Annotated in this window: 73 protein-coding genes, 1 pseudogene, 2 riboswitches and 1 other annotated feature (1 of these 77 running past the window's edge); of the genes and pseudogenes, 22 read left to right on the top strand and 52 right to left on the bottom strand. The window is 48.6% G+C overall.

What is annotated here, in order from left to right; genetic code table 11:
• From BLS15_RS25895 to cls, 12 genes are all read right to left on the bottom strand, one after another.
• A partial coding sequence (locus BLS15_RS25895; RefSeq protein WP_254777408.1) for a transposase occupies positions 1 to 305 on the bottom strand: 305 nt, incomplete at its 3' end.
• A gap of 178 nt (positions 306 to 483) precedes the next feature.
• The gene (locus BLS15_RS25890) at positions 484 to 1,311 is read right to left on the bottom strand and encodes an energy-coupling factor transporter transmembrane component T family protein (protein ID WP_021257198.1); all 828 of its coding nucleotides are present in this window, start codon (positions 1,309 to 1,311) and stop codon (positions 484 to 486) included.
• Positions 1,304 to 3,016, bottom strand: a complete 1,713-nt coding sequence (locus tag BLS15_RS25885) for an ABC transporter ATP-binding protein (protein WP_021257199.1) — start codon at positions 3,014 to 3,016, stop codon at positions 1,304 to 1,306. The genes BLS15_RS25890 and BLS15_RS25885 overlap by 8 nt, the downstream gene beginning before the upstream one ends.
• 38 nt (positions 3,017 to 3,054) lie before the next feature.
• Positions 3,055 to 3,618: an ECF-type riboflavin transporter substrate-binding protein gene (locus BLS15_RS25880; protein WP_021257200.1), complete on the bottom strand. Its 564-nt coding sequence runs from the start codon at positions 3,616 to 3,618 to the stop codon at positions 3,055 to 3,057.
• Between the two features lie 302 nt (positions 3,619 to 3,920).
• The gene (fni, locus tag BLS15_RS25875) at positions 3,921 to 4,973 is read right to left on the bottom strand and encodes a type 2 isopentenyl-diphosphate Delta-isomerase (protein ID WP_021257201.1); all 1,053 of its coding nucleotides are present in this window, start codon (positions 4,971 to 4,973) and stop codon (positions 3,921 to 3,923) included.
• An 88-nt stretch (positions 4,974 to 5,061) separates the two neighbouring features.
• On the bottom strand, positions 5,062 to 5,952 hold the full coding sequence (sdaAA, locus tag BLS15_RS25870) for an L-serine ammonia-lyase, iron-sulfur-dependent, subunit alpha (RefSeq protein WP_021257202.1): 891 nt from the start codon (positions 5,950 to 5,952) through the stop codon (positions 5,062 to 5,064).
• 27 nt (positions 5,953 to 5,979) lie between these two features.
• Complete coding sequence (gene sdaAB / locus BLS15_RS25865) at positions 5,980 to 6,642, bottom strand: L-serine ammonia-lyase, iron-sulfur-dependent subunit beta (RefSeq protein WP_021257203.1); 663 nt, start codon at positions 6,640 to 6,642, stop codon at positions 5,980 to 5,982.
• Between the two features lie 423 nt (positions 6,643 to 7,065).
• Entirely contained in the window at positions 7,066 to 8,004 is a 939-nt protein-coding gene (gene rocF, locus BLS15_RS25860) for an arginase (protein ID WP_021257204.1), read from the bottom strand.
• Between the two features lie 160 nt (positions 8,005 to 8,164).
• Positions 8,165 to 9,373, bottom strand: a complete 1,209-nt coding sequence (locus BLS15_RS25855; protein ID WP_021257205.1) for an ornithine--oxo-acid transaminase — start codon at positions 9,371 to 9,373, stop codon at positions 8,165 to 8,167.
• A gap of 161 nt (positions 9,374 to 9,534) precedes the next feature.
• Positions 9,535 to 10,752: an MFS transporter gene (locus tag BLS15_RS25850; protein ID WP_021257206.1), complete on the bottom strand. Its 1,218-nt coding sequence runs from the start codon at positions 10,750 to 10,752 to the stop codon at positions 9,535 to 9,537.
• Positions 10,753 to 10,908: 156 nt separating this feature from the next.
• Entirely contained in the window at positions 10,909 to 11,763 is an 855-nt protein-coding gene (locus BLS15_RS25845; protein ID WP_021257207.1) for an ABC transporter ATP-binding protein, read from the bottom strand.
• 121 nt (positions 11,764 to 11,884) lie between these two features.
• A complete protein-coding gene (cls, locus tag BLS15_RS25840) occupies positions 11,885 to 13,396 on the bottom strand; it encodes a cardiolipin synthase (RefSeq protein WP_021257208.1) in 1,512 nt (503 codons plus the stop codon).
• A gap of 244 nt (positions 13,397 to 13,640) precedes the next feature.
• Here cls and BLS15_RS25835 point away from each other — a divergent pair, with 244 nt between their 5' ends.
• Complete coding sequence (locus BLS15_RS25835; RefSeq protein WP_021257209.1) at positions 13,641 to 14,225, top strand: TetR/AcrR family transcriptional regulator; 585 nt, start codon at positions 13,641 to 13,643, stop codon at positions 14,223 to 14,225.
• Between the two features lie 97 nt (positions 14,226 to 14,322).
• Here BLS15_RS25835 and BLS15_RS25830 read toward each other — a convergent pair whose 3' ends face one another.
• Entirely contained in the window at positions 14,323 to 15,003 is a 681-nt protein-coding gene (locus BLS15_RS25830; RefSeq protein WP_021257210.1) for a TorD/DmsD family molecular chaperone, read from the bottom strand.
• A gap of 322 nt (positions 15,004 to 15,325) precedes the next feature.
• On the opposite strand from BLS15_RS25830, the gene BLS15_RS25825 reads away from it, so the two are divergent.
• The 3 genes from BLS15_RS25825 to BLS15_RS25815 all read left to right on the top strand — a co-directional run bounded on the left by BLS15_RS25825 (position 15,326) and on the right by BLS15_RS25815 (position 19,901).
• On the top strand, positions 15,326 to 16,060 hold the full coding sequence (locus BLS15_RS25825; protein WP_021257211.1) for a hypothetical protein: 735 nt from the start codon (positions 15,326 to 15,328) through the stop codon (positions 16,058 to 16,060).
• A 102-nt stretch (positions 16,061 to 16,162) separates the two neighbouring features.
• A complete protein-coding gene (locus tag BLS15_RS25820) occupies positions 16,163 to 17,122 on the top strand; it encodes an AraC family transcriptional regulator (RefSeq protein ID WP_090514491.1) in 960 nt (319 codons plus the stop codon).
• A gap of 211 nt (positions 17,123 to 17,333) precedes the next feature.
• Positions 17,334 to 19,901 carry a glycoside hydrolase family 38 N-terminal domain-containing protein gene (locus BLS15_RS25815; protein WP_235075264.1) on the top strand — a complete coding sequence of 856 codons (2,568 nt, stop codon included), beginning with the start codon at positions 17,334 to 17,336 and terminating at the stop codon, positions 19,899 to 19,901.
• Positions 19,902 to 20,236: 335 nt separating this feature from the next.
• Here BLS15_RS25815 and budA read toward each other — a convergent pair whose 3' ends face one another.
• Together budA and alsS are read right to left on the bottom strand one after the other, a co-directional pair.
• Positions 20,237 to 21,037, bottom strand: coding sequence for an acetolactate decarboxylase (gene budA / locus BLS15_RS25810; protein ID WP_021257215.1), 801 nt, complete (start codon positions 21,035 to 21,037; stop codon positions 20,237 to 20,239).
• Positions 21,038 to 21,092: 55 nt separating this feature from the next.
• Positions 21,093 to 22,742 carry an acetolactate synthase AlsS gene (gene alsS, locus BLS15_RS25805; RefSeq protein ID WP_090514497.1) on the bottom strand — a complete coding sequence of 550 codons (1,650 nt, stop codon included), beginning with the start codon at positions 22,740 to 22,742 and terminating at the stop codon, positions 21,093 to 21,095.
• A gap of 321 nt (positions 22,743 to 23,063) precedes the next feature.
• Here alsS and BLS15_RS25800 point away from each other — a divergent pair, with 321 nt between their 5' ends.
• Positions 23,064 to 24,155, top strand: coding sequence for a M24 family metallopeptidase (locus BLS15_RS25800; RefSeq protein ID WP_028533378.1), 1,092 nt, complete (start codon positions 23,064 to 23,066; stop codon positions 24,153 to 24,155).
• Between the two features lie 195 nt (positions 24,156 to 24,350).
• Here BLS15_RS25800 and BLS15_RS25795 read toward each other — a convergent pair whose 3' ends face one another.
• From BLS15_RS25795 to BLS15_RS25750, 10 genes are all read right to left on the bottom strand, one after another.
• A complete protein-coding gene (locus BLS15_RS25795; protein ID WP_028533377.1) occupies positions 24,351 to 24,995 on the bottom strand; it encodes an ArsR/SmtB family transcription factor in 645 nt (214 codons plus the stop codon).
• A 13-nt stretch (positions 24,996 to 25,008) separates the two neighbouring features.
• Positions 25,009 to 26,316, bottom strand: coding sequence for an MFS transporter (locus BLS15_RS25790; protein ID WP_028533376.1), 1,308 nt, complete (start codon positions 26,314 to 26,316; stop codon positions 25,009 to 25,011).
• 178 nt (positions 26,317 to 26,494) lie between these two features.
• Positions 26,495 to 29,212, bottom strand: a complete 2,718-nt coding sequence (locus tag BLS15_RS25785) for an alpha-mannosidase (RefSeq protein WP_028533375.1) — start codon at positions 29,210 to 29,212, stop codon at positions 26,495 to 26,497.
• A 93-nt stretch (positions 29,213 to 29,305) separates the two neighbouring features.
• Positions 29,306 to 30,592, bottom strand: coding sequence for a glycoside hydrolase family 125 protein (locus BLS15_RS25780; RefSeq protein WP_090514488.1), 1,287 nt, complete (start codon positions 30,590 to 30,592; stop codon positions 29,306 to 29,308).
• Between the two features lie 271 nt (positions 30,593 to 30,863).
• Positions 30,864 to 32,348: an ABC transporter substrate-binding protein gene (locus BLS15_RS25775; protein ID WP_028533373.1), complete on the bottom strand. Its 1,485-nt coding sequence runs from the start codon at positions 32,346 to 32,348 to the stop codon at positions 30,864 to 30,866.
• Positions 32,349 to 32,448: 100 nt separating this feature from the next.
• Positions 32,449 to 33,372 carry a carbohydrate ABC transporter permease gene (locus BLS15_RS25770; RefSeq protein WP_028533372.1) on the bottom strand — a complete coding sequence of 308 codons (924 nt, stop codon included), beginning with the start codon at positions 33,370 to 33,372 and terminating at the stop codon, positions 32,449 to 32,451.
• 11 nt (positions 33,373 to 33,383) lie between these two features.
• A complete protein-coding gene (locus BLS15_RS25765) occupies positions 33,384 to 34,322 on the bottom strand; it encodes an ABC transporter permease (protein ID WP_021257224.1) in 939 nt (312 codons plus the stop codon).
• Between the two features lie 149 nt (positions 34,323 to 34,471).
• A complete protein-coding gene (locus tag BLS15_RS25760; RefSeq protein ID WP_021257225.1) occupies positions 34,472 to 36,043 on the bottom strand; it encodes a response regulator transcription factor in 1,572 nt (523 codons plus the stop codon).
• 81 nt (positions 36,044 to 36,124) lie between these two features.
• Entirely contained in the window at positions 36,125 to 38,086 is a 1,962-nt protein-coding gene (locus BLS15_RS25755; protein WP_021257226.1) for a sensor histidine kinase, read from the bottom strand.
• 323 nt (positions 38,087 to 38,409) lie between these two features.
• Positions 38,410 to 38,808 carry an OsmC family protein gene (locus BLS15_RS25750; RefSeq protein WP_028533371.1) on the bottom strand — a complete coding sequence of 133 codons (399 nt, stop codon included), beginning with the start codon at positions 38,806 to 38,808 and terminating at the stop codon, positions 38,410 to 38,412.
• A gap of 336 nt (positions 38,809 to 39,144) precedes the next feature.
• Here BLS15_RS25750 and BLS15_RS25745 point away from each other — a divergent pair, with 336 nt between their 5' ends.
• From BLS15_RS25745 to BLS15_RS25735, 3 genes are all read left to right on the top strand, one after another.
• Positions 39,145 to 40,020 carry a C40 family peptidase gene (locus tag BLS15_RS25745; RefSeq protein ID WP_028533370.1) on the top strand — a complete coding sequence of 292 codons (876 nt, stop codon included), beginning with the start codon at positions 39,145 to 39,147 and terminating at the stop codon, positions 40,018 to 40,020.
• A 296-nt stretch (positions 40,021 to 40,316) separates the two neighbouring features.
• Positions 40,317 to 41,162, top strand: a complete 846-nt coding sequence (locus BLS15_RS25740) for a sugar phosphate isomerase/epimerase family protein (protein ID WP_090514485.1) — start codon at positions 40,317 to 40,319, stop codon at positions 41,160 to 41,162.
• A 105-nt stretch (positions 41,163 to 41,267) separates the two neighbouring features.
• On the top strand, positions 41,268 to 42,392 hold the full coding sequence (locus BLS15_RS25735) for a Gfo/Idh/MocA family protein (RefSeq protein ID WP_090514482.1): 1,125 nt from the start codon (positions 41,268 to 41,270) through the stop codon (positions 42,390 to 42,392).
• Between the two features lie 216 nt (positions 42,393 to 42,608).
• Here the strand turns inward: BLS15_RS25735 and BLS15_RS25730 are convergent, their stop codons facing one another.
• From BLS15_RS25730 to BLS15_RS25710, 5 genes are all read right to left on the bottom strand, one after another.
• Positions 42,609 to 42,980 (bottom strand): hypothetical protein, encoded by a 372-nt coding sequence (locus tag BLS15_RS25730; RefSeq protein ID WP_028533368.1) that lies wholly within the window; start codon positions 42,978 to 42,980, stop codon positions 42,609 to 42,611.
• 228 nt (positions 42,981 to 43,208) lie between these two features.
• The gene (locus tag BLS15_RS25725) at positions 43,209 to 43,547 is read right to left on the bottom strand and encodes a DsrE family protein (protein WP_021257232.1); all 339 of its coding nucleotides are present in this window, start codon (positions 43,545 to 43,547) and stop codon (positions 43,209 to 43,211) included.
• Between the two features lie 130 nt (positions 43,548 to 43,677).
• The gene (locus BLS15_RS25720) at positions 43,678 to 45,351 is read right to left on the bottom strand and encodes a glutamine--tRNA ligase/YqeY domain fusion protein (RefSeq protein ID WP_021257233.1); all 1,674 of its coding nucleotides are present in this window, start codon (positions 45,349 to 45,351) and stop codon (positions 43,678 to 43,680) included.
• Positions 45,352 to 45,499: 148 nt separating this feature from the next.
• Complete coding sequence (ilvA, locus tag BLS15_RS25715) at positions 45,500 to 46,765, bottom strand: threonine ammonia-lyase IlvA (RefSeq protein ID WP_021257234.1); 1,266 nt, start codon at positions 46,763 to 46,765, stop codon at positions 45,500 to 45,502.
• Positions 46,766 to 46,856: 91 nt separating this feature from the next.
• Positions 46,857 to 47,167: a binding site (T-box leader), on the bottom strand.
• A 151-nt stretch (positions 47,168 to 47,318) separates the two neighbouring features.
• On the bottom strand, positions 47,319 to 48,605 hold the full coding sequence (locus BLS15_RS25710; protein WP_021257235.1) for an MFS transporter: 1,287 nt from the start codon (positions 48,603 to 48,605) through the stop codon (positions 47,319 to 47,321).
• Between the two features lie 272 nt (positions 48,606 to 48,877).
• On the opposite strand from BLS15_RS25710, the gene BLS15_RS25705 reads away from it, so the two are divergent.
• Complete coding sequence (locus BLS15_RS25705; protein WP_090514479.1) at positions 48,878 to 50,218, top strand: Na+/H+ antiporter family protein; 1,341 nt, start codon at positions 48,878 to 48,880, stop codon at positions 50,216 to 50,218.
• A 224-nt stretch (positions 50,219 to 50,442) separates the two neighbouring features.
• On the opposite strand, the gene BLS15_RS25700 is transcribed toward BLS15_RS25705, so the two are convergent.
• From BLS15_RS25700 to BLS15_RS25670, 7 genes are all read right to left on the bottom strand, one after another.
• Positions 50,443 to 51,243, bottom strand: a complete 801-nt coding sequence (locus tag BLS15_RS25700; RefSeq protein ID WP_021257237.1) for a TatD family hydrolase — start codon at positions 51,241 to 51,243, stop codon at positions 50,443 to 50,445.
• Positions 51,244 to 51,338: 95 nt separating this feature from the next.
• Positions 51,339 to 52,883 (bottom strand): MDR family MFS transporter, encoded by a 1,545-nt coding sequence (locus tag BLS15_RS25695; protein WP_021257238.1) that lies wholly within the window; start codon positions 52,881 to 52,883, stop codon positions 51,339 to 51,341.
• 266 nt (positions 52,884 to 53,149) lie between these two features.
• Positions 53,150 to 54,004 (bottom strand): ABC transporter ATP-binding protein, encoded by an 855-nt coding sequence (locus BLS15_RS25690; protein WP_021257239.1) that lies wholly within the window; start codon positions 54,002 to 54,004, stop codon positions 53,150 to 53,152.
• A gap of 16 nt (positions 54,005 to 54,020) precedes the next feature.
• On the bottom strand, positions 54,021 to 54,788 hold the full coding sequence (locus BLS15_RS25685; RefSeq protein WP_021257240.1) for an ABC transporter permease: 768 nt from the start codon (positions 54,786 to 54,788) through the stop codon (positions 54,021 to 54,023).
• Positions 54,785 to 55,078: a thiamine-binding protein gene (locus BLS15_RS25680; RefSeq protein WP_021257241.1), complete on the bottom strand. Its 294-nt coding sequence runs from the start codon at positions 55,076 to 55,078 to the stop codon at positions 54,785 to 54,787. The genes BLS15_RS25685 and BLS15_RS25680 overlap by 4 nt, the downstream gene beginning before the upstream one ends.
• Before the next feature lie 162 nt (positions 55,079 to 55,240).
• Positions 55,241 to 56,299: an ABC transporter substrate-binding protein gene (locus BLS15_RS25675; RefSeq protein ID WP_021257242.1), complete on the bottom strand. Its 1,059-nt coding sequence runs from the start codon at positions 56,297 to 56,299 to the stop codon at positions 55,241 to 55,243.
• Positions 56,269 to 56,469 (bottom strand): hypothetical protein, encoded by a 201-nt coding sequence (locus BLS15_RS25670; RefSeq protein ID WP_021257243.1) that lies wholly within the window; start codon positions 56,467 to 56,469, stop codon positions 56,269 to 56,271. Before BLS15_RS25670 ends, BLS15_RS25675 begins: the two co-directional genes overlap by 31 nt.
• Before the next feature lie 196 nt (positions 56,470 to 56,665).
• A riboswitch (TPP riboswitch) is annotated at positions 56,666 to 56,779 on the bottom strand.
• Between the two features lie 336 nt (positions 56,780 to 57,115).
• Between BLS15_RS25670 and BLS15_RS25665 the strand changes: the two genes are divergently transcribed.
• Positions 57,116 to 57,850 (top strand): ZIP family metal transporter, encoded by a 735-nt coding sequence (locus BLS15_RS25665; RefSeq protein WP_021257244.1) that lies wholly within the window; start codon positions 57,116 to 57,118, stop codon positions 57,848 to 57,850.
• An 88-nt stretch (positions 57,851 to 57,938) separates the two neighbouring features.
• On the opposite strand, the gene BLS15_RS25660 is transcribed toward BLS15_RS25665, so the two are convergent.
• Entirely contained in the window at positions 57,939 to 59,351 is a 1,413-nt protein-coding gene (locus BLS15_RS25660) for a stalk domain-containing protein (protein ID WP_090514476.1), read from the bottom strand.
• 103 nt (positions 59,352 to 59,454) lie between these two features.
• Here BLS15_RS25660 and BLS15_RS25655 point away from each other — a divergent pair, with 103 nt between their 5' ends.
• Positions 59,455 to 60,204 (top strand): response regulator transcription factor, encoded by a 750-nt coding sequence (locus BLS15_RS25655; RefSeq protein WP_081819963.1) that lies wholly within the window; start codon positions 59,455 to 59,457, stop codon positions 60,202 to 60,204.
• A 3-nt stretch (positions 60,205 to 60,207) separates the two neighbouring features.
• Entirely contained in the window at positions 60,208 to 61,269 is a 1,062-nt protein-coding gene (locus BLS15_RS25650) for a sensor histidine kinase (protein WP_090514473.1), read from the top strand.
• Between the two features lie 171 nt (positions 61,270 to 61,440).
• Here BLS15_RS25650 and BLS15_RS25645 read toward each other — a convergent pair whose 3' ends face one another.
• A complete protein-coding gene (locus BLS15_RS25645) occupies positions 61,441 to 62,151 on the bottom strand; it encodes a queuosine precursor transporter (protein ID WP_021257248.1) in 711 nt (236 codons plus the stop codon).
• Between the two features lie 425 nt (positions 62,152 to 62,576).
• Here BLS15_RS25645 and BLS15_RS25640 point away from each other — a divergent pair, with 425 nt between their 5' ends.
• From BLS15_RS25640 to BLS15_RS29675, 8 genes and pseudogenes are all read left to right on the top strand, one after another.
• Positions 62,577 to 63,086, top strand: a complete 510-nt coding sequence (locus BLS15_RS25640) for an FMN-binding protein (protein ID WP_021257249.1) — start codon at positions 62,577 to 62,579, stop codon at positions 63,084 to 63,086.
• A gap of 192 nt (positions 63,087 to 63,278) precedes the next feature.
• The gene (locus BLS15_RS25635; RefSeq protein ID WP_028533364.1) at positions 63,279 to 65,150 is read left to right on the top strand and encodes an FAD-dependent oxidoreductase; all 1,872 of its coding nucleotides are present in this window, start codon (positions 63,279 to 63,281) and stop codon (positions 65,148 to 65,150) included.
• Positions 65,151 to 65,247: 97 nt separating this feature from the next.
• Positions 65,248 to 65,700, top strand: a complete 453-nt coding sequence (locus BLS15_RS25630; RefSeq protein ID WP_021257251.1) for a hypothetical protein — start codon at positions 65,248 to 65,250, stop codon at positions 65,698 to 65,700.
• Positions 65,687 to 66,682, top strand: a complete 996-nt coding sequence (locus tag BLS15_RS25625) for a polyprenyl synthetase family protein (RefSeq protein WP_090514470.1) — start codon at positions 65,687 to 65,689, stop codon at positions 66,680 to 66,682. The genes BLS15_RS25630 and BLS15_RS25625 overlap by 14 nt, the downstream gene beginning before the upstream one ends.
• A gap of 180 nt (positions 66,683 to 66,862) precedes the next feature.
• Positions 66,863 to 67,390: a hypothetical protein gene (locus BLS15_RS25620; protein WP_021257253.1), complete on the top strand. Its 528-nt coding sequence runs from the start codon at positions 66,863 to 66,865 to the stop codon at positions 67,388 to 67,390.
• 435 nt (positions 67,391 to 67,825) lie between these two features.
• The gene (locus BLS15_RS25615) at positions 67,826 to 69,316 is read left to right on the top strand and encodes a peptide MFS transporter (protein WP_021257254.1); all 1,491 of its coding nucleotides are present in this window, start codon (positions 67,826 to 67,828) and stop codon (positions 69,314 to 69,316) included.
• Positions 69,317 to 70,748: 1,432 nt separating this feature from the next.
• Positions 70,749 to 71,525 carry an IS4 family transposase gene (locus tag BLS15_RS25605; RefSeq protein WP_251481377.1) on the top strand — a complete coding sequence of 259 codons (777 nt, stop codon included), beginning with the start codon at positions 70,749 to 70,751 and terminating at the stop codon, positions 71,523 to 71,525.
• Positions 71,489 to 71,614 (top strand): annotated as a pseudogene (locus BLS15_RS29675) (transposase); the annotation flags it as partial. The gene BLS15_RS25605 and the pseudogene BLS15_RS29675, both read left to right, overlap by 37 nt.
• A gap of 149 nt (positions 71,615 to 71,763) precedes the next feature.
• On the opposite strand, the gene BLS15_RS25600 reads toward BLS15_RS29675, so the two are convergent.
• The 9 genes from BLS15_RS25600 to BLS15_RS25560 all read right to left on the bottom strand — a co-directional run bounded on the left by BLS15_RS25600 (position 71,764) and on the right by BLS15_RS25560 (position 81,832).
• Entirely contained in the window at positions 71,764 to 72,042 is a 279-nt protein-coding gene (locus BLS15_RS25600) for a hypothetical protein (protein ID WP_090514464.1), read from the bottom strand.
• Between the two features lie 118 nt (positions 72,043 to 72,160).
• Positions 72,161 to 72,769 carry a hypothetical protein gene (locus BLS15_RS25595; RefSeq protein WP_254777407.1) on the bottom strand — a complete coding sequence of 203 codons (609 nt, stop codon included), beginning with the start codon at positions 72,767 to 72,769 and terminating at the stop codon, positions 72,161 to 72,163.
• A 648-nt stretch (positions 72,770 to 73,417) separates the two neighbouring features.
• On the bottom strand, positions 73,418 to 74,290 hold the full coding sequence (locus BLS15_RS25590; protein ID WP_090514458.1) for a UbiA-like polyprenyltransferase: 873 nt from the start codon (positions 74,288 to 74,290) through the stop codon (positions 73,418 to 73,420).
• Positions 74,291 to 74,441: 151 nt separating this feature from the next.
• Positions 74,442 to 75,734: an aspartate aminotransferase family protein gene (locus tag BLS15_RS25585; RefSeq protein WP_021257258.1), complete on the bottom strand. Its 1,293-nt coding sequence runs from the start codon at positions 75,732 to 75,734 to the stop codon at positions 74,442 to 74,444.
• 312 nt (positions 75,735 to 76,046) lie between these two features.
• Positions 76,047 to 78,020 carry a peptidase U32 family protein gene (locus BLS15_RS25580; protein WP_021257259.1) on the bottom strand — a complete coding sequence of 658 codons (1,974 nt, stop codon included), beginning with the start codon at positions 78,018 to 78,020 and terminating at the stop codon, positions 76,047 to 76,049.
• 208 nt (positions 78,021 to 78,228) lie between these two features.
• Positions 78,229 to 79,020, bottom strand: a complete 792-nt coding sequence (locus BLS15_RS25575; RefSeq protein WP_021257260.1) for an energy-coupling factor transporter transmembrane component T family protein — start codon at positions 79,018 to 79,020, stop codon at positions 78,229 to 78,231.
• A 4-nt stretch (positions 79,021 to 79,024) separates the two neighbouring features.
• Complete coding sequence (locus BLS15_RS25570; RefSeq protein WP_021257261.1) at positions 79,025 to 79,963, bottom strand: ATP-binding cassette domain-containing protein; 939 nt, start codon at positions 79,961 to 79,963, stop codon at positions 79,025 to 79,027.
• On the bottom strand, positions 79,951 to 81,450 hold the full coding sequence (locus BLS15_RS25565; protein WP_090514455.1) for an energy-coupling factor transporter ATPase: 1,500 nt from the start codon (positions 81,448 to 81,450) through the stop codon (positions 79,951 to 79,953). Before BLS15_RS25565 ends, BLS15_RS25570 begins: the two co-directional genes overlap by 13 nt.
• A complete protein-coding gene (locus tag BLS15_RS25560) occupies positions 81,434 to 81,832 on the bottom strand; it encodes a NusG domain II-containing protein (protein WP_021257263.1) in 399 nt (132 codons plus the stop codon). Before BLS15_RS25560 ends, BLS15_RS25565 begins: the two co-directional genes overlap by 17 nt.
• Positions 81,833 to 82,097: 265 nt before the next feature.
• On the opposite strand from BLS15_RS25560, the gene BLS15_RS25555 reads away from it, so the two are divergent.
• On the top strand, positions 82,098 to 83,177 hold the full coding sequence (locus BLS15_RS25555) for an FAD:protein FMN transferase (protein ID WP_021257264.1): 1,080 nt from the start codon (positions 82,098 to 82,100) through the stop codon (positions 83,175 to 83,177).
• Between the two features lie 176 nt (positions 83,178 to 83,353).
• Here BLS15_RS25555 and BLS15_RS25550 read toward each other — a convergent pair whose 3' ends face one another.
• The 4 genes from BLS15_RS25550 to BLS15_RS25530 all read right to left on the bottom strand — a co-directional run bounded on the left by BLS15_RS25550 (position 83,354) and on the right by BLS15_RS25530 (position 89,259).
• Positions 83,354 to 84,208 (bottom strand): DMT family transporter, encoded by an 855-nt coding sequence (locus tag BLS15_RS25550; protein ID WP_021257265.1) that lies wholly within the window; start codon positions 84,206 to 84,208, stop codon positions 83,354 to 83,356.
• 255 nt (positions 84,209 to 84,463) lie between these two features.
• Positions 84,464 to 86,374 carry a beta-N-acetylhexosaminidase gene (locus BLS15_RS25540; RefSeq protein WP_021257267.1) on the bottom strand — a complete coding sequence of 637 codons (1,911 nt, stop codon included), beginning with the start codon at positions 86,372 to 86,374 and terminating at the stop codon, positions 84,464 to 84,466.
• 261 nt (positions 86,375 to 86,635) lie between these two features.
• Entirely contained in the window at positions 86,636 to 87,523 is an 888-nt protein-coding gene (locus BLS15_RS25535) for a formate/nitrite transporter family protein (protein ID WP_021257268.1), read from the bottom strand.
• 299 nt (positions 87,524 to 87,822) lie between these two features.
• A complete protein-coding gene (locus BLS15_RS25530; RefSeq protein ID WP_021257269.1) occupies positions 87,823 to 89,259 on the bottom strand; it encodes an NAD(P)/FAD-dependent oxidoreductase in 1,437 nt (478 codons plus the stop codon).
• Between the two features lie 100 nt (positions 89,260 to 89,359).
• A riboswitch (purine riboswitch) is annotated at positions 89,360 to 89,458 on the bottom strand.
• Between the two features lie 324 nt (positions 89,459 to 89,782).
• Here BLS15_RS25530 and BLS15_RS25525 point away from each other — a divergent pair.
• Positions 89,783 to 90,297 carry the 5' end (the start) of a LytTR family transcriptional regulator DNA-binding domain-containing protein gene (locus BLS15_RS25525; RefSeq protein WP_021257270.1) on the top strand. Its footprint extends 751 nt past the window's final position, so only the first 515 of its 1,266 coding nucleotides appear in the window; the start codon lies at positions 89,783 to 89,785; the stop codon falls past the right edge of the window.

The raw sequence follows: 90,297 nt of genomic DNA, 5'->3' as shown, positions 1-90,297 counted from the left end.
CTTTTGAGTCGTACCTCCTGCACCCAGATTTCCAAACACTTTTTTAGCATTTCGTTCTCCCGTTTTAGCTGATTTAGGTAACGGTCTTGATCGATATATTGCTGGCGTCTTCCCCGTTGATCCAGAAGCCCAAATTCGCCCTTTTCACGATATTTCCGCATCCATTTCTTCATCCTCTGTTTATCATGAATTCCGAGATGTTCATTGATCTGCCGATAAGTCCACTTTTTCTCGACATGTAGACGAATAGCTTCAGCCTTTAGTTCTTCTGAATATGTTTTGAACTTCTGTCCTTTGATAGCCATAAAAAATGCACCCCCTATAATAGATTCATCGGACGTAACACGAAGGGTGTTTATCCAATGTCTACTATAAGGGGTGCACTTCAGTGTCCCAGATAGTCATGCACAGCATCATGCATGCTCTATCCTAGAGGAACCCAAGAGGGTGTATATACATTACGATTCCTTCGTTACGAATTCGTTAAAATGGATACCAAAATGTTCCGAACCCTTGCACTCGCCATATAATCGCTGCAGCAAGCACGAGTATGCTGACGCTGACCACGATATAATCCTTACGATGCCATTCCGTCGACGAGAACCACGTACGCTTCGAATGCTTCCCGAAGCCGCGCAAATCCATTGCATTGGATATCGTCTCAATGCGATGCAGCGAGGAGAGTACGAGCGGTGTCGTAATGGATACAAAATGCTTAAGCCTCTGCACAATCGTGCCCTCGCCCTTGCCGAATCCAAGTCCACGCGCCTGCATGGCATTCGAGATATGCCGGAATTCCGCCTGCAAATCTGGAATATAGCGGAATGCGATACTGAACGCATAGGCGATTTTGTAAGGAACGCCGATTCGATTCAAGCTGCTCGCCATCCGTGTCGGATGCGTCGTATAGATGAACAAGACGGTTATCGGCATAAGAGACATATACTTCATGGACAATGTAAATACATAGATAACAGTCTCCAGCGTCAATACGTTGTAGCCCATATCGAGAAGCACAGTAGTCGTACCTGTCAATGTACTGCCATAAGCCGGTGTAATTAATAAACTGAAAAAAGAATTGAATATATTAAATACGATCATCAGCCAGACGAGCAGCCGAATTCGCTTCCATGGCAACTGTGCATTGATAAGAAGGACAAGACCAATCCCAAACAGGGGCACGAAAATTCGCAAATCCTGAAATAAAAATACGATTACGGTCCACACAGCCAGCACAAGCATCTTCGCTGCTCCATCCATACGATGGAACAGCGTATCCCGTTCAATATAGAGCATACCTGACTTACTCATGACGCTTCACCCGCTTCTCGTGGTCAATGAATTTGCGCACAAGCGCCTCCGGCTCGCACAAGCCAGTCAGACGGGCAAGCGTGCCAAGTGAAGTCTCCTTCACATTGGCTCGTTCAATCGCCTCCATATGGGTCAGCACATGAGCGGTATCGCCAATTGCAATCAGCTCCCCATTGCATAATACAGCTGCACGCTCCGTATATTCCAAGGCTAAGTGCATATCATGGGTAATGAACAGGAAGGACATGCCGCTGTCCGCCAGCTCAGAAATAAAACTCATAAACTCCGTATAGTGCTTATGATCTTGACCTGCTGTCGGCTCGTCCAGAATCATAAGACTCGGCTTCATGGCTAAAATCGAAGCAATGGTCACCCGCTTCTTCTGACCATAACTGAGCGCAGATACCGGCCATTCCCGATATCCGTATAGACCGCATATACGCAGTGTCTCCTCAACGCGCGCCATGACCTTTTCTTCCTTCATGCCTCGCATACGCAGTCCGAAGGCTACTTCTTCACGAATCATAGGCTGTGTAATCATGTGGTTCGGGTTCTGCATCACATATCCGATATGTCGGCCCCTTTTTCGAATCGACCACGAGCGGATATCTTCCCCATTTAGTTTGATCGTGCCCGCCGTCGGCGCAGCTATTCCCGTCAACAAATGCGATAGCGTGGACTTGCCTGCGCCATTGTTCCCGAGCAGTGCCATTCGCTCGCCAGCACCAATCGTCAGCGATACTCCCCGAATCACTTCCCGTTCGCCATCATAAGAGAAGCGAACATTATCCATCTCCAGCATCGAAGTCCGTTCTGTCTGGCGAGTGGCATCCCCTTCGCCAGCGACCCAATTGGATAGGCATTCCCTTGCCTCATCATTGTTGCTAATCGCAAGAAGAGAAGAAGGCTTGTCCTCAGGCTTGCATACATAGCCAGCATATTTCAGCGCAGAGACATATAAAGGCTCTCTTAATCCATGCTGCTGCATGATAGAAGAAGCCAGCATCTCATCGGGCGTTCCGATCTGAACAATACGACCTTCTGACATGAGGACAATGCGATCAACATGCTGCTCCAGTACATCCTCAATCCGATGCTCAATAATAATAATCGTCTTATTTGTCTCGCTATGAATATGATCCATCAACTCGATGGCCTGCTTGCCGCTTGCCGGATCCAGGTTCGCAAGCGGCTCATCGAACAGCAAAATATCCGCATCCATCGACAGCACACCAGCCAGCGACACACGCTGCTTCTGACCGCCCGACAGTTCATGCGGACTATGATCGATATAAGGAAGCATGTCCACGACTTCCAATGCCTTCGTCACCTTAGGCTTCATATCCGCCGTTTTCATGCAATCATTTTCAAAAGCGAACGCTACGTCTTCCCCTACCGACAGACCAATGAACTGTCCATCCTGATCCTGCAGGATCGTCCCAACGCTGCGGCTAATCTCAAAAATGCTAAGCTCTGAGGGACGCTTCCCCTTAAGCGTGTACTCTCCCGTTATCGTTCCACTGTACGTAAAAGGAATTAGCCCATTCATACAATGGGCCAAAGTCGATTTGCCGCAGCCGCTTGGGCCGGCAATTAATATTTTTTCTCCTGGGTAAATATCCAGGTTCACATTTCGCAATGTCGGTTCGGACAAACTGCGGTATTGAAAGCTAAAATCTCGAAACGAGATAAGCGGTTCTTTCATTGAATCTGTAGCTCCTGTCTTCAAACTTGGGCGCTGCATTATTTCTGCACTCGCAGATTCGAGTTGTTGCGATTCATTTGAAGTAGTGCCAGCACAGCCAACAATCCAAGCACCAAGTGAACGCCAATATTCGCCAGCGTGGAAGCCGTGAACTGTACCCACATCTTATCTGCTGGCTCTCCGAACAAATACACATCTAAAATACTGGACACACCAAAGCCAACAGCAAGCGCAAGCGATCCGGTTATCGCCAATGCTACAATGCTGCCCTTCGAGGAGCGTCCTTCCTTAATGTTGAATGACGAATTCAAATACACAAGTCCCATCCCAAAGCCGGATATAGCCGACCCGAGCACCCATGTCCACCAGATTGTTCCGCCGCCCCAAGTCAAATCAGTAATGATATGCCCGATGGCTCCACTCAAAAATCCAACAATCGGTCCAAACATGGCACCGAAGATGGTCAGAATGGCAATTGCCGGACGCAATCCGGTCTGCGGCACTAACGGAATAGTGACTGTGCTTAGCAAGCCGTACAATGCTGCCCCGATGCCGATGGCGACTACCGTTTTGGTGTTAAAGTCGAAAATTGATTGCTTCATCCTTATGCAACCCTTCCTTCTCACTCAAAATAGGTATCGACGCTCGCCCGTTCGAGAGGTGGCCTCATCACGATTTATTAAATCCGAACGTTAGATTGTGATTCCAATCATAATATAAAGGATTTTCCATAGTATGGATACAGGTTTTTATTTCCAAAACCGAGTTTTTCTAGCCTTTTGCACCGAAAACTAGGGATTATTGGGAGGAAACCATATATTTTATCTATAAAAGCAATAGATATAACGATATTATTCCGTTTATCCCGAATTATGCCGATCAGATATTCAATCCACAGTGACGATTACAGCAGCCGAACCAAACGTTCGGTATGACGCAGTTCTTGTATCGTACGCACCCCAATGCCGAACATGGCAATCCGCAACTCAGCTTCCACCTGAGCCAGAACCTGATCAACCGCTTCTTCGGAATCTGCTGCTGCAGCAAGCAGTGAGCGCCCGAAACCAGCCACGTCGGCACCAAGAGCAATCGACTTGGCCGCATCGACTCCTGTATGTAATCCGCCGCTCGCGATAACAGGCTGATTCGGCAGTGCTTTGCGTACCTGCTGCACACTGACTGCGGTCGGAATGCCCCAATCGGCAAAGGCCTCCGCGGCACGCTGCATGACAGCATCGCGAGCACGCAGTTTCTCAACCTGGCTCCATGAGGTTCCACCCGCCCCTGCAACATCGATGAAGGCTACGCCTGCTTCCACAAGCTGCTTCGCTGTATCCGGCGCAATGCCCCAGCCAACCTCTTTCACGCCGACCGGCACGTCCAACTCGCGGCATAGCTGCTCGATACGGCGAAGCAGACCGGAGAAATTGACATCCCCCTCCGGCTGGAACACTTCCTGCATCGCATTCAAATGCAAAATAAGCCCGTCCGCCTCGACGAGCTCTACCGCACGGCGGCACTGCTCAATTCCCATCCCAACATTAAGCTGAACGGCACCAATATTGGAGTATAACGGAATGGTAGGGGCTAGGTCGCGGATGCGAAACGTACCCGCGACCTCGGGATTCTCCACCGCAGCGCGTACGGAGCCTACACCCATCGCCCAGCCCCGGGCTTCAGCCACGGCAGCCAGCCTGCGATTGATTGGCGCCGCATGACTGCTTCCTCCAGTCATAGAGCTAATCAGCAGCGGTGTGCGAACTTCCTTGCCAAGCCATTCTGTCTTCAATTCGATCTCCCGAAAATCAACTTCGGGCAGTGCCTGATGGACGAAGCGATATTGCTCCAGCCCTGTTGTTATCCCTACTCCGTTCACTGGTTGTTCGAGGCATATTCGAATATGCTCTGTCTTGCGCTGCTCGGTCAACGATGCCGAATCTGGCTGACGTTCCCGCATCGGCGCACCTCCTCACCTGATCGTATGTGCAGTTATGGCCTGTCAGCTACAGTTTGCAATTCTCCTTCATCCGCCGTTCAAGCCCCGATTAACCCTCTTCCTTCGGTTCTTCCGCACCGAAAATTTGCCGCTTCAATCGCTCTCCCGTTGGCGTAACCGCAAGCCCTCCGCGCGCCGTCTCCCGCATCGTCGATGGCATCGTCTGCCCAATGCGGAACATCGCCTCAATCACCTCGTCGCACGGGATGACACTCTCTACACCCGCCAGTGCCATATCTGCTGCGACCATGGCAATCGCTGCGCCCATAGCATTTCGTTTCACGCATGGCACTTCCACGAGACCTGCAACAGGATCGCAGACGAGACCCAGCATGTTCTTCAGTGCAATTGCCATCGCATGCGCGGATTGCTTAGGGCTTCCCCCTGCCAATTCAGCAATGGCAGCCGCAGCCATCCCAGCTGCTGATCCGACTTCTGCCTGGCAGCCGCCAGCTGCTCCGCTGATCGATGCATTGTTCGCAACGACAAGTCCGAACGCACCGGATGTGAACAAGAATTCCACCATCTGCTCGCGGGTAGGATTTAATTTGTCCTTCAATGCAAACAAGGTTCCTGGAACAACTCCAGCCGAACCCGCGGTCGGCGTGGCACAGATAAGCCCCATCGCAGCATTGACTTCATTCGTTGCGACCGCCTTGCTCACGGCATCTAGCAGCGTGTCCCCACAGAGGGACTGTCCAGATTGAATATATTGTTGAAGCTTTACCGCATCGCCGCCGGTCAGCCCAGAATGGGAACGAACGCCTGCTAAGCCGCGCTCAACTGCCTGCTCCATCACATCCAAGTTCCGCGTCATCTGCTCGATCACCTTCTCACGCGAGCATTGACGCACTTCCATTTCCTGCTCAATCATCACATCGGAGATTTTACACTGTCGTTCTTCAGTAATTGCGATTAATTCTGCCACATTGCGAAACATAACTGCTCCTCCTTCCTTCTATCGTATTTAGTCTTCCATTCGAAGCACACGATTTACTCCAGGGAGCTCTCGAATTTGCTGCAGGATTGGTTCGGCAATCGCCTCATCCGTCTCAATGACCATGAGCGCCATCTTCCCCTTCTCCTTGCGGCTTACTTCCATATGCCCGATATTCACCTGTTCTCCGCTCAATATATTGGTCACACCCGCAATAACTCCATACCGGTCATGATTCATAACGAGTATCGCAGGACACTGCCCAGAGAGCTTCAGACGGAACCCGTCCAGCTCTGTAATTTCAACCTTCCCGCCACCGATTGAGATTCCTGCAACCTCCATCTCATCGTGCTCGTCCGTCATCCGAATGCGGGCAGTGTTGGGATGCTCCGGTACAGCTTCCTCAGGTGTGATGATGACTTCCATTCCTGCGTCTTCTGCATATTTCAATGAGTCCGGCAATCTTGCATCGTTCGTATCGTAATCGAGCACGCCAGCAACAATGGCAACATCTGTCGCATGCCCCCGGTAAGTCTCAGCGAATGAGCCGTATAGGGAGATATGAACCCGCTTCGGCTGTCTGCCGAAAATACTTCGTGCCAATCGACCAATCTTTGCTGCTCCCGCTGTATGCGAGCTGGATGGCCCCACCATGATTGGGCCGATAATGTCAAATACACTGCGATATTTCATCGCGCTTCCCCCTTCGTCGACATCCCCTTCTCATCATGCACACGCTTGGTCACGATCTATCATTACATAGCTATTAGCGCACGAACAGCGTAGGATTGAGATACAATAAGATCCGCTTCTGCTTCTCACCTATCTGCTAATGCGCTGCAATGCTGTCGTTATCATTCCGTGCTAGGATTAGGTTCCACTACCTTCTATATTGTACGCAATCACGGCAGCTTTCTCTACGGCTAAAACCATCCAATACCAGCTTATTCAAAACTCATCCTAGCAGGGCTATCGCCGGATGACAACCCTGCTTCGGAACCATAAAGGATCAGAATGTGGACACGAATTTGTTTATGATAATTTCTCTACATGCTGCCCTCACTTGGATGCCATCGTATAACTGTTCATGTCATGCGAAAACAATAGGGTCGAAGCCTATAGGATTCGATCTCCAAGCAGGGTGCCAATCAACTCCAGCGCGAGCCGTGCCGTGCGATTGTCTGTATCCAGCGAAGGATTAACCTCGACGAATTCAGCGGAAGTCACAATACCAGACTCATGCAGAAGTTCGAGCGCAAGATGGGCTTCCCGATAGCTTACCCCACCCCGTACCGGTGTACCCGTTCCCGGAGCCTCAACAGGATCCACACTATCTACATCGAAGCTCAAATGAACCCCGTCCGTGCCATCACTGGCAATTCGGATGGCCTCCTTCATCACATGCAGCATGCCATAGCGATCAATATCATGCATCGTAAAACATGCAATTCCTTGCTCACGAATATAGGAGCGCTCGCCAGGATCTAAATCTCGGGAGCCAACAAGTACAATGTTCTTCGGATTTAGCGACTTGCCAGGCCAATTCCATTGACCTTCGGTCAAACTTGCTCGTCCCAGCGCCACAGCCAGCGACATTCCATGCACATTGCCTGACGGACTAGTCTCTTCTGTATTCAAGTCTGCATGTGCATCGAACCAGATCACACCTAATTGCTGATATTGCTGTGTCAGGCCTGCCAAGGTTCCAATGGCGATACTATGATCTCCGCCCAGTACCAGAGGGAAGCGTCCCGACTCTATAGATGCCTGTACCTGCTCAGATAAGGCGTCGCTCATCGCAATGACTTCATCAACATACTTGGCCTTGCGTACCGGGGCTGCGGTTGCTGCTGCCTCCGAATGTATAGCGGCAGCCGTACAGCCCACACGGCGTTCCTCGCCCACAGTAATCCCTAATTGATTGAGATGCCGCACCAGTCCAATCTGCATCAGGCATTCCGGTCCCAACTCCGCACCACGCCGTCCTGCCCCTAGACCGAATGGTACTTGAATAATAGATAATGGCATGTTCATCTGTCTGTCCTGTGCTGTCATACTGATCGCTCCCTTCGATATGACAATCCTGGAATATCCCTTCGAACTTCTACTTATTCACTGCGTCTATGATCATATCTATTACCTTCTCTAACTAAATAGGCATGACTTAAACCTTCTATCGAGTAAGCAGATTGCGATGTTGTCACCCTCTTGTTGTTCAAGCAATAATCGCCCCTGAGACCAGCACACTGCGAATACGCTCTACTGCCCAATCCAGCTGTTCTTCCGTGATGACCAGCGGCGGCGCAAAGCGAATGACCGTGCCATGCGTCTCCTTACAGAGCAGACCAAGACGCATAAGAGCCTCACAGTAGAGTCTAGCCCCCTCCGTTAGCTCCATGCCAATCAGCAGGCCACGACCACGAATTTCCTTCACAATCGGGCTGGATATGCTGGCAAGCTGCTTCTGGAAATATGCCCCGAGCCGTTCGGCGCGCTCAGCCAACTCTTCTTCGTCAAGTACGGTAAGCGCCGCTGAGGCCACCGCACAAGCTAGCGGATTGCCGCCGAAGGTTGAGCCATGCGAACCTGGCTCAAAGACGGATAAGATCGCTTCGTCTGCTGCTACAGCAGAAATCGGAAGCACACCTCCGCCAAGTGCCTTGCCCATAATGTACATGTCCGGTATCACCTGCTCCCAATCGCAGGCGAAGCGCTTGCCGGTTCGTCCGAATCCCGTCTGAATTTCATCTGCAATGAACAGCACATGATGACGGGTGCAAATCTCTCGCACCTTACGCAAATACCCATCTGGCGGCATTACAATTCCATTCTCTCCTTGAATAGGTTCAACGAGGAATGCAGCCGTGTTCGGCGTAATTGCACCTTCCAGTGCCTCGGCATCGCCGTATGGAATGATCGTGAAGCCTGGTGTAAAGGGGCCGAAGTCTTCTTTGTATTCTTCACTGGAAGAGAATGAGGTAACGGTAATGGTACGACCATGAAAATTGCCACTGCATACGATAATATCCGCTTGGTCGCGTGGAATGCTCTTATGGCGATATGCCCAGCGTCGTGCCGCCTTGAGAGCAGTCTCAACTGCTTCAGCGCCCGTATTCATAGGCAGTATCTTGGACTTGCCTGTATATGCTGCCAACTGTTCGCTCAGACGAGATAACGGTTCGCTATGGAAGGCGCGTGAGCAAAGCGTCAATTGGTTCGCCTGATTCACAAGAGCTTCGATCAGCTTCGGATGGCGATGACCATGGTTCAAGGCAGAGTAAGCGCTTAACATATCCATGTATTGGCACCCTTCTGGATCTTCAACCCACACTCCTTCTGCCTTCTCGATTACGACAGGAAGCGGATGATAGTTCCTCGCTCCGAATCGTTCCGCTGTCTGTATAATTTCCTCTGACCGTTTCATGTTCCGTCCTCCTCTGTCCTCAAAATCGATACTTCCCTACATCCTATTCCACAAGGGGTGTACACTCTCCTTTTCTCATACAGAAAAAGTTCCCATCATATTCCTTCTACGGAACATTTGGGAACCCTCCTGTACACAGCCCATTTACGAATATCTTACTTTCAAATCGCCGATTTCTCGGTGTCCTGCTTGCGCTTGGACGTCGAGCCAACGGTATGAGCCATTCCATACAAAAGGATAGCTAGCGATAGCGCGCTGAAAATCAGTACCATGTAAGGCAAGCCTATCGTATCCAGACTGAACCCTGCCGCAAGAAGCACCACTTGGAACATGACCCGATCCAGCATCGTCCTGAATGAGAAGAAGCGGCCATGCAGTTCTTTCGGAATCGACTTCTGAAAATACGTAGACAACAAGGGGAAGAAGAATCCAGCTGCAAAGCCAAAGAGTCCGAACGCCACAAGCGTCATCCATTTCACATGAGCGAAGAACAGCAGCCCTTGCGCAGCTGCGATAATGAAGGACAGTGCGAACAATTGCTTTAATAGATCGCGCTGACCGGATAAGCGTTTCACGAAGAATGCAGCCAGTATGAAGGCAACGCCTTCAGATGCGTAGAGCCAGCCCTTAATTTGCGTATCCTGATGCATTTCGCTAATATTAATGACCATCAAGTTGAAGCTCCCAATAAAGAACCCTGGAATAATCGATAGACAGAGCGCCATAAGAGCAACTGGCATCCCTTTGAGCATCGGGACAATCTCCTTAAATCCGCCGCCTTGCTTCTCTTTACGCTTCTGGCCGCGCTCTTCCTTAGGCTCCTCATCAATATCAAGGAAGTACGTGGAGACAAGCAGAAGTCCATAGGCGACGAGCGATGCCGTGTACAAAGCAGACAAACTCATGACAGACAGCATCATACCGGCTGCCACCGTTCCGATAATACGGGCAATCGTAGATGCGTTCATATGGACTCCGTTCAAAGCGATAAGATCTTTATCTTGAACGATAAGTGGAATGACCGATTGAAGCGCTGGAAAATAAAAGGCCGCGGATATTTGCAGACACACTGCAAACAAAATCATCCACCAGACCGAGCCTTGTGCAATGGCGAGAAACATGAAGCAAACACTTACCATCCGTCCGATACCCGCCCAGATAAGGACGCTCTTCTTGCGATGCGAATCGATTACTTTCCCTGCATATGGCCCAATGAGCACACCTGCGAGAAGGCCAGTGAATAAGATCAATGACTTCATAAAGTCTGATGGCACATAATGCTGCATAAATTCCAAATTCGCGATAATGGACGTCCAAAGCCCCAGGCCGGCGATAAATTCGCCACAGAGCACAATCCATACGTTACGATTGCTCCACAAATGAATGTCCCTCCGATGATCATATGTCATAATTGATAGTCCAAGCATATCAGTTGGAAAAAGAAGGGGCAATAAGGGTGCAAAAAAAGCCGTCTGGCAACGCCAAACAGCTTCTTAGATTTCCCCGTCCACATCTTTCTAAAGTTCATACTTCCTTTATACAGCGCTTGATTGCAGCATTGTGTTCGCTGCGCACTCATCCTTGCGTTCACAACGTTCACCGCAGATGCGCCCTTTGCCGCGCGGCACGCACATCGGTGTACCAAACAGCGGATCATCGCATACGATGCATTCCATGCAGAATACGTCCCTCACCATGTCGACCGTCAGCACATCTTCTGGAGCTCCCTGTGAATGAATGCCCTTATTGCGCACAGCTATAATATGATCCGCATACCGGCAAGCCAAGTTCAAATCATGAAGAACCATCACGATGGTACGGCCCTCATTCCGGTTCAAATCATACAATAAATCCAGTATCTCGATCTGATGGCTCAAGTCCAAATACGTTGTCGGCTCATCGAGCAGAACGATATCTGTATTCTGCGCAAGCGTCATGGCGATCCACGCCCGTTGTCGTTGACCGCCGGACAAGGCATCTACTGGCCGATCAGCCAATTCCTCAAGGCCTGTTACCTTCAGCGCATGGCGTACAAGCCGCTCATCCTCTTCCGACCACTGCTTCAGCCAGGTCTGGTATGGATAACGTCCTTGCTTCACAAGCTGATGAACCGTCAACCCTTCTGGCGCTGTTGGCCCCTGAGGCAAGATCGCCATCTTACGCGCAACTTCCCTCGTTCTGGAACGATGAATATCTTTACCATCCAGCAGAACCGTACCAAGCGTAGGCTTCAGCAAGCGGGCAAGAGAGCGAAGCAGCGTCGACTTGCCGCATCCGTTGCTGCCAATCAGCACCGTAATCTTGCCTTCAGGTATACTAACCGTTAAATCTTCTATAATAGAGGTTTCCCCATACGATAACGTAAGAGAGCGTGTGTTCAATACAGACATGATCGTTCCTCCCGCATTCCACAGATAATGAAAATCGTTCTCAAAAGGAGTTCTAACTAATCATGCCACAAACCACACATGGAGTCAATCTATTCCAACTGCCTCTATAGTCCACTTAGGCCTACAGCAGCGGTGAGAATAGACGTGCGGCCGATTCAAGAAAGCGCATGAACACTTTTTTGCGTGCGAACTGTTCTTCTACGATCGGTGCGGCCGACTGTAGATCAAGCTCGAACTCCTCTACGAGCTGCTGAACACTCTCTGTACGCATCAGCAGTGCATTCACCTCGAAGTTCAAGTGGAAGCTGCGCATATCCATATTGGCCGTCCCGATCGTCGCCATCTTTCCGTCCACAATAATGAGCTTCGAGTGCAGGAAGCCCTTCTCATATTCATAGATGCGAACCCCTGCCTCCATGAGTCCCGGGAAATAGGAGTGTGATGCCAGGAACGGCAGCCACTTATCCGGCTTAGCCGGGAACAACAGCTTCACATCCACACCAGACAACGCTGCTACACGCAAGGCTGTAAAGATATCCTCATCCGGAATAAAGTAAGGCGTTGCGATCCAGATTGATTTCTTGGCCGAAGTCAGCATCGAGAAGAATACATTTTTCATCGTTTTGAATTCTTGATCGGGGCCGCTTGCGATCATCTGGACCGCGCCTGAGGCCGACTCCGTAGGCTGTGGAGTCAAGTATTCTGGATCGTACAACTTGCATCCTGTCGTATGGCACCAATCTTGTAGGAAAATGATCTGCATCGTCTTCACCGCTTCGCCTCGGACGATCATATGAGTATCGCGCCAGAAGCCATACGTCTTGCTGCGGCTTAAATACTCATCTCCTACATTCAATCCGCCGATAAAAGCGACGTTGCCGTCCACGACAACAATTTTGCGATGGTTCCGGTAATTCACCCGATTCGAGAACAGCGGGAATTTCACAGCACCAAACACCGCCACCTCGACCCCGGCATTGCGCAGATCCGCCAAGAATGTCTTCGGCAGATGCATGCTTCCTACCGCATCCACCATGAAGCGAACCTTAACCCCAGCAGCTGCCTTATCAATCAGTATTCGCTTAAGCGATCGTCCGATGTCGTCATCTCGATAGATATAATACTCCATATGAATATGATGCTGCGCCTGATTCAATTCCGTAATGAGCGCAGAGAACGTCTCTTCCCCATTGTTCAAAATCCGCGTATCGGAGCCGAAGGATATCGGGCTCTTACTAAGTCGGCTCGTCAGTCGCAGAAGCTGGCGCTCATCAGGATTGAAGGTAGCGAATACCTGCTCCCTGCGTGTCAGCGATTCATTATCAATGAAGGCATACCCTTGCCGATCCTGGACAGCCTTGCGGGCATAACGGCGCCGCTTGCGATAATTTTGACCAAATAGCATATAGAAAATAAATCCGACTACAGGAACGAGTGCCAGCACCAGAATCCATGCAACCGTGCTGGAAGGATGCCGATTTTCCATAAAAATAATAACGGCAAGCGTGATGACCGCGAGTGTCGTCATAATACTTAAGGATGTAGCGATGGTATGCCCGAACGTATCGTTTATGTATAGACCTAGCGTCATCAATAAGATCAGAAACAAACCTACCTGCAATGCTCTCCTCATCCGCATGCTCCCCCATCTCTAAATATCTGTATCTAACATGCTTCTATCCTTATACAGCATCCTACTATATAATCCTGCAATATGTCTTAATCAAGAGGTGAAGGAAGAACAATCCATATTGAATTACTATACCCGAATTCTCCGCTTTCAAATATGTCATTGACAACGATTTCAACCGTGTGACATAATTTCGTCGAACGAACGATAGGTAGTTATGGAACAGCGAAGAATGGAGGGTTTCCCTTTGACTGCCAACCGCATTCAACTTATCGCTCTATCCCATTTTGCCAAATATGGCTATGCCGGGACTTCCTTGTCCAAAGTTGCCGAGGAAGTCGGCATTAAGAAGCCATCTATTTATGCGCATTATAAGAGCAAGGAAGATCTGTTTTTGCACGTGCTGCAATCTGTATTTGTCGATGAGTTAAACTGGATCACGGACTTTTTCCACAAGCATGAGCATTTGCCGCTCTACGATCAGTTGAAGCTGCTGCTTGACTCCTACCGTCACCGGTACAGCCAGTATGATGTGCTCAAATTTATGCTGCGGGTCGCCTTCTTCCCGCCTCCATCGCTGCAAGAGCCTGTCCTTGAACGCATGCACTCCTTCATCGAGCGGCTGGAGAAGGGGCTCATCCCCCGCATGGCACAGGCGCTGCGCTCACAAGAAATTCACGGTGTTCATCCCGAGCAGGCAGCCAAGGCATTCATCTCGATATTGGACGGGCTGTTCGTACAGCTTCTGTACGGAGGCGTAAGCCGATTCGAGAGCAATCTTGAAGCCGCTTGGACGATCTATTGGCGCGGCATTACGTGCAAGTCCGTATAGAGAAGAAGGGACCTTTGTGTGGAAAGGTCCCTTGTCATATGCATAGATCTCGATTTCGTTCTATCTTACTGCATCAATATCGATACAGAATGTGCAACTATGCGATCTTCATCTGTTCTGCCCATGCGGCTTCTTTAGCGATGAACTCTCTTAGCAGCATTCCAATTGCCTTATAAATTGGATGTTCAGCATGCTGTGCCAAGTCCTCTGCGAAGCGTGGCGCCCAGCTCTTCAGATGATCCAACACGAATTCGCGCTGGCCATTCATATAACGCTCATAACGCTCTTTCGAGGCCACATTGTTCATCATCTTCTCGATGAGAACAGCCATGAATTCCAATTCTATGGAAATATGGTCGTCAGGCTCTCCGTTCATCTTCTTGAAATATAAACTGAATTCAGCATACATTTGCCGCACATCATGAGCGTATGACTTAGGCAACATTTGCTCGCTCGCACGATACATGGTCTCGCAAGGCGCTACAGGCAGCTGGCCTGAAGAGCCGAACAAGCGCAAATACTCGTCTCGCAGCGAGGAGTATACGGCGTACATTTCGTTAATCGACATGTTCGTGAGCATACTGCACAGCTTCTGGGCTCCTTCGGAACTGGATGACAACAACTTAAGCTCCTGCCCGTTCCGCCATGCCATGATGACATCTAGTGTTGGAACTTCTCCCAGGAAATCAGCCAGCAATTGATAAGCTGCTTTGCGCGTCTCCATTCGCTCCACGGTATCACCACTCCACTGTTCCAGCTGTTCTGCCGTTAACAACATCGTCCGTCCCCTCCATATGATGATTTCCAGCTTTCATCCATATTGTCCCATAACCGGACGATCAATTGCTGTGACGAATTGTGAACAACATGGCTGCTGAAAGCGTTATATGTGACACTTATGTGAATTCGAACTCAATTGCCCGGTAAATTGATACGATTCAACTGCATACATACTTTGTTCGTAAAACCGATTTATTTAGATACTAAAATACTGGTAAATTTTATTGTAACAAACGTCATAGCAAAGAGACAGTTCCAATTGTTGCCTCACTTTACAGTTGATTTTCACATTATTTGAGGAAGAAATCAGAGGAGAGAGCATGAAAAAAACTCTTAATAAAGGCTTTCTATTTGATCTTATTGTCGTAGCCTCCCTAGCATTGATTCTCATCATTATTTTCCTACTGGGAACAGGTAAAGAAAGAGAGACTCGCAGCCTGATTACGAAGCTGGAAAATATAAAGCCAAAAACGACGATCGATTTGTCACAGAACGGTTATCAAATTATTGAAGGAAAAATGACAGCTGCGGCTCCAACAGGAGATTCCGATTACGTTCAGCCTGCATTTGCACTGCTGCAAAGAGAAACTTACGTCCCCAACAAAAGGAAAGACTATCCTAGTACTCCCGATGAGATTAACAACTGGCTCGCAAAAGATGCAGCTGTAGCTGGATACCCGATTCGTTCTAATGAATGGCTGTTGCTGACCGGACATCTTATATTAACACCATCGATGGTATATGGAGCGGAGATTCAGGAAGAAATATACCTGATATGCAATGACGGAATTTTTTCAAAAGAAAATAGATGTGCCTATCGAGGCATTCGGCCTGGCAGAAGCTCAATTATTGCCGTCCACGTGCAAGAGGGACAGCTCGTCCCGCTCAAGGAGAACAAAACCATTCTCGTCTCTACCGATCAAGCTACCCTGCTAGCACAGCTAGAGGAGGATGCTAATCAAACTCTTTCGTGGTATCTGGGAGTAGGTGCTTACGTAGGAATTTTCCTCTTTGCCATTGGCAAGCATATCCTTTCGTCAAATAAGGAGGATTAAGAGAGATCAGGGCCATACTGCGAAGAATCAGAACCTCGCTACGCAGCTGCATTTCAACCAAGCATCATGTTAGACATACGTATGGTACACAAAGGAGTACATATGATGAATGCGAGTCCTATAGCATACAAAAAAGCAAATCATGCGCTCAATATATACGCCACCCAGATCGACTGCGGGCCTGTGCGCTATCGCGTCCATTACTGGGGCTTCATGCCCCAACATTACCATAACACGCTGCATCGACATTCTTTTTTTGAAATGTGCTACATCATGGAAGGGAGCGGAGAATATATCGACGATGGCAAGCATTATCTGCTATCCTCAGGAACCGCCTTCTGTTCCCGACCTGGCATCTGGCATCAGATTCGCAGTGACGAGGGTCTTGCGCTATGTTACGTCGCCTTCGACATCATCGAATCAGATTCGGCAGATGCTTACGCTCGTGCCTATCAAGTACTGGCGCAAGATGCCGTCCCTGTTATTCCTTCAGCTGAGAAGTCAGCAACAGCAGCGCTGTGGGGCGCCTTGCTGTACATGTTCGATAACGGGAATGGGCAGGGACAAGCCGCTTACCCGATTGCGGTGCTGCAATCGACAGCTGGGGCACTGCTGTATTCGATGCTGCCGCTATTCGCGCCGCATACCTACCAGCTCCCGGAAGTGTCCATAGGCGCCGCGAACATGTCTATCGGCACGAATGATCTGTTCCGCAGAGCCTGTCTATACTTAGCGGATAACCTTAGTGAACCGCTGTCGCTTGAGATCGTGGCACAGCATTTGCACATTTCTCCCCGTCATCTATCCCGACTGTTCATGCAGCATGGCGGTCAGACGTTCGTCCATTATGTACAAGAACGGCGCATCCAATTGGCGAAGGAGCTTCTACTCGATACTGATGCAGCCATTAAGCATATCGCTGAGCAGTGTGGCTTCGAGTCGGTGCATTATTTTACAAGAGTATTCACTCAGCTGCTCGGAGTATCTCCTGCACGTTACCGTCGCCGTGATCTCCATCGCGCTCATCTCGATACAGATCCGAGTCAACGTCCGAACGCATAATGATGTCCGTATTTTACAAAAACAAAGCCAACCAGTCCAAATACAACCTTCCCACCATTTCTTACAATGAGGGCATACAGGAGAGAAGAGAAGACAGGGGTACACAATCTCTGCTCTTCGCTGCCATGTCACTGACCTTCTGAAGCCGGAATGGAGCGGAAGGTTTCTTTCATTACTTGTTACCTAGCTGAAATGGAATTGGAGGCCTTACATGATGAACATCGAACAGCATATCGCACGTGCGATAATCCCATCCCCGAAGCGGACTTGGACCATTTATGCGATACACCACTCCCATACGGACATCGGATATACGGAACGCCAGGAGAAGATCGAGCGCTATCACGTTGAATTTATTCGACAAGCGCTGAACATTGTACAGCAAGCATCGAACGGAATGAAGCCGGAATGGAGGGGATTCCGCTGGACTTGCGAGACATTCTGGGCAGTGGAACGTTTCTTGGAGCAAGCTTCGGAGAAGGAGCGCGAGCAATTCGCGGAGGCTGTGCGCAGCGGCAGCATCGAGCTGTCCGGTACGTATTTGAATATGACGGAGCTGCCGGACTATTCCTTATTGCATAGCATTCATCGTAAAGCACAGACATACGCAGAGTCGATTGGACAACATGTGGACTCAGCGATGACTGCTGACATTAACGGTTATGGATGGGGGTATGCCCAGAGCCTCCTCGACAATGGCATCAAGCATTTATTCAGCTGCATCCACACCCACCACGGCATGTTCGCACTTGGCCGCAAGCAGACGCCCTTCTGGTGGCAGGCGCCGAATGGCGAGAGATTGCTCGTCTGGAACGGAGAGCACTACATGTTCGGCAACGAGCTTGGCTTATGTCCCGGTGCACTCGGCAAGTATATGATCCAAGACGAATTCGATAACCAGTTAATAGATGCTCATCATGACGCTATTGCCCGTATCCGTATGCACCGTTATTTATGCCGGCTTGAGGAAGAAGGATATCCCTATGACTTTGTGCCGGTCATGCTGTCTGGTCTAGGCACAGACAATGCTGCACCCAACGGCCGGATTATGGAATTCATTCGTAATTGGAACGCTCAATACGGCGATTCGATACGCATCGAGATGACGACGCTTCATGATTTCTTTGCTAGATTGAAGCAGGAAGATGTAGACCAATTACCGGTCTATACAGGAGATTGGCCGGATTGGTGGTCTGACGGCGTCAGCTCAACTGCCATGCATACACAGCTGTTCCGTGACGCACAGCGCACACTGCGCAAGGTGAAGCGCCTCGATCCTAAGGCTAGCATCGTGGACATCTCGAAGCTGAATCAAGTCGAGCAAGCACTTGTCATGTATGCGGAACATACATGGGGCTACCACTCCTCCATCTATGAGCCATGGCACCCGAACGTACAGCTGCTCGAAGTACGCAAGCAGGCCTATGCAGCCGAGGCCAGCCGCCTTGCGCACCAAGCGCTGGATCAGGTGCTGTTCGCGCAAGGTGCTGCACCTCTATATCCTGAGCGTCCATTCCGCTATCGCATTGTGAACACGGAGCATGCACCCGCTGCCAAGCTTGTCACCCTATCCTTGGACGGATGGGAGCCTGCTCTATTCGAAGGTGGATTGGAAGTCGTACATGAAGGAACCGGGAATGTGCTTCCGCATCAGTCCCCTCACCCACAGTCCGTTGTCGTTCAAGTCACGCTCGGTCGAGGTGAAGAGTGCTTCCTGAACCTTCGTAAGGCACCAGCTCGCCCTACAAATCTGACAACATCCAATACCCGCCTGATGGGAAGTGATCGAGTCTATGATATGGAGGACTTGCATGCAGAAGAGTCTGCACATGGTCCTATTCGTATTGCTCAGCATTCGATTGAATCACCCTATGTACGGATTGAATGGAAGGAAAACGAGGGCATTATCTCTTGGATCGATAAACAAACGGGATGCGAAATGCTGGCAGCCAATCGCGAGCACGGTGCATTCACACCCATTTACGAGGTCACTCCGGCTGCTGATTCAAGCGATCAGAGCCAAGTCTGGGCTGTTCGCAGCCGGATGGGACGCAATCGCAAGGGTATAAACGTAGAGCGAAGCACCGGTCGCCTCGTCCGTGCACGTCCAATCGAGAATGGTCCGTTATATGCGACAATAGAGCTGACTTACGTGATCGAAGGAATGAGCTATTACGCACTATTCCTGAAGGTACATGCTGCATCGAATCGGGTCGAGATATCTGTTCGGCTTCACAAAGACAGCGTATGGCTTCCCGAGAACGTATATGTCGCACTGCCGTTCACGACTGGCGAACATCACAAAGATACCTTGTATGTAGAGAAAGCAGGAGCCATCGTACGTCCATGGATCGATCAGCTGCCAGGCACGTGCCTGGATTATACGTGCATTCAAGAAGGTCTGGCATGGTGCAATCATACGCATGCATCGCATCCTAATTCAGCTGATCCTAGCGATAAACCTCCAGTGACAGACTATACAGGTTCACAGTCCGAAGAGCTTACACTGCTTCTCGCTATGCCCGATACACCGCTGCTGCAACTGGGATCGCTTGAGCATGGCCGCAGACTTGTTCATACCCAGCAGTCGCTGGACACTAAGCCGTCTACCTATGCTTGGTTAATGACGAACTATTGGGAAACGAATTTCAAAGCCACACTCGGAGGTTTCTACGAATTCTGTTATGCTGTGGAATTGCGTCATGATGTAAGCGCAGCGCAATTGTCCAATGAAATTTCCACGCTTGCCACATCGTTTACTGTCGCTCGCATGAGTTAAGGCTGCCGCATCTTTCAAAGTGCAGTATCATCCGCCCCCTGATGTCCACTCCCATCAAGGCATCAGGGGATTTACCCTTCATTAGCCATCACACACAACCTTGTCTCCTTAATAAAAAAAGACCCAAACGGGCTCCATTCTCTCCCATTCAGGCCTTCTTGGCATATTGTTAACTTGCTTGTGTACACGCTGATGCTGCAATTCAAATGAACACTTTACGGGTACTGATGTACGAGTACAGTGTACGGGAACTATGAATGTACGAGTACAGGGTACAATGCGTACGTTCAACGTGCGGGTTCTACGTTTGCTTACCAGCAGGCTTGACTATCGGATCAACCTTCTGCCTTCGCAATTTCTGCATCGAGATCGCGGCTCGTCAGGTCAGCGTTCATGAACGCTTCGGTCTCAGGGAAATGCATATGCACCTCTGACGGCTTGCCTATCTGCACGATGCCTGATTTAAGCTGCAAGTCCAGCACATGCCCGCCGCCTGTGCGCGCATCATCAACGAAGTGATGGTGATAGCCCGCTACAGCTATTCCTTGAGCAAATGCTGGCATGCGGAACGCTGCTACAGTTCCCTTTTTCTTCTCCAATGTGAATGTTGGCTGAGATTCGATTGCCTCCAAGAACGGGCGGAATGGCGGCTTCTGCTTCGCAACGGTACGTGTTACTACACATTCGAACTCCCCGTCAATACGAATCGCATAGAACAGGTTCAGGCTCGGGAGCAGGCTGTCTATCAGCTGCTCTAGCTGGCTGCGGCTCATTGGCTGGTTCACACGGAATGTCTTGACTGGCTGGAAGAACGTTACGGAAGCAAATGGAGTTCCGTCTTCCGGCTTCACGGGCGTTACACTGCTGTCGGAGCGCAGGCGATAATAGTCTCCATCGAAGGCGATTAATTCCCCATCCAATTCATTGAATGTGCCTATACCGAAGTCGCCATGCTGCTTCAGCTCAGCCATTGTCATGCTCCCCTCGAATACACCGTCGAGCAGGGCGCTCATGGTAGATGTCTGGAAAATGGTGCTCGGCTGCTCTGAGCGGTGTTCCGCTTCTCGTTCCGTTGTTGTATATGAGTCCGATGGACGTAATGTTTCGTTGAATGGATGTTCCAATACGGCATTCATCTTATCTGTTCCTCCTTGTAGCAAGCTGTACTTTCCCACGCTGCCAGATGCACTCTTAGTGGAATTGGTCTGGGAGTAGCGTATCTCCAAGCGCGATATTATCACTGTAATCGACCGGAATGTCGATAACGACGGGCCCTTCTGCTTCAAGCGCCTTCCTCAGTGTCGGTACCAGTTCGGCAGGATCCGTGACACGGTAGCCAGTGGCTCCGTAGCTCTCTGCATACTGCACCATGTCCGGCTGGCCGAATTCGACACCTGCAGTCCGGCCATATTTCATTTGCTGCTGGAACGCAACCATATCGTACGTGCCGTCATTCCAGACGAGATGGACAATCGGCAGCTTCAAGCGTACGGCTGTTTCAAGCTCCATCGCAGAGAACAAGAAGCCCCCATCCCCTGATACGGATACCACCTTCTCATTCGGACGAACCAAGGCAGCGGCGATGGCCCAAGGCAAGGCGACGCCAAGTGTCTGCATGCCATTGCTGAACAGCAGGCGGCGCGGCTCATAAGAGCGGAAGTAACGCGCCATCCATATATAATGAGAGCCCACGTCACACGTTACCGTAACGTTGTCATCGATGACGCTGCGCAGACCATGAATAATTTGCAAGGGATGAACCGTTCCCGGCTTCACCTTCTGCGGCGGCTCGCACGCCTCTACCAGCTTCGCAAGCAAGGAATCGCACAGCAACTTCGCTTCTGGCGTCCGCTGCAAGCCGGCCAAGTGCTTCGTCAATTCCTGCACGGTACGATCGATGCTTCCGAGCAGCTCCATCTCAGGCTGGTAATCATGATCAATGTCGGCTTGGACATCATCGAGATGAATGATGTGGCGCTTGCCATCATGATTCCAGAACTTCGGATCGTATTCCACGGGATCGTACCCGATGGTCAGCACCACATCCGATTGTTCAATCAGCTCATCCCCCGGCTGATTGCGGAACAATCCGATACGGCCGAAGAAGTGAGCCTCCAATTCGCGAGAGATGGCACCTGCCGCTTGGAAGGTCTCTACAACCGGAATGTTGGTATGTGCGACCAACTGCCGAATCGCATAGACTGCTTCCGGCGAGCTTGCCCGCATCCCAAGGAGAATGACCGGGATGCGGGCACTGCGCAATGCTTCAGCCGCCTCGGCTATTCCTTCGGAAGGAGCCGCTCCAAGCCGTGGCGAAGGCAATGGCCCAATCGCCGATACCTGTACCGGGCTAGTAATTACATCCTGCGGCAGGCTGACGAAGGCTGCGCCCTGACGCGGCGAGGTCGCTGCACGGAAGGCGTTCGTCAGGACCTCCGGCAGGTTGTCTGGATGCTGCACTTCTGCGCTGTACTTCGTTACCGGCTGGAACAGTGCTGCATTGTCCATGGATTGGTGTGTCCGCTTCAAGCGATCTGCGCGTGATACAGCGCCACCTAAAGCAACCACCGGATCACCTTCCGCCGTTGCAGTAACAAGACCTGTTGCCAAGTTGGAGGCCCCTGGTCCAGATGTCACCAGGCATACCCCAGGTTTGCCTGTTAATCGTCCTACCGCGGCAGCCATGAACGCTGCGTTCTGTTCATGCCGACACACAATTAAAGAGGGGCCACGATCAACAAGTGCGTCAAAAACGCTGTCAACCTTAGCCCCTGGAATTCCAAATATATGAGTGACGCCTTGACGATTCAGGCAGTCTACGACAATGTCTGCTCCACGCATAGTGGGTGATTGTGAATGGGTAACGGAATCAACTCGATGGTTTTCAACGCGTTCGCTTGCTTGATGGTTCGTGCGAGTCTTCGTAGTGTTCATGACGGTCATTCCTTTCCTCATGGCGATAATTGGCATAATAATAGTACAGTATAGAACACATGTTGTGAAAACACATGAAAATAATCAGTCTGTATTATATATAATACTCCTTTTTTTTATTTTGTCTATTCGCAATTTTCAATCGGTCATGATACAGTCGAAAATAGAAGCAATAATAACAATGACCTTACACCACCTAATTCCAACGTACGAAAGGATAGATTTTCGATGAATGATAAATGGAACAAGCTCCATTCCGCCATGGAGCAAAGCGGCATTGACGTGATGCTGATTACCGATCCGAAACATGTCTATTATTTGACTGGCTTTGCTTGTGATCCGCATGAGCGCTTCCTTGGAATCGTAGTCCCTCAACAAGGCGAACCAACACTCATTGTACCTGTACTGGACGGGGACAAAGCAGCCGCTGTATCTGTGGTGCAACAGATTGCTACCCATACAGATACAGACAACCCCTATGACATCCTGAAGCAGCATCTGCCACAGCAGGCAGCTCGCTTCGCGATCGAGAAGGGACATATGTCCGTACAGCGCTATGAAGCATTAACGAGTGCCACAGCAGCGGAAAGCTTCGTAGATGCAGGCCCAATTCTGCAGGCGATGCGTGTTATCAAGTCGGAAGAAGAAGTCGTTCGCATGAAGGAAGCAGTTCGACTTGTCGAAGCTGTTCTGCTGGAAGGCGTAAGCCGAGTTAAAGTAGGCATGAGTGAAATCGAAATGGTGGCAGAGCTTGAATATTTGATGAAGAAGCTTGGTTCAGACGGTCCATCCTTCAGCACGATGGTGCTGGCTGGAGAGAATGCAGCACTCCCGCACGGCGTACCAGGTTCCCGCAAAATCAAGGAAGGCGAGCTTCTCTTGTTCGATATGGGCGTATACGCGAACGGGTATGCCTCTGACATTACGCGCACATTCGCCGTAGGTGAAGTGAATGATACTTGCAAGGAAATTTACAATACGGTGCTCGCCGCGAACATGGCAGCCATTGAAGCTGTGAAGCCAGGTGTTACGTTCGGCAGCCTTGATCGCACGGCACGCAAGGTCATTGCGGACAAAGGCTACGGAGATTATTTCACCCATCGTCTCGGTCATGGCCTCGGCATCGATGTCCATGAGTACCCATCTGTACATGAGCGCAACGAGGATGTGCTTGAGCCGGGCATGCTGTTCACGATTGAACCGGGCATCTATGTGCCGAAGGTGGCTGGCGTGCGCATCGAGGATGATGTCATCGTAACCGCAGACGGTGTTGAGGTATTGACTTCTTATCCGAAGGAACTAACGATCATCGGCGGGTAACGCATTTCTGTTCTAACCGATTCCATACACAACTTGGAGAAGCATTGTATGTACCTTACAAACCTCCAAAAACAAACACCCACCCTCCTGCTCATCTCAAGCATGGAGGATGGGTGTTCTTCTGCATATTCGATTAACCTCAACATTGTCCCAAATTTGAACAAAGATTACCATCAAATATCCATCACTCATCCATCACTCATGATTCATATTCTCGTTGCCATCGACAGATTCCCGGTTCGGGACATCTTTTAGGCGGTAGCTGAGCATGACGAACACGTATTCATCCTTGGTCGTCTGCTCTCGCAATTGTTCATCATTAGCAATCGAGGACTCGTCTGGATTGAAAGGTGGCGGCGTGTAATTAGCTGAGGTTGCTTGCTGTACATAATACGCTTTCTCCGCCCATTCCATCGGCGTCATGGACGAATAGGCAATCTTTGCTTCCGCAAGCAAGTCCTCTCCGTACTGTCCTTTTCGCATTCCGTCCTCGATTACATCTATACCTTGATGGGTAATGCGCAGAAGCTCTTGGACAATCAGACTGGAATGCTCCTGTGATAATTCCTTCCCCAACGTATAGCTACGCTTCTCTTGATTTGCAAGATAATACTTCTCGATTAGATTCCCCTGCTGCTTCGTCTCAACGAGCTCCAGCAGCCCAGCCTCCTCCAGCTTTTTCACATGGTAATACAGTCTGGATGGCTTCTCATCCATTATCTCTGCCATCTGCTTCACCGTAATCGGCTCGTCTTGCGCAAACCGCAATATTTGCATCCGGCGTGGATCCAGCATGATCTTCAACAGCTCGACATCGTTAATTACTCGCTGCTCTTGCAAGCTGTCCCCTCCCTTAGTCTGAAGAAGACATCGCCAGGTCTCCTCCCGTCATTTTCGCTTCGTTCGTAGTCCGAAGTGCTTGGTTATATTTTAACAGAGGGAAAATGACAACGACAATAACAAGCAGCAATCCGGCAAACGCGGTGGCCAGCAATACGCCGAACATAGAAGCGAATAACCCACCTATGCCTATGCCAAGAACCGTGCCGGCTTGCGACACAGAATCGAATACTCCCGATCCGCGGCCTCTCATTTCATCTGGCATAATGGTAATAAACAAACTGCTGAGCGGCACATTCGTGCAGGCAATTGATACGCCTAGACCAATCGACCATACATATACGCTGAGAACCCCGCTCGCTTGGTACAGCGAGTGCAATGGAACAATGAGCAAACAGAACAGGCCGATAACCCCGACAGCACCGAGCAGCAGAACATTGGAAGCCATCCGCTTCATGAGATGAGGTGCAGCGAGCGCCCCTAATATGCTGCCTACCGCAACCATACTCGAAATGAAGCCAAAATGCTCAGCCGGGATGCGGAAGGTTTGCAGCAAAGCCGCATTCAAGTTTGTATTAATAACACCAATGACAAGCATGATCGGCACAAGCAGCAGAAGGAGTGCAAATAATCCATCGTGGCGGTAAATCGTGCGCAGCCCCGCCTTCAAAGATTGCCAGTACGGCTCCTTCTCAGCAGCCGACTGCCCGGGCACCCTGCGTGTATCTTGGATATCTTCAAGAGTTCGATCAGGGGCAGGTGTTGCCTTGGACATCGCGTAAATAAACAAAGCAGACAGCACAAACGTAAGTCCATTAAAAAGGAATAGCCGGTCAAAATGACCTAGTGGAATTAGCAGCCCCGCAATCGATGGCCCCACCAGCCTCATAGCCATATAAGTAGCCTGCGAGAAAGAAACGGCCTGTGTGATGTTCTCTTTCCCAATAAGACTGGGCACAATAGCGGAACGCGCAGGCTCAAAAAACACGGTGCCGATGTTTTGCAGCAATACTAAAGCATAAATTCCGTATAAATTGTGCTGGGATGCGATAAGAAGGACAACAATGATCGCACGGTAGATATCAGCGGCCATCATGATGTGGCTGCGCTGGAAGCGATCAGCGATCGGGCCTACGAATGTTCCAAGGAGCATGCTTGGCAGTACATTAGCGAGTACGACAAGACTAATAGCCAGCGGATCGCTTGATAAATGAGCGACAAGAAAGATAACAACGAGCCGTGTAATACCGTCACCAAGCTCAGAAATGATTTGGGCAAGCCATAGAAATCGGAATGCGCGATTGTTTATGAGCAGCTTCATAAGGAACCCTCCACTAAGGTTGTTTTTATCGTTAAAATTTATTTTAGCGATAAAAATGTTTTTGTAAAGGGGTTATTTTCCTGTTCGCAAAATAAATATGAATTGCTGTGCAAGCTCATCTGACAACAAAAAAGACGCTTGCGAGTCTTCGCAAGCGTCTTCCCTATAATCATACGTATTATTTTTGGATACCGAGCGAGAAGATCTCAGCACTACTCAAGGCAACACTTACTTCACGGTTATTCGTGGAAGCAATGTTCTCTTGAACTTCTTCCATGATATTGCTGCGGTAGAAGCCTTTCGCAGCTTCTGGAAGCGATACGTTCAGAGAAGCTTCTTCATGCTTGAAGTTGAACCAACGGCCGACCATGTCGCCTGTCTCTTCTGCCATCTTCAAGGAGGAGAACGCTACGCCTTCGCCGTTCCATGCCAGGAATGCATGGTTCACTGGGAACTTGCCTTCCTGCACTTCTACTTGGCGTACAACCCAAGGCACTTGGAACGAATGTGCTTCCGCGTAAGCGCCAGAAGCAACTACGTCGCCAGCATGCGGGATGATTGCATATTCAGCCGTATGAACGCCGATGCACTGCGCTTCTGGTGTCGGGAAGTAGCCCCAGTCGCCAAGCTCGCCGGAAGAGCGAAGCAGCGTAACTGCAATCGTGTTCTTGTTGTCTTGCGATACTTCGTATTCGAACAAGCCCTTGTTCGCAACCGTCAAGCCCAGCTTGCCGTCGCTTACGCTGACAAATGTGTGCTGATGCTGATCGTTGCTTGGGTTCTCCCATTCCTTCGCTGGAATGTTGTTGCGGCGTGCCGCTTCGAAGATCGATTCCGCCAAGTGTGTTTCGGACTCAAAGCCGCTCGGGAACAACGCTCTTACGCGGTGATCCTTGGACTTGTTGTCCATCGTTACATGAACATCAACGCGCTTCGCACCGCGATCGAGCGTATAGCGAGTGATGATGCGGAATGTAACCAATTCAGTCGAGCGCTGTGCCTTGCGAAGGTTGAAGTCCACAATGTCGCGGCGCTCTTCTTCCAATTTATCGTCAGCGGATACTGGAATGCTCCAGTTATGCGCCACTTCGATTACCGCACGGTATGGCGTATTTTCTACAACCTTGCGCTCTGCCTTCAGCCCTGCCGTCGTAAGCGGCTTGGAGCCTGCAGGCATGCGGAACATGTACTCGTTCCCGATGTCGCCTGCATCTTCATATACGTTCAGACCAGCATGCGTATGGCCAGTCGACTTGTCTGTCAATGTAAGCGAACCATCTTCCGCAACGACTGCCTTCAAGCGATCATTTTCAAGTGTGAACTCGCCTGTCACAAGGCTAGCCCCTTGCTCCTTCGATGCGCCTGTCACCCAAGCAAGCGTCTTATAACCGAATGCAGGGATGTCTTGTACTTGCAAGCGCACCTTCACTGCACGCGCCATATATGGCTGACGGAATTTATCCTTCGGCAAGTCATAGCCGAAGACTACACCCGCATCTTCCCATTCGCAATCCAGCACGTTGCCGTCTGCGTCGACAACTGCGCCTGGTACGATTGGATCCTTCTTCATTTCCGCTGCCAGCTTCATCGGATGAGCTTCGCGGAAGTAGCGGCGAGACAATTCGATTGTCACTTCCACTACGCCGTCGCGATTGTATCCTGTCGAGTTGAATACGGTAAATGGCACAGCTTGCTTGCCGCTATATACGGATGTATCAATCTGCTTCAGCAGGCTGTCTACCGTTTCATTAATAATTGTCTCTGTTGTATGCTTCGACTTCTCGAAGCGTGTCACCATTTCACGGTGCACTTCGTCCACGCTGCAGCCGCAAATGCTATCATGCGGATGGTTCTGCATCAATGTCTTCCACGCATACACGAACAGGTGGTGTGGGTATGGCTTGCCTGCTTGGTGCGCAATTGCCGCAAGCGGCTCTGCTACCTTCTCAAGCAGCGTCTGGTTCTCTGCGTTCATTTGCTTCAAGTACACACGGGAGGACGCTGTATTAACGAGCGTATACCAGCCGTCTGTACGTTGGCTGCGCAATTCGCCGTGTACTGTCTGCAGGTTCTCAGGCAGCTCCTTGCGAAGCTCATCTACATAATCGTTGAAGTTGGAATGAACGAAATCCACATCCGGGAACAGCTTCTTTGCCACTTCAATCGCTTTGGACAGATCCGTTTGAATCGGCTGGTGGTCACACCCGTTCATGAACAACAAGTGGCGTGTAGATGCGAATTTCTCCGCATTCGGAATTTGCTTGTCCCAATAAGCGACTGCCTGCGGCTCATCAACAGGTACTTCCATTCCGTTACAGTACCAGTTCGCGAACAAAATGCCGATGACGCGCGAGCCGTCTGGGGATTCCCAGATCATCTCGGAGAACGGCGATTCATATGCTGCATCTTCCGATACTTGGTTGTTGAATCCAGTTGGCTTAACACCGCGGCCGAATACAGCCACATCAATGCCAGATTGCTTCAAAATCTGCGGCGCTTGGCCCATATTACCGAATGAATCCGGGAAGTAGCCAACCTTGGAAATGTTGCCGCCATACTGCTTCGCATCGCGATGACCGATTTGCATATTGCGCACATTCGCCTCGCTGCTTGTCAAGAACTCATCCTGCAGGATGTACCAAGGGCCGATATGAATGCGGCCTTCTTGAATGTACTTCGTCAGCTTCTCCTTCATTTCAGGGCGAACTTGCAAGTAGTCTTCCAACATGATCGTTTGTCCGTCCAGATGGAAGCTCTTGAAGCCTGGATCGTTATCGAGTGTATCAAGGAGCGTATCCATCAATTCAATCAATAAAGTGTGATGATACTCGTAAGGCATATACCATTCGCGATCCCAGTGTGTATGAGAAATGATATGGGCTGTCTTTTTTGTCATGTTGTTTCCCTCTCTTCCATGATGTGTGTGATAGAGGTGCCAGTATTCCTAATGATCTGACTTTGCTGCATGAGCATTTGGCTTGCTTATTGCTTATTCCCCTTTAAGCCAATGTTCGCGGAAAATCAGTTCTGAGAACAAGCTGTTCGACCAAGCGAACCATTCACGTGTGAACTGTGCAGGATCATCCACATGGAAGCCTTCATGCATGTAACCTGTGCCTGCATCTGTCGTTGTGAGTAGCTCGATCAGGGAAGCAATCTCTTCCTGCGAGTTTGCTGTCAAGCCTTGCATCGACAAGGCAATATGCCAAATGTATTGATCCGGCGTATGCGGGCTGCCGATACCCTTCGCTGCTTTACCAGAGTAGAAGTAAGGATTCTCTTCACTCAGAATGAAGCGGCGTGTATTTTGATAGATTGGATCGTCTGCCGTTGTATAACCAAGGTACGGAATCGCGAGCAAGCTAGGCACGTTCGCATCGTCCATCAGGTTATAGTTGCCGAAGCCATCTGTTTCATAAGCATAGATTTTGCCGTATTTCGGGTGGTGGAAGATGCCGTACGCTTGAATGCCTTCGTCGATTTCTTCCATCAGTGCGTGAGCCTTCGCGGCAAACGGCGCATCTTCATAAACCGTTGTTGCGATTTCTTCCAAGTACCGCAGCACAACAACCGCGAACATGTTGGAAGGAACCAAATAGCCAAATGTGCACGCATCGTCACTTGGACGGAATGCAGACCATGTCATGCCTGTATAGTTGACCGGCATACCCATGCCATTGTTCTTGAGCGTATCTGTCTTGCGGCAATCCATCCGCTCGAAGCGGTATGGCGATTGCGCAAAGTGACGCTGTTCCGTCGTCCACAGATCCATGATGATATGGGCAACCGTCTTATATTCACCGTCAAATAGGGAAGTGTCCCCTGTCTCTTTCCAATACAAATAGGACAATTGAAGCGGATAGCAGAGGGAGTCAATCTCATACTTGCGTTCCCATACCCAGCCGTTCAGCTTCGTTTGGTCACGGTGATGAATTTCATCCAGTGCTACTTCTTGTTCATTAAATGCATTTGCATAAGGGTCGATTTGAATATATTTCAGCTGCTTGCGCACTAATCCGGCAATGACGCGTCGCACATCCGCATCGTCCTTCGCAAGCGGCATGTATTGGCGTACCTGAGCGCTGGAATCGCGCAGCCACATGGCTGGAATATCTCCAGTAAAGACGTAGGATGTACCGTCTTCATGCAGCTTAGTTGTTGTTTGCAGCGTATTCGGGAAGCAGTTCAGGAACTGCTCCATCAATTTCGGGTTATAGGCCAATTTCGTCTTTGCTTCTTCCATCACGCGAAGCACGGCTTGTGGTAGACGTTCCATGTCGGCTCTCTCCTTTTCACTTATGATCACAACGCAAGTGAATTATTTGTATTATAGCAAATAAGATAATTAATATATCAATTATATTGTAATGATTAGGATGTGAAAAAACAACCAATTATTTGTCCAAAATAGTACACAATCAGGTGAAGCGAAGCGCTCCACCTGATTGGATACAAAGGGCTATTCATTTCGCTCTGCACGTTGTTGTCGCCATGCTCTAGTTGTCAAATCTGCTGCTGGGCGAAATTCAATCATGCCCCGATATTGATTACTTCTTGGATGCTTTCCACTCATCCAATTGTTTTTGCATTTCAGCCATTACTTTGTCCAAGCCAGCTTGCTTGAACTTCTCTACTGCTTTAGGAACGTAAACTTTAGGGTCTACAGAACCTGTATACAGAGATGCATAGAACTCTTCTTTTACGTTTGTCAAAGCCGTAATCTCAGTTTTCACGCTGTCAGCGTTGAAGTGGAAGCCGAGAAGCGGCGCATTTTTCGCGGAATCGTTGAATTTCGCGAATTGTTCCCATTTGTCTTTAGGGTCAGAAGGCAACTTATCCAAGATGAAGAAGTTACCAAGTGTAAATGCTGGCATATCGTAACCTTCTGTCTTAGCAGGCAAGTATTCTACTGTGCTATCGTCAATACGTTTGTAGTGAACGTCTTCGATACCGTTGTTCACCAGGTTGCGCAAGTACTTGTCAGAGTTGAGCAAGTTCAAGAATTCCATTGCTTTCTCTGGGTACTTGGAGTTCGCGGAAATACCGTGCATCGAACCCATTACAGACCAGTTGTAAACATAAGGCTCTGTGTAAGGAGTAGATACAACTGGATAGCCGAGCGTTTGTGACCATTGGTTGTCTGCGAACGGTTGAGTGTCCGGCATGTCAACGAACCATTTGCCCGTTTTCATTTCATCGCCGTTTTGTGCTGTAGCCGCGTCTTTCTTTACGTAACCTTTTTTGTAGTATTCATGCATCGTCTCGAAGCTCTTCATCATATCTGGTTGTTCCAGAACGTTGACGAGTTTCAAGTCGTTCGTATCCGTCAATGCTACACCGATTGGCAAGTTTTCGTTAACCAAGTCGTAAGGAACACCGAACTTGAATTGCTTGTCAGCAGACACTGGATACAATCCAGGCTCGCCTGCTTTTACTTTTGCAAGAACTGGCTCCAAATCTTCCAAAGTCTTGATGGAGTTGATGTCGATGTTGTACTTATCAACATATTTCTTGTTGAAGCGGAATACTTTTTGAGCTGGTAGCTCTTTATTTACAGGAATCGCGTATGTTTTACCTTCGATTTTAGCACCTTCCAAGAAGGATGGATGAACGTTCTTTTTAATATCTTGACCGTATTTGTCTAACAGCTCATCCAGTTCATAGAACGCGCCTTTTTTAGCGTTCTGTACATAATCAAATGCCCAAGAGGACGTGAAAGCGATATCAAAAGGTTCCCCAGAAGCGGCGATTACCTGCATCTTTTGGTTGTAATCGCCCCAGTCGAACATTTTCATTTTGATTGTAGCGCCGATTTTTTCTTTCGTGTACTCGCTGACTTTCTCCATTACCTTGTCAACGTCTTTTTGCGGAGTACCGATCGTGTACCAGATCAGTTCTACTGGCTTTTCGTCTTTTTTGTCTCCTGCTGTGCCAGCCGCTTCATCTTTTTTATTTCCGCAACCTGCGAGAACCAAAGATGCAACCATGATGAGGCAGAATGTCATCATCAGCATTTTTTTTGCCTTAGCCATTTTGTTACCTCCCCTTTTTGTACCACGCTGAATGTTTATATTATTTCCAGAGGCGGCAATGATCATCGCCGCCATCCGGGAATAACCATAGGGTAAAGAGTTATTCTTTTACCGCACCAATCGTCAAGCCTTGAACGAAGTAGCGTTGGAAGAATGGATACGCACATGCGATTGGCAATGTTGCCAGTACGACAAGCGCCATCCGAGTTGCTTCCTGTGGCAATGTCCGCAGCATTTCGAGCGATTGACCGGAAGAGTTCAACTGTGCGTTCGACAGCAAGAACTGCATACTGTTCTCGATACGCATCAACATGGACTGCAATGGTACGAGCGACGGATTGTCGATATAGAGCAAAGCGTTGAACCAGTCGTTCCAGAAGCCAAGTGTCGCGAACAAGCCGATTGTGGCGATCCCTGGTAATGAGATTGGAAGTACAATCGTAATGAATGCCCGCAATTCACCAGCACCATCAATTTTAGCAGATTCGATAATCGCGTCTGGTACCGTCGTATTATAGAACGTACGCATGATGAGTACGTAGAACGCGTTCATGATGAGCGGCAAGATAAGCGCCCAGATCGAATCCTTTAACCCCAACACTTGCGTAATGACCATGTACGTTGGTACGAGACCACCGTTGAACAGCATCGTAAAGAATGCGATGAAGGAGAAGAATCCCCGGTACTCGAAGTTTTTGCGAGATATCGCATAAGCATACAAGCTGATAACCACCAAGCTAATCAACGTACCAATTAACGTAATAAATATCGTAATACCGTAGGAATTGAGCAACTGATCCCCAGCTTTGAAAATGTACTCATAAGCCGAGAAGCTCCATTTTTCAGGAAACAGTGTGTATCCCTTGCGTGCCAATGATTCTTCATCCGTTAACGAGATGACGATAACGAAAAGGAACGGATAGACACAGAGTAGAGCGAATCCACCAGCAATAATATTGAACAAAAGGTTCGTACCTCTGGACAACTCATGAACGTCGCGATGTTTAGTCTTACGCAAAGTCATTCCCCCCTAGCCTAGAACAACGCATTGTCTTTGTTGAATTTTCGAACGATCCAGTTCGAGGTCATGACAAGAATGAATCCGACTAATGATTGATACAAGCCAGCTGCCGTACTCATTGAAATTTCCCCTGTCGCCTTCAAACCGCGATATACGTAGGTATCGATTACGTTCGTTACCGCATACAATGGACCGGAGTCACGCGGAATTTGATAGAACAAACCGAAGTCTGCATAGAAGATACGTCCCACGGCGAGAAGCGTTAAAATCGTAATGAGCGGTGTAATCGCTGGAAGCGTAATGTGGCGAATTTGCTGCCACTTGTTCGCGCCGTCAATCATCGCTGCTTCATAATACGTCTTGTCGATACCAACAATGGCTGCCAAGTATACGACACTGGAGTAACCGACGCCCTTCCAAATATTCAGGAAGACGAGAATGTAAGGCCAATACGTCGTATCGGAGTACCAGGATACAGGGTCTTTGCCCATCCAAGCCAGGAATTGGTTCATTACCCCTTTATCTACACTCAAGAAGCTGAATGTAAAGTAACCGACGATAACCCAAGACAAGAAGTGAGGCAGGAACATCCCGGTTTGATACAATTTTGCCAACCGTTTATTCACAATTTCGCTCAAGATGATTGCCATTGCTACGGCACATACAAGACCGATAACGATGAAAACTACGTTGTATAGTATCGTGTTTCTTGTGATGACATAAGCATCATTCGTTTTGAAAAGGTATTCAAAATTTTTAAAACCTACCCATTCGCTTTGCTGCAAGCTGGCAAGGAAGCCGTCTCGGCTGAAACGATAGTCCTTGAAAGCGATCACAGTTCCGAACATCGGCAGGTAGGAGAAGAACAAAAACCACAAGGCTCCCGGAAGAACCATTAGCAGAAAGATTCGATTGCGGTTTAAGCTCCGAAAGGCATTTTTGATGAATTGCATCCCATCATCCCCCGTTGCTATGTTGTACTTATAGGGTAACTCAACTGATGCGCTTCCAATAGTCAATAAACTTTAGATTTGGTGTACAAAATAAAGAAAGGGCTTACACAGCGTCACTTCGCCATGGATGCCCTTTCCAATCCTGGTTATTATGCCAATTCATTCGCTGCACTATGGATCTCTCGATACTCTTTTGGAGAAATGCCAACATACTTTTTGAACTGCTTGTAGAAGTAGCTTTTATCCCAGTAACCAACCTTGGCTGCAATATCCGTCATCCGATAATTTGTCCCTGTCAGCATTTCCTTCGCCTTGTTAATCCGTGTCTTATTCAAAAAATCAGAGAACGTCGACTGGACTTCCTTCTGGAACAACTGTCCCAGATAGACCGGGTTAATATTGTACACCTGACTGAGCGTCTTAAGCGACAGTTCTTCCGCATAGCGTTCTTGGATATCATGGAGTACCTGTCTGACGACAGGACTCATGTCCTCCGGTTCACTCATCAATTCAATCACATGTGCCGCCACTTGTAGAACATGATCCTTCAAGGCATCAAGCGTCTGAATATGATACACGTCATCGAACCAATCGCGTTCATCATTCAATTGCAGCACCGCTGACCCCTTCACAGACTGTTTCCATGCGATGAGCAGCTCTACAGCGAAGTTCCGCATATCGCGCGGCGTGACACCGTCCGTATCCGACAAACGCTCGAAATCTGCTTCAAGCTGTTCGCGCAGCCCTTCCTTATTTCGTGCATAGAGCAGCTTCACGTAAGGTTCCGTCTCCGGCTGTACCGAAGAAGGACGCGAGGATCGATAACTCTCAATTTCATCACAATCTATAATACTGTCATCTACTCGAACGAGATGGTATGGCTGCACCTGCTTCGCATGATCGAAGCTGACAGAGGCTTTGGCATACCCCTCCTGCACGCTGCCGACAGTGACTTCCAGCACCGATTGCAGATTCTGCTCCGTCTCTGCCTTCCATTGCACCAGCTTCTCTATCGCTTCCTGCTTGTCCTCACGATTATATAAGCCAAGAACAATCGCCGTTTCTCCGTCCCACTCGCGCACGCAAAATCCACCGAACTTCTCATCCAACAGATGCTTCGCCTGAGAAGCAACTTCATCCTGCTTCATATAGTCCATTTCATTGTCCTTCCGAACCTCAGGACGAACAAGAACGACCATATAATAAGGATGCACGAAATGAATATCCAACAGATCCGCACGCTGCTGCAGCTCCTCCATATGAATGCGGTCACGCAGCCAGCGGAACAGCACGTTGTCGCGCAGGATGTCCCGATTGTGCAGCTCCACCATATGATGCATGCGGGATTGATCCAGCTTCTGAACTGTATTCTCCAGCGTAGAGCGGAATTCATCAATGTTGATTGGCTTCAACAAGTAGTTCTCAACCCCGTGCTTAATGCCTTCCTTCACGTAGACGAATTCATTGTACCCGCTCAAAATAATAAAACGTGTATGCGGATGCGCCTGCTTCACCTTCTCAATCAACTGCAAGCCTGTCATCTTCGGCATCATAATATCAGTCACAACCAAATCGACAGGGTGATCTTTCAGAATGTCCCAGGCGGCCTCTCCATTCTCCGCTTGCCCAACAATACGGAGACCGTAATCATTCCACTCTAATATAGATTGCAATCCTTCAATAATAAACGGCTCATCATCGACTAAGAATACATCGTACATCTATATCCCCCCCAACCCTAGTCACACGAAAGTTTGTCTGCTTTCCATTATGAAGTGGTACTAGAAGTGTTCACCACGCTATTATTGCAGCGGCACCCGAACGGTTGCCGTCGTACCTACATGCAAGGTACTGTCTATCGTCAATCCATATTCATTCCCATACAGAATGCGGAGGCGCTCCTGCACATTCTTCAGACCAAGCGAACCGTGATCCTGGATTTGCGGCTGCTCCAGATCATTCTGAATCTCCTGCAGCCGTTCTGGTTCAATCCCCTTGCCATTATCGCTCACCCGAATGATCAGATCTCCCTGGTGCTGCGTAACCTCAATGCGGATATGATTATCCTTCCGATCCAAGACAATGCCATGTACGAGATAATTCTCGATGAGTGGCTGAACCGACAGCTTCATCGTATTATAGCCGCCAAGCCGCTCATCCATATGAATGGTGAATTGCAGCTTGTCTCGATATCGTATTCGGGTCAGCTCCAAGTATCGGCGGCAGTTCTCAATCTCTTCGTTCACGGTAATGATCGTCTTGTCCTTGACCATATGACGGAACATCGCTGCCAGGCTGTAGATCATTTCCCCGACATCATGAGCGCCCTTGGATACTGCCCGCATCCGGATAACCTCTAACGTGTTATATAGGAAGTGCGGCTTAATTTGCGCCTGCAGCGCTATCAGTTCCGCGTGTTTCTGCTTCAATTCGGACTTATACACCTTATTAATGTACTGCTTCAAATCCTCACACATCTGATTGAAACTACCCGCGATGAGACCGAGCTCATCTTCACGCGTAACGGGCAACCTTGCGTTCAAATTGCCTTCCTGCACTTTCTTCATCGCCATCACAATCGTCTGCGTACGGCGGGATAAATGGAGTACCGATAAATAGGTCACCATCAGAACGGCAAATATACAGATTATCGTCACAATGCCAATCGTATTCTTCAGTCCAGACAAATGATCGGTAATGGCTGCCTCCGGCAATGCGCCTACGACATACAGCCCCAGCTTATTCGTCTGAGAGACCGTTACATAGGAGGACTTCCCATCTACCTGAATCGACTGCGGCTTATTGCGCTCGAGCTTGGACAGTTCCTCAACATCGGCCCATGTCGACGTCCCCTGTGATTGGGAAGACGGATAGATGATCTCACCTTTTTGATCCAGTACAATCCATTGCTCACCTCGAAGGGAATACCCAATCTGACGCCCAATTCCGTTCGCATTGAAATCAATCGTAATGTGTCCTGCTGTCAGCAAAGATTCTGGACTGCTCACTCGATTCGTGAAGCTGATAAGCGGCAGCTTCTCCGACTCTGACTTAATCACATTGGTCTTTGTAGGAATAGAAGCCTGAGCCTGCTTCTCTAATCGCTTGGATCCATCTTGGTCAAGCATATCGACCAAGCGATCCGAGTGGCGCAGTAACGGTATATCTTGTATATCGGCTGAAGTTTCTTCCTTTTTACTCTGATTCGTATATGAAGAGACGCGTTCACCATAGCGATTCATCTTCCACTGCGTATTCATCTGCGGATCTTGGCTCCAGTCATAGAGCCCGCCCTTCACTCCATCACTTGTATACATATAAGCGAACTGCTTCGTAGGGCTGATGAGATTAATATTTTGCAAATCGGGATCCTTCCAGAACTGGAGCATGAAGAATTCCTGCATCTTGCGCACATAGAACATGTTGCTCGAGCTGTAGGCATCCAAGCGATAGCGGATATATTGTTCATATCCCTCATTCAGCAAGTAGACGGTATCCTGGATGAGCAGATTATCCTGATACACCTGCTGGACGATCGCCTGGGCTAGATCATTCTTCTGATCAATGTATCGGTTAATGGTATCTACCGTGCGCTGCTGCTCCATGAGTGCGTTGCTGACATCCTTGCGCGCAAAGAACTCATAGGCAAACACAGATACCGTCACTAAGGAAGCAACTGCAATGAGTGAATATATCGCAATTAATTTATTGAATAATTTCTTCTTAAAGTGCTTCTGATACATCTGGTGAAACGGTTTCAACAAGGCCTATACCTCCATCCCTTGCCGGCACACGAGCACGGTAGCGGTTCGGTACCGCTTTCTTTTTCCTATACTTCACATTCACAGCGAAGGATAATCACCCTATTCAGCTGCGTGTCTTCAAGCTTTATAATATCATAATCAATATATTGAACATAACTCAAAGTGTGAATCTATTGTTGCATGAGATGGATCTTCGCCCTACCTCTATGATTACATATATACGACACAAACGATATCTTTTAGAATTATTAATATATTCCAATTGAGGGTGTATGAAGAAACCCAGCATCCTATAGAGGGTGCTGGGTTTTATTGCGGCTCATTCATTCGTTCGCAAGCCGATCAGCAAAATACATTTCAATCTCTTTGTTCACCAGTCTTAGCAGTGTACAAGTCGTCCGCACTGCACTGAATACTTCGTCGCGTTCTTCTTTCTGAAGTCCAGCTGCTGTTATGTGAAATGTAACGTACAGGAGCTTGCCCTGATCACTCACTTCATCCACCGCATCGACTTGAAGGGACTGTAAATCCCATGCTTTCTCCGTTGCATAACTGCGAATCGATTCCGCAACCGCGAATGCTAAGCTCATCATCCATAGGTCGAAGGGCCTATTTAATGAAGCAGATCCAGACGAATCTGCCTGTTGCCTGATCATGATTTGATTATTGCCGCAACTACCGATCCATTCATGTGGTTTCATTTCCTTTACATGGACTTGCAAGACTGTCACCTCTCCTCTGCTCTATTTCACTATTACAGCGTTCTCCGCGCCAGGCCTGAGTTTGCTGCACCTGTTTTCAGTCGAATTTCGAATAAATTGCAACAGAAATAACATCTACTTACATTTCCATTATTATTTCTTTCATAATTCGTATTCAGTTCAAATTCCCCAAATCCCTTGCAGTATAAGGGTTAACACTTTGGTTACAGTTTAGTTACAGTTTTGTCATTTTTAATACTTCCAGACTATTGCCAGCTTTTTTAAAATTATGTTAGTCTGGTTTTGTCGATTTTTTAGTAATCAATTTACATTTTTAACAGCTGAGGAGGAGATGTAGTGAAAACCGCCATACGGACTGCTCTTGCAGCAAGCGCAGTCATCGGATGCTTGCTGTTTGCAGATAGCACACTAGGTACGAAGGCTTTTGCTGCCGACGCGCCTAAGCAAGCCACGATCCACGTCAACGGTAATGCCTTACAATTTACCGATATTATTCCCATTATTGATGAAAATCAAAATATGTATGTCCCAGTCCGCGCCTTCGCGGAGCAAATGGGTTACTCCCTGTCTTGGTCCGCTGTCAACTCCAGTGTGAACAACATTGAATTCTCGAATGGTACGACGACTGTCCGTTTCCGTACAGACAGCGCTTCTGCCGATGTGAATGGCGAGACGATTGACATGGGTGGCAAGCCTTGGACATACAGAGATAATACATATATTCCGTTTCGTTTTTTGATGAACGCTTTTGATTTGGATTTTGAGTGGACACCCGATTATTTGAAGAGTATTCCTCGCGTTGATCGCGTTCCGCAAAAGAAGTCTGTCACGACCGCTTCTGTACAAAGCGCAGCTTCTCGCATCATCAACACCGGACGCAGTTACCTCGGCGTACCGTATGTATGGGGCGGATCAACACCTAGCGGCTTCGACTGCTCGGGATATATTCAATATATATTCCGTAAGAACGGCGTATCGCTGCCAAGGACATCTCGAGAGATGTATAATGTCGGATATCGCGTAAGCAATCCAATACCTGGCGATCTCGTATTCTTCGCGAACAATGGCAGCACAATCTCTCACGTTGGTGTCTATATCGGCAATAACCAATACTTGAATGCTTCTTCAGGCAGTGCATACCAAGTCGTAGTGACCAGCATGTCATCTTCATGGTCCAAGCGCACGTATGTCGGTGCCAAGCGCGTTCTATAGTCATCCTACGAGACATTCTTCAGCCCGCAGCTTTTGCGGGCTTTTTATTTTCCCGCTGCCAATCTCAATATGTGCAATCGTCCGTATTCTGAAGATACAGTGCGTTCAAGTATTCATTTAATATGAAAACGGTGTCATTATGGCGAATTTAGCACATTGTCCACGCTTACACAATCTGCTACTCTCGAATCAAACTCACTTCCCATACCATCTCACAGATGAAATACCGAGTTTCAAGTTCATTATTCCCAAGATACGAAAGCAAGCTCATCACCTTTCGCATAAGGAGGAACAGCATGAAACTATCTATTGGCGGATTTTCGTTCAATAATTTGCGAGTTGAGGGCAAGATGGATATTTTCGCTTATATTGCAACTGTCCATAAACGGTACCAATTGCAGTCCATTGATTTCTGGAACGCCTTTTTTGCAGATACGACACGCCCGCTATGGCAGGTTGCGGATGATGATATGCTGCAGCGAATTCGTGACACACTTATGGAGCGTGAGATGGCTCTCGTGAATATTGCGGTTGATCGTGCTCACATCTGGGATCCCGATCCAGAAATACGCGAGGCACTGCATCAGAATGCACTTGCCCATCTGCGCGCAGCCGAAATCATGGGGGCACAGTCTGTACGTATTGATGCTGTTCACCATGGAGATGATGTGCTCAGCGATGAGGCATTTGAATACATCACGATGCGATACCGTGAGTACGCACAGCGCGCTGCTGAGGGAGGGTACTGGGTTGGGCCTGAGAATCATACCGGCTGTGCGCTGCAACCTGACACGCTGGTTCGCATATCTGAAGCAGTAAATCACCCGAACTACGGAATTCTGCTTCATCTTGGGCGATGGAAGCCTACGGGAGATTCCTTCTCGCTTCGCATGACGTCATCGGACACATTAGACGCTTATGCCGCGGAAGGCGACCTGCAGGCTGCGCCATGGGTACGACATACCCATGTTGATTATCGCTTGATTGAATCACCGCAGGCCAAGGAACGATTGGCATCATTGAAGAACGCTGGTTATGACGGGTATTGGGCAATTGAGTACAATGCGCCACATGAACAGCTAACTGCTATGGAAGAGGCTATCGGGAAGCTGAAGGGTCATCTGGCTTCATTGCCCGCCTAACAGGGAGAGCTCCGTGTAATTCCTGTTACGCTGCGCCCCCGCAACAGCGCTCCCGCATGCAGATGCAGCCTAGCTGCTTAGAACAGAGTACCAAGGGGGAGAACGATGGAATCAAAACGTATTGCCATCATTGGCGTCGGACAAATCGGCAAGCATCATCTGGATGAATACGCCCGCGTCAGCGGTGCAGAAATCGTTGCTGTGTGCGATGTGAATGAAGCAGAAGCTCGGAAAGTATCCGAGCAGTATCAAGTCCCGCATGTGTATACGGACTTCCGCGAGCTGCTGAAGCGTGATGATATCGAGGCTGTTGATGTATGCCTGCACAACAACTTCCATGCGCCAATCACCATAGCAGCATTGGAAGCAGGCAAGCATGTATATTGCGAGAAGCCGATTGCCGGTTCTTATTATGACGGTGCAGCCATGCTTGAAGCTGCTAAGGCAACCGGACGCCAGCTGCATATCCAGCTGGCTACCTTATATAACGCAGAGACGAAGGCCGCAAAGACGCTAATTGAGGATGGGCAGCTAGGCAAGCTGTACCACGCTCGTTCAACGGGCTTCCGCCGCCGTGGACGCCCTTATGTTGACGGCTATGGCACTCCGTCCTTCACACAGAAATCCATCGCTTCTGGAGGCGCCCTATACGATATGGGCGTATACCATATCTCTCAGCTGCTTTACTTGCTTGGTATGCCTCAGGTAACGCGGATTAGCGGACAGACCTATCAAGAGATGGAGATGCTCCAGGAACGCCGGGAAACTAGCAAATTCGACGTTGAAGAGCTCGGCCTCGGTCTCGTAAAATTCGAGGGAGGCTTAACGCTCGATATCATCGAAGCGTGGGCAATCTACTTGGATGGCTTCGAAGGAAGCAGCATAGTGGGCTCCAAGGGCGGACTTCGCATGCCATACCAAACGAGCCAAGGACAGCATCCGTTCAGCTTCCATCATACTGTGTCAGATATGGATCTCAACGCAACAGTGGACGTCCAAGCGATGAATCGTCGCAGACACCTTCTTAATCCGAATGAATGGGCTTATGATTCTTCCCAAGGTCATTGGGTTGCAGCGCTGAACGGGATCGTCCCCCTGCTTCCTACCGCAGAGCTGGCACTGAATACGATGCTGATCAGCCAAGGCATCTATATGTCCAGTGCGCTAGGACGCGAAGTCACTGCCGATGAGATTATCGCTGAATCGGTATCTACCGCAGTTCGTCTATAGGAATAGGGATCGGATAATCGATTGCATAAATGGCAGAAAGGCAGGATCGGTAGTGAACTGCACCCCAATTGTTAGACACCATCTAGCGATTGGAGGTGCAGTTCATAGCGCTGTTCCTGCCTTTCCTGTTCATTCCGTATACATGATGAAGATGCTACTTCATCCCTCTCAGGACTCCGACATCATCTCACGCATCATCTTTCACGTACAAGCAGCTTATGATTTCACATTACTCCATACATTAAGGGCAAATACCAAAGCCGCCAGCACTGAAATCACTCCGCCCCCGATCAACAAGGCCGTCGCAGCCGCTACCTCATTAACCGCTAATGCTAATCCAACAAGAAAAATTGGAAGTCCGATGTTGTGCAGCCAGAAATGCACGTTGCCAAGCGAACTATCCCCCGCCTTCGGGAACTTCACGTATACAAGTCCGCTGATGGCGAGCGATACCCATCCCAGCAAGCCGATATGCGCGTGAAGCGACTCATATTGAAATTGCTTCGTTGCGCCTGCAATCAGCCCTGCAAGTACGCCGATAACGAAATAAAAAGCAGCCACCTTAATAAATCGCGCTCCTACAGCCATCCTCATCCCCATCCTTTACGTAATCTCGTGATTATACGTATGAATGAAGAAAATCTATTATTCCACACCTCTTGATATGTTCATTCTGCCTGTCTTTACATCTGGTTCCATTACTAGATAGAATCCTTGCCCCTTACATAAAAAGCAAAGACCGGACTCTCCGCAGAGAATCCGGTCTTGTGGGCAGCTCCATCATTGAGCTGTTGCTATGCAACTTGAGCCTAACGGCTATCCAATAGTCAGCACTTCATGACTGGCTGCTAGTTCGACGAACGTACCCATGCCAGAGATTTGTCCTGCTGCCAGCTTGTCTGCAATTCCATAATGATCAGCACATGTCTTGCAAGCAAGCACTGGCACACCGAGCTTCTCCAGCTCAGCAAGCTGCAAGGATGCGAGCGATTGAGAAGTCAGCGCAAGCACTCCGCGATTCATGCAGAACACTGCGGCTGGAAGCTGTTCCTGCTGCTTCACAAGTGTCAGGAATGTCTCCAGAATCGTTGCTCCAAGGCCATTCTCAGCAGCACCAATTGTATCTGATGTTAGTAATACGACTTTGCCTTTCATCGAAAGACCTCCTTCATCTTCACGCCTGCTAGATGCACTGTTTCACTATCGATCATACCGCACAGCAGCAGGTGTCTATCGCGTCAAGATGCGGCGCTATAGGGGACACAAGGTCACCCCCCGTTATTTCTTACTGCTTCGGTAATGCGAACGAGCTCTTCAAGGATACCGTCAAGTTGAACACAGGCTTGCCTGGTTCTGAGCTTTTCGGATCCACATTGAAGTATCCGTGACGGAAGAATTGGAACTTGTCATGCGGCTCCACATCCTTCATATTCGGCTCGATGAAGCCTTGCTCCACCACGAGGGAGTTCGGGTTAATGCGCTCCAAGAAGGACGCGGACTCGTCCTCTTCCTCTTGCTCATCAAGAATGAGCGGCTCGTACAATCGGAACTCAGCCGGAACTGCATGTGTAGCATCCACCCAGTGAAGGGTCCCTTTCACTTTGCGGCCGGTAAACCCGCTTCCGCTCTTCGTCTCAGGGTCGTACGTACAATGGATCTCTACTACATTGCCGTTCTCATCCTTCACGAAGTCGTTGCATTTGATGAAGTAAGCATGCTTCAAGCGCACTTCATTGCCTGGGAACAGGCGGAAGTACTTGTTCGGCGGATTCTCCATGAAGTCATCTTGCTCGATGTAAATCTCGCGAGAGAATGGGATCTGACGAACGCCCATTTCCGGGTTCTCCGGATTTACTTCCGCATCCAGCCATTCTACTTGTCCTTCCGGATAGTTCGTAATGATGACCTTAAGCGGCTTCAATACGCCCATTGTCCGTGGCGCCTTCAGCTTCAAGTCTTCCCGCAGGAAGTGCTCCAAATATTTAAAGTCAATAACACCGCTCGACTTCGTTACCCCGATCTCGCGACAGAACGTACGGATCGACTCTGGTGTAAATCCACGGCGGCGAAGACCGGAAACAGTCGGCATGCGCGGATCGTCCCAACCGTCTACAACATTCTCGTCTACGAGCAGCTTCAGCTTGCGCTTACTCATCACGGTATTCGTCAAGTTCAAGCGCCCGAATTCATACTGATGCGGCGTCTTCTCCATCTCGCTTTGCTCGACGACCCAGTCATACAACGGACGTTGATCCTCGAACTCAACCGTACAGATCGAGTGCGTTACACCTTCAATTGCATCCTCAAGCGGATGTGCGAATGCATACATCGGGTAGATGCACCATGCATCGCCTGTATTGTGATGAGTAGCGTGCGCGATACGGTAAATAACCGGGTCACGCAAGTTAATGTTCGGTGACGACATGTCGATCTTGGCACGAAGCACCTTCTCGCCGTTGCCGAATTCGCCACCCCGCATACGAGCGAACAGATCAAGATTCTCTTCTACCGAACGCTCCCGGTACGGGCTGTTCTGTCCAGGCTCTGTGAGCGTACCGCGTGTCTCGCGAATTTGATCCGCAGACAGATCGTCTACGTACGCAAGCCCCTTCTTAATCAGCAATACTGCACGATTGTACATCTCTTCGAAGTAGTCAGACGCGAAAAAGAGTCCGTCCCACTTAAAGCCGAGCCACTCCACATCTTTTTTAATGGACTCGACGTATTCAGTATCTTCCTTCAGCGGATTCGTATCATCGAAGCGCAGATGCGCACGGCCTTTGAACTCACGCGCCAGCTCAAAGTTCAAGCATATCGACTTCGCGTGTCCGATATGCAAGTAGCCGTTCGGCTCAGGCGGAAAGCGTGTAACGATATCGTTTACGCGGCCTTCCTTCAAGTCATCAACAATGATGTTGCGTATAAAGTTGGAGCTATGATTTGGATTCGGATTGTCCACCAGTCATCAACCTTTCTTTGCCCTAACACACTTTGTTAATAAATATACCCGTATCGTCCAGCGAGTTCAACACCGATTGTCCACTCCTCGCGTACTGCGAGTGCAAACTTGAACCCTTGAACACTTCTATCATCCAAGTACTATCCGATTACACCAGAAGATCGAACAGCGTCTTGTCTTTGTTCACCTCAATGTATTGGATGCCCCTCTTGTTCATCCGCTCAATGAGCGGCTCATAATCTTCCTTATACTTCAGCTCAATGCCGACAAGCGCAGACCCATTGTCCTTGTTATGCTTCTTATTATACTCGAAGCGCGTAATATCATCGTTCGGACCGAGCACATCCTGCAAGAACTCACGGAGGGCTCCTGCCCGCTGCGGGAAGTTCACCGTGAAGTAGTATTTCAGGCCTTCATAAATGAGAGAACGCTCTTTAATTTCCTGCATGCGATCAATATCGTTGTTGCCCCCGCTAATAACACATACGATATTTTTACCGCGAATCTGTTCCCGATACAGATCCAAGGCTGCAATCGGCAGGGAACCCGCGGGTTCAACTACAATCGCATTCTCGTTATACAACTGAAGAATTGTCGTACAGGCCTTGCCTTCCGGTACCTGAATCACATCATCCAGCAGATTCGAGCAAATTTCATAAGGCAGTTGTCCAACCCGCTTGACCGCAGCGCCATCGACGAACTTATCGATCGTATCCAGCGTAAGCACTTCCTTGCGTTCCAATGCCGCAGTCATCGACGCTGCTCCCTCTGGCTCCACACCGATGATGCGAGTTGTTGGACTAACGGTCTTCACATAGGTGCTTACCCCCGCCGCCAAGCCGCCACCGCCAATCGTTACGAACACATAGTCTGCCGCGCCTTCCAGCGACTCCATAATCTCCATGCCTACCGTTCCGTTGCCCGCCACGATATAAGGATCATCGAACGGATGGATGAACGTACTGCCCTTCTCGTCACAGATGTTCATAGCTGCCTCGTACGCATCGTCATACGTATCCCCAGTCAGCACGACATTGACATATGATCCACCGAAACGCTTCACCTGCGTTACCTTCTGGCTTGGCGTCGTGCTCGGCATTACGATCGTGCCTTGAATTTGCAGTGCTTGGCAGGAATAGGCGACTCCCTGCGCATGGTTGCCTGCGCTTGCACAGACGATACCGCGCTCAAGCTCCTCCTCCGTCAGGTGGCGAATCATGTTATAGGCGCCGCGAATCTTGAATGAGCGGACAATCTGCAAATCCTCACGCTTCAAGTACACGTTGCAGTCATACTTAGCGGACAATATGGGGTCACGCTGAAGCGGTGTCCGAACGATGACTTCTTTGAGCACGTGATGTGCACGAACGATATGTTCCATAGTAACTGCAGGTGCTGCTTGGGTCGTTTCCATTGTCGGTTCCTCGCTTTCGATCGAATATACGTATTTTGTACACAGTGATAATGAAAGTACAACCTCTACAAATAGAAAAAACTCATCCCTAAGAAGGGACGAGTTTGAGCTCGTGGTACCACCCTTGTTCTGCAGCTGTACATCGCTCCCTCTCCGGAAATCGACCTGTTCTGCTGCAGCGCTTGGCCGCGTATTCATCGCGAATCCGGGTAACGGTGGAACTGCCGTCCTTGCTTACTCAAACGTCTGTGCCCTGCAACCCCAAAGAATAGGAGGCGCACAGTTCGCATTCAGCAGGGAATCTCGGAGAGGATATTCGGCCATGTCAGCCATCGACTCGCACCACCCGTCGACTCTCTTCAGACTGCTTCATAGCGTACTCGTTCTCGTCATCAATTGTTGACCTGTCTTGCAACTATTATCCCTATATTATGAACACGCGGCGTACCCAATGTCAATGGGCCGCCGCAGTTGTTCCGATATTCTATTCGAGCAGGATTCGTGTAAGTCTGTTACGGACAAATAGAATCAGCATCTCTCGTATTGAAAAGCATTAGCCTTCCGTACCTGTCGTCCGCTGAAGCGAATCATTCGGTGATGGCTTGCGCGTAAGCAAGATTGGAAGCATCACGAGAATACCCAATATGAATAGCACGGTTGCTACCTCATATATAAATACAATAGAAGTAAGCTGCTTAATACCTCCTGATAATGACATCGTCAGTACCATGGCACCCGTGAACATCGGGCTAAGAATACCATTAACGCGACCGATGAAATCACCTTCAGTATTTTGCAAAATCATCGTGTTGATCCCGATTTGAATGCAAGGCAAGAACAATCCACTGATGAACTGAGCAACCAGCGTCAGCCACAATTGCGTAGAGAGGCCTGCCATCAGCATGCCTCCGCTGCTCATCAGCATCCCTACAGCCAGCATGTGCTGCGGAAGCAGCTTCTTCGAAATGCCCATGGCTAGCGCACCGCCAATAAGCATTGCACCCCCGTTAACCATCACCAAGTAACTAAGATTCTCCTTCGGCAATCCAAGCCGTTCAGTTACAAGGAAGGCACCCATCGGTTGAATCAATCCAATTGCCAATCCAGCAAAAGCAAAACAACCGCCAAGCGGCTTCAATAGGCGACTCTTCATGACATAGCGGAAGCCTGCCGCCAGTTCCTGCGCCACATTCGTTTGCTTATGCTTCTCTTTGTCCTCTGCATGATCAGCAGGAAGGAACAGAAGTGCTACTGCTGACAGAATGAACGCAATCCCTGTAATCACAAGCGACACTTGTATCCCATAATGTTGGAAAATGGTCGTGCCGATTGCTGGACCTAGAACCATGAACAAGGCTACCATCGTCTGGAATATCGACATGCCGGCCTGCAGCATCTCCTCTGGTACGTGCTGCTTGAACAGCTTCATGGATGAAGGCTGCGAGAATTGAGACAAAATAGCTGAAATAAAGGTCGTGAAGAAAACGGCATGCCAATCTCCTAAGACGATCGTCCACATCACGGCGAACACAGACAAAGCACTTAGGAAGTCACACCATATCATGGTCCGCTTTGGACGCCACCGGTCTGCGAATGTTCCTCCGATAAAGGAAAAAATAAAGATAGGCGCAAACTCAGCTACGGATACCATTGAAACGGCGAACGGATCTCCATTCGTCATTTCCATGACAAACAAAAGGACAGCAAAGTTCCGTACCCATACCCCAATTTGCATAAATAGACCCGCAACCATAATCGCTTGGACAAAGCGATTGCGGAACAAACTAAAGACGGACTTGTTCTCGCCCGACTGTACATTCCCAGATTGTGCATGAGTCATAGACAACTCTCCCTCCACATATAACAAATAGCAGTTCATTTATCTCTAATTTGACATGAACTTTATTAGTGTATAGCAATCAGGCAAAGATCACATCAGTTCGAAGACGGATATTATTAGTAATTTTTGTAAAGAACACATCGTACGTTAAAAATACAAAGAGGTTGAGCGTTACAGGAAATGATTGTACGTTGCTATGGTAAAGTGGTAATGTTTTAATTAGGTATTATAGTGACGCAAACGTAAAGTTGAAATAAAGGTGGCATCAGACGATGAATGCAGTACTACTATCATTGGCAATATTATTCGGATTAAGTATGCTTCGCGTACATGTTGTACTTGCGATGCTGACAGCTACTGTTGTAGGCGGGCTAGCAGGAGGCCTTAGCATATCTCGCGTACTCGATGTCTTCGGAGAAGGACTGAAAGACAATGCCGGAATTGCTCTAAGCTACGCACTGCTGGGGGCATTCGCCGCTGGCTTGACGGAAACAGGATTGCCGGACAAGCTGGTGCGCGGCGCGGTAAGCTTAGTACAGGGAAAGGATAGCACGAAGGCTCCTCGTGCCGCTGCACGGTATCTCGTGTTGGCCGCCATTGCACTCATTGCTTGCATGTCGCAAAATGCTGTTCCCGTGCATATCGCCTTCATTCCCGTGCTCATTCCACCGCTGCTCGTGCTGTTCAATTCACTGCACATCGATCGGAGAGCCGTTGCATGCGCGCTTACATTCGGTCTTATTACACCATACATGCTTCTGCCTGTTGGATTCGGGGCAATCTTCCACGACACTGTAGCAGGCAATATAACCAAGAATGGCCTTGCAGTCGATGCATCACTGCTCCCACGAGCCATGCTGATTCCGGCTGTTGGTATGGTGATCGGACTTATTGTCTCACTTGCAATCTCTTATCGCAAGCCGCGTCAATACACAACAATAGAAGGGACAACGCAGCCTGGATCTTCTCCCATCCCAGGTCAAGACGGAGTAACAAACAAGTGGGCAGCTTGGTCAGGACTCGCTGCTATCGCGGCAATGCTGACGGTACAGCTCAGCACGGGATCTATGATCTATGGGGCGGCCGCCGGATTGGCAATCCTCATCCTATCACGTGTCATTCCATGGAGCAGAGCAGATCGTGTCCTCACAGACGGCATGCGGTCGATGGCCTATATTGGTTTCGTCATGATGTCAGCCTCTGGATTCGGCGCTGTACTGCGGGATACGGGACATATTGAGACACTTGTGCGGGCTTCTGTGGAGGCAGTTGGCGACAACCGAGCAATAGCTGCGCTGTTAATGCTTGCGATCGGCCTGCTTGTTACACTTGGCATCGGTTCCTCGTTCTCCACCATTCCGATTATCGCCACTGTATTCGTGCCGCTGTGCATCGGACTAGGATTCAGCCCGCTAGCCACTGTTGCCCTTATCGGAACAGCAGGTGCACTGGGTGATGCTGGTTCACCTGCCTCGGACAGTACACTTGGTCCTACGGCCGGCTTGAACGCAGATGGGCAGCACGATCATATCTGGGATACCTGCGTGCCAACTTTCCTCCATTACAATGTGCCGCTTCTTATCGCGGGCTTCATTGCTGCAATGGTGTTGTAATGGATTGAAAAGCATCTTGCAGCGAGCAGCGCATGGTACCACCACCTCGTAAAAGCAAGGGATTGTCTGTGCTTCGTCGGAGCAGTGACTCGTATGGACAATCCCCTGCTATGTACCGTAAATACGCCATCTCATATTCAGCGAATATCCTATCTACAATCATCTAACCTTATTGACACAGCCAAGCTGCATGCTTGCTGCATCAACATGTGTTCCTTCTACCTTTATACCCCGTAACAGCGCCGCGCATTCGCACGCAGCAGCTTCGAAGCTTCCAATATGTCCATACCTTGCAGTGCAGCCCACTCGATGGCAACATCGCGCGCCATCATGGGCATCGTATGTCGGCCTGTATACAACCCTTCGAATGGCCACGGCCCATCCGTTTCCGTCATCACCTGCTCCACTGGATACTGTCTGGCCAACGCCCGGATCTCATCCTCATAATGGATGTCTGGCGTAAATGAGATGAAATAACCGTTGTCAGCCATGCGGGATATCGTCTTCCCATCTCCCTTGAACCAGTGAAAATGCGCGCGACGCACACTATATCGCTCAAGTAAATCAACGACAATCGGAGCGTCATCGTACACGGCGTGAAGCACAATTGGCAAATCCCATGCAGCAGCCCGCTCTACAAACAATTCAAGCAGCTCTATATAGGGCAAGCGGTCAAATGAGTCGCCGCGCTTCTGCGACTCCTCCCGCATATAATACGGCAAACCAACCTCACCAATGGCAATCATGCTCTCCTTATGCAGCTCAAGCCAGGCCAGCAGCCCTTCCTGCTCGTCAGCACTTGGAAGAGCTTGCTCAGGATGGAATCCGTATGCAGGGAGTACCTTGCCGGGATAACGATTTGCCCATTGCTCGGTGTGGTAGCAAGAGGCAAGATTCATAGACACCGCAATCACATAATCCAAGTATGGATGGTTTAGTGACGCTTCCAGTTCTGCGAGTTCTGCTTGCTTATATCCATCAATATGTATATGTGCATCCACAACATGCACTTCATATTCGTTCATTGTGTTCAACCCCCATCTCAAAAAACGCCGCAGGCGTCACGTCTTAGACGAGTATCCTGCGGCGATTCACTTCAAAGGCTACGGCCTTGCTTTCTTTACATTTCTCCGGCTCTCAATTCACTTGCCTCATTCGAATTTCCGCCACGACCCTGACCTTGATCCCCTCGAATCATCCGAGCATTCCCCATAAGCGCAATACATACAAGCGCACATGCTACTGGGATGAGGGCCCATTGGAAGGTGCTAGCAATCGAGTCCGCGAGAGCCGTTGTCAGACCCCGGGCCACTTCAGGCGGAAGATCGCCCATCTGTCCGCTCATTAGTGTCTCGGGTTTAAGCTCCATCGCTGGACCGCCCGCAGGCATTACCTCCTGTAAACGCCCTTGGAACATATGCGACTGGATCGTACCGAACAAGGTGATACCAATCGTCATCCCAAGCGAGCGTGAGAAGGAAGCGGTCGAGTTCGCTGCGCCACGCTGATGAAACTCCATGCCGTGCATAGAGGACATGCTGAGCAAGGAGAAGGAGAAGCCAACACCAAGTCCCGTTAAGACCATATATAACGTCAACAACGTACGCGGTGTATCTGTCGAAATCGTACTGAGCGCGAACATACCGCCGATGAAGAAAATACCGGATACGATCATCAAACTGCGGTAGCTGCGCTTCGCAACCATAATACCGGCAATCGAACTCGTCACAACGGAACCGATCATCATCGGTGTCAAGACGAGACCACTATCTGTTGCCGAGCCTCCATATACCCATTGGACAAACAGCGGGATATATACGGTAGCAATCACGAACGACACCCCGTAGAAGAAGCCGACACCCTGGCTTGCCGCAAACAAGCGGCGCTTGAACAGATTGAACGAAATAATCGGTTCCTGCACCCGTGTCTCAATGATCAAGAAGGCGATCAAGAACACAAGGAATATCGCAAATAGACTTATAATAACTGTTGAATCCCAAGCGTACTCTTTGCCTCCAAGCTCAAGCGCGAACATAAAGCTGACGATTGCAACGACGAGCGTAATGGCTCCGCCCCAGTCAATGCGCTGCTTCTTGTTCGTAGTCTTCTCCTTATAGAACTGCATAATGAACCATAGGGAGATAAGGCCAAGCGGCAAGTTGATGTAGAATACCCACTCCCAACCGATATACTGGGTAATGTATGCGCCAAGCAGAGGGCCCGCCACACTCGATACTCCGAACACCGCACCAAATAACCCCGTCATCTTGCCCCGCTTCTCAGGCGGGAACACATCGAAAATAATCGTAAACGCGATCGGCATGACGGCACCGCCGCCAATCCCTTGAATCGCGCGGTAAATTGCAAGCTGAATCATGCTGTCCGCTGTTCCGCACAGCGCACTGCCGACCAAGAAGACGAGCAAACCAAACACATAGAACCGCTTGCGGCCATACATGTCGGACAGCTTTCCGAAAATCGGCATCCCTGCCATTGTCGCTACCATGTAGGCTGACGTCACCCACACGTACAAATTGAAGCCGCCCATCTCGCCTACAATCGTTGGCATCGCCGTTGCAACAATCGTATTGTCCATGGCTGCCATCAGGATACCAAGCAGCAGGCCGGCAACGACCATCCGCAGATTGCTTTCTTTCGTAATCATTTGAATTCATTCCTCCTCAGGACACACCGTCATCTCTATACAGCAATGCACAGAGTTGCGGCTATCCATGTCTAACGAGATTTAATTATAATCTTTGCCTCTAACTTTTTCCACCAGAAAATGAACAGCGGGTCATTCCAGGCAGCGGGCAGGATACATATATAAGATTTGAAATGGATAGACAATAAGGGATTAGAAAGGGCTGCATCTCATCTCTATATTCTCCCCAAAAAAAGCTGCCTCTTATTAAGAGACAGCTTCACGCTTCAACGTATAGGAGATGAAGATTGTATACTACGCAGCAGATCGGACAGTTCGCGCTTCATGCGGACGAACTCGGCCTCAGAAGCCAGCGCTTCCGTTCGCGGCCGCGCGAACGGAACAGTAACTCGCTCTAACACTTGCGCGGGGCGGTTGGATAGTACATATATCGTATCTGACAGCAGCAGCGCTTCCTCAATGCTGTGGGTAATGAACAGCACCGAGCGGCGATTGCGTTCCCACAGGTCAATGAGCCAGCGCTGCATATCACTGCGTGTTAGCGCATCAAGTGCACTGAACGGCTCATCAAGCAGCATCAGCTCATGGGGGCTCATCATTGCGCGTAGGAAGGCGACACGCTGCTGCATGCCACCGGACAGCTCATGCGGATACGAGCGTTCATAACCCGTCAATCCAACATTGCTTAGCCAGCGGCGCGCTTCCTCCCGCGCCTCCTTCTTCGGCTTGCCTGCAATTTCTGGAGCGAGGATAACATTGTCCTCCACCGTTCTCCATGGGAACAACGCGGGCTGCTGCGGCATATAGCTGATATGGCCTGTCTGACCAACCACGTTCTGCCCATGGACGAGAATATCCCCTTCTGATGGACGAAGCAGACCGCCAATGAGATGGAACAGTGTGCTCTTCCCCGATCCGGATGGGCCAATAATTGAGACGAACTCTCCTGCTTGCACCGTAATGGATACTTGATCGAGCACATGAAGCCGTCCCGCTCGACCGTCAAATGACATGCTGACATCACGCAGCTCAAGAGCGGCCTGCTTCTGTACTGCCTCATGCTGATGCACATGATCAGCATCTCGCTGGGCAACTGGCTGTTGTTCGTTTGTTGTGATCATCTTTAACGCTCCCCCTTCACCCCTGTTTATTGTCACGGCGCCAATGAATGAGCAGCCGTTCCAATGCACATACGAGGCCGAACATGGCCAAGCTCAATAGAATGACAACTGCGATTGCCACGAACATGCGATCCGTGCGATAGGCTGCTTTTTGCAGTACCATGTAGTAGCCGATCCCTTTGTCCGTCCCGAGCCACTCGGAAATAATCGCACTCATCACGCTATACGTCCCTGCTATTTTCAAGCCTGAGAAGACAGATGGAAGTGCATGGGGCAGCTCCAGCTTCCAGAACAGCTGCGACCGGCTTGCGCCTGCCATACGCATATAATTCATCATCGTGCGGTCTGTCTGGGCAAGACCATCCAGGGTAGCCACGCATACGGGGAAGAAGCATACCAGCGTAATGGTGACAATCTTCGGCATGAGACCGAAGCCGAACCAGATCATAAGCAGCGGAAGCAGCGCAATCGTCGGGATATTCTGACTGACTATGACAAGCGGATAGATCGCCCGCTTCAGCCACGGCATCGGATGAAGCGCACAAGCCAGCAGCAAGCCAACAGCCGTGCCTACACAGAAGCCAATGAGCGTCAACTGAACAGAAGCCCATGTGTGCATAAGCAGACCGCCCCCATTGCTTACAGCCTCTTGTGCAATATCGAGCGGACTGGGCAGCATCCATTTCTCAATGCCTGACAACATTACTCCTGCCTGCCATATGGCGAGGAATATAATAAATGCAATGATCGGGGGGCCGATCTTCGCGATTCGACGTCCACTCATGGCCGGTACTTCACTGTCAATTCATCCATCGTAATGCCAGATGGCTTATACACAATCTTCACTTGCGACAACACATTGCTGCTTCCCATCTCAATCATGGCCTTGTTCATATCCTCAATAATACGGAAGAGTTCGCTAAGTTCGCCTTCCATCGTTGTCTCCAGTGGATTTACCTGATATTTCACACCCGATGCTTGAATGACTTCGATTGCACGATCTACATAGGGAATTACGTCTTCCCCATTTTTCGTCTTCGGAACGATCTGAATGCTTACTAAACTGTTCGCCATCTTGCTTCTCCTCCTCTTTCTCAATCCTCATGTAATGATCAACTTGTAACGGTCTTGGTGACGATTATCTCGTATCGATATCATGTAACGATATACACAGGTAACGATATACAGCAAAAGGGCGCATATGCGCCCATTGCCTATTCCTATAACCGTATAGGCTTATGAAGCTGGCAAGAAGTCATTCGTAAACGCCTTGTCTACATCAATGCTCTTATCCATTAATTTGTTCCCCACGAGCCAATTCATGTAATTTGCCCATACGTCACGCTTTTGCTCGCCCCAGCGAGGTGCATCGTCCTTATACTTCGGACTCAGCCATTTCTGGCTTGCGATAACCAGATCTTTGTTCAAATCCGGCACAGCTTTAAGCAGCAGGTTGGCTGCATCTTCTGGATTGTCAATCGCATATTGATAGCCCTTGGACGTAGCACGCATGAATGCCTTAATCAATTCAGGATCTTCCTTGATCAGCTTCTCGCTTGTCGAAAGAACCGGCGTATAATAGTCGAGTTCCTTCGCATATTGATTGACATACAGCATATCAATCGGCTCACCACGAAGCTCTGCTTCAATACCTGTCCAAGCGTAAAAGATCCACGCGAAATCAATATCCTTCTTCACGGCTGTAAAGTAATCGGCATTGCCCATGTTGACGCTCTTCAGCTTGCTATAGTCGCCGCCGTCCTTTTCCATAATCGTGCGGATAATCATCTCCTCAACCGGAGAGCCCCAGCCGCCATACGTTTTGCCTTCAAAGTCCTTAGGTGACTTGATGTTCTTGTCCTTCGGCGCGGCAAAGCCTGATGTATTATGCTGAATGATCGCACCAATCGACACGATCGGAACATTTTGTTGTCGAGCCATCGTAATACTTTCCTGAACACTAACACCGAATTGCGCTTCTCCCGATGCGATCATCGCCTCTGATGCGCCAGTACTCGGCTGCAATATCTCAACATTCAGACCTTCTTCCTCATAGTAGCCCTTCTCCTTAGCGACATACAAGCCAGTATGGTTCGTATTCGGCGTCCAATCAAGCACAAGCTTAATGTCGCGTTTCTCCTTCGACTTATCCGTTCCTTGCTCCTGAGTCGTGTTCCCCTCTGCCTGGCTCCCTTGTCCTGCTTCTTGACCCTTGCCGCCGCAAGCAGCGAGCGCAAATGTCATCATGATAACGAGCGCCAGCATCAACCCTCGTGTAAAGCGTGTCCGTTGCATATGATGAATCCCCCTTCTCTTCCTTCCCTCACTAGTGGAGAGCCGATCATGAAATTAGAAAGTGCTTCGATAACGCCTGCCGCGTTCACCAGTTGGACGATCCGCTCGATCGTATATGTGTGGATGAGCAAGTTCCCGTCCCGCCGTCCTGCAACACGATTCAGATCCACAAAAAAAAGCGCCCCCTCTGGGACGCTTTGTGTGCCGTTCTACGCGTATATGCGAATGTGCATCATACGATGAATCACGTCAATAAGGTCATCCGGCATTCGTTCATCCGTACAGCAATTATGTCCATTCTGCCCAAAGCAGCGCACATTCATGCAGAGCATGACGAATAAGCAAGCAACCTAATTATAACAATAATGACGCGGTTCAACGTCTTTCCTACGCTGGCATTACCCAGATCAGGTGTAAGGGTCGGTATCTTAATGGGATACAATCTCAGCCGGCCAAATTCCAGCACCCCTAGCGTGCATATGCAGTTATCGAAGCTACCATATTACACGGGTAATTATAGTCCTCATCCATCAGAAAGTCCAGTGACAAACAGAAATTGCAAAGTGTCCGCTGATCATTGAGGCAATGCTTATATCTCCCATCAACTTCGTTATTCGTATGCTTTATGACAGCAGATTGCTCATATTCACTAGATTCCTGTCGAAAAAAGTTCCATGTGAAACAAGGGACAATATTCCATTTTAACTCAAATAATTACCTCATTGATTTCTTGGCGTAGAGGATGTCTGTATGATACGATCACCAAATATCAATTCAATTCGAATACCGGATTCGAGCAAGGGGATGAAGAGTAGTATGACAGAAGCGTTAATCGGCAGCACCATTTCCGCCTTATCCACAGGCATCGGGGCCATCCCGATCTTGTTCATGAGGAGCATGTCTCACCGTATGAGGGATATCCTTCTCGCCTATACAGCAGGGATCATGACAACAGCTTCAATGTTCAATCTTATCCCCGAAGCGCTTGCCAGCTCTAATGTGTTCGTGATTGCATTCGGCCTGCTGCTTGGCTGCTTCGTGCTGCTGTGGCTGGAGCATTCCCTGCCTCATATGGATTTGGAGAATCCGAATCAACGAATTCGCATCAATATCGAACAGAAATCATTCCTTATCATTGCGGCCATCACCCTTCATAATTTGCCGGAAGGCTTGTCTGTCGGCGTCAGTTATGCGAGCAGCAATGATACACTTGGGCCGTTAATCGCGTTTTCCATTGGATTGCAGAATGCACCAGAGGGCTTCCTCGTCGCCTTATTCCTCGTCAATCAGAACATCAATCGCTGGAAAGCGCTTGGCATCGCTACCTTAACAGGCGTCGTTGAGATTGTCACCAGCATGCTCGGATACACACTTAGCTCTTATGTGAGCAATCTGGTTCCATATGGGCTGTCCTTTGCAGCAGGGGCAATGATGTTCATTGTGTATAAAGAACTGATTCCTGAAAGTCATGGAGACGGACATCAGCGGTCGGCCACCGTCTCCTTCATTCTTGGCCTTATTACGATGATTGGATTGACAGACTGGTTCTAAACAATGATGCTTCAATCGTTTAATAGAACATGTTCATCAATCAAGCTCATGCAAGGGCTACCAATGGACTAGGCAGCGTTTTATATCATTACTTAACCGGCGTAATATTTGCTGTTCTGCTTGGATTATCCCACTTTACGCTGGCTCCCATGACTTTCGAAATAAAGCTTAACGGAACAAAGGTGCGTTCCCCGTTTTTTTCAACCGGACCATCGAGTTGGATCTGTTGATCACCTGCCAACGCGGTTTTACCTCCCACGTTAACTGAATTGATTTTGCCGTTGAAGTTGATTTGAATGGTCTGAGAGTCATTGTTCCATTCCACTGTTGCACCCAAACCCTCTGAAACGAAACGTACAGGAACATAAATGATGTCGGCTTTGGATTTATAATAAGGATACTCTTCACTTTGAATCGGATTACCTTTAACATTGACCTTGACATCATAATAAATGTCATCTTTATCGCTTACAGTATCGAGAATCATACCAGCCTTCACATCCACTCGAGAAATAGAGAGATCGCGATTAAGGACATAAGCAAAGTTTCCATCCTTGCTGAAGCTGATCGCTTGCCGGGGCTCTGAAAATCCTTTAATGATCCCGATGCTGCTGTTGTCGGAGGTGCTGATTATATTAATGGAGTTATCCAGCTTGTTGCTGGCAAAAAGGATCTTTCCATCAGGAGAAAGGGATGCGCCGTAAGGATCGCGCCCAACCTTTACCTCGCCAATGATTTTGCCTTGTGAGATGTCCACTATGGCAATACTATTACGCCCGCTGTTTGCCGCATACATGGTAGAGCCATCGGCGGATATTGAAATCGCTCGAATCTTCGAGAATCCGTGGATCTCATGGACGATTGCATTGGTTTTGACATCCACAACCGATACCTTGTCTCCCTTGAAGTTAGTAACAAACACATAACGACCGTCGGGAGATACTTTTATCCCTTGACGAGGTTGGGAGAATCCCGGAATGACAGCGGTCGTCTTATGCTGCCCGATATCAACAACCGTTACTGTACTTTTGGCTTCATTGTTGACATACATGGTATTTCCGTCCGCGGTGACATCAGTTCCAAATGCGCCTTGACCCACTGCAACCTCATCCTTCAATGCCAGGTCTTCCGTGTTGTAAAATCGCAGGGTGCCCAGTGTGCTATCCGAAACGACAAACTGCAAACCGCCGTTAATGAACATAATGTTTCTTGGTGTGACAAAGCCGCGGATCTCCTTACGCAAAGTTCCTTTGGCAAGATCATAGACTCGAATCCATGGCTGACGACTATCCGAGACAACCGCAGTTTGCTCGTCGGGACTTACGGCCAGTGAGTTATTGATAATCTCGCCGTCAAAGGGGCGGATTGCCGCAATGGTGTTGTTTCCTGAAGCCGAGATCGAAGCCAAATTGTTATCAGCAGCCAAAATAATGGCCGGTTGAATAACGGAAAGTACCATTCCGACAAAAAGTACAGGTTTTATCATTTTGTTTACCATCATTCACTCATCGCCTCTCTGAAAAGGTTTTGAGCCAACGTAAGACGGGGCTCTTGACCAATGTAACGGAGAATTGTAAAGATCATATAAAGAACACGAGAGCATCATGTCTGATAAAATGATAGCCGTGGAGGTGAATGTTCCGATGGATAAGCTGCAGCTTGAAGGTCCTATTCTGATTGCGGACGATGATGCTTCGCTCGTCTCGTTTTTGCAGGAATACTTTGGGGCACTGAACTGCCGAGTGCTTGCCGCGAGCGATGGGCAGCGAGCTGTTGAACTGGTGAAAACTAAGGCTCCATCTTTCATCATTCTGGATATTATGATGCCTTTCATGGATGGTACTACGGCATGCTGGGAAATACGCAAAATCAGCAGCGCGCCTATCGTCATGCTTACGGCTAAAATCGAGGAAGAGGACAAAATCCGGGGTTTGGAACGTGGAGCCGACGATTACTTGTGCAAACCGTTCAGCCCGCGAGAACTCGTCGCCCGGATGCAGGCAATTCTACGCCGGATGCGTACGTCGGAGCGGAAAGCTTCGGGGCTCATTTTGAACAATAACGCGAATTTGTTATACGAATCCGAAAGCCATCGGTTTTATTGGAAGAAAGCACCCCTGCAATTCACGTACCAGGAAGCTCAAATTGTCATCACCTTGCTCAAAATGCAAGGGAAAGTCTGTACCCGCGAGCATTTGCTGAACGTGCTGTATCCGCTGGGCGATAAAGATGTTGTCGACCGCATCGTGGATGTGCATATCGGCAATATCCGGCAAAAGATCCGTGATACTGATCCCGGATTCGATCTCATTGAAACCGTCCGGAGCATCGGCTACCGGTTAAAGGAAGGGTAAACGGTGAAAATCAAACTCATTTACAAGCTCCTTGCGATTAACGCGATAGTATTAATTTTGCTTGTAGCCGGAATCAGCATCGGATTTAGTCAGTACACGCTTCAACTAATAGAAGAAAACCGCTTAATGATGTACCAAAATTTCCTCATGTTCCAATCGGCTACGGGGCGTTATCTTTTATATACCAGTCTAGCCATCATCCCCCTCTCCATTGGGATTAACTGGCTGTTCACCCGTTCGATCATCCGCCCCTTGTCCGGGATGCGGAAGCTGACTGAACGAGTCGCGAGCGGGGATTATACCGTGAGGGCAAAGATTCGATCGAACGACGAAATCGGCGATTTGGCTCGTTCATTCAACCAAATGGGCAAGGAACTTGAGAGGATCGAACAACTTCGAAGAAGCCTTGTGGCGGACGTAGCCCACGAGCTCAGAAATCCGCTATCTACGGTACGGGGCTATATGGAAGCGATGAAAGACGGCGTCCTCTCCGCAAAGCCCGAAACGCTCGATAAATGTTACCACGAAGTAGAGCGGCTCGTTTGTCTAGTGGAGGACATCCACCGTCTGGCTGTGGCGGAGAGCGATTTGAAAGCGGCCATTCCCTCAAATCCGGTCGATCTCCGATCCGTTGCCCAAGAAGCCGCTTCAAGGTATATGCCGAAATGGGAGGAAAAAGCAATTGTTTTTCAAGAGGATGTACCTTCCTCCCCGGTCTGCGTCATGATCGACAAAGTTCTCGCCCTACGCGTATTTGAGAATCTGTTCGACAACGCGATGCGCTATACGCCGAATGGTCATTCGGTTCATTTATCGATGCAAGCAAACGCTAAAATGCTCCGCGTGGAGGTTACGAATACTGGAGCGGAGATTGCACCTGAGCATCTGACGCTTTTGTTCGAACGTTTTTACCGGGTTGATCCTTCACGCTCGCGCACGTACGGTGGTGCGGGCATTGGGCTTTCGATCGTGCGCGACATCGTGGAACGGGCAGGCGGACGCGTTTGGGCAACGAGCGGGAATGGTTCCGTGACGATACATGCGGAACTGCCGGTTGATTCGTGATCATAAAAAAAATCCCTCAGGGAGCGAACCGCTCGGACAAACTCCCTATACAAAGACCCCAACACCATGATAGGCTCCCATCACTTGACAGGGAGAACTTCATATCGGTATCGGGGTCTTCATTTATTAAGAAAGCTAGAACCGGTTTACCAAGTCAACCATTGGCGCTCCCTACTTCGCTTGCTGCCCTTCCACATCTTCACGAACAGGGAAGCTTCTAGCCCAATATAGAACTGGTGTCGACAACACCGAGATGATGAGCTTAATGACATAAGTAGTAATAAAGATTTGGAACCATACATCCCAAGGCACCATGCCAGCAAACGCAATCGTACAAAATACGAGCGAATCCGCCATTTGGCTAATTCCTGTACTACCATTGCTTCGAATCCACAATTGACCTGCCTTCGGGTATCGTTCCTTCACCCAACTAAAGAGCTTCACATCTAAGAACTGACTGACGAAATACGCGGTCAAGCTTGCTACGACAAGGCGCGGCATCAAATCAAAAATATTCGACAGCGATGCTTGTGCCGTACGCGCCATATCAGAAGCCTCAGGCGTAAAGCGAAGAGCCATCTGCATAATAATCGTCGTCATAATCAACGTGAAGAACCCAAACCACACTGCGCGCTTCGCTTCCTTACGGCCGAACTTTTCATTCAACAGATCCGTTGTCAAGAACAGCGTTGCATTCGCCGTGTTGCCAAGCGTCATGACAATGCCGAACATCTCAATCGTCTTGCCAACTTGGATATTAGCGATGACCGTCATTACACCAATCCAAGCATATAGTCCCGACTTGCCAAATGCCCGGTAGCAAATCAAGAAGAAGGCAAAGTTCGCAAGGACGAACAAAATGCCCCAAGTAAAGTTGAACATATAATAAAATTCCTCCCTAGTTTTGATTACGCGGGATGGTTACGAACCGCGGCGCTTAGGCGCAAGCCATAACTTTACCATATGCATATCGTTCATGCCAATAGAAAAATATCACTGAACAGCGATGCAATTATCCCTTATATTAAGTGGAAGCAATTATTTTACATGGATGGATGAACGTTACCGATGCCCCTCTCGTATATTGTGAGCGATATGGAGGGAATATATTGTCATACATAGCCGCATCGTCAATGCGCAGCTAATAAACAGTCGTGGAAAAAGTTTGGTTTAGTTAAAGATTTACCCTTTATGTGTGACATATATCACATTAAATAGAGGGAGTTAATGTTAAAATGACATTGTAAATCGGTTAGTTATAATTTTCACAAAGTAATTTTGAACTAAAGAAAAGGTGGGGACTCTTTATGAAAAAGAAACTTGTACTGTTACTATCCGCAGTATTGGTAGTAGGTATGTTGGCTGGTTGTGGAGATAAGAAAGAAGAAGCTGCAAAACAACCTGAAACAAACACATCAACAGAAGCGAATAAAGACGCTGCTCAAGTAACATTGAAAGACGGCGACTTCCATGCAGAATCTCCTGATTTCGATGAGAAATCCGGTTGGAAAGAAACAATGGACATCACAGTTAAAGACGGCAAAATCACAGCTGTAAACTGGGATGGCGTTCATAAAGACGGCGGAGATTCCAAGAAAAAGCAATCTCAAGACGGCAAATACGGTATGAAAGCTGGCGGTGCTTCTTCTGAATGGCACGAGCAAGCTGAAAAAATGGAGCAAGAACTTATCGCTAAGCAAGATCCAGCTGCGATCGCTGTAAACAACGAAGGTAAAACAGACGCTGTATCCGGCGTATCCATCCACGTTGGCAGCTTCGTGAAACTTGCTCAAGAAGCACTGGCTAAAGCAAAGTAAGATAAGTCTACTCCTTCCTTGATCACATAGAGATAACACGGAAGCTCCGCAGTAGGAAAGCAAAATGGGCACAAGCAGCGTATGAATGCTTGAGAGCCATATATCGCTTTTTTATTCGCGGAGCTCCCTTGTTCGCATTAGATAGTTCAATTTTTAAATATTGACAAATAAGCATTACAACGGGGTGAAACCATGAAAGAGATCGTTGTATTGGGCGGCGGTTATGGTGGCGTACTGACAGCGAAAAAGCTGGCGAAGCGTCTGAAGAAAGACAAAGACATTCGCATTACGCTCATCGACCGTAAACCTTTCCATACGATGATGACGGAGCTGCACGAGGTTGCAGCATGCCGCGTCGAAGAAGAAGCAATCAAAATGGACCTGAAGCAAATCTTTGCAGGTCTGAAAGTAGACGTTGTGCTGGATGAGATCGAGAACATTGATTTCAACGGACAGAAGCTGCATGGCAGAAAGAAATCCTACAATTACGACCATCTTGTTATCGGTACAGGTTGTAAGCCATCCTTCTTCGGTATCGAGGGTGCAGAAGAGAATTCCTTCTCCCTCTGGTCGTTCGAGGATGCAGTTAAACTGAAACAACAAATTCGTCAAATGTTCATGGACGGGACGAAGATCTCAGATCCAGAGCTGCGCAAGCAAATGCTCACATTCGTCGTTGTTGGCGCCGGCTTCACTGGTGTCGAAATGGTCGGCGAATTGGCGGAATATCGCGAAGAGCTGTGCCATGAGTTCCATGTGGACGAGTCTGAGGTTCGCCTCGTCGTAGCAGATATGGCTCCGAAAATCCTGCCAATCCTGCCGCAAAAGCTCATTGACAAAGCGGACAAGTATCTCCGCAAAATGAAAGTTGAAATTATCACAGGTGCGAAGATTTCCGGCGTTACGCCGAATTCCGTTGTCCTTGGCGATAATGAAATCAAATCGAGCACGGTTATCTGGACTGCCGGTGTCGAAGGTTCTGACCTTGTAGGCAACCTCGATGTTCAGCAGCAAGGACGCAAGCGCATTTTGACAAATGACAAATTGCAGTCCGTTGATCACAAAAATGTGTATGTTGTCGGCGACAACATCTTCTATATTCCGGAAGGCGAAGAGCGTCCTGTACCGCAAATGGTTGAGAACGCCGAGCACTCTGCTGGTCTTATCGCACATAATATCGTGGCTGACTTGAAGAATGGCACACATAAGTCGTATAAGCCAACCTTCCACGGTACGATGGTATGTATCGGTGGACGCTACGGGGTAGCCGCTATCGGCACGCCGAAGAAAATGTTCCACTTCACTGGCTTCATGGCCATGTTCTTCAAGCATATGATTAATATTGTGTACTTCTTGCAAGTACTTGGCTTCCATAAGATCTGGTCTTACATGATGCACGAATTCTTCCATGTGAAGAATCGCCGCAGCTTCGTCGGTGGACATTTTGCTAAGCGTTCCCCGAATTTCTGGCTTGTTCCGCTTCGGATCTATATCGGTTTCATGTGGTTATCCCAAGGTTGGGAGAAGGCATCGAAATTGCTGAAGGATCCTTCGCAGATGTTCCTCATCCCGCCTAAGGCGATGGATGGTGTGACTGCAGCTTCTCAAGCGGTTGATGCAGTTCATACAACGGTTGACGCACAAACAGCAGCATCAGCTGTTGAAGGTGCAAGTACGGCTATCAAGGCGATTCCAGTGCCTGATTTCGTCAAGGGCATTGTCGATTGGTCGATGGATTTGATGTTCTATACAAACGATGGCGGCTATACAGCAATGGCTTACATCTTCCAAGGCTGCATGGTTGCAGCTGAGGTTATCTTCGGTATTATGTTGATCTTGGGCTTGTTCACAGCGATCGCATCGATCGGAACTGTTGCGATGGGCGTCATGATCTACACGTCCGGTATGGCTCCTTATGAAATGTTCTGGTACTTCTTCGGCGGCATCGCGCTTATCGGCGGTTCCGGCAGCACGTTCGGTCTGGACTACTACCTGTATCCACGCCTGAAGCGCATTTGGAAGAAGATTCCGTTTGTGAAGCGCTGGTACCTGTATACGGATTAATTGCTCAACAAGAATAGATGGTATGGTGTACTGGAAAAGTAATGTGTACTTCGTGTCACATTACTTTCCTTATTTCTGAGGGAAGCGGGGGGTTCCCATGAATCGGCAACTATTGAATCAAACAAGTGACCTTCTGGCACAGCATCTCCCGCCGATCACCGGCATTCAATTGGCGGCTGGAACGGATGAACATCTGCTGCTCGACATGGCTCGCATGCTGAATGCGTACGATATGCAGCAGCAGGAACGTCAAGTGCTGCTCGGCTGCTACTGGCTGCTTCGTCAAGCACTGCGTACACATCAACATGTTCCGCAGGATGAACAGCTCGCGGGCAAGGCTGTGTTGGACGGTGATTTCCTGCTCAGCCTGTACTATCAATTCGCCGTTCGCCACGGAATGACACAGCTCATTATAGACTTGGCAACGACGAACAAGCGCATCCAGATTCGCCGTGTCGAGGGCACTGCCTCGGATATGATGCTTCATCAACGAATGGGCCGTTTCGTGTCCACTCATTATAAGCAGGTGGCTTCCTATGGCATCATTTAACGGTACGCTGAGCGATCAGCTGAACATCTCCCTACGGCGAATTAATCGGGATTTGGAACGCGTTATTCTGCACGATCCGGATGTCCCCTCCCGATCCATTGTCGCGAAGAGCGTGTTGGATCTCATCCGTGCAGGAGGCAAGCGTCTTAGACCTATGATGACAATCGTAGGCAGCCGCTTCGGCACAGACGTGGAATCCGAAGATGTCTTCCGACTTGCCTCTTCTGCCGAGCTTATTCATGTAGCGTCACTTATTCACGACGACATCCTGGATCAGTCTGATACGCGCCGAGGACAGCCAGCGCTGCACTGCAAGACAGGCATCTATGACGCGGTTCACATTGGCAACTACATTATGTGCCGTGTCATCGAATTGCTAACAGCTAGCGGCAAGGATCATGAGCCTTACGCACATGATCTGGCGTCGATTACAACGACGCAGCTGTGTCTAGGTGAATATCAGCAGATGGAGTTGAAATACAACTTCGACCTGTCGCTTGATGCGTATTGGGAGAAGACGCGCAACAAGACGGCACTCTTGATGGCAACTTGCCTGCAGCTAGGTGCGAAGGCAGCAGGCGCTGATGAACACGTAATCGATCAGTTGTATGCATTCGGCGATCAGCTCGGGATGGCATTCCAAGTCAGAGATGACATTCTCGACTTCACCCAATCTTCGGAATCACTCGGCAAGCCTGCTGGGGTCGATCTGCGAAACGGACATGCAACGCTGCCGGTCATTCTGGCCATGCGTGACGCATCGATCGCAGCGAAGATACATGAGTTGAAGGCAGATTCACCAGATGATGCATTCGACGAGGCAATTGCGCTTATTCATCGCAGTGGCACATTGGATGAAGCGCTCCAGATGAGTCATGAGTTCATGAAGCAGGCTTGGAATATAACGGAGCAGCTGTCTTCTTATCCTGCCCACCGGGATTTGAAGGCGTTGTGGCATTATTTCGAAGCCCGCACCTACTAATAATCTACGCGAAATGGCCGAATCCTTGTTCAAATAAGGGTTTGGCTATTTTTTTAGTATCAATTGTTTACAAATTGTACCGTTTACTCTTTTGTGCGTTAGGGCAAGGTGGTATTATAAATATGTACAGGCTGCTTGTCTGTCACTTACACCATAGATGAAGGAGGTTGAGGTACGACGATGAAGCCTCGCCAATTCGTAATAGAAGCAGTCATGCTGGCGGTCTATGGTCAACTGTCTGTGCCAACGCGTCCAGTCGAATATATAATTCCATACACGACGATACTCGAGCTGTACGAAATGCGTCTGGAAGGTGACCAGGTCATGCCTGATCCCGAGGAAGACGTATATGCCAAGCAGCAAATTGAGGAGCTCATCTCCTACTTCGAGAGCGAGCTGAACAAGAAGAAGATCGAACGTGCACTGACAGCCCCTTGGCGCCACAGTCCACCGCTTATTTTGCAGGGCAACGTATCCTGCATTGTCGTCAATGCGATGGATAACGCCCGCTATGGCGAGACATTTGACCCCGTCGAAACGGAACTTATCCTTACCGCTATACGTGAGCAGGCTCCCTTACTTACTGATCAGTTCGAATATGTAGATCGCCTGATTACGAACGAAATCCCGATTCCCATTTACGATATCGATGATTTTGAATATGCAATGGAGCACGAAGAAGTGTCCGGTGATTCCAGTACGAAATAACAAGAAACCTGCCCCTATTGTTAAGGAGGCGGGTTTCTTGTTTTATATGGCTCTTCAATTCGGAGCAAATGGCCACAGCATTTGAGAATATGAAGGGCTTAACCGTCCTGCTCACCTGTTCCACGATTTCTCTGAGTATCCGTTTCCCCCATACTCCAGGTATCTTCATCCCATTCCTACCTACATACACTTGCTTCTCTCTGCTCTGAAGCATATCCCAGCTACTCTCCAAAACACCCAATTAACAGCATCGAAAAAAGAGTGATGAATACCTCAGTCATGTGGAATAGTAATATTGGAAGAGGCATATTTATTTTTACTTATATTGCTATCTGTGGATGGTTGCTGTAAAACCACAACAAGTATTATAATTAATTTACACTCATTATTATACAATTCGCTGCAGCAGGATATCGACATCAAAGGAGAGTTGTTATGCCCAATTATGATAAGAAGAAGATAATAGAAAGTGTCCCACAACAAGGGTTTTTTGGACATCCTAAGGGCCTTTTCACCCTCTTTTTCACTGAGTTCTGGGAGCGATTTTCCTACTATGGGATGAGGGCTATCCTTGTATTCTTTATGTATTATGAGGTGACGCAGGGCGGACTTGGATTGCCGGAAGACATCGCGCTTGCCATCATGTCCATTTATGGATCACTCGTATATATGTCAGGAATCATTGGAGGTTGGTTGGCTGACCGAATATTCGGTACGTCGAAAGCGGTTTTTTATGGTGGAGTCTTGATTATGTGCGGGCATATCGTGCTGGCCATACCGGGAAATACCGCTCTTTTCTTTGTATCTATGATCTTGATTGTATTAGGTACAGGACTGTTGAAACCAAATGTATCCAGTTTAGTGGGGGATATTTATAAGGAAGAGGATAATCGCCGAGATGCGGGCTTCAGTATTTTTTATATGGGGATTAACCTAGGAAGCTTCCTCGCTCCTCTGGTTGTAGGAACAGTTGGGATGAATAATTTCCACCTTGGCTTCGGTCTTGCCGCTGTCGGGATGCTGCTAGGTCTAATTGTTTTCGTAGTAACTCGTCCTAAAAATTTGGGTATTGCCGGTACAGTCGTCGTTAACCCGCTGTCACCTGCCGAGAAGAAAAAGGTATTTACCATTCTTGGTGTAAGCATTGTTGTTCTCGCTGCTTTAATTACGATTGCGATACTATTAGGCGCACTTACGTTTGACACCTTTATCAAGCTTGTTGGCGTGTTGGGAATACTGATTCCAACCTTGTATTTCGTCGTGATGTACCGCAGTCCAAAAACAACGCCCGTTGAGCGTTCCCGAATCATTGCGTACATTCCTTTGTTTATTGCTGCGATTATGTTCTGGGCCATTCAGGAGCAAGGATCTACGATTCTAGCTAACTACGCGGACAAGCGTACCCAATTGGACTTCGCGGGTATTCATCTTTCACCGGCTTGGTTTCAATCGTTGAATCCACTATTCATCATCCTATTCGCACCTGTATTTGCGTGGCTGTGGGTTAAGCTCGGCAATCGCCAACCGACTGTACCGCAGAAGTTCTCTCTGGGCTTGCTGTTTGCTGGTCTGTCCTTCTTGATCATTTTGCTGCCGGCTTACTTTGGCGGTGCTGGTTCGCTCGTTAACCCATTGTGGCTCGTCCTCAGCTACTTCGTCGTTGTACTCGGAGAGTTGTGCTTGTCGCCAGTTGGCCTCTCGGCTACCACGAAGCTTGCACCTGCGGCCTTCTCGGCTCAGACCATGAGCTTATGGTTCCTGTCCAACGCCGCTGCTCAAGCCATTAACGCACAGATTGTGAAGTTCTATACGCCCGAGACTGAGATGCTATACTTCGGAGTTATTGGTGGAGTGGCCCTCGTGCTGAGTCTGGTGCTTTATTTGCTGTCACCTAAGATTCAGAGCTATATGAAGGGTGTCAAGTAAGCAGAGCAGCTCCACTGTCACTATCGTGTAATTAATCATTCCGAATGCCAAATAAGAAGCACTGCTAGAACGAAAAAGTGTGAAGTAATACACCAAAAAAAAATCGAACCCGCCTCCATTCATGAGGTGGGTTTGCTGTTGTAAATGGAGAATTGGAACAGTATATCCTTCTTCAATAGGACATTGCAAAGCCATTCTTATGAAGATAATAATCAGAAAAGATGCTGTTCCGATTAATTTAGTAGGGTGGGTAAGCTTTTTTTAAGAAAAGGAGCAATTCGATGTACGACATCCATGAATACAAGGGTACCTACAACTAGAGCAGCCCCCATCAACCGATTGCTCATTACATTTGCATAACTAACAATGCGCTCCGAAAACAGGATCCATAAGTATCCCTGAAACGCATAGATCATTATGGAAAGAAGCCTTCTTTCTTTTTATGCATAACAGCTTTTCAACGCATCATATTACAGGCCCATTCTGACATTGACACCGTGTGTTGGTGTTTCGCGGAAATGCCAAGATAAGATAGTAATGTAATATGTCAGCTCATACATCATCAGGCATTAATTCAGCCGAGATAAGTTTTGGTTTTGTAAACCACCATCGACTTTCATACATAATAAAATAGTTTTTATTCACCTTCAACGTGTGAACAATTTCATCAGTACTGTCTATTACAATTCGCTCTTCTTCCCTATTTATAAATACTAGTGATTTCTTATTTTGATCTATTTCGATAAGAGTTGCAACAGCGCCTGTTGTGTCTGTGCTCAGTAAAAATGGCATTATAACAAAAAGGAAAAAGCACAGAACAAATAATACAAAAAAATTCCTTCTGATAAAATAACCTCCTAAATATTTACAATATACATTATACTAAAAAAAATCGGCATACACAATTTTACAAATTAGGAGGGGTTTTATTGAAATTCTTATCGCGTCAATATGTTTTATCAGTTGTTGCAACAGTCCTTTTGTTCAGTTCATTTTTTCGTCGAATGTAAAAGCACAATCACAAGTAGAAGCACTTAAAACATTTACGCTCAACAATGTTAGTGTTCAACAATTTGAGGATGGGTATATCAAAGGAATTACTGCGCCTCAAGAGCTATCTGTAGATCAAAAAGACGCAATTCTCAAACTTTTAAATTTCACTGATGAAGATATTATTGATTTGCCTGATTCATTAAAAAATCAACTCCTCAAAGAAGGCGGCGTCAAAGTTAAATAACATATCTTTGGACACACGCCTGTTGATTATCCAATAAAATACAATTTTAAAATAGCAAAAAGGCCGCTCATTCGGTAAAATGTTTGTACCCCTACAAACTTCCGAAACGAGGCGACCTCATGAAAAAGTTTTACCATGTTGCAGTCATTACTTCAATCCGTACTGTCCGAAGAAGAAGTCATGAAGGTAGCTTAATTGGTAGGATACCATGAGACAGCTCGTAAATTTTCGGTCTACACCCTACTACAATACTGGACACAAGCTGCTTTTGAACAATGGAATGGCTTTCGAGACGGTGCTAACCGTGCCATTACCTGTGGACTTACCCAAGTCGATTATTCGACTTTTTCAAAGAAAGCTAAGGCTGTTCCTTTCGCGATGTTCAAAAGATTATTTCATCTTGTGCTTCAAAAATGCAATCGGCGGGCTAAACGTCAATTGAAGCTCCCAAAGGAATTATTGCTTATCGATTCAACTACGGTCACCGTTGGTAAGACTCGTCTGCCTTGGGCTCCATTTCATGGAGAACGAGCTGGGATTAAGCTGCACATTGCCTTCCACACTGCCAGTGGTCAGCCACAGAATGTGATAGAGACAGTTGGCTCCCGTCATGATGGGCCTGTTGGCGAGGAACTTGCGGATTCGGCATATATTATCGTGCAAGATCGTGCGTACGGAAAAATCGAACGATTTGATCGCTATAAAACGGAAGGTCAATCCTTTGTCATTCGACTGAAAGAGAATGTACAGATCGTATTTCCACATTCCTTGCGTCGTCAGAAAACAAACGATTCCTCTGTTACCAAAGACATCACTTGTTTACTCGGAACAACTCAATGTCGATCCCAAGAGCGGCATAGAGTCGTTATGTTTCAAGATGGGCATGGACATGAAATTCGGGTAGTTAAGGATCTAAGAACGATCTCTGCAGAACAAATCGCTGGCAGATCGAGCTTTTCTTTCGTTGGATAAAGCAGCATCTGAACGTTCCAACTTTATTTGGTACGACGGAAAATGCGGTATATGGGCAGCTTTATTCGGCATTGATTGTCTATGTGTTATTGAAATTTCTCTATGATACAGGCAGTTCAGTGGTGCCACGTCATGCCACCCTTGCTTTTGCGAAGTTTTCGCGAATTTTACTACATGACCAACTGCCTGAGATTTGGCTTGTTAAGCTTTCACTTTTTAGGGAGAGGTCTGCCCATTTCTATACAGCATTATAAACAAGAACTTGTATCAATACGATTGTCATAAAAGAGACAGCACCAACAATTTTAGCAGGATGTGTAAGCTTGTAATTATGGAAAGGAGCAATTCGATTGGCAATGAACCCAAACAAAAGAGTGCCTACAAACAAAAATAAGCTGCTTAGTATCATATGATTCATTGAATTCGCAATGCTAAGTGTATGATTGATAAACAGAACCCACAGGTAACCAAGAAAAGCATGGATAACGATCGAAAGCATTCCTTCTTTGATATTCATACACACCTCTCCTTTTTGACTATATCAATTTGTTTACCTAGAACAAGTAAAAGCAGATGATCTACATCTGCTTTTGCTTGCTCCAATACTACTTACAAAATTGATGCATGAAGGGTTACTACTCCTCAACAGGACATCTGGTATTCCATCGTCCCTCTGCACAAATTTTGTATGGTGGAACATAACACCCTATCACAGTAGCTCCAGCACAAATAATTCTTCCAAAAGGAATTTTATCAGCAAACACACAAGCTCCGCCAACAATTGCTGCACATGTACCTTCATAAGTATCTCCGTATTCCTCGTATCTTGTACAAGTCCAACAATAACGATCTACCAAAGTTACATCACTATCATATGATTTTTTTAGTTTTTCAGCTTTATCTGTTAATGACGTAAGGTAACTTCTCAAATTTTCATTTTCGTTAACTTGGTAAGAAGCTTGAATATCACCTGCATGATCCCTTACATATATTTTTCCGTCTGAATACGATTTGCTATAATCGATGATCAGAGTATCAACTTGCTTTTTCTTTACATCATAAGTGAAAGTCAATAGAGAAGCCAATTGAATCGTTTCTTGCACATCATAACCATACTCAAATTCAAATTGAGCAATATATCCGTAAGGCTTATTATTCTCATTTCTAAGATAGTTCACTAATTTCGGTTCACTTTTAATTAAGTCATTTTTGTATTTTACATAATTGTTATCATTCGTTACCATTTGCAAAAAATCTTCTTTACTTAGTAATTCATCACTCGCAATCGCAAATGAATCTGCACTGATAAAGAAACTGCTTAGCACAAACACAGTTAGTACATTACGATCGTTGTTTTAGTTATGTTTTTCAAATAAAGTCTCCTCCATTATTTTATGATCGTTCAATCTATTTATATACCTTGTTGTCATAAATTTAAGAATAGGAAACTGAAAAAAATTCTCTCATTATTTTTCCGAATCATTATCAAGTCTAAAAGCTAATAGCTTGAATGTCATACATGAATTTATAAAATCTAGATTTTTGTGTTAATAGTGATAATTTGGAAAGTGTTTGTTTTCAAGTAAAAATTCATGGGGAAAAAAATTATGGATTATTTCTGGAGAGTTATTACTGGCACAGAATTTGAGTTTTTGAATTCAATCATAAGTTCATCCAGTATCCCCCTTTCTATGACACTAGTAATGAGATGCAAAAATATAAATTATGTTAATATATTGAGCCCATTAATAACATGACATATTTTAACTCATATGTCAATTTCAATGAAACAACTTCTTAATATAAGTGATAAACGCTTCAAAAACCATAAAGTCGGGACTATCAATAAATAAAAAAGGACCCGTTTCAAGGCCCTCCTCTATTTATCCTATTTAGTGCAAGAAAAAATCAGCCATCGTACAGAACAGAATGGTCATGCTGATGACTTGATTCAAGTTGTACGACGCGACATTCATCCTTTTGCGGCTGGATGGCTTGATGATGTTATGTTCCAGCATCAGCAATATGACCGCGATACCGATGCCGATTAAGTAAACGGTGCCTAGACCCCGAATGACGAACAGTACGAGCAGCAGCACGACCATGATCGTATGCAATGAACGCGCGATGAAGAGCGAGTCTTCATAACCGAAGATGCTCGGCACCGACCATAATCCGGTCTTGCGGTCGAACTCAATATCCTGCGTCGCATAGATGATATCGAATCCCGCAATCCACAGCATGACGATTGTGCCCAATATAAACGGCGTTACTGCAAACTTCCCAGTCACGGCGAACCAAGCACCAATAGGAGCTGATGCAATCGTAAAGCCTAAGTACAGGTGGCACAGCCAGGTGAACCGCTTCGTAAACGAGTACGAGCAGATAAGTACAATCGCCACAGGCGACAGCCATAGGCAGAGAGGGTTCAGCATCCCTGCCGCTGCGATAAAGATCGCAAAGTTGATGATGACGAACAGCGTCACTTCACGCCCATGCAGCAGCTTCTGCGGCATATGCCTATGCGCCGTGCGCGGATTCGCTGCATCGAATGGCAAATCGGCCAAGCGATTGAACGCATTCGCTCCGTTGCGGGCTGCTACGAGCGCAATGAGCGACCAGAGCATGACATGGAAGGAGGGAACCCCTCCTGCTGCCCATACCATCGAGATGATGGCGAACGGCAGTGAGAACAGCGTATGGGAGAACATAACCAGTTCTCCGAACATGAGCGTTTTGCGAATAACCTTTTGAATAATAACCATAGCTTACATACACCCCATGAGTGTTCAAATATCTATATCTATTGTCCTTAACAGGCACAATTCCAACCTGCTAGATGCGATCATGTTGCCCTGCTAGGAGCTCTCTATTCAACAGAGTCAAATGGACGTTTCCGAATCGAGGCGAAGCAGCCTATTGAACCGCCTCCGCCAATACTGCGTCCAGTTCCTTCAGCATCCCCTCAATATCTTGCTCGTTCATCACGAGCGGCGGCTGGAAGGCTAGTACGTTGCGGCCAATGCCGTTTTTCCCAATAATATAGCCGCGATCCTTCATCGCTTCCAATACGTGATCCGTAAGTGCTGCGCTATCTTGTTCGTCTGTACCGTGCAGCTCCGCACCAAGCATCATGCCCTTGCCGCGTACATCAACGAGTACCGCATGCTTCGCCTGCAGTGCCTGCAAGCCTGACTTCAACTGATTCCCGAGCCGTTCTGCACGGCCTACCAAGTCTTCCTGCTCAATATAATCGAGTACAGCCAGCGCAGTAACAGAAGATACCGGATTTCCGCCAAATGTCGATGCCGACGCACGGTTGAAGCTTGCCGCGATCTCATCTGTTGTCGCAAATGCACCGATTGGCACACCGTTGCCTAGTGCTTTTGCCATCGAAATAATTTCTGGCACAACGCCGTAATGCTCCATGGCAAATATACGGCCTGTACGACCGAAGCCGGTTTGGATCTCGTCGGCTATCATCAATACGCCATGCTCCTCAAGAAGCGCCTTCACCTCGCGGAAATACCAATCTGGCGGTGCAATCATGCCTCCATTGCCTTGAATCGGTTCCACGAGCATCGCTGCAAATGTATCTCCCTTCTCCTCCAGCACCTGCTTCAGCGCCTCAATCGAGCGGCGTGCCGCCGTCTCATCGTCTGTCTCTGGATCGTATGGACGCGGGATGAAGGTCACTCCGCTGTCCAAATAATCATCAGCACGCCACATCGGGATGCCCGTTACGCCCATCGTCAGGAATGTGCGCCCGTGCAGGCCATACTCCAGCGCAATGAAATTGCGGCGCTTCGTATGCAGTCTAGCAAGCAGCATCGCACCTTCATTCGCTTCCGAGCCGCTGTTGCAGAAGAAAGTACGCTTCAGATCACCCGGCAGGACGCCGTTTGCGAGCCGCTCCGCCAAATCAACCATCGGCTGCGTCAAATAAATCGTCGTCGTATGCTGCAGCGTCTCCAGCTGCTTGATCGTCGCCCCAGTAATCGCCGGATTGCAGTGGCCGCTCGCCACGACTGATACCCCTGCGAAGAAATCAGTATATTGTGTGCCCTTCTCGTCATACAAATATTGCATCGATCCGCGTACAATTTGCGGAGGGTTGCGATAGAAATGATGCGTGCACGGGAAGAAATATTGCTTCCGCTTCTCTATGATACCTTCTGGTCCGATATATGTCGTTTGCTCCTTGCTCACGTCATTGCCACCCTTTCTCTTCTTGAACTGGAGAAACGGCAGACTGTAACTTGGCCATTCAAGTCAAGCCCTGCCGCTTCTTGTTCTCTCTACTCCATTACTGCCTTTATTCTCTTATTTATCCATCATTACTTTATCTCTATTCATGATGTCATGCGTACTTCCAACTCATTCGTTCATCCGAGATTAGGAAAGAGAAGAAGCGCATTCTCTACCACAGGTACAGAACCGATATAGAAAAACTATTTAGGACACCGTAATAGCAAAATAAGAAGCCTAAGCCCGCCGCTATAGATCTATTAAGAATGCAAACTAAGCATGAACTGGCTGCAAATCAATCGACAGCGCTTCGCCGAATTGCAGCGACCCTAGTGTGTAGCCTGCATATTCCGGCTTCATGCCGGCATACAATTCACCACAGAGCGACAAGTCCTGCAACGCTGTACGGTACGTGCCTACGATGCTGCGCAGCTGCTCAGTTGTGTACGACTTGCCCTCGATACGGAAGTGGTTCACGCCCGCTTCATGCAGTTCCTTCAAGAACGGCAAGTAACACAGTTCCTTGGCCAATGCCAAGTGGTTGCGTCCGCTCCAATCGCGGTACACCGGATTCTCGCCCTTGTCTGTCATCAGCACCAGGTGCTGATTGTCGACGTACTTGTTGTCCTCCTGCATGATCGGCTCTATCGCGACTGTATTTTCATACAGATCCAATTCCAGATACATGGCGATTGGCGAGCCGTGAACGATCATTTCGACAGGTACCTGCTCTGTCTCTTGCAGCAGGTTCGCCAGGTCGTTCAGCGGAAGCTCAAGTGATGCATGTACGCGCTCCAAACCGAAGTGTTCATGGTACAGCTTCGCCGACATATGATTATATACGTTTAGATTGAAATCGCCAACCATCGGTAGACCGATGTCACGGAACTTATGCATAGCTCCGATATTGGTGACGAGCAATCCATCAAGTCCATAGTGACCTCCAAGCAGGAAGTGATTGTACTGCTCCATATGCAGCTCATTCATCATACGAGGCATACCCAGAATGATTTGCGAAGACCCCTTCATCGCTGTCAACATCTCAATATCTTGGCGAGTGAACGGCACATCAGGCTGGAATACGTCTCCTGTCAAATAGACAATGTCTGCACCCGCTTCGAGCACCGTCTTCGCCTGCTCTGCATTGTTGACATGTACAGACAATTGCGGCTGCTTCATCTTCTCCGGCTGACGAACTCCCGCCAAGGCATCACGAACCTGTTCCAGTCGCTCTGGCTTCACTTCACGCTCAGCCGTTGGTGTACTGAATACTTTACCTGTGCTATAAAATTTCCCCGTTCCCTCATAACGCGTGTTGATATAATCAAGCCCTGGCTTGCCGAACGCATAGGCCGTCGAGAAGTCCCGCTTGCGGTTCTCATACAGCGTGTCGCTGTTCTCCTTCCGATCATAGCCGAGCGGATCCGCAATGTAGCGATCGATTGCATCGCCATAGCTGTTCACAATCATCTTCAGGAACTCCAAATCCCGCATCCGTCCCTCTAGCTTGAATGAAGTAATGCCCGACTTGATCAGCTCTGGAATATGCTCATACATGTACATATCCTTCGCCGCAAGCGGATATTCCGTTGGATATACATTGCCGTCCTTCTTCACCCGGTAATCCCAGCGGCATGGCTTCATGCAGCGTCCACGATTCGCACTATTGCCATACAACATCGAGCTGTAGAAGCAGTTTGCACCATGCACCGTACACATATCCCCATGGACGAAATATTCAAACTCCATGCCTGTCTTCGCTTGCAGCAGCTCTGCGGTATGCAGATCCATCTCGCGGGATGCCACAACACGTGTAACGCCCATTTCCTTCAATGCCTCGATCATCTCTAAGTTGTGCACGTTCATCATAACTGAAGAGTGAACCGGTACATTCGATAAATTCATGTCTTGGATGAGTGGGAATACGGCCAAATCTTGCGCAATAATCGCATCTGGACCTACCTCGTTTAAGAACGACAGGTAACGCTTCGCTTCGTCCAGATCACCTTCATTGAGCAAGTTGTTCACAGTAATATAGGCGCGCTTGCCGCGTTCATGCGCCATGTTCACGGCTTCATGTACTTCTTCATAGCTAAGATTGTAGCCCTTGCGCATCATCCGCATGTTCAGAGACGGTCCCCCGAAGTATACAGCGTCGCAGTTCATATCAATGACAGCTTTGAAGATGTCAAACGTTCCGGCAGGTGCCAACAATTCAATTTCTTTCCCATTAAAATATCTAGCCACAGTCGCTCTCCCCCAAGTCCATTCGTTTCAAGTAGTAGTCACTTCTAAGGTATCGCCTTGCGTTCTTTCGAATAACCAAATATTTATATTCTAAATATAACATATTTAAACTGTTATTGTGACAATTTTCACAATATATACAATAAATACGCGCAATCCGCTGCCGCTCCTCTTTTTCTTAGAGGAAAGCAACGGATTGCGCACCGATCTACCATAGTAGAATAAGCACTAACATTCCAATAAATAACGCCATGAACCAGGTATCAGCCTGCTTCCATTGCAGTTGGCGCAGCGACGTACGCGGTGCATTCAATACATAGCCACGCGCCTCCATCGCCTGTACCAGTTCCTCCGCACGGCGGAAGGCACTCACGATGACTGGCACCATTAGTGTCATAACCAGCTTGCCCTTCTGCGTGAAGGACAAATCCGCGTAATCCGCTCCACGCGAAGCCTGCGCCTTCATTACCTTCTCCGCTTCCTCGAATATGGTTGGAATGAAGCGCAGCGATATCCCTATCATCATCGACCAGCGCTGCGGAGAGCCTCCTACGAATCGAATTGGCTTGAGTACGCGCTCAAGACCCAGATTCAGTTCAACGGGTGCTGTCGTAAACGTTAATATCGCAGTCAGCGTCACGAGCAGCGCCATTCTCCATACGGCATATGCCCCATAAGTAACGCCGCCTGTCGTAATCTTCAAGCCGCCTACTTGGACAAGTGCACTGCCGCTTGAATCAAATAGAAGATAGAAAATAAACATGAAGGCCATAATGAGCCACAGCGGCCGGGAGGCGCGGAAGTAGCGGTATAGCGAGATACGCGAGCTTATCATCATGAGCAGCGCGAACACCGTAAGCGCCGCAAGCTCAGCGAACTGCTCTGCAAGAATGACCGCGATTAGATAGATGACCATCGCAGTCAGCTTGGCGCGCGGATCAAGACGATGAATCCATGAATCGGCTGCCACGTAGCGGCCGAGCATCATTTTCGCCTGCATAAGGCTACTCCTCCTTCTCCTCCAATGAATCGGCCTGCTGCTCCAACTGCTTGCCTGCAAAATGTGATCTTCCTTCGAGCCCTACGCCTGCAATCGTGGCAGCGAGCCATTCCGTCCATCCCTCTACCGAGCAAGGAAGCTGATCCATTGGCACACCTGATCGCTCCATAACAAGTGCTGCTAGACGCATCGTTGCAGGCAGAAGAATTCCTGCCTCCTCTAGTCGTTCCGGCTGCGCCATGAGCTGCGAACGCGTGCCTTGAAAGGTTACTTGCCCATCCTTCATTAAGGCGAACGAATCTGCATAGGCAAACAGCTCATCCAGACGATGCGTTACCATAATGATCGTCTTGCCCTCTTCCTTACAGAGCTTATGCAGCAGCTCAATGAGCTCTGCTCTGCTCACCGGATCAAGGGTAGCCGTCGGCTCATCAAGTACGACAATCTCGGGATTCGAGGCGAGAACGGTCGCAATCGCTACCTTGCGAATCTGTCCGCCGCTTAGCTCAAATGGACTAATCTGCAGCAGCGATTCAGGCAGACCTACCTGCATCATTGCCCTGCGAGCGGATGCCTTCGCCTCCTCCTCGCTCTGTCCGAACTGCAAGGGGCCGAACAAGACATCCCGCTCCACCGTTTCCTCGAACAGCTGCTGCTCCGGAAATTGAAAGACAAGCCCAACACGGCGTCTAAGTTCCTTCAAGCCGCGCTCTGGCGTGCCTCCTTGGAAGGTGAACTCTAGTACCTTCAAGCTTCCAGAAGTCGGCTGCAAGATCCCGTTCAAATGCTGAAGCAAGGTTGACTTGCCCGAGCCGGTTGAACCGAGAAGCGCGATGAATTGTCCTTCATCGAACGTGACATTCAATCCATCTAGTGCGGGGACACCATGCGCCCCTTGCCCTTGATAGCGATACGTGACCCGTTCCGCAGTTATGATCGCCATAGTGCATTCACCAGCTCTCTCTCGTCATTCGTATCCGGCACGTCCATGCCTCTTGCTTGCAGCGCCTTCGCCAATTGGAGGGTAAATGGCGCCTGCAAGCGGCACTCCTTCATGAGTGCTTCGTCTGCGAACAGCTCAGATGGCGTTAGATCCGCCGCTATCGTTCCGTCCTTAACGACAATAACCCGATCCGAAGCGAGTATTTCCTCTGCATCATGCGTAACCGATAGAATCGTGTAGCGCCCAGACGCATGCAAGCTCTGAAGCTGAGCGGTCAGCTCCCGCTTCGAACGCTCATCCAGCATCGAGGTTGCTTCATCAAATATCAAAATGTCCGGATTCAGTACCATCATACCTGCGATCGCCACACGCTGCTTCTGTCCCCCCGACAGTTCCGCGGGATGCCGATCGAGCCATTCCCGCACACGGTACTCATCTGCTACCTGCTCAAGTCGGCGTTCCATGTCAGCAAGCGGCAGTTGGCGGTTCTCCATGCCGAACGCAATATCATCGCGCACCGTTGTGGCGAAGAACTGATTGTCTGGGTTCTGGAACAGAAAGCCGACTTGGCGGCGAATATCTGCAACGCTCTCTTCATTGAGGTGCTCCCCGTTGACATAAATATGCCCAGCATGCGGAGTGAACAATCCATTGATAAGCTTCAACAGTGTCGACTTGCCCGAGCCGTTAGGCCCAATTACGGATACCCACTGCCCGCGCGGAACTTGAAGCGATATCCCATGGAATAAAGGAGAGCGGTGCGGATATTGGAAATGGATGTTCTCCATAAACACTGCATTTTCATATGCAGAACTGGCATGGGCAGTACCAACATCATTGGCAGTCCCCGCAACAGCAGTAGTAACATTAGCGGCACTATCTGCACTTGTCTCCTTGCCATGCGCCACCCCAATTTGTGGAGCAAGCGAGTCGAACAGCGGCAGCTTCGCCAGTGCTGCGACAATGTATTTCACTGCGATGCCGATAAAGATGCCTGTTACAACACCCGTAATAAGCAAGACCGGCAAGTAGTAGAAAATATTTGCCGTACCAAACACAATATACGCCGCAGTCAGCTGACCGGCGTTGTGCGCGGCGCCGCCTACGACGCTAATACCAATCAGGCTGACGTTATCGCGGCCAATTTTCAAGATGGCGTACATCACCATGAAGCTGAACAAAGATCCTAAGAAGCTGAATAGGAAGGCAGAGAAGGTCCCCAGCATGAGCGTCATGAGCAGTGTCTTCAAGATGACGAGCGTCAATGCGTCCCTTCCGTTCAAGAAGTATAAGCACGCCAAGATCATTACATTGGCTAATCCGAGCTTCGCCCCCGGGATAGGCAGAATCGTCTGCACCGGGAGCATGGCCTCTACGAAGCCGAGAACAACAGCAACAGCGCTGAAAATGGCGATAATGACCGCCTTCTTCAACGCTTCGGACTGTTTGGACACGGCAATACGATTCGTATTATTGTACGACGGCATCGATGTCACTCTCCTGGCCAGCATCGCCCTCGCTGAACAGCTCGACAAGCACGCGATGAGGCAAGCATACGATTGTATCATTCGGTCTTGATACGAAGCCGAACGACAGGCACACCTTGTCGGAGCAATCGGCATCAATCATTTCGATCCCCTTATCATGCACCTTCAATAGGTTGAAGCCATGATCGGTTTCGACGCGAATAGTTTGTTCTTCCTCGGTTAATTCCACTTGTTTATAAGGTTTCCCATCTACAGAAATATGAGCGACCACCTTGGAATTGTGCAAATTTTCACTTTCGTTTTGAAAGAACCACTTCGGCACAAGAAATGCGAGCGCCGCGACAATAATGACTCCGATGAGAATCAGATCTCCACGTTTCATCTTGTTGACTCCTCGGGTTACATTTTAATTTTAAAGCTATTTTTATTATACCTCTTCGTGAAAGAAGGTTCAATGTTCGTCCATGTCATAACCGTGAACTTCAGCGGAATATGCACGTGATAGTCTGCATTTCTGTGATATGCTTGGTTTGCAACTTTTTGGGGAACTGCTATAATAAAATGCTTGGTTACGAGCCTATTTCCTTAATACAAGGATGTTCAAATCCTGTCTATTTCATTACACATATATATGGAGGAATCGCCTTATGATACGTTCACGCAGCCTGCTTCGCAGTGCCATCGTTCTGTTCTCTGCTTGCGCCCTTATTTTGAGTGGTTGCGGCAGCAGTAAAGATGCATCTGGAACGAGCGATACTGCAAGCCAGAAATCCGCCATTAAGCAGCAATCCTACTTTATTTTTGATACGATCGTTACCGTCAAGATTTATGATGAGCGAGCGAATCAAAAACAATTCAAAGATATCGAGAACCTGTTAAAAGAAATCGACTCCCGTCTGAACCGTACGAAGGACACGAGCGAACTGGCCAAGATCCATGCTGCATCCGGCAAGCAAGCTGTCGCGGTTACGCCGGAATCCTATGATCTGATTGCCAAGTCGCTCGATTACGCGAAGCGTACCGAAGGGCGATTCGATCCAACCGTCGGCCCAATCGTGGACTTATGGAATATTGGCCATGAGAATGCGAAAGTGCCGGATGCGAAGAAACTCGCAGAAACCTTGAAGCTGGTTGATTATAAGGATGTTACGCTCAACCCGGACAAGCATGAAATTAAGCTGAACCGTGAAGGCATGGAGCTGGATATGGGCAGCATCGGCAAAGGCTACGCTGCAGACCGTATTGCTGACTACTTGCGCACGAACGGCTTCCCTAGCGCCATTATTGACCTTGGCGGCAATATTTTTGCCGTTGGACCGAAGCCTGGCGGTTCCGACTGGACCATTGGCGTCCAAGACCCGGATGAATCTCGCGGCAACCAAATCGGCAAGATGAGGGTAACTGATAAGACGATTGTTACATCAGGTGTCTATGAGCGTTACTTTGTGGAGAACGGCAAACACTACCACCACATTCTTGACCCAGCTAACGGGTATCCGGTTGACAATGGTCTTAGCAGTGTAACGATTGTGACGAACAACTCGACGGATGCCGATGCGTTGTCTACCTCTTTATTCGCACTCGGTGTAGAGAAGGGATTGAAGTTCGTCGAGGCAGATCCGAATATTGAAGCCATCTTCATCACTACGGATCATAAGGTGTACGTTACATCAGGCATTAAGAAAATTTTCGAGCTGACGAACGATAAATATAAGATTGTGAATTAACACGAGAGTCCTCGTGAACATAGAGCGCCCGCTGTCTCAACTGACCTGCTGCATACAGACGATCATTGAGGGCGGGCGCTTTTTTTTGCTTATATATTACATTCACTCATTCAAATGCAAATGGGTCGCAAGCAAGTCGCACTGAACAACGAACCGGAAGATTCCTGCTATCCACGCTATCCCCACATGCTGATCAAGGCCATACCGGCTGCTACGACCCCCGAAGTCGCAATTCTCGTCCAGCCCTGCTGTTCCTTCAACACAACGATGCCGAGCAATGTCCCGATCACAATGCTGAATTCACGAATGGGCGCCAAGTGTGCAAGCGGACCAAGCGTCATCGCGAACAAGAACAGCAAGTAGGAGCCTGGAGAGACGACGGAGCCAAGTACAATCGTGCGCCAATTGATGCGCCATTCCTCGCGCAGCCGCTTCGTTCTCAGGACAGAAGGCGCTAAAAATAGGAGTGCACCTAAGTTCGAAATTTGAATCAGACCCAAGGGGCTGAAGAACTGCACCACCATCTTATCCGTCAGCGTATAGCTGGCCGTACACAATCCTACCGTCGTCGTAATTGCCAAGGTAAGCCACCATGTCCTGTCACGCGGCTCCTTCGAGGAGAACATGCCGCTAAGTGCGAACAAACCTCCAACAATGAGCAGCCAGCCGAGCCAGCCAACAAGAGACAGGCTCTCTTGGTATAGCACCACACTAACAATTGGCACAATGAGTGCGGCCGTTCCACGCATCATCGGGTATACCTTGGACAGATCCCCAATCTGATAGGCCTTGGATACGAGCCAGAGGTATATCCCTTGCAGCAGTAAGGACACAACAAGCAGCAAGCCATTCGTCCAAGTCCAGTGCATGATCACAAGATCATGGATAAAGAATGGCATGAACACGACGGTTGCCAACCCATGTAAGCAAAATAAAAAGGATTCCTTATGAATGCTCCGCTTCGCGAACATATTCCAAGCTGCATGCGCGAAGGCTGAAGCAATAACTAGTAGGAGGGCGTATATAGCCAATCTAGCATCTCCTTTGCAGCAGATATCTTCCATCATCCGATTTCACATCGTATAAAAGGTGAAGCTCCATCATGCCTAGCACCACAACAACAAGAAAACCCGGGTCGTAACCGACCGGGCCCCCTCGCTGCTGTATACAGCAGCCTATTACCATAGTTCGCTGTAGTAGCATCGTGCTTGCCATCGAACCTTGCACATGTCTCCTGCAAGCACGATAAGGTATTTACATCCCATTGACTTCGCTGCCTGACGATATTAGATTGCCGAGAACACGGTACCCGTCACCATGCGATGGAAGAACGGCTGATGTGCGATGCGATCCCCTGCCACTGGATCATCACTGTAGAATGGCAGACGTTCTGCATCAAGCTCCTCCAAGCGATCTACGCGGCCTTCCACGAAGTCGAGAATCCGATCTTCCGCCGACTGCAGCCGTGCAAGCACGGTACCATAGCGGCTGTCGAGCACTTCCCAGCCGAATGGCTTGCTTGTCGCCATCCATAATGCACGATGCGCCTTGCGCGCTTCATCGACCAGCGGACGAACGGACGGAATGACATCAGCGGCAATGCGGCGAAGCTCATCCTTATCACCATTCTGGTACGCGCGCGTGACCTGCACGCCAAGCATCGACTTTGCGCCAACAGCCTTGGACAACTTCGCATACATATCAAACACGAGCGCATGATCTCCTGCGGTATTGTCACGTGCAGCCACGAGGCGTTCAGCAAGCTCACTGTAATGCTTCGGCAGCTGCGACTCCAGCTCTTCTGTCAAATAGATATCAAACAACCCGATCAATGTGTCTTGGAACAACAGGAACTTCGAACCGTTCGAACCGTGCATGTTGTTCTTCGTTACACCCGGTGTCTCATCCAAGTAAGTGAGCTGCCAGTAATCATCGAAGCTCTGTCCGGTGCACAGCTGGAAGCGTTCCTTCATCTTCGCTTCATCGACTTCCCCTTCGGTATAGCCGTGCTCAGCGAACAATTGCAAGCCTGGCAGAATTGTCATATGATTCGTCTCCTGCCCGTTGTCGCCCCATGCTGTCGCGAACACTTCCTTAATGCCCTTCGACTTGCAGGCAAGCAGCGCTGGATTCGTATTCTGCCACGTCTTCCCGTAGTTCGGACTCATCGCGCCCCATACCCAGACGCCTCCAGCGAATACCGGATCAGAGCCCAGTTGGCGATGCTTCTCGATAAATTCCTCGTAGAAGCCTTGATCATCATGGTAGTAATCCCAGTAGACGAATTGTACGCCCTTCGGAATTTGATCAACAACTTCATTCGAGAAGTTAATGTCGAGATCATAGTAGTGGCCGCCGTTTTTCATAAGCAGGTGGAAGTACATATCACTCCACATCATCGGCGTAAGGCCATGTTTGCTCGTAATCTCTAATACGCGCGCCAAATGCTCGTTCATAATATCGAATCGCTCTCGGAAGCCATGCTTGTGCATATATTTGCCTAGACCAAGCCCGAACGCCTCATCCATCCCGATGTGAATGCGCTTGGAACGCAGCGGCTTCGTTGACGCTACAATCATATCCTCAATGAATCGATAGGTCTCCTCTTCTCCTACAAGAAGGACGTCCTCTGTATCCTTCATCTCATTCGCATAGTCCCACTTCAGCGCCTGCGCCAAGTGACCAAGTGTCTGAATGCATGCCACTACCTCAATTCCGAACAACGCGGCATACTGGTCAATCTCATAGAGTTCCTCCGCGGTATAGCGTCCGCGCATGTAGCCGAAATACGGACGACCTGGAACCTCATACGTATCTTCGGTATATATCATTGCGCCGTTCAAGCCCATTAACGCCATTGAGCGCAGCGTCTGCTTCATCATATGTACATTCGGAACTGCGTTCCGAGATGCATCAATCATCGTTCCGTTATACGTGAATTGCGGATGCTCTATAATATCGAATGGCTGCCCCTTGCGCAGCTGCTCAACGAACAAGCCCAGTGCACGGAAGAAATGAATATCCGACTCATAGCGGATCAAGCCTTCTGCACCATCCCATGCGGCACGAAGCGACCCCTCTCCCTGCTCTACGCGAACTGTAGTGCCTTCTGTCCCCACTTCCACCTTCAATAATGACTTCAATTCGAGAATCCCTGGTAATACATGTTCGATACTGCCCGTAAAATGCAACTTCACAGCCAGATCCCTCCCCACGAGTTAGTTGGATACGCTTACAGATACAGCGAGGTATCGGTATCTTTTTATAGAATGCGAAATGCGGAAATAAATTTGTCACCCGTAGTTTACCACATCTATCCCCTGCGTAAGTGACAAGCCCGTGAATTCCTATGAAAAAAACGTCATATCGATGACGCAAAAAAGGCCTAGCCTCGATGGACTAGACCTTACCTATCTTCTTTTTCAACATCACTTGGCATGCTCTAATCCCAATACCCTCTAATGGACAGGTGCACTTGCACTTCCTGACGATGCCACCTTGCTTGCATTGCCCACTTCTTGCACATTCGTTGATGTGTTTGAGACACCTGCCGCAGCTGCCTGCTTCTGCTCTTGCTGCGAACGCAAATATACCATATAGTAAGCCCCTGCAACGAACACGACGCCTCCAACCAAATTGCCCAGCCATACCGGCACGAAGTTCGTCAAATATTGTCCCCAGCTAAAATGACCCTCAAAGATCGCAGCCGGAATTACGAACATATTCGCTACAACGTGCTGGAAGCCAATCGCAACGAACGCCATCGTTGGGAACCATATCCCCATGATTTTCCCACTGAAGCTCTTTGCTCCATAGGCAAGCCATACCGCTAGTGCAACTAACCAGTTGCAGCCAATCCCACTTACAAAGGCTTGAATGAAACTATCGTCCAGCTTATGCGCAGCCACATCTACCGTTTTCTGCAAATAAACGCCGGAACCAGTCAAACCAACCACGTGACCGAAGAAGTATGCCACGAACAGCGCACCTAAGAAGTTGGCAATCGTAATGACGACAAGATTGCGAATGACCTCTACCGTAGATATGCGTCCCTTCATCCGAGCAAGTGGTACAGCCATCATATTCCCTGTCAACAGCTCACCCCCTGCTAACAAGACCAGAATAAGACCAACCGGGAACAGCGACGCTCCAATTAGGCTATTGATGCTCCCCCATTCCGCAGGTGCTCCAGCTGTTACACGTATATATAAGAGATAACCAAGCGCAATAAATGCGCCGGCAAGGAATCCTAGAATCATCATGGCGGACAATGGGTTCTTCGCCTTAATCGTTCCGGTATCTACTGTCGCTTCCGCAATTTGCTGCGGCTTCAAATAACCTGACATCGACATGACCTCCTGCTTATGCTTATTTGGATGCAAGCCCCATCATTTCCAAGGCCACACCCCATCCGCACCTACTCAGATACGAATAATTCCAGTTGGAATGTCAGCTGAACAGGTTGCAAATTCATTGTAACGGAGCCCCAATTCCGATGTTGTGCATTTTATCACAAAGTATCTTTCAAATATTGTCCATTTTGCGTATAACCCCGTACATGACCGCTCTACGCAAAAAAGCCAGTAAGTCTCACGATCGACTCACTGGCCATAAGCTGTATATGTTGTTGACCTGCAATGTGAAATTATGCCCCGCGCTTTGCAACAATGCTCCGTGCAATGTGTACACCTGCAGCACCCGCTTGTGCGAGCCCACGCGTAATGCCCGCGCCATCTCCACCGCAGTACAAGCCATCAATTTCGGATTCCAATGTCGTATCCAGCTTCGGACGAGCGGAGTAGAATTTCGCCTCAACCCCATAGAATAACGTGTGCTCAGAAGCGATGCCTGGTGTTACGCGATCAAGCGCTTCAACCATTTCGATAAGGCTCTTCATCGTATTATACGGAAGCACAAGACCCAAATCTCCAGCAACAGCTTCTTTCAAGGTAGGCTCCAAGAAGCCCTCTTGGATGCGCTTCTCCGTGGAGCGGCGGCCGCGAATGATATCCCCGTACTTCTGAACGATAATCCCGCCTCCGGACAAATCATTTGCACGCTTGCAGATTTCACGAGCGTACTCATTTGGCTTGTCGAACGGTTCCGTGAACTTGTGCGAGACAAGCAATGCAAAGTTCGTATTCGCAGAACCAAGCTTCGGATCCTTGTAGGAGTGCCCGTTGGCACACATGATCCCACTGTGATTCTCGACCACGACATGGCCAGATGGATTGCTGCAGAAGGTACGCACTTGTGTGCCGACAGACGTGTTGAACACGAATTTCCCTTCATACAGGTGCTCGTTGATTTCGCGCATGACGATATCCGATGTCTCCACACGCACCCCAACGTCCACTTGGTTGTTGTACATTTTCAAGCGGCGCTTCTTCAATATCTCCGTCAGCCACGCAGAACCGTCACGTCCTGGTACGATGACCACTTGATCCGCTTCATGCTTCTCGCCGCTCTTCAGTTCAATCCCCTTCACAATATGGCGTCCATCCTGCTTCTCTGTAATCAGATCCGCTACTTCGGTCTTATAGGCCATATCGATACGAGTCTTCAAATATTCATAAATGGATTTCAAAATCTCCAAGTTCTGCTCAGTGCCCAGATGTCGAACTTGTGCGCGAAGCAGCTTCAAGCCAGCAGAATATCCAAGCTGCTCAATACGGCGAACCGTTTCTGTCGTTGGATCGGTAATGTCCGTCGTCGCTCCGTGCTCCAAGTTGATTGCATCTACATATTTAATCAAGTCCAGTACTTGCGAAGCTGGCAAGAAGTCTGTCAGCCAACCCCCGAACTCTGTAGTTACGTTAAATTTCCCATCACTATATGCCCCTGCTCCACCGAAGCCGTTCGTAATCGAACAAGCTGGAAGACAACCAGCAAAGTCCTTCTTCCCTGCCGCTGGAGGACACTTCTGAATCTTCTCCTCCAAAATCGGACAGTTGCGGCGATAAATATCATGTCCCTTATCTACAAGCAAAACCTTCAATTGCGGTGCCTTCAAAGATAATTCATAACAAGTGAAAATACCGGCCGGACCTGCTCCTACAACAATTACATCATATTTACTCATTGTTTCCTCCTCGATGCTCACGATGTCTCGGTCTATTTCTCTTCTATCCGATGAGCCTGCACCTATTTGGGCAAAAAAAATATCCCGTTACGTTCAGGTATGCCAAAGCATACCTACTCGTAGTCAGGAATTTACGGCTCCTGGTAGAGACCCCTAGACCTTATCTCTGGGATATACGAACAGGATAAACAAAAAAATGGCCAATCAATCCTTGCCACCCACTTCTGTGGGAGCAACCTTATTGTATCGAAATTTAGCGAACAAGTCAACATCATTCCCGCCCAATGTTCGTAAATTATTTATAAATATCATTTTTATTCACATTGGTAAATGACATTATGGTCGAAATCCGAACATTAACAACACCTCCCCTTGCTTAATGTCTTACTCTATCTCTCCCCCCAGCAAGGAAAGTACATATTAGTCAGGTTAATATCTACCCAAATCTAGGTTCTCGATATATCATTTACCTATATGATCTATCTCACAACAATGAATGGGCATACTGATTGGAGGTTCGCGTATGAACGCGCAGGAACCCCCCTACGGGGAAGGACTTATTATTGATAAGTTATATGTGACGAAGGGCAATTCCACACTGTTAGATGCGCTGAGCGTACAAATACATCCCGGGCAATGCATTGCAGTGCAAAGCAACCATATTACGGGACAGTTAATTATCGATCTGCTTATGAATCGAGCTAAGCCCTCTGCCGGCAGTGTAACCTGGCGTGGAGTGCCACTCTCCTCTGCCTCACTCGCCTCCAAGATCGGCTGGATTCGGCAGGGCGATCCCCTCTACGAGCGATTAACACCGAAGGATGCCCTTATCTTCTATATGAAGATGTATGGAGCCTACCATAAAGATCGACTTGAGCAGCTATTGAAGTTAACCGGTCTGCATGAGTGCGTGAATACACCGCTTGGCAAATGTACGTTATCTGAGCAGCGCCGATTCCACTTGGCGAGAGCCGCTGCTCATCGTCCGGAACTAATCGTCATCGAGGATCCCGAATTCCACATGGATTTGGAGAGCAG

It is taken from the genome of Paenibacillus sp. cl6col (genome assembly GCF_900102125.1).
GTDB lineage: Bacteria > Bacillota > Bacilli > Paenibacillales > Paenibacillaceae > Paenibacillus_B > Paenibacillus_B suaedae.
The sequence above is the reverse complement of the archived record's forward strand: the minus strand, read 5'-3'. Positions and strand labels throughout refer to the sequence as shown.

Bases quoted from the DNA above. Each gene is read 5' to 3' on its own strand.
- BLS15_RS25890 (WP_021257198.1), bottom strand. From the start codon at position 1,311: ATGAGTAAGTCAGGTATGCTCTATATTGAACGGGATACGCTGTTCCAT.
- BLS15_RS25885 (WP_021257199.1), bottom strand. From the start codon at position 3,016: ATGAAAGAACCGCTTATCTCGTTTCGAGATTTTAGCTTTCAATACCGC.
- BLS15_RS25880 (WP_021257200.1), bottom strand. From the start codon at position 3,618: ATGAAGCAATCAATTTTCGACTTTAACACCAAAACGGTAGTCGCCATC.
- fni (WP_021257201.1), bottom strand. From the start codon at position 4,973: ATGCGGGAACGTCAGCCAGATTCGGCATCGTTGACCGAGCAGCGCAAG.
- sdaAA (WP_021257202.1), bottom strand. From the start codon at position 5,952: ATGTTTCGCAATGTGGCAGAATTAATCGCAATTACTGAAGAACGACAG.
- sdaAB (WP_021257203.1), bottom strand. From the start codon at position 6,642: ATGAAATATCGCAGTGTATTTGACATTATCGGCCCAATCATGGTGGGG.
- rocF (WP_021257204.1), bottom strand. From the start codon at position 8,004: ATGACAGCACAGGACAGACAGATGAACATGCCATTATCTATTATTCAA.
- BLS15_RS25855 (WP_021257205.1), bottom strand. From the start codon at position 9,373: ATGAAACGGTCAGAGGAAATTATACAGACAGCGGAACGATTCGGAGCG.
- BLS15_RS25845 (WP_021257207.1), bottom strand. From the start codon at position 11,763: ATGTCTGTATTGAACACACGCTCTCTTACGTTATCGTATGGGGAAACC.
- cls (WP_021257208.1), bottom strand. From the start codon at position 13,396: ATGAGGAGAGCATTGCAGGTAGGTTTGTTTCTGATCTTATTGATGACG.
- BLS15_RS25830 (WP_021257210.1), bottom strand. From the start codon at position 15,003: ATGTTGTTAACGGCAGAACAGCTGGAACAGTGGAGTGGTGATACCGTG.
- BLS15_RS25825 (WP_021257211.1), top strand. From the start codon at position 15,326: ATGAAAAAAACTCTTAATAAAGGCTTTCTATTTGATCTTATTGTCGTA.
- BLS15_RS25820 (WP_090514491.1), top strand. From the start codon at position 16,163: ATGATGAATGCGAGTCCTATAGCATACAAAAAAGCAAATCATGCGCTC.
- BLS15_RS25815 (WP_235075264.1), top strand. From the start codon at position 17,334: ATGATGAACATCGAACAGCATATCGCACGTGCGATAATCCCATCCCCG.
- budA (WP_021257215.1), bottom strand. From the start codon at position 21,037: ATGAATGCCGTATTGGAACATCCATTCAACGAAACATTACGTCCATCG.
- alsS (WP_090514497.1), bottom strand. From the start codon at position 22,742: ATGCGTGGAGCAGACATTGTCGTAGACTGCCTGAATCGTCAAGGCGTC.
- BLS15_RS25800 (WP_028533378.1), top strand. From the start codon at position 23,064: ATGAATGATAAATGGAACAAGCTCCATTCCGCCATGGAGCAAAGCGGC.
- BLS15_RS25790 (WP_028533376.1), bottom strand. From the start codon at position 26,316: ATGAAGCTGCTCATAAACAATCGCGCATTCCGATTTCTATGGCTTGCC.
- BLS15_RS25785 (WP_028533375.1), bottom strand. From the start codon at position 29,212: ATGACAAAAAAGACAGCCCATATCATTTCTCATACACACTGGGATCGC.
- BLS15_RS25780 (WP_090514488.1), bottom strand. From the start codon at position 30,592: ATGGAACGTCTACCACAAGCCGTGCTTCGCGTGATGGAAGAAGCAAAG.
- BLS15_RS25775 (WP_028533373.1), bottom strand. From the start codon at position 32,348: ATGGCTAAGGCAAAAAAAATGCTGATGATGACATTCTGCCTCATCATG.
- BLS15_RS25770 (WP_028533372.1), bottom strand. From the start codon at position 33,372: ATGACTTTGCGTAAGACTAAACATCGCGACGTTCATGAGTTGTCCAGA.
- BLS15_RS25765 (WP_021257224.1), bottom strand. From the start codon at position 34,322: ATGCAATTCATCAAAAATGCCTTTCGGAGCTTAAACCGCAATCGAATC.
- BLS15_RS25760 (WP_021257225.1), bottom strand. From the start codon at position 36,043: ATGTACGATGTATTCTTAGTCGATGATGAGCCGTTTATTATTGAAGGA.
- BLS15_RS25740 (WP_090514485.1), top strand. From the start codon at position 40,317: ATGAAACTATCTATTGGCGGATTTTCGTTCAATAATTTGCGAGTTGAG.
- BLS15_RS25735 (WP_090514482.1), top strand. From the start codon at position 41,268: ATGGAATCAAAACGTATTGCCATCATTGGCGTCGGACAAATCGGCAAG.
- BLS15_RS25730 (WP_028533368.1), bottom strand. From the start codon at position 42,980: ATGGCTGTAGGAGCGCGATTTATTAAGGTGGCTGCTTTTTATTTCGTT.
- BLS15_RS25725 (WP_021257232.1), bottom strand. From the start codon at position 43,547: ATGAAAGGCAAAGTCGTATTACTAACATCAGATACAATTGGTGCTGCT.
- ilvA (WP_021257234.1), bottom strand. From the start codon at position 46,765: ATGGAAACGACCCAAGCAGCACCTGCAGTTACTATGGAACATATCGTT.
- BLS15_RS25710 (WP_021257235.1), bottom strand. From the start codon at position 48,605: ATGACTCATGCACAATCTGGGAATGTACAGTCGGGCGAGAACAAGTCC.
- BLS15_RS25705 (WP_090514479.1), top strand. From the start codon at position 48,878: ATGAATGCAGTACTACTATCATTGGCAATATTATTCGGATTAAGTATG.
- BLS15_RS25700 (WP_021257237.1), bottom strand. From the start codon at position 51,243: ATGAACGAATATGAAGTGCATGTTGTGGATGCACATATACATATTGAT.
- BLS15_RS25695 (WP_021257238.1), bottom strand. From the start codon at position 52,883: ATGATTACGAAAGAAAGCAATCTGCGGATGGTCGTTGCCGGCCTGCTG.
- BLS15_RS25690 (WP_021257239.1), bottom strand. From the start codon at position 54,004: ATGATCACAACAAACGAACAACAGCCAGTTGCCCAGCGAGATGCTGAT.
- BLS15_RS25685 (WP_021257240.1), bottom strand. From the start codon at position 54,788: ATGAGTGGACGTCGAATCGCGAAGATCGGCCCCCCGATCATTGCATTT.
- BLS15_RS25680 (WP_021257241.1), bottom strand. From the start codon at position 55,078: ATGGCGAACAGTTTAGTAAGCATTCAGATCGTTCCGAAGACGAAAAAT.
- BLS15_RS25675 (WP_021257242.1), bottom strand. From the start codon at position 56,299: ATGCAACGGACACGCTTTACACGAGGGTTGATGCTGGCGCTCGTTATC.
- BLS15_RS25665 (WP_021257244.1), top strand. From the start codon at position 57,116: ATGACAGAAGCGTTAATCGGCAGCACCATTTCCGCCTTATCCACAGGC.
- BLS15_RS25660 (WP_090514476.1), bottom strand. From the start codon at position 59,351: ATGATGGTAAACAAAATGATAAAACCTGTACTTTTTGTCGGAATGGTA.
- BLS15_RS25655 (WP_081819963.1), top strand. From the start codon at position 59,455: ATGTCTGATAAAATGATAGCCGTGGAGGTGAATGTTCCGATGGATAAG.
- BLS15_RS25645 (WP_021257248.1), bottom strand. From the start codon at position 62,151: ATGTTCAACTTTACTTGGGGCATTTTGTTCGTCCTTGCGAACTTTGCC.
- BLS15_RS25640 (WP_021257249.1), top strand. From the start codon at position 62,577: ATGAAAAAGAAACTTGTACTGTTACTATCCGCAGTATTGGTAGTAGGT.
- BLS15_RS25635 (WP_028533364.1), top strand. From the start codon at position 63,279: ATGAAAGAGATCGTTGTATTGGGCGGCGGTTATGGTGGCGTACTGACA.
- BLS15_RS25630 (WP_021257251.1), top strand. From the start codon at position 65,248: ATGAATCGGCAACTATTGAATCAAACAAGTGACCTTCTGGCACAGCAT.
- BLS15_RS25625 (WP_090514470.1), top strand. From the start codon at position 65,687: ATGGCATCATTTAACGGTACGCTGAGCGATCAGCTGAACATCTCCCTA.
- BLS15_RS25620 (WP_021257253.1), top strand. From the start codon at position 66,863: ATGAAGCCTCGCCAATTCGTAATAGAAGCAGTCATGCTGGCGGTCTAT.
- BLS15_RS25615 (WP_021257254.1), top strand. From the start codon at position 67,826: ATGCCCAATTATGATAAGAAGAAGATAATAGAAAGTGTCCCACAACAA.
- BLS15_RS25600 (WP_090514464.1), bottom strand. From the start codon at position 72,042: ATGAATATCAAAGAAGGAATGCTTTCGATCGTTATCCATGCTTTTCTT.
- BLS15_RS25595 (WP_254777407.1), bottom strand. From the start codon at position 72,769: ATGGTAACGAATGATAACAATTATGTAAAATACAAAAATGACTTAATT.
- BLS15_RS25590 (WP_090514458.1), bottom strand. From the start codon at position 74,290: ATGGTTATTATTCAAAAGGTTATTCGCAAAACGCTCATGTTCGGAGAA.
- BLS15_RS25575 (WP_021257260.1), bottom strand. From the start codon at position 79,020: ATGCAGGCGAAAATGATGCTCGGCCGCTACGTGGCAGCCGATTCATGG.
- BLS15_RS25570 (WP_021257261.1), bottom strand. From the start codon at position 79,963: ATGGCGATCATAACTGCGGAACGGGTCACGTATCGCTATCAAGGGCAA.
- BLS15_RS25565 (WP_090514455.1), bottom strand. From the start codon at position 81,450: ATGCCGTCGTACAATAATACGAATCGTATTGCCGTGTCCAAACAGTCC.
- BLS15_RS25560 (WP_021257263.1), bottom strand. From the start codon at position 81,832: ATGAAACGTGGAGATCTGATTCTCATCGGAGTCATTATTGTCGCGGCG.
- BLS15_RS25555 (WP_021257264.1), top strand. From the start codon at position 82,098: ATGATACGTTCACGCAGCCTGCTTCGCAGTGCCATCGTTCTGTTCTCT.
- BLS15_RS25535 (WP_021257268.1), bottom strand. From the start codon at position 87,523: ATGTCAGGTTATTTGAAGCCGCAGCAAATTGCGGAAGCGACAGTAGAT.
- BLS15_RS25530 (WP_021257269.1), bottom strand. From the start codon at position 89,259: ATGAGTAAATATGATGTAATTGTTGTAGGAGCAGGTCCGGCCGGTATT.